Source organism: Nocardia sp. CNS-044 (assembly GCF_059570515.1).
This window is the reverse complement of record NZ_JCANSX010000009.1, coordinates 401,952-517,294: the sequence shown is the minus strand read 5'-3', so window position 1 is coordinate 517,294 and position 115,343 is coordinate 401,952. Positions and strand designations below refer to the sequence as shown.

Here is a 115,343-nt window from a genome sequence, read left to right as displayed (position 1 = left end):
CGCGCCGCAGCAGCGCGTCTTCCCGGCGCAGGCGCCCACCGAGCCCGCCGACCCGACGCTGACCCCGCAGGAAGAGGCGCAGCGCGAGATCGCGGCGGCCAAGGCGACCAGGCAGAGCACCGACCCGGCTACCCAGCAGGCCGCGATGGCCGCGCTGGACTGCGCCAAGGCGGATCCGCTCGCGGGCAACGACGACCCGAACCTGCCGCTGGTCACCTGCTCGCAGGACGGCACCGAGGTCTTCCTGCTGGACAAGAGCCGCATCGACGGCCAGGAGATCAAGAACGCGGTCGCCAACCTCGACCAGCAGCAGTCGCGCTGGGTGGTCGACCTGGAGTTCAAGTCGACCGGTAGCGATGCCTGGGCCGACCTGACCGGCGAGTACCTCTACAAGCGCGTCGCGTTCACCCTCGACTCCAAGGTGGTCAGCGCGCCGCAGGTCCAGGCGGGCCCGCAGCTCGGCGGCACCACCCAGATCTCGGGCTCGTTCACCGCCAGCAGCTCCAAGGAGCTGGCGAACACGCTGAAGTACGGTTCGCTGCCGCTGTCGTTCCAGACCTCCGAGGCCGAGACCGTCTCGGCGACGCTCGGTCTCTCGTCGCTGCGCGCCGGTCTCATCGCGGGCGCGATCGGTCTGGCCATCGTGCTGCTGTACTGCCTCGTCTACTACCGCATGCTCGGCTTCCTGACGGGCCTGTCGCTGATCGCCTCCGGCCTGGCCGTGTACGGCATCATGGTGCTGCTCGGCCGCTGGATCGGCTTCACGCTCGACTTGGCGGGCATCGCGGGTCTGATCATCGGTATCGGTATGACCGCGGACTCGTTCGTGGTCTTCTTCGAACGCATCAAGGACGAGATGCGCGAGGGCCGCAGCTTCCGTTCGGCGGTGCCGCGCGGCTGGCAACGGGCCCGCCGCACCATCCTGTCCGGTAACGCGGTGAGCTTCCTCGCCGCCGCGGTGCTCTACTGGCTCGCGGCCGGACAGGTCAAGGGCTTCGCGTTCACCCTCGGCCTCACCACCATCCTCGACGTGGTGGTCGTGTTCCTGGTCACCGCGCCGCTGGTGCTGCTGGCCTCGCGGAGTGCGTTCTGGTCGAAACCGTCGATCAACGGCCTCGGCGCGATCCAAGAGGTCGCGCGGGAGCGCCGTGCCGCAGAAGCCGCTGTCGCAGAAGGCGTGAGGACGCGATGACCAACAGCCAGACCAGCCCCTCGCTGCGCAAGGACGCCGAACGGCCCTTCGACGACTACGCCTACGGGCAGCGCGCGTCCGAGCACAGCTTCTTCAACCGGCTCTACACCGGAACCGGCGCGATCGACGTCATCGGCCGCAGGCGCATGTGGTACGCGATCACGGCCGTGATCATGCTGATCTCGTTGGGCAGCATCCTGTTCCGCGGGTTCAACTTCGGCATCGACTTCGAGGGCGGCTCCCGCATTCAGTTCCCCGCGGGCGACGCCACCACCTCCCAGGTGGAGACCGTGTATCACGAGGCGATCGGCACCGACCCGGTCTCCGTGCAGACCGTCGGCACCGGATCGACCGCGACGATGCTGATCCGCTCCGAGGCGCTCGACGTGCAGCAGGTCGACAAGCTCAACGGCGCGCTGTTCGAGGAGTTCAAGCCCCTCGACAAGAACGGCAACCCGAGCCGGGCCGCGATCAGCACCTCGGATGTCAGCGAGACGTGGGGCAGCCAGATCACCGAGAAGGCGCTGCGGGCGCTCGCGGTGTTCCTGGTGATCGTCTCGATCTACATCGCCGTCCGCTTCGAGCGCGACATGGCGATCGCCGCGCTGGCCGCGCTGGTCTTCGACGTCGTGGTCACCGCGGGTGTGTACTCGCTGGTCGGCTTCGAGGTCACCCCCGCGACGGTGATCGGCATCCTGACGATCCTCGGCTTCTCGCTCTACGACTCGGTCGTCGTGTTCGACAAGGTCGAGGAGAACACCAGGGGCATCCTGCACCTGAGCCGCCGAACCTATGGCGAGCAGGCCAACCTGGCCGTGAACCAGACGCTGATGCGTTCGATCAACACCGCGCTCATCGGCATCCTGCCCATCGTCGGCCTGATGGTGATCGCGGTGTGGATGCTCGGCGTCGGCACCCTCAAGGACCTCGCGCTCGTGCAGCTGGTCGGTCTGCTGGTCGGCACCTACTCGTCGATCTTCTTCGCCACCCCGCTGCTGGTCTCGATCAAGGAGCGCTGGGGTCCGGTGGCAGCGCACACCAAGAAGGTGCAGAGCAAGCGTTCCAGCATCGCCGCCGCGCGGGCGGGCGCGGCCGCCGAACAGCGCGTGGTGGCCGCGACCGGTCGCGGTCTGCCCGACGCCCCGTCCCGGCGGTACCGGGAGAACAGCCAGTCACCGCGTCCGGGCGCCCGGCCCTCCGGGAAGCGACAGCAGAAGAAGAGGCACTGACCAAACCAACGGTAGGGGGTTTCGTTCGATGCGACAGCCACGCAGCGTTGCGGTGCGTCTGATCGGAGTGGTCGCCGCGGGCGCCATGGCCGCCGGAATGGCGGCCGGGTGCTCCGGCCAGAACCAGGTGCCCTCCATCGGCTATGCCGTCGACGCCGTGATCGCCAGCTACAACGGCGGCAGCACGCTCGGCGCGAGCAGCGGCTCGGCGGCGGTGTTCCAGCGCGTGCTCACCGGGTTCTTCTACACCGGCCCCGACGGGCAGCAGGTCGCCGACACCGATGTCGGCACCGCCAAGGAGGTGCCCGGCGAGTCCCAGACCATCCAGTACCGGCTCAACCCCGACGGCGTGTACTCCGACGGTGTGCCGACCTCCTGCGACGATCTGGTGCTGACCTGGGCCGCGCACAGCGGGCGCTTCACCAAGCCCGACGGCGGCTCGCTCTTCGACGCCGCCGACACCGCGGGCTACGCGGACATCGAACGGGTCGAGTGTCAGCCCGGGTCCAAGGACGCCACCGTGGTGTTCCGTCCGGACCGGCGGTTCGGCCCGTGGCGAGACCTTTTCACCGCGGGCGAGGTGATGCCCGCGCACATCGCCGCGCGGGTGGCCAACGTGCCGAATGTGGTGTCGGCCGTGCAGTCCGGCGATCTCGGCGCGGTGCAGCGGCTGGCCGACTTCTGGAACACCGGCTGGACGATCGGCGCGGAGAAGCTCGACCTGTCGCGGTTCCCGTCCTCGGGTCCGTACCGGATCGAATCCTTCAGCGCGAAGGACGGCTTGGTGCTGATCGCCAACGAACGGTGGTGGGGCAACAAGGCCGAGACCGGGCGCATCGTGGTGTTCGACAAGACCGCCGACCTGAAGACCAAGGTCTCCGACAACGCCGTGAGCGTGGTCGACGTGGGCGCGAACTCGGTGAAAGACCTCGACCTGGGCGGCTTCTCGGCGAAGACCGTGCCGGGACGCGGCGCCGAACAGCTGGTGCTGGCCACCGACGGCGTGTTCGGATCGGTGGCGGCGCGCCGCGCTTTCGCGTTCTGCGTGCCGCGCCAGGCCCTGTTCGACACGCTGGGCAAGGCCGCCGACGTGCCGACCACCGGACTCGGCGCGGGCCCGCTGAATTCCCGTACTACGCAGCAGGATTCGCTGTTCTACCCGGCGACTACCGGCGCCGCCGAGCGGTACCGCGGCACCGACGTCCAGGCGGCCACCGCCACGCTCGCCTCGGCACGGGCGGCCAACCCGACGATCCGCATCGGTTATCTGGCCCCCGACGAGCGCCGCGCCAAGACGGTGCAGATGATCGCCGAGGCGTGCAAACCCGCGGGTATCGGCGTGGTGGACGCGGGCGCGCCCGACTTCCGCCCCGGCCAGCTCGCCGAGGGGCGCGTCGACGCCGTGCTGGCGAGCACCGCGGGCGCGCCCGGCCCGGCCGGTTCGCTGACCGGAGTGGCGGCGACCAGCGCGTTGCGCACCGGCAACGGACTCAATTTCGGACGATTCGGGAATGGCCGCTACGATGCGATCACCGATCAGCTTGTGGCCGACGACAACTCGGCCGCGCAGCTGGGTCTGCTGACCGAGGCCGAGAACCTGTTGTGGTCGGAGATGCCGAGCATTCCCCTGTTCGCCACTCCGCGCACGATCGCTTTCGGCGACGGTCTGCGCAACGGTGTGGCCGGTCCCACTTCGGGTGGCACCGGCTGGAACATGGACCGCTGGGTGTTGCGGCGGTGACAGGTGTTGGTGGGTGAGTGATCATGGAGAGGTGTCGATGAGTAAGCACGCGGCGGTCGAGTCCGACGAGATTGTCGCCGAGCGGACCGCCAAGGCGGCCGAGCTGGTCGAACGCCTGACCCGCTGGCGCGACGATTTCCCGACGCCCGGCGTTCGCTTCGCCGATCTCACTCCCGTGTTCGCCGATCCCGAGGGCTTCCGCGCGGTCATCGACTGCCTCGCCGCTTGCGCGCCGGACGCGGACCTGGTCGCCGGCGTGGACGCCCGCGGCTTCCTGCTCGGCGCGGGCGTCGCCGCCACCCTCGGCACGGGCGTCCTCGCCGTCCGCAAGGCGGGCAAGCTGCCGCCGCCCGTGCTGACGCGCGAATACAGCCTCGAGTACGGCACCGCCGCCCTGGAGATCCCCGGTGACGGCGTCGACCTGGCGGGCCGCCGGGTGCTGTTGCTCGACGACGTGCTCGCCACCGGCGGCACGCTGGCCGCGGCCGCGGAACTGTTCCAGGCGGCAGGCGCCGAGATCGTCTCGGCGGCGGTCGTGCTGGAGCTGAGCTTCCTGGAGGGCCGCAGCCGCCAAGGCGACTACCCGCTGACCTCCATCGTCCGGGTCTGACCCCCGAGGCGGTCGCCCCGGACCGTTGACGCGGCATGTTTCGACGTGCCGACCGGCCCGAAGGTCCCCGATTCCCCGGTAGCCGATTGCTATCGTCCCAGTCTGTCTCATGTGACCGGTGACGATGGAAAGGGCAGGGGTGGCCAGGACATTGCAGCCGAGGGGGCTGTCGGGCTCGATGATCAGGTCGGTGGTCGGGGCGTTCGCTGTCGTGCTGGCGGTGGTCGCGATCGGGGCCTATCATCCGGCGTCGGAACAGCCGGATCTGGCGGCTCTCGCCGACCGGTGGACCGAACTGCACGACGGCCCGCAGCCGTACTCGGATGTGGACATCCAGTGGGACGTTCCCATCGAGATGAGCGACGGCGTCGTCCTCAAGGCCAATGTGTACCGGCCCTCCCAGACCGGCGGCGCGCCGGAGTCGCGGCCGCTGCCGACGATCGTGAACCTCACGCCGTACACCAAGCTGATGACGAATCTCATCGATTCGGCGTTGGCGGTGCCGGGGTTGCAGCAGCTCACGATGGATTTCGTGGGACGGCAGAACTTCTCGGGGACGCCCATCAGCGGTTTCGAGGATCTGCTGCACGCGCTGGACGGCGGCACGGTGCAGACCGTCCTCGGCATCGATCGCAAACTGATCCGCAGCGGCTACAACCTGGTCGTGGTCGACGTCCGCGGCACCGGATACTCGCAGGGCAGCTGGGACACCCTCGGCGCCCGTGAACAACTCGACACCCGCGAGGTCATCCAATGGGCCGCCGGTCAGCCCTGGTCGAACGGCGACATCGCGATGAGCGGCGGTTCGTATGCCGGGATCAACCAGCTGCGCGCCGCCGAGGACGCCCCCGCGCCGCTGAAGGCGATCTTCCCCGTGGAACCGGGCAGCGATCTGATGCGCGACGTGGTCGCGCCCGGCGGCGGCATCGGCACCATGTTCCTTCCGATGTGGCTCAGCAACGTCAACCAGCTCAAGCTGATCCCCGACGTGGCCTCGATGCTCAACGGCAATTTCGACTGGGTGTGGTTCCGCGAGCGAGTGTCGGACCCGAACACCAACTTCGACCTGCTCGCCCAGGCGCTGACGACGCCGTCGCTCGACGATGTGCCGCCCGCGCTGGCGGCCGCGCTCGATGCCGACAGTCCGTTCCGGCAGGGCATTCTCGGGCATCCGGAGCGAGTGAACGTCCCCGCCTTCGTCTACGGCGGCTGGCACGACATCTTCGCCAACAGCGCGACCAAGCTGTACAACGCCATGCCGCTGCCCGACAACCAGAAGAAACTCGTCGTCGGCGACACCTACCACGCCAATCCTGGCGCGGGAACCGGTGTGCCCGGCGCGCCGCCCCGGCTGGACGTGCTGCAGCGCGCGTGGTTCGACCGGTGGCTCAAGGGCATCGACAACGGCATCGACGGCTTCGGCCCGATCGTGGTCTGGGAGCAGGGCGGCAGCTGGGTCACCTTGGAACGCTTTCCGCGGCCCGGCGTCGTGCACCGCCGCGTCTACCTGTCCGCGGCGCCGAGCGGCACCGCCGAGCACGTGCAGTACGACGGCTCGCTGATCCACACTCGCCCCGCCGACGCGGAAACGCTCACCATCGCGCCGGGCCTCACCATGATCTGCTCGCGCGACACCGCCCAGGGATCGGCGGGCCTCAGCGCGGTCCTGGACATGTGCGCCAAGGACTCCCGCATCGCCGAACGCAACGCGCTCACCTTCACCAGCCCGCCGGTCACCGAGCCGACGGTGATCTCCGGGCCGATCAACGTGCACCTCAACACCGTGCACGACGCCATCGACGGCTACTGGAACGTCACCGTCAACGATGTGGCGCCCGACGGCACCTCACTGGTCCTGACCACCGGCCAGCTGACCACCTCGATGCGCGCCGTCGACGAGGCGAAGAGCGAGCGGTCGCCCTCCGGCGACTACTCCGCGCCGCACAACCCGATCACCCTGGACAGCATGCTGCCGGTCACGCCGGGCGAGCCGATCGCGCTCGACATCGCCGTCATCCCCACCCAGGCGGTGCTGAAGCCCGGACATCGGCTGCGGGTCGACGTCTTCGCGGGCAACCCGCCCAAGGGGCTACCGTTCCGGCCGATGCTCAACAACACCGAACTCAAACCGCAGCTCTTGGCCATCGATCCGGACAAGCCGAGCTACATCAATCTGCCGACCGATCGTCCGCTTCAGGCGAACCCTTAGGTATCAGGCGGCGGCGGGTGCTTCGGCGCTTCGTGCCCGCCGCATCACCGCCGGGTAGCGCAGCAGGCCGGGGCCGAGCTTGGCGGCGAGGAAACTGATCGCGAGCCAGGGGCGCAGGTGCGGGTCGAGTCTGCGGATGCGCCCGTCCTCGGCCAAGTCGAGGACCATCGCCTCGGTCATCCGGAACGGGCCGACCTTCGCCTCGGCGAGCAGCACCCGGCGCGGACCGTCGCCGATCCGCGCGGTCCAGCGCAGGCCGGAGACGCCGCGGTAGACGACTGTGAGCAGGATGCGCAGGTCCTCGTGACCGCGGAAGACGAGGGTGCCCGAGATCGGCGAACGCAGTTCGGCGTCCGGGGCGAGGGTGTCCATCAAAGCATCGATATCGGCGGTCTCGGTCGCCGCGCAGAACTGGTCCACCACATCCGACATGTCGTCGCACCCTTCCGTTGGTCGATGGGTGTGAACGTAACCGAGTCGCTTGTTTTTTGCAACGGACTAGGATGGGGCGGTGGCCAAGGCTGACCTTTCCGAGATCGTCTGCTCGATCGCCCGCACGCTGGACGCGGTGGGGGAGCGGTGGACGCCGCTGATCTTGCGTGACCTGTTCGTCGGGATGACCCGCTTCGAGGACATCCGGCGCGATCTCGGCATCGCCTCGAACGTGCTCGCCGCCCGGCTGGACACGCTGCGGGCGCACGGCATCGTCGAATCGCGGGTCTACCAGACGAATCCGGTGCGGCGGGAGTATCTGCTCACCGCCAAGGGGCGCGAGCTGTACCCGGTGCTGGCGACGCTGATCGCCTGGGGAGACAAGTGGAGCGCGGGGCACGAGGGGCCGCCGGTGGTCTCGGTCCACCGCCCGTGCGGGCGGCACACTTCGGGTGTTGTGGTGTGCGAGAAATGCGGGGAACCGCTCACCGCGGAGACGGTGCGGTGGGAGCCGGGGCCCGGCGCGCGGCGGGGGCCGGGGACGATGCTGGTGGGCGATTTCATCGCGGCCGCAGAATGATTCGCGCCAGAGAGGAACCGGTATCGCGGCATTGTGAGCGAAATTGCACTGGCGCGATCACCGGCTGTATGGCTAACCTGGACCAGTCTTGTCCCCGGCGATCGGAGCATGTGTTGATCTTCTCGAGGTAGCGCCTTCGGGCGGCCCGCATCTTGCGCGCCGCGTTTCCGTCGCAACCTCAGGGGTTCCGCATGACCTTTCTGTCTCTTTCCGATCTCACCTTTTCCTGGCCGGACGGCACTCCGGTGTTCGAAAGCCTCGGCGCGGTGTTCCCGGCCGGACACATCGGCCTCGTCGGCGTCAACGGCGCCGGGAAATCCACGTTGCTGCGCCTGATCGCCGGTGAGCTGACACCCGCGCGGGGGTCGGTCACGGTGTCGGGACATCTCGGCTACCTGCGCCAGGATCTCGGGCTGGCCGACGGTCAGCGGGTCGACGCGGTGCTCGGCATCGATGCGGTGCGAAAAGCGCTGCACCGCATCGAATCCGGTGCGGGCGACGAGCGCGATTTCGAGACCGTCGGCGCCGCGTGGGATGTCGAGGAGCGCGCCGTCGCATTGCTCGGCAGGCTCGGGCTGCACTACGTCGCGGATTCGGCCGAGGGACTCGACCGCAGGCTCGACACCCTCTCCGGCGGTGAGACGGTGCTGCTCGGTCTGGTGGCCGAGCTGCTCGCCGAGCCCGATGTATTGCTGCTGGACGAGCCGACCAACAACCTGGATCACGTTGCGCGCGAACGCCTCTACGAGGTGATCGGGCAGTTCTCCGGCACGGTGCTCACGGTCAGCCACGATCGCGAACTGCTCGAGCGGATGGACGCCATCGCGGAGCTGCGGGCCGGCGAGCTGCGGCTGTTCGGCGGCAACTACGGCGACTACGAGCGCATCGTCGAGGCCGAACAGCAGGCGGCGCGGTCCGCGGTGCGCGAGGCGCGCAACGATGTGCGCAGGCAGGCGCAGGAACTGGCCGAGACGCGCGTCAAGCTCGACCGCAGACAGCGCTACGCCAAGAAACAGGCCGACAACATGCCGAAGATCCTCGCCGGGGCACGCAAACGGGCGGCGCAGGTGTCGGCGGGCAAGCTGCGCAACACCCACATCGAGCGGCTCGACACGGCCAAAGAACAGCTCCAGCAGGCGGAGGAACTCGTCCGCGACGACAAGGAGATTCGCATAGATCTGCCCGGCACCCGGCTCTACCCGGGGCAGGAGGTGCTCGCGCTGGACGAGGTGACGCTGGCCTGCGGGCCGACGGTCACGCTGCGAGTGTCGGGACCGGAGCGGATCGCGCTGACCGGACGCAACGGCATCGGCAAGTCGACGCTGCTGCGCCGGATCGCGGAAGCGCCGCCGAAGGTGCCGTGGCGGATGCTGCCGCAGCGGCTGGACGTGTTCGACGGGAGTCGTTCGGTGTTCGAGAACGTGTCCGCCGCCGCGCCGCACGCGACGCCGCTGCAAGTCCGGTCCCACTTGGCGCGCTTCCTGTTTCGCGGCGGCGACGCCGACGTCACCGCGGGCGCGCTGTCGGGAGGCGAGCGGCTGCGCGCCGCCCTCGCCATGCTGCTGCTCGCCGAACCCGCGCCGAAACTGCTGCTGCTCGACGAGCCGACCAACAACCTCGACCTGCCCAGCCTGCACCACCTCACCCAGGCGCTGGCCGGATTCGAGGGCGCGCTGATCGTGGTCAGCCACGACCCGCGCTTCCTCGACGACATCGGGGTCACCCGGCGGCTCGAACTCACCGGGGACGGGCTGGTCGACGCCGAGAGGGTCGTGGAGGAAGACGTGCCGGAAGAGGAGCCGACGGCCTGACATGCGCGCCTTTGCGCCGTACGGCAAGACGAGGTGTCTCAGCCGGGCGGCGGCCGATAGCGAGCGCCGTGAACAGTAGTGGTGACGAGCGCTTCATCGGAGCCCGGCTCCGATCCGCCGGTCGTAGGATCGGGGAATGGTGGGCGAGCGGCGGGCGCGGTGGCTCGGTGTGGAGTACGCGGAGACTTCCGCGCATCACCGCGCGGTGGACGAGTGGTTTCTCACGCGGATTCGGCCCGAGCCGGAGGACACCGTTGTCGATCTCGGATGCGGTAGCGGGGAGTTCACCGCCGTGCTGGCGGAGTCGGTGCCGCGTGGGCGGGTGATCGGAGTGGACGAGGATCCGTCCATGCTCGCGGCCGCGGACCGGTATTCGGCGCCGAACCTGGAGTTCGTGCGTGCCGCCGCCACCGAGTTCGATCGGCAGCTCGAGCCGGGCGTCGCGGATCTGGTGGTGAGCCGGTCCATGCTGCACTGGCTCGCGGTCGCGGACTATCCCGCGGTCTTCGGCGCGGTGTATCGGACGCTGCGACCGGGCGGCTGGTTCCACTCGGAATCCGGCGGCGCGGGGAATATGTCGGGCCTGATGGCGCTGCTCGAGCGCATCGCGGTCGCCAACGGACTGCGACCGCCCAGGCCATTTCCGGACGCCGGGACCGTGTTCGACATGCTGCGGACCACCGGATTCGACATCCCGGCCGACGGCGTCCGCACGGTCGCCCAGCTACGCCCGTTCACCCGAGCCCAGCTCGCCGACATGTTGCGCACGACCGCGTCGATATCCCTCACCCGGCAGGCCGACGCCGCCGACGCGCACCGCCTGGTCGACGAGCTCGTCGCCGCCACCGACGAACTGCTCCGCCCGGACGGCACCTACGACCAGACCTTCGTCCGCCTCGAGATCCTGGTCCGCCGCCCCTCGGATTGACTCGCCTCCCACCATTCGTCTACCGGCGCGAGAAATGGTTTCGCCGGAGAGAAATGGCGGCTCCGGGCCCCGCCATTTCTCTTCCGAATTTCGTTGGCGTTCAGCTCACCACACCGAGGCAGAGCTTGAACGAGGGCGTGCCGCCCATCAGGTACGCGCCCGCGGACTGGAGGATGCGGTCCTGGGCGACGATGTGCTGGCACATGGTGTTGGTGTCGCGCAGCCAGCGGTCCAGCGGGGACGGTCGGTAGATGGCCGCCGTCTGACGCAGGTCGTAGAGGCGGCCGACGATGGTGCGGGCGGTGCGGAACGCGTGCAGGCGCGAGAGAGGCAGCGCGGTGCGTTCGGTCGGGGTGAGTTCGTCGAGCGTGCCGCCCGCCGCGAGGATCTCCCACTGGCGGCGCAGCGCCGCGTAGACGCCGGAGCGTGCGGCGTGCAGTTCGGCCTCGCATTCGGCGATGGTCACCTGGACGCGGTAGTCGTCGGACTTGGCGGCCGATTCGGCGCGCGCGTAGTCCAACGCGGCCCGCGCCACGCCCAACGGTACGGCGGGCATGTTGCGCATGTGCACCTCGGGCTGGCCGAGCGGGCCGAAACCGTGGCGCACGGAAGCGAATTCGAGCGTGTGCTCGGCGGGCACGAACACCTCGGCGATGCGGTAGTCGCAGCTGCCGCTGCCCGCGAGGCCCGTGGTGTGCCAGGTGTCGACGACCTCCACCTGCGCGCGCGGCACCATGAACAGCCGCGAATCCGGTGCGCCCGACGCGTCGCGCTCGGGTTCGCCGTCGCGCACGACGAACGCGCCGGACACCACCCAGTCGGCGTGCGTGATGCCGCTGCCGAACTGCCAGCGTCCGCTGAGCCGGAACCCGCCGGGGACGCGCTCGGCGCGGCCGGTCGGGAACAGCAGGCCCGCGGTCACCATATCCAGGCTCGGGAACATCTCCTTGGCGACCGGCTCGTCGAGGAACCTGGCGTAGAGGCCGGTGTCGGAGCCGATCATGGCGCACCAGCCGACCGAGGCGTCACCGTAGGCGAGCGCCTCGACCACCTCGGTCTGCTCGATCGAGGTGAGTTCGGGCCCGCCCCAGTCGCGGGCGAACGCCATGCGGAAGACCCCCGCGTCGCGCAGCAGCTCGACGATGTCGGCGGGCAGGCGGCGCGCGGCCTCGATCTCCTCGGCGCGTTCGCGCAACCGGGGCGCCAGCGCCTGGGCGCGGGCCAGGATCTCGGCGCCCGCGCCGAGCGATGTGGTGGGTGGTTCGTCGACGAGGGTCATGCCTGGGTCTCCTTGCTGAGTGCGGTGATCGCCTGGGGGAAGCGGAAGAAGCCGTCCGGGTCGTACCGGTGCTTCACCCGGGCCAGGCGGGCGTGGTTGGGTCCGTAGTAGGCGGACAGGTCGGTGAGGGCGGGGTCGGTGAAATTGACGTAGGCGGCGTCGGTGGCGTATCCGCCCAGCTCCGCGTAGAGGCCGTCGAGCCATTCGAGGTTGCACCACACCGTGCGCGCCGGGTCGGTCGTGCTCCACGAGGTGTCCATGGAGACGAGGAACAGGGTGTCGCGGTGCGGGAAAGCGGTGTCGCCGACGGGGATTCGGTTGATCGCGCCGCCCCAGGTGAACAGCGCGACGCCCGCGCCGTCGGGGTTGGCGCTGCCCGGCCAGCGATCGATGGCATCGACGACGACGTCGATCCCGGCCTCGGTCAACGGTTTCGGCGTGCACCGGGTGCGCACCGCGAACGGGTCGCCGGACGTCTCGTGGTGCAGGAAGTCCTTGGCCTGCCAGTAGTCTCGGTCGGCGATGTCGACCCGGCGCGGTGTCGCGGTCGCGAGCGCGGGGGCGAGCAGCTCCAGCAATTCCGTTGCGGGACCGAGGTGCTGGCCGATCACCGACACGACGCCGGGATCGTCGCCCGCGCGGCTCGCGCCGATGCGCGCCGCGAACTCGTCGGGTGCGGCGGCCATGATCTCCTGCATGACCGCGAGCACCCGCCGGGCGTCGCGCCACTCCCACAGCAGCAGGCAGGTCGAGCTGGGCACGGTGTCGCGGGCCTGGAACGTGAACGACGTGTTCACCCCGAGGTTTCCGCCGCCGCCACCGCGACAGGCCCAGAACAGGTCCGCGTTCTCGCGGGCGTCGCAGCGCAGCGTGCTGCCGTCGGCGAGCACGATCTCGGTCGCCACCAACGCGTCCGCGGTGAGCCCGAACGCGCGTGACACCGCGGCCACGCCACCACCGAGCACCAAGCCGCCGATACCGACTTGATTCGAATTGCCCAGCGGCACCGCGAGATCGTGCTCTTGCAGCGCGGCGTACACCGCGCCGTTGGTCGCGCCGCCGCCCACGGTGATCAGACCGCTCGCCGGATCGACCCGCACCGCGCCGAGGCCGCGCAGGTCGAGCACCAGCCCGGTGCCGACGGAATGGCCCGCGTAGCTGTGCCCGCCGCCGCGCGCCACCAGCGGCACGTCTTCCTCGCGCGCCCAGCGGATGGCGCGCGCGACATCGGTGGCGTCGCGGACCGACAGCACCGCGCTCGGCCGAATGTCGGCGTAGCGCTTGTTGAACGGGACGCTGACCGCTTCGAAGCCGTCGTCGCCGGGGTAGCGCACCGTCCCGGCGTCGAGGCGGTCCAGGCTCGCGATCATCGGCCGACCTCGGCTGAAGTCGCGTGGCCGTACCCGGCGGCGGATGAGAGGTCGGGCGTACCGCGCCCGATCGCCGCCCACCGCCGGTCGGCTCCGGTGCCGGGCAATGACACCTGCCGCGGGCCGACACCGTGGAGATCCTCGGGCTGAGCCGGATTCGTCCGGCGCTGCGCATCGTGGCATGTCGACACCGGCATGGCCGGAGCCCAAGCGCGGTCGATTGCGCTGCCGGGCCTGGCGACTCGCCCACCCAGGTCGAACTCCCTTGGTTCTGCCGCGCCGGACGGGGCTCGCCCGGTCGATGCCGGGCTCGCGTCGGTCTCGTTGCCGGACAATGTCGCTACCCGACCCGAGTCGACTCCGGCGGACCCGTCCCACGATCGCACGCCGAACCGGCGCAGCAGCCGGTTCATCGGATCTCCTCCAGAAAGGAGATCCCGCTGCTTGCGTTGGGCCCGTAGCGTTCCCACTCTTCGCGCAGCCGCAGCGGTCCGCCGTCGGAGGGCTCCGGTTCCGAACGGGTGAAGCCCGAGACGATGTCGCCGCCGTGCAGCACCATGGTGTAGGCCAGGTGCAGCACCCCGTCGGCGTCGCACAGACCATTGAGCGCTCCGCGGCGCACCTTGCCGCCCGCGAAGGACGCCCACACCAGATCGCCGCGCTGGAAGTAGCGCGCGACGACCCCGTCGTCGCTGTCCGGGTTGCGGAACCGGCGGCCGTCGTAGTTGATCATTTGTCGGCGTCCAGGAGTCCGGCGGGCAGGGTGAACGCGGCGCCGGGCGCGAGCGGCTCCAGCGGATCGCCGACCAGCTCTACCGAAGCACTTGCCGCCTTGAGCAATTCGGCGCAGCGCGGCGCGTCGGCGGCTTCGCACACGACGAACGAGTGGCGGGCGATGTAGCCGCCGGGCGGCAGCCGCAGCTCCGCGCCGGGCTCCACCATCGCGGCGGCGGTGACCAGACCGGGGGCGTGCTCGGGCACCGTCACCGAGCGCACGAGCGTGTCGTGTTCGGGGTAGCCGAAGCGGATGCCCGCAGCGGCCTTGCGGGTGGGACTGGTCGAGGGGCGGTGCCCGGTGGCGACGTCGACGAGCACCTCGCCGGGGTCGATACCGGTGGCGATCTTGCCCAGGAACGGGATCAGATCGCCACCGAGGCGGCCGTTGACCTCGATGATCAGCGGCCCACGCGCGGTCAGCCGCACCTCTGTGTGCGTGATGCCGTTCTCCACCCCGAGTTCGCGGTGCGCGGCGGCGAGCGTGCCGATCAGTGCCTCGTCGTCCAGCAGCGGGTCGGCCGCGTCGACCAGATGACCCAGCTCCTCGAAGTAGGGCTCCAACCCGGTTCGCTTGCGCGCCAGAAACATCGGCAAGTACTCGCCCTTGTAGACCGCGGCGTCGACGCTGATCTCCGGGCCGACCGCGAACTCCTCGACGATGGCGGTGCCGCGGAACGGTTCGTCGCCGATGGCGCTCGCGCCGGTGGCGGTGGCGAAGGCGGCGTCGAGTTCGGTGCGGTCGGCGGCCAGCACCACGCCCATGCTCGCGCCGAGCGCCTGCGGCTTCACCACCACCGGGTAGCCGATGCGGTCGGCTGCCGCCCGCGCCTGCTCGAGCGTGCCGGTGAGCTCGAAACGAGGTTGCACCAGCCCGGCGTTGGTGAGCACCGCGCGGGTCCGGTTCTTGTCGCGGCAGCCGCGCACGCCGGTGGCGGTCAGGCCGGGCACGCCGAACTCGTCGGCCAGGTCGGCGGCGGGCTGGACCAGCGGCTCGTCCCAGCACAGCACGCCGACCACCCGCCTGCGGGCGGCCACCGCGCGCGCCTCGGCGGCCAGCAGGGCGTGGTCGAAGACGTTGGCGACCACGATCTCGTCGAAATAGGCGTGCTGCCATGTGGGTTCGATGTTGTTGAGCAGCACCAGATCCAGGCCGCGGGAGCGCGCCCGCGCCGCGACCGAGCGCACCAGGTATTCCCGGTACAGGCGCAGTCCACTGCCGATCACCAGCAGCACGTCGTTGGTGGGGGTCATGATGGTTCCTTCCGCATCAGGCGGCCGGTCGGGCGGCCGCGAGTTCGACGAGGTGGTCGGCGACCAGCGGTGCGGTGCGGAACCCGTCGCCGCCGGTGGCGGCGCGGGCCAAGACCGCGGGTCCCGGCCGGGCGAGTGTGGCGCCGCCGGTCGCGGCGTCGACGGTGTAGTGGCACTGTTTGACCGCGGCGATGCGGTACCGGTGCGCGTCGGGGAGCACGTGCTCCACGTAGTCGCTTGCCGCATACAGACTTTCGGCGTCCGTGCCGACGTCGTCCACGGTGCGGCAGAGCCGGGTGGAGCTGAGCTTGAGCAGGGTGCCCGCCCCCGGCGGCATGAGCCAGCCGGTGCCGTCCGCGCCGATTCGCCCGGCGCTGGGCGCCTGCTCCCACCACGCGGCCAGATCGGCGGGCGGGCGCAGGTAGACGGTGGTCTGCCGGTGCAGCACGGTCGGCACGTCGACGAGTTCGCCCGTCCACGCCCCGGTCGCCAGCAGTACAAGATCACCGCTGAGTCGCGCGCCGTCGCGCAACCGGAGCCTGGCGGCGTCGGTGTCCACCTCGACCACCTGCCGCCAGGGCAGCAGCGTGACCGCGGGCTGCGCGCGCAACCAGCGCGCGGCGGCGTGCAGCACCCGTTCGGCGAGCAGCACGCCAGCGTCGGCCTCCAGTAGTCCGTAGTGACCCGAAGGAAACACGATGTGGGGCAACGACTTCGGCTCGACGACGCGCACCGGCAACCCGCTGCGGCGAGCCTCTGCCACGGCGAAGTCGATCGACGCGGCGGACCAGCCGGTGACCACTCCGATACGCCGGTAGAAGGGGCCACCGAGCAGTGCTTGCAGCCGCAGCCAGCGCCGGTGCAGTTCCGCGGCGGCCGCGGTCGCGCCCGGGTCGCCAGGGCTCAGCGCCCGCACCGCACGGTGATGATCGAACGAGCTCGACGCCGGGTTCGGGATCGGGCCCCGATCCACCACCGTGACCCGGTGCCCGGCCCGCGCGCAGCGCACGGCCGCGATCAGGCCGGTGACACCGGCGCCCGCGATGACGACGTCGGTCATGTCAGCCCCGCACCGGGTGCAGTCGGGGTAGCCGGACTGGTTCGATCACGGTGCGCCGCGCCACTTCTCGCAAACCGGTTCCCGGCAGCATGTCCGAACCCGCCAGCGCCGCCTCGGCCAGATCGAGGAGCAACGGCGCGGCACAGCGCACCAGCACGTCCACTTGATGGCAGAAGTCCCCGCCGTCGGCGACCGGCACGCGGTCCAGCCGGGCCAGCTGCTGGGTCAGCGTCTCGGCGATCCGGTGCAGGCTGAAGCCGGGCAGCTCGTAGGCGATCTCGAACCGCTCGACCATGCGCAGCGCATCGGACCTGCCCCGATCCGAGATCGGCAGCGCACCGCGCCACACCCAGTCGTCGGCTTTGGCGGCCACCCGATTCCACGGCTCCACCAGCCGGGTCTTGCTCAGCGCGACCAGTTCGTCGTGGCTGAAGCTGGTGCGCTGGAATTCCGGGCTGTTGCAGGCGAGGTGGAAGCGGATCAGGTCGCGCGGCGCCCGCGCCGCCAGGTCGCGGCCCCACACCAGGTGTCCGCGGCTGGTGGAGAACTTCTCGTGGCGCAGCTCGTAGAACTCGTTGGTGAGGAACAGTTTCGGCAGCGCGTAGTCGCCGAGGGCGAGCAGCATCGCCAGCCCCGAGATCCCGAACGGATGGATGTTGTCGATGCCGAGGAAGTACACGACCTGCGCCGCGGCCTCGGGACGCCACAGCGCGTCCTCCGAGTTCGGCTCCATGCCGCGGTTCTCGGCCGCGAGCATCGAGCAGTACATCGTCCAGGCGACCGGCTCGGCGTTCGGATTGACCACCTGCCCGGGCAGCTCCGGCGCCGGGATGCCCCAGGAGATCGGGTAGGTCACCGGGAAGTCCGGCAGCGGACGGTCCAGCAGCTCGGCGACCACCTGCGCCGCGTGCGGGCGCAGCAGCCCCGCGCACTCGGCGAAGTGGGCGCGCAGCCGCTCGCGGTAGTCCTCCAAGGGGAGGACGAGCACCTCGACCTCGCGGATCTCCAACCGCTCCTGTGGGTTTCGCGTCGAGCGCGGATCCAGCAGTTCGCCCGCGGTCACCGCGTGCCCGCAGTTCTCGCACAATCCGGCGCAGCTGTCGGCGAGGCAGACCGGGCAGCCGCCCGCGACGTGCCCATCCACGAGGTATTCGCCGGTGCTCGGCGCGTACGGGAACGGCATCGGCCGCAGCCGCAGCGCGCCTTTGGCACGCAGCTCGGTGACGACCCTGGCGACATAGGAGGTGAAGCGCCGCTCCCATCCGGTGAAGGCGTCGACGGCGATGCCGAGCGCCGCCAGCGTCGCCTCGACCTCCTTGGCCGAGCGCTCGACCAGCGCCTGCGGCTCGAGGCCGAGGCGGTGCGCGGTGGTGGTGACATAGGTGGAGGTGTCCTGCACGCCGGTGCCGAACAGCACCTGCCCGCCCGTCGCTCGGGCGTAGCGGGTGTAGACGTCGGCGGCGAGGAAGGGACCCGCGATATGGCCGAGGTGCAGGTCGCCGTTGGCGGTCGGCGCCGGGGAGATGACGACGGTGGGGCCGTTCACGATGTCACCGGATCTTCTTGCGGCACGAGGTTGCTCGACTCGCGTGATGGCTCCGTCGTATGCCTGCGCACGAATTCGGCCGACATGTCGGTGTCCCACCAGATCGCGTACCACTCGAAATCGGCGTCGCCGACGTTGCGCACGTGATGGGTGGTGCCGGGAATCAGGTGGGCGAGGTCGCCCGCCACGAATTCGCGCCGCTCGCCGTCCACTTCGAGGACGGCGCGACCGGTCATCGCGATGAACAGTTCGTACTCGTGGTGGGCGTGCGCGGTGGAGACATCGCCGGGACGCAGCACGCACCACGCGCCCTCGAAGGGCGCGTTGAGCGCGGGCCAGGGCAGCAGCCGCTCGGAGGCGACGCCGTAGGCCTCGGTCAGGCCGTCCCGGTTCAGGCTGCGGATCTCGATCATGCCGTGCGGCTTTCCGGGAAGGCGCCCGCGGTGACGTGGCGGCGGTCGAGGATGTCGTCGACGATGTCCTGCGAGCGGTGCGCGAGCACGCTGATCAGGGTGTCGGAGATGCCGTGCGTCTGTTCGTTGACGCCCTGCAGATACACCGCGCCCCAAGCTGATTCGCCGAGGTCGAGGCGGTAGCGGCGGCTCACCGAGACCTCGGCCAGCCCGAGTTCGTCCGCGAGACCACGAACCAGCGTGGGCATCGTCTGCTCGTACCCGGTGCCGAGCAGCACCACGTCGCAGCGCAGCGGCTCGACCTTGCCGTTCTTGCGGTCGCGCAGCTCGAGCACGACGTCGTCGCCGTCCATCCTGGCGCCGGCCACCTCGGTCATCGAGCGGACCGTCGAGCGCTCCTGGCCGAGCATGCGCTGCTGGTAGAGCATGGCGTAGAGCTCGTCGAGGAAGGGCGGGGCCAGGCCCGCGTAGTTGGTCAGGTGCACCTCGTCGAGGATGCGGCCGCGCACGTCGGCCTCGGAGTGGTAGAACTCGTCGACGAAGGACGGGAAGAACAGCTCGTTGACGAACTTGCTCGTCTGGTAGTTCTGCAGGCCGATGGACCGCATGACGATGGTCGGCGCGCTCTGCGGCAGATCGGTGTGCAGCGCCATGAACATCTCCGCGGCGCTCTGGGCGCCGCCGATCACGACCGGGCGGATCGGCCGGTCGGTCGGCAGCTGCGCGACCCGGGTGCAGTACTGGGTGCTGTGAATCACCCGGTCCCCGGGCAGGTTTCGGAAGACCTCGGGGATGTGCGCGTCGCGGCCGGTGCCGATGACCAGGTCCCGGCAGTCGACGGTGTGGCCGTCGGCGAGGGTGACGGTCCAGCCGACGAGCCTGCCGTCGCTGGTGCGCCGCGGCGCGATCGCGGTGACGCGGGCGTCGTAGCGCACTGCGACATGCTCCAGCGAATGCGCGACCCACTGCTGGTATTCCGACAGCTCCCAGCGGTAGGGGTTGAACGTGGACAGGTTGACGAACTCGTCCAGGCGCCTGCGCTCGTACAGGAAGTTCAAGAAGGAGAACCGGCTGCGCGGATTGCGCAGGGTCACCAGGTCTTTGAGGAACGACACCTGGCTGCGCGCCCACGGGAGCAACAGGTTGCGCTGCCATTTCACGTCGGGGTGCTGTTCGAGCAGCATGGTCCGCTGGGCCAGCCGCGGCGCGTCGGATTCCTCGAGCGCGACAGCCAGCGCGAGGTTGGCGGGTCCGGCGCCGATGGCCAGGACGTCGACTTCGTGATCGCTCACATTTCCACCTGAGTCTCGATGGGTATCAGTTGCTCCGATCCAGTGAATGCGCTGCGTGAGTTGACCGAAACCCGCGCGCCGATCCGCACGACAACCTGTCGACAGCGGGGCCGTTCGGCCGGTCTGTCGCGCCTGACAGTCGATTGAAGGTTTCTGCGGCACAGCACTGCCGATCAATTTCGCGCTCTGCTGAGCTGGCCAGATGAGCACCTCGACCAGATCACTAGCGCTGCGCGTCGCCGCGGGGATCACCGCCGTCGCGTCCGCCGCGTTGCTCACCGTCGCCTGCGGCGGCGATCCCACCGCGAACTCTTCGGATCGAGACATTCTGAGCTACAACGGGACCGAGCCGGAGAACCCGCTGATCCCGGGCGACGCCACCGAACGCGACAGCGTCAAGATCGTGAACGCGCTGTTCACCGGGCTCGTCGAATACGACACCGCCACCGCCGAGCCCCGCAACGCGGTGGCCGAATCCATCGTCACCGCCGATTCGCGCGTCTACACCGTCACCCTCGCCCCGGGCTGGACCTTCCACGACGGAACACCGGTCACCGCACAGAGTTTCGTGGACGCCTGGAACTACACCGCCTTCGGTCCGAACGAACTACAGGGCGCCACGTACCTGTCGCACATCCAGGGTTACGAGGCGCTGCGAGATGGTTCGGCGACCCGGCTCTCGGGTCTGCGGATCCTCTACGATCGCCGGTTCGAGGTCACCCTCTCCGCCCCGTTCTCGGCGTTCCCGACCCAGCTCGGCTACGCGGCGTTCTTCCCGCTGCCGAGCAGCTTCTTCGCCGACCGAGCCGGGTTCGAGGCCGAACCGGTCGGCAACGGCCCCTTCCGTTTCGTCTCGCACACCCCGGGCGAGAACATCGTCGTGCACCGGTACGAGGCCTACGGCGGCACGCGCAAGCCGCACATCGAGGGCGTGGAGTTCCGGTTCTACAAGGCGCTCGAGGACGCTTACGCCGACGTCTTGGCGAACGAGCTGGACTATCTCGACTTCGTCCCCGCCGACGCGCTGGCGGGCGGCCGGTACAAGTCCGAGTTGTCCGGGCGGAACCTGTCGCACAGCTACCTCGGCGTGCAGTCCGTGTCCTTCCCGCTCTACGATCCCAGGTACGCGGACCCGCGCTTGCGGCAGGCCATTTCGATGGCGATCGACCGGAAATTCGTGGTGGACACCGTTTTCGACGGCGACAAGCTCCTGGCCGACGGACTGGTGCCGTCCACGGTGCCGGGGTACGTAGCCGGACAGTGCGGGGAACTGTGCGAGTACCGCCCCGAACGGGCGCGCGAGTTGTTCGAATCGACCGGCTTTCAAGGGCCGATCGAACTGACCTCCAACGACGACTCGGCCAACCAGGTGTGGATGGACGCGGCCTGCACGACGATCAGCAGGGCACTCGGTCGCGAATGCCGGTACGCGCCCGTGCCGACATTCGGCGAATTCCGGACGCTGATCAACGACCGTCGCATGTCGACGATCTTCCGCTCCGGCTGGGTCGCCGACTACCCGTCCATCGAGAACTTTCTCAACCCCATCTTCCGCACCGGCGCCGCGGTGAACGGCACCGGCTACTCCAGCCCGGCGGTCGACGCCCTGCTCGCCGGCGCGGACGCCGCACCCGCCGAACGCGAGGGCTGGGTGCTGTACCAGCGGGCCGAGCGGCAGATCCTCCAGGACATGCCCGCGATCCCACTGTGGTTCCAGAAGGTTCAGTCCGGCTGGTCGAACCGGACCAGGGACGTCGCCGTCTCGCAGCTGCTGCAACTGGATCTGTTCGCGGTGCGGGTGGACTGAGCGGAAACGACGAAGGCGGTGGCGTTTCGAACGCCACCGCCTTTTCGTTTGTGCCGGAGGGTGGCTAGTCCAGCGCTGTCACCGACCCGCTGCTGTGCAGGCGGGTCGGCGTGATGACCATGGCCGCGGAGAACATCGTGGCGAACTCCGCCGGTGTGCCGAACATCGCGCCGATGCGTTCGGCGTACTTCGCCGCGTATCGCGGCTCCCGGTCCGCGGGCGGCTGGTCGGGGGCGAGTTCGGCGGTGCCTTCCAGGCGGACGATGTCGCGGCCGATGTCGGTGACGTCGAGGCCGAGGCTCACGTGCGGGTTGGCCGCCACATTGCGCAACTTCTGCTTGCCGGGTTGGCTGTAGACGAGGACCGTTTCGTCCTCGCGCAGCAGGAACCACACCGGCACGCTGTCCGGCCTGCCGTCCGGGCGGACCGTGGTCAGCCACGCGATGAGATTGCTGCGCAGCCTGTCTTCGACGTACGCGGCGCGGCCGGCGGGAAGATGGGATGTCAGGTTCATGGGTGCCTTCATCTCGTACGAAAGTGCCTGTTCGGCAGGGGATGTCGTGCGATCTGCGGGTAAGAGGCCAATCGAGCGACGGCGCGTCGGCGCGGTGACGCGAGAACCGTGCGGTCGCGGGGAACTCGCGGTGAACGCGAAACATCCGCCGATCGTGTACTCGATCGGCGGATGCCTCCGCGAAACGCGCCTCGTGGCGCCGGTGTGCGGCGTTCACGCTCCGGTGCCGGATTTGACGGTGGACACCGCGGTGCCCGTCGCCGCGTCGGTGTCGGCTTCGTCGGATACCTCCATGTCCGTTGGCACGTCGGGCTTTTCGCTCACCTCGGACTCGCTCGTATCCGCCTTGTCCTCCCGCATCCCGGCGTAGGCGCACCAGGCCGCGACGAGCCCCAGCACGCCGCACAGCGGCCAGATCCCGGAACCCAGGCCATCCCAGGCCAGCACGCCCAGCGTGGGGCCCAGCGCCATGCCGAGGCCGAAGGTGGCCTGGTGGGTGCCGATGTAGCGCGCCTTCACCGCCGAAGGGAAGGTCGACGGGTAGGCGAACATGGTGGGGCCGTTGATCATCACGCCCAAAACGAACACCACGGTGGCCAGCAGGATCGGCGCGGCGCCGTGCTCGGCGAAGGAGTATCCGGCGACGCCGAGCCCCATGATCGCGGTGCCCACCGCGCCGACCAGCGGCGCCCGCAGATGCTCGACGTAGGAGGTGATCTTCAGCTCGCACAGGATCAGCACCACCGACGCCGTGACGAGCACCGCGCTGTACAGGCCCGTGGAATGACCGTCGGCGGTGATGTTCAGCGGCAGCGCGACGGTGTACTGCACGTAGATGATCGAGCCGATCAGCACCGAAGCCAGGAACAGCTGGTAGCGCCGGTCGCGCAGGATCACGCCGTAGCCCGTGCGCCGCTCGGCCGCCGGTTCCGGCGCGTCCTGCACCGCCGTCACCTTGGGCAGGAGCAGCAGCGCCAGCACCGCGTAGGTGAAGGCGGACGCGGCGTCCAGCCACAGCAGCAGGTTCCAGTCGATCAGGATCACCGCCGCGGCGATCAGCGGCGCCAGCGCCGCGCCCGCGTTCAGGGCGATGCGCATCATCGAAAAACCCATCACCCGATGCTCTTCCGGCATCAAGTCGCCGAGCATCAGCGCTGCGGCGGGCCGGTAGGACTGGGTGACCAGGCCCGCCGCGCCCACCGCCGCGAGCAACACCGCGAACATGCCCGGCGTCGCCAGCAGCGGGATGAACGCGAGCAGGACCGAAGATCCGGTCATCGCGGCGATGATGGTCGAGCGCGGGCCGAGCCGGTGGGTCAGCTCGCCGCCGAGCATGGTCCCGAACACCGCGCCCGCGCTGTAGGCGGTGAGCGCGAGACCGGCCTGGCCGATGCTGAAGTCGCGATGTGTCAGGTAGAGCACCAGGAAGGTCTGCACGAAGGCGCCGAGCTGGTTCACCAGCACGCCGACGAGCAGGTAGACGACCGGGCGCGGGGTCTGGCGCAGCGCGGCGAAAACGCCGGTGCGAGAATCGGTTCTGATTGCGTTCATGGTGAGTCCTTGATCGCCGGGATCGGGATGTGGTCGGCGTTCGGGAGGCTTGGCGCGGCAGCGCTGGGATGTCTCGGCGTGGCTACGCTTCGACGTCCCGGACGGCGCTTCGACAGTTCAGCGCAGCAGCGCTTCGACCGCGCCGAAGTCCAGCGCGTCCGCGAGTTCGGAGCAGGTGCCGGTGTCGAGGAGTTCGCGGGCGGCGGCAGCGGCCCGTGCGTAGGCGGCTTGGGCCAGCGCCGGTCCGAGGCTGATTCGGCGCACGCCCGCGGCGGCCAGTTCCGGCACGCTCGGCGCGCCCGGCCCGGTCATCACGTTCAGCGGAATCGGCGACTTGCCCGCCAGATCGGTGAGCGTCGCCAGGTCGAGCAGGCCGGGGACGAAGAGGCTGTCCGCGCCCGCCTCGGCGTAGTCCACCGCCCTGGCCAGCACCTCGTCGAAGCGTTCCTCGGGCGCGCCGATTCCGAACAGGTAGACGTCGGTGCGCGCGTTGATCACCAGTTCGGGCAGGCCCGCCTCGGTGGCCGCCGCGCGTGCGGCGCGCAACCGGTCGCCCTGCGCCGCGCGGTCGAACAGCGGCCCGCCCGGCGCGGTGGAGTCCTCCACGTTGACGCCGACCGCGCCGACGCCGACGACGGCGGTGACGGTGGCCGCGACGTCCGCCGGCGCGGGACCGTAACCGCCCTCCACGTCGGCGGTGACCGGCACGTCGACGGCCGCGACGATCCGCGCTACCTGGGCGACGGCCTCCTCGCGCGTCATCCGCTGACCGTCGGTACGGCCGAGCGCCCAGGCCACGGCCGCGCTGGTGGTGGCGATCACCTGGGCGCCTGCCTGCGCGATCACCGCGGCGCTGATCGGGTCCCATGCGTTGGGCAGCACGAATGTGCCCTCCGCGTGCAGGTTTCGAAACGCGTTGGCCCGGCTCTCCTGGATCTCGTCCGCCACGTCGGCTCCTCCTGAGTCGTTGTCCTGATCTGGTCGAACTCGACGAACCTAACCCCGGAACCGGCCGTATCGGCGCTGTCGGGGACCACCGCGGACAATCGAACGTCAAAGCCGGACAACATGTTCGGCTCAGCGCCCGAAACCGCTGTCGAAACCGATGGCCGCGCGTAGTGGGTCGGTGTCCAGGTCGTCGGCGCCGCGGCGCAGCGCGAACCGGTCCGCCTCCTGTGCGACGACCTGTCCGATCAACGGCGACATCACATAGCGCTCGGGCTCCGAGACCCGGTGCAGCAGACCGCCGTCGATGAGACTGTCCATCGCGTACTCGGCCGATTCGATCGAGATGTGCAGGGTGCGCGCCAGCGTCGCGGGCGTCACCTCGTCGGCCCCGCCCGCCAGCATGTGCAGCACGTGCTTGGCCAACGGCGGACGCGACAGGTAGGCGGGCAGCACCGCGTCGGCCAGGCTCACATCGCCGATCCGCAGCCAGTTCGACACGTTCACCCCCTCGGCGAGGCGCGCGGCGATCTCCGACAGGCGCCGCCCCGGCTGCGCGGCGATCTTGCGACCCGCGATGGTGAGGGCCAGGGGCAGGTGTCCGCAGAACTGAGCGATGCTGCTCGCCGCGGCCGGTTCGGCCCCGACTCGGTCGCCGCCGATGAGCAGCCGCAGCAGGTCGACCGCCTCGGCGCGGGGGAGCGGGCCGAGGGTGACGCGGCGCACCCCGTCCAGGCCGAGCAGCCGCGAGCGGCTGGTCACCACGATCTGGCTGTTGAGCGAGCGCGCCAGCAGCGGGCGCACCTGCGGTTCGTCGCGGACATTGTCGAGCAGCACGATGACTCGGCGCTCGGCGAGCATCGAGCGGTAGAGCCCGATCCGGTGCATGTCGTCGGCGGGTACCTGATCGGGCGGTACGCCCAGCGCGCGCAGGAAACCGGCCATCACTTCCAGCGGCGCGCCGTCGTCGCCGCGGATGGCGGCCATGTCGGCGAACAGCTGCCCGTCGGGGAACTGTTCGGCGAGCCGGTGCGCGAACCGCAGCGCGAACGCGGTCTTGCCGACGCCGACCGGGCCGCGCACCACCACCGGGACCCGCGAGTCGGCGATGCCCGCCGTCGCCGCGCGCGTGCCGTCGAATTCGGCGACCCGGCCGACGAAATCGTCCGGTCCGATGGGCAGCTGGACCGGGCGCGGCGGTCCCGCGTCGGCCGTCTCGTCCACCACGATCGGCAGCGGCTCGGTGGGCGCGCCGTCTCCGCGCGCCTCGCGCCAGCGGCGCTCCCACTCCCCGGGGTCGCCGCCGCAGGCGCGGACGAAAGCCAGCGCCACCGGCAGCGTCGGCAGCCGGTGGCCGCCCGCGGCGTCCGACAGGACGGAAGGGGAGTAGAGGGCTACGCTGGCCAGCTGCCGGTAGGACGGATTGCCCGCCGTGGCCCGCAACTTGCGCAGATCGCCCGCGAACGCGGCAATCGGGCCCGACCGGATATCGATCGGCTTCTCTCGTCTCCCCATCGGTGCTCCACTCCCTGAAATGCGTTGCGGCACACTTGCCCTGCGCCGCAGCCTGGCAGCCGACGACCCTGTCGGCTCCCCCCATGACGCGCACCGCCTAGCGAGCACCGGCCTCGGCGGCTTGCCCCTGATTCAGACCGCACTTCCGGGGAGCTCCGCACCGCGCGTCCGGCGAGTCCGAATTTCCCGTTCCGCGATCGTCCATCCGGAGGGTGAACGGCCAGCGTCGCTATGGCATGCAATAGGCGACGTGCCGCCTAAGCCTGAATCGCGGTGCGTGCCTTGGGTATTAACAACCGGATGGGCGTCCGTTCGGCCAGCTCCCTTGACCGATCGAGTTTTAGTCAATTACACTAAAACTACGGACACGAGAGGAGCGGCGACATGGGATACGGACACTGGGACGACACCGCTTACCGGGCGGCCAAGACCTACCGCGCCAGCCGGGGGATCGACGACTTCGGCTACACCGCCGAGATGCGGTCGCAGCCGTACGCGAGCTGGCGGGCGCATCCGTCTCTCGACCCGCTCGGGGTCGACGCGCGCGAATGCCGGGACTCCGCCGAACACGGGAACTCGCTGCCGATCGCGGTGTTGTTCGACGTGACCGGTTCGATGGGGCAGGTGCCGATCATCATGCAGGACAAACTCGGCAAGCTGCACGGACTGCTCCAGCGCAAGAAGTACGCCGACGATCCGCAGATTTTGTTCGGCGCGGTCGGCGACGCCGACACCGACCGGGCGCCGCTGCAGATCGGTCAGTTCGAATCCGACAACCGGATGGACGAGCAGCTGCGCAACATCCTGCTCGAGGGTGGCGGTGGCGGGCAGAAGTCCGAAAGCTACGAGCTGGCGGCCTATTTCATGGCCACCCACGTCGTCACCGACGCGTGGGAGAAGCGGCGCAAGCGCGGGTACTTGTTCCTCATCGGCGACGAGCTGAACAAGCCGAGGCTGGCCTCGCGGCACATCCGGGCCGTGATCGGTGATCACGTGCGCAGCGATATCGCGGTCGACTCGATCTACCGCGAGCTGGCCGAGAAGTGGCACGTGCACTACATCCTGCCGAATCAGTCCAGCTACTACGACGACCCCGAGATCGCGGAGCACTGGCGCGGGCTGCTCGGCCAGAACTTCCTGAAGCTCGACGATCCGGCCGCGGTGTGCGAACTCATCGCGCTCACCATCGGGCTGGCGGAGGGACGGGTCGATGTCGACACGGGTCTGGCGGATCTGCGCGACGTCGGGTCGGCGGCGGAGGTGGATTCGGTCGGCAAGGCGCTCGGTGCACAGCCGCGTCCGGCCATGCGGGCGCTACCCGGCGGGTCGCGCTGAGCGGGCGGCGCCGCACCGTCGCGGGGTCGGTGCGGCGCGCTTGCGTTCGTGAAAGGGAAAGCGGGACAGCATGATCGGATCGCATCTGATCGTCGTAGACCTCGGCTTCGGTGACGCGGGGAAGGGGGCGACGGTGGACTGGCTGTGCTCGCAGGAGGCGGGCCTGGACGTGTCCGCCGTCGTGCGCTTCAACGGCGGCGCGCAGGCCGCGCACAATGTGATCGCCGATGGGCGGCACCACACGTTCGCGCAGTTCGGGTCCGGCACCTTCTCCGGCGTGCCGACCCTGCTCTCCGAACACATGCTCGTCGAACCGATCGCGCTGGCGGGGGAGGCGCGGCGGCTGGAGGCGCTGGGCGTCCGGGATCCGTTGGCGCTGTTGCGCATCGACGGGCGCGCGCTCCTGACCACGCCGATCCACATCGCCGCCAACCGTGCGCGCGAGGACGCCCGCGGCGCGGCGCGGCACGGGTCCTGCGGCCGGGGAGTCGGTGAAACCGCCTGGTACGCACTCGAACACGACGCGCCGACGGTCGCCGACTGCCGGAACCCCGCGGTATTGCGCGGCAAACTGCGCGCGTTGGCCGCGCACTACAGTCCGTTGATCGCGGGAAGCGCGCACCGCTACGAGCCGATCGACGACCTCGTTGACATGTACCGAGAATTCGCGGCCACGGTGCGGATTGTGGACGGGCGGTACCTGGCGGGCGTGGCCCGGCGCGGCCGCCTCGTCTTCGAGGGTGCGCAGGGTGTGCTGCTCGACGAGTGGCGCGGACTGCACCCGCACACCACCTGGTCCACGGTCGAGCCGCGCAACGCGCGTGCCATGCTCGCGGCCATCGGCCATTCGGGGTGTACGGTCGGCGTCACGCGCACCTACCAGACCAGGCACGGCGCGGGCCCCCTGCCGACGGAGGACCCGCGGCTCGCGATTCCCGAGCCGCACAACGGATTCGGCGAGTACCAGGGCGCGTTCCGGCTCGGTCATGTCGACGCGGTGCTGCTGCGCTACGCCGTCGCGGCGTGCGGCGGCGTCGACGGGCTCGTGGTCAACCACCTGGACGCCGTGGAAACCCGCTGGGCCGCAACGGGTTACCGAACCGGCGCGGGAACCGTGCTGGAGCTGCCGCTCGGTCCGTGGCGCGACCTCGAACACCAGCGGCGGCTCACCGAGCTGCTCGCCACCGCCGAGCCGATACTCACCGAGCTGCCCGAGGATCGGCTGTCCTGGTTCGAGCGGACGCTCGGCGCGCCAGTCGTGCTGAGCGCGGACGGTCCGACCCGGGCCGACCGCACCGGGTGGCGGACGGAGGTTGCCGCCTGAACGGCGCGGCCGGGCCGGGCGCGCGCGGGGCGGCCGGAGGAGGGCAGGATGGTTCGGCGTGGAGCAATCCGTTGTGTCGGTCGACGTGGTGACGCTCCGGTTCTGGCCCGAGGACGCCGGGGTCACGATCGGAATCGCGCCGCGCGGCCACGAACCGTTCACCGGCGAACTCGCGCTGCCCGGCGTGCTGCTCGGCCGCGGTGAGCGCCTCGTCGCGGCCGCGCGCCGCGCGGTGCACACCAAACTCGGCGTCCCCGAGGCCGCGATCGGCGCGGTCGGCCAGCTCGTCACCTTCGACGAACCGCACCGCGATCCGCGCGGCCCGACCCTGTCCATCGCCATGTGGGCGGTGGTCGCCCCGCACCAAGGCCCGGCCCAGTGGGTCTCCTTCGACGCGACGCCGACCCTGGCGTTCGACCACAACCGCATCGTCGAGGACTCCCGCGCCGTGCTGGCCCGGCTGCTCTGGAAAGACACCGTGTTCACCCGCGCGATCCTCGGCGCCGAATTCCCCGCCACCAGAGCCGTCGAACTCAGCACCTCGCTGCTCGGCTTGCGCCCCGACCCGGCCAACCTCAACCGCACCCTGGCCGCCCTCCCCGGCCTCGAACGCACCACCGAACGCCGCCGCACCAAACCCACCGGTCGCCCCGCCGCCGTCTGGGCCTTCACCTCGGACGAACCCGCCACGGCCGAATAACCTTGCGCCCCACAGGGTTGTCTGCCGTACGGTAGCGAGGTGGGGACTCCGTGCGGCATCTGCGCGCGAAACACCGGGGCGAAGGGCCGCTGGTCGGGCCGGTCCTCTTCGCCGACGAGTTGGTCGTGGTCACCCACCGACCGCTGAGCAAGGGCCGCTTGCCCGGTTACCTGTTCGTGGAGACTCGACACCACACCGCGGGCGTCGCCGACCTGAGCGACGACGAGAGCAGGGCCGTCGGCTGGGCGGTGGCCCGCGCCGCGCGGGCGCTGCGTCGCGAGCTGGCGCCGGAGCACGTCTTCTCCGCGATCACCGGCCGTACCTGGGCGCATTTCCACCAGCACGTCTTCGCCAGACCGACAGGGACGCCGGACGAGATTCCCTGGTTCGGCGTGGACGAGTGGGCGGGCGCCCCGATCCTGGACGATGCCGGTCTCGATCAACTCTGCCTACGACTTTCGGCGCACTTCGAGGCTGCCTGAGCAACAGCCCGGAGGGATCCAGCGGCGGGGCCGTGAGCACGGCGACGCCGAACAGGCGGATCGCGGCGCCGGCGTAGTCCCAGCGGCCGGGAGCGAGCGATCAGCGTGGTCGGGACCCGACGGTCGTGTGGCGTTCGGCCGGAGTTCAGGGAGGCGACCGGCACCGAGTCGGTCGATGAAAGCTCGATGAACAGACCCGGGAAGGGCTGGTGGGAGCAGGGCTCGGGCCGTCATCGTCACGGTATGCGAAGACGGTCGCTGTTGCGGGCCACGGCCGTCATGGCGGCCGCCCTGGTCCCTGGCGCGGTCATCGCCACCGCCGCCCCCGGTCGCACCAGAGTTCTCGTCATCGGACTCGACGGCGCGATGTACGCCAAGATCCGCGAGGCCCGCGCGCCGAACCTGCTGGGGCTGGTCGCCGCTGGCACCCTCTCCCAAATCTCGCTCGTGCCGCACATCAGCCTGTCCGGCCCGTCCTGGGCGACCGCCCTCACCGGCGTATGGGACCGCAAACACGGCGTCACCCACAACGACTTCGACGCCGTCCCCTTCGCCCGGTACCCGACGGTGTTCACCCTGCTGGAGCGCGCGGGACGCCGCACGGCCGCCGTCGCGACGTGGTCGAAGATCGCGACCATCGCGGGCAGCGGAGCGCCGCACGCGAGCCGGATCCACGTCACCGCGCCGGTGCCGGACGACCCGGACGAGGCGAAGACCGACGCCGCCACCGCCGACGCGGCGATAGCCGCGCTCACCGGCGACGCCCCCGACTTCCTTTTCGTCCACCTCGACCAGGTCGACTTCGCCGGTCACCGGCACGGCGCGGCGTCCAAGGCCTACCTGGACGCGACCACCCGGGTGGACCGCGAGGTCGGTCGGATCGTCGCGGCCGTGGACGCGCGCCACGACGAGCGCTGGACCGTGCTGGTCACCACCGACCACGGCCACCTCCCGAGGGGCGGCCACGGCGGACAGACGCGCGACGAGACCGCCACCTTCGTCATCGCACGCGGACCCGGCTTCGCCCCCGGCGTGACCGACGCGCACTACGCCCTCGTCGACATCACCCCCACCGCCCTCGATCTGCTCGATGTCCCCGTCCCGCGCGGCCTGGACGGCGGTTCCATGCTCGCCCGTCCCGCCGACGCCCGCGAGTGGGTGCGGTCCGCTTCGCGCCCCGGTGAGGGCGGTCCGCTTCGCGCCCCGGTGAAGGGTGCGGTTCGCTTCGCGCCCCGGTGAAGAGGGCGGTCCGCTTCGCGCCCCGGTGAGGGGTGCGGTCCGCTTCGCGTCCCGATAATTGGGCGGTTCGCTTCGCGCCCCGGGTGAAGGGTGCGGTCCGCTTCGCGCCCCGGTGAGGGGTGCGGTCCGTTCCGCGTCCCGATAATTGGGCGGTTCGCTTCGCGCCCCGGGTGAAGGGTGCGGTCCGCTTCGCGCCCCGGGTGAAGGGGGCGGTTCGCTTCGTGCCTCGGTGGGGGGTGCGGTCCGCTTCGCGCTCGGTGGGGGCGGTCCGCTTCGCGCCCCCGATGATTGGGGCGGTCCAGCTTCGCGCTGGTGGGTGCGGTCCGCTTCGCGCCCCGAAGATTGGGGCCGGTCCGCTCCGCGCCCGCGTGACGGTGGCAAATCCGTTCTGCCTCGGAGGATTTCGGTTCGGACGAATCCTCCGCCGGGCTCCCGGCATCGCCTCGAGAAGTCCGGTCGGGGGGCCGGAAACCGGACAGGCTTCCGTCCCGGCAGCTGCGGATCCGACGGTGGGCCTGGCCGGGGACTAAAGTTGTGGTCTGGGCGGTTGCAGCGGTCGGATAGGGTGGTCCGACCGCGGCGTGGAGAGGTGGTGGCATGACTCAGCATCTGGGCGAGGCGAATGTCGAGCAATCGGCGGCATCTGCCCCGCAGTCGAACGGTGCGGCGGCCGCCTCCGCGCCTCCGCAGCCCGCCCGGCCGACGCCCAACGATGTGCCCCAGCGGCAGCCCGATCGGGCCCAGCGACCGTCCGGAACGACGCAGCGTCCGGCCGAACCGCCCCAGCGCCAGCCGAGCGCGGCCGCCGTCCCCACCTCCGCCTCACGGCGAGTGCGTGCGCGGCTGGCCCGCCGGATGACCGGCCAGCGCGGTATCGCCGCCGTCAAGCCGGTGCTCGAGCCGCTCGCCACGGTGCACCGCGAGCTGTACCCGAAGGCGAACCTGACTCTGTTGCAGCGGGCCTTCGACGTCGCCGACGAACGCCACGCGCACCAGTTCCGCAAGTCGGGCGATCCGTACATCACCCACCCGCTCGCCGTCGCCAACATCCTCGCCGAGCTCGGCATGGACACCACCACGCTGGTCGCGGCCCTGCTGCACGACACCGTGGAGGACACCGGCTACTCGCTCGAGCAGCTGACCGCCGACTTCGGCGCCGAGGTCGCGCACCTGGTGGACGGCGTCACCAAACTGGACAAGGTCAATCTCGGCGCGGCCGCCGAGGCCGAGACGATCCGCAAGATGATCATCGCCATGGCGCGTGACCCGCGCGTGCTGGTGATCAAGGTGGCCGACCGCCTGCACAACATGCGCACCATGCGCTTCCTGCCGCCGGAGAAGCAGGCGAAGAAGGCCAAGGAGACGCTCGAGGTCATCGCGCCGCTGGCCCACCGCCTCGGCATGGCGACCGTGAAGTGGGAGCTGGAGGACCTCGCGTTCGCGATCCTGCACCCCAAGAAGTACGACGAGATCGTGCGCCTCGTCGCCGACCGCGCGCCCTCGCGCGACACCTACCTGGCGAAGGTGCGCGCGGAGATCGTCAACACGCTGGCCGCCTCGCGCATCAACGCGATCGTCGAGGGCAGGCCCAAGCACTACTGGTCGATCTACCAGAAGATGATCGTCAAGGGTAAGGACTTCGACGACATCCACGACCTGGTCGGCATCCGCATCCTGTGCGACGAGGTCCGCGACTGCTACGCCGCGGTCGGCGTGGTGCACTCGCTGTGGCAGCCGATGGCGGGCCGGTTCAAGGACTACATCGCCCAGCCGCGCTACGGCGTCTACCAGTCGCTGCACACCACCGTGGTCGGCCCGGACGGCAAGCCGCTGGAGGTGCAGATCCGCACCCAGGACATGCACCGCACAGCGGAATTCGGCATCGCCGCGCACTGGCGCTACAAGGAGACCCGAGGCAAGCACTCCGGTGACGCCGCCGAAGTCGACGACATGGCCTGGATGCGCCAGCTGCTCGACTGGCAGCGCGAGGCCGCCGACCCGGCGGAGTTCCTGGAGTCGCTGCGCTTCGACCTGAAGTCGCCCGAGATCTTCGTGTTCACCCCGAAGGGCGACGTGATCACGTTGCCGCAGAAGTCGACTCCGGTCGACTTCGCCTACGCGGTGCACACCGAAGTCGGCCACCGCTGCATCGGCGCGCGCGTCAACGGACGTCTCGTCGCGCTGGAACGTCAGCTCGAAAACGGCGAAGTGGTCGAGGTTTTCACCTCCAAGGCGCAGAACGCCGGACCCAGCAGGGACTGGCAGAACTTCGTGGTCTCGCCGCGCGCCAAGGCCAAGATCCGGCAGTGGTTCGCCAAGGAACGCCGCGAGGAGGCGCTGGAGAGCGGCAAGGAGCAGATCTCCAAGGAGGTCCGCCGCGTCGGACTGCCGCTGCAGCGGCTGATGAGCGTCGACGCGATGACCGCGGTCGCGCACGAGTTGCACTACACCGACATCTCCACCCTCTACACCGCGGTCGGCGAGCACCAGGTCTCCGCGCACCACGTGGTGCAGCGGCTCATGGCCCAGCTCGGCGGCATCGGCGACGTGGAGAACGAGCTCGCCGAGCGCTCGACGCCGTCCACCACGCCGAGCCGTCAACGCGTCACCGGCGACGCGGGCGTGCTGATCCCCGGCGCGCCGGGCACCGTGGCCAAGCTGGCCAAGTGCTGCACCCCGGTGCCGGGCGACGAGATCATGGGCTTCGTGACCCGCGGCGGCGCGGTGAGCGTGCACCGGACCGACTGCACCAACGCCGGTTCGCTGCGCGAGCAGGCCGAGCGGATCATCGACGTCGAGTGGGCGCCCTCGCCCTCGTCGGTCTTCCTGGTGGCCATCCAGATCGAGGCGCTGGACCGCACCCGGCTGCTGTCGGACGTCACCAAAGTGCTCGCCGACGAGAAGGTCAACATCCTGTCCGCCTCGGTGGCCACACACGGCGACCGGGTGGCGATCAGCAAGTTCACCTTCGAGATGGGCGATCCGAAGCACTTGGGCCACTTGCTGAACGTGGTGCGCAACGTGGAGGGCGTCTACGACGTCTACCGCGTGACCTCGGCCGCCTGAGCCAACGCCCATTCGCCGACCGCGACGATTCCGCGCGCGTCAGGGTCGCCAGGCCGCCACATGCTCGTCGCCGGGCCGCGCGGCCATCCCGTGGGCGCCTCAGGGGCGTGAGGCCGCCACATGCTCGTCGCCGGGCCGCGCGGTCCCGTGGGCGCCTCAGGGGCGTGAGGGGCGTGAGGACGCCGCATCCTCGTCGCTGGACCGCGCGGCGATCCCGTGGGGTGCGTCAGGGTGCGACGCCGCTACGTCCCCGTCACCGGACCGCGCGGCGATCCCGCGTGCGCCTCACGGGGCGCGAGCTGCCGCGTCCTCGCCGAGCTGGCGCGCCTGAGCGATCCGGGGCGTCCGGAAACCCTTGTGGCTAGGTAGATTTGCTGGCAGACCTGAAATATTTGCTGAGCCGTCAATGGGGGTTGCTGGCGAGCGTAAGCCCAATTATCGCTCCTCGGTGGCGGTCTCGCGCGGACTCTCGGAAACTTGCCGGGCCGATCTGCTCGCCGCGCCGGTCAGTGTGCGTTATGCTTCGGCGTTTCGCGAAAAGTTTTCTCTGTTGCGGCAGTAATAGCCGGAATCTGTTACGGTCTATTGCGTTTCATGGCGTTGAGGGTAGCTGCGGCAACACGGGATTGATTGCGGATCGCTATGACTGATTACACGGCAAGACTCTCGGGGTTGGTGGTCGCGACCACCGTTGCCGTCGCCGCCGCGACGGCGAGCCCCGCGCTCGCCGATCCGCCGAAATCCCCCGCCCCCTCGACCGATCTGGCGATCGATGACTGTCCGGCGTTGTACGCCTTGGGCGTTCAAGGCACGGGGGAGTCCTCCCCGGACGCCGCGCCGACCACCGACACCGGCATGCTCTCCACGGTCTTCATGCCGTTGCTGGCCAAGGCCGCTCGGCCCGGCCTGGTCGATCGCGCCTACGTGCCATACGAATCCGGCTTCGGCGGCTTCGTCAACGGCGGCGCGGCCCCGTACGTGGAGTCCGTGCAAGGCGGGTTGACGCGGCTGCGGGACATGGCCGCCCAGGTCGCCCAGCGGTGCGCCGACACGCGCCTGGCCATCGTCGGCTACTCCCAGGGCGCGCACGTCGCCTCGGTTTTCGCCCAGGAGGTCGGGCAGGGCCGCGGCGTGGTGCCCGCCGATCGGGTCGCGGCCGTCGCGCTGTTCGCCGACCCGACCCGCAATCCGGGCGCGCCGCTGTTCCCCGGCTCGCCGGGCAAGCAGACGCCGGATCCCGCGCCCGGCACCACGGGCGCCCAGATCGCGACCATCGCCGCGCTGCCGCAGACGCCGGCGCACGGCGGCGGCATCGGTCCGGAACGGGATCAGGCGGCCGATTTCGCGGCCCTCACCGGTCGTGTGGCGAGTTTTTGCGCGGCAGGCGATCTCGCCTGTGACGCGCCGCAGGGCGCGCCGATCCTGAAGGCCGTGGCCTCGGTGGCGGGCCAGGCCAAGCTGAGCGGCGGCGACCCGATCGCCTCGCTGGTCTCCATCGCGCAGGCGCTCGCGTTCACCTCGATCAAGACCGCGACCAAGGTCGTGAACGAGGACGTGCAGGGCACCTCGCTCGCGAATCTGTCGCTCTCCCCGCAGAAGTCGATCTCGCAGCGCATCGCCGACGCCTCCGACCCGCGCGCCCAGCTGGATCTGAACGGCGCGCTGCGCGCCCTGCTGAAGGTCGGCATGATCGGGCTCAACGCGGTCGCCACCGTCGTCAAGGCGGTGATCAGCCCGGCGGCCATCTCGCAGCTGGCCACCGCGGGGCTGTCCAATCCGGCGGCCGGTCTGCTGCTGCTCGGCACCAAGTTGATCGGCGCCATTCCCCAACTGATCCCGCCGACGACGGTGTCCCGGCTGGTCACCCAGGCGTTCGACGCGGTGGTGCAGAACATCACCGACAACAGCGAACTGCTGAACCTCACGACCTGGGTGCGGTATTGGGACACCGTGCAACGGCACGGCGCGTACAGCACCGCGGCGGTGGCCGCCAACGGCGACGCGCCCACCCGCTTCGTGGCCGACTGGTTCGCCGCACTGGCCCGTGACCTGGCCGATCGCTTCGGCGCGGGCGCCGAGCCGCAGGGTGGCGCGGCCAAGCCGCCCGCCGGATTCTTCGGCGAAAGTACCGGCGCGTCGACTACGCCGAATTCGTCCGGTACGGGACAATTTCCGTTCGGGACAGGAGCCGATGGCGCCTCATCCGGCGGCGCGACCTCGATTCCGCCCACCGAGCGACCCGGCACCGCCAACAACGCCTACCCGTTCTCCACGAACTGATCGCCGAGAGGTCCGACGATGCGATACCACGTGCCTGGCTCTGCGGGAATGGGGGAATGTTGAAGTCGTACAAAGATCTGTCCCGCTGGTACGACGCGCTCGAACCCGACAACGGTGCGCCCGCTTCGGCGCAGCAGGACGACGCGAGTCTCGATCCGGTGGAGGACGACGGACCGGCCCGGTATCCGCACTATATCCGCGAGGAAGAGGATCCCGAGGAGGCGCGCGCGCGGAACGAGGTTCCGGCGGATCTGGCCTCGCGGCGCGCGGAATTCACCGGCGGCTGGTCCGATTGGGTCGCCGTCCACGCGCCGGGCCCCGACGACGACTACGCACCGCGCGACGGCGATCTGGTCCGCTTCCCGTGGCCGGAAGACGACGACTACGACGACGAGCCCGCGCCACCCGTCCGCCCGCACCCGCGCGCGCTGCGCGACCACCCGGCCTCGCGCCGCGGTCGCGTCATCGTGGTGCTGATCGTTGCGGTCCTGTTGCTGGCCTTCGTCGCGGTGGGCGCGCTGTACCTTTTGCGGTCTTCCGCCAACCGCGCCGCCGTCGCGCCGACCACCCCGCCGATGCAATTCACCGCGGGCAGCGCGCAGGCGGGCATCACCTCGGGCTGCCCGACCGAGCGCGCCGAACGGCTGATCCGCAGCGCGGAGGCCGGCGGCACGCACAGCGGCCAGGACGTCGTGCTGGCCTTCCAGTACGCCTACTACGTGGAGCGGTCCGGCGAGCGGGCACGGGCATTCGTCGCGCCGGACGCGGCGGTTCCGGCCGCCCCGACGATTCAGCGTGGAATCGACACGGTCCCGGAAGGCACCACGCACTGCGTGCGCATCGCGACGGTGGGGGCCGACATGTATTCGGTGGAGGTCACCGAGTATCGGCCGGGCGGAGCGCCCGCCACGTACAACAAGCAGACGGTCACCACCGCGGTGATCGGCGGCCGCACCCTGATCTCGGGTATCGCGGCCGGATGAAGGAGAGCTGAGAACGATGGGAGAGGACTGGAGCCGCTGGCTCGACGAGGCGCCCGAGGAGGGCCCTCCGCCGGGTCGTCAAGCGCGTTCGAAGGCTCCGGTGGTGCGGTTACGGCGCGGCAAGCGGGGTGACGGCGAGCAGGAGACCGGCCCGACGCAGCGGCCGATTCTGGTGGTCGGCGGGTGCGGTGGCGCGGGAACCACCACGACCGCACTGGGTATCGCGGGCGAATTGGGTTCGGGCGGAACGCCTACGGTCGCGGTGGACGCCACCGCTGCGGGCAGCGATCTCGCGCTGCGCGGCGCCGACGAGCACCTGCACCCGATCAGTCTGCAGTCGTGGCTGTACGGGCGCGGCGACGACGAACCGGCCCCGCTGAAGGAGTGCCTGTCCCGCGCCACCTCCGGCATCGGCCTGCTCTGGCGCGACGCCGCCCCGTTGCGCCGCCGCGCCACGTACCTGACGGTCGCGCGCGCGGTGGAGGACGCGGGGTTCACCGCGGTCTACGACGGCGGAAGCCCGATCGCTGGACGCCAGCTGCGTCCGCTGCTCGACGACGCGGATGTCGCTCTGGTGCTTGCCATTCCGGCGCGCCCGGATGCCGCGAACCGGCTGCGCGTCACCCTGGAATGGCTCGACGATCAGTTCGGCGACTCTGCCGAGGGCCAGGGCACGGGCATCGTCGGCGACACCACCATCGTCGTCTCGCACCAGCAGCCGGGCGCCGATTCGCGGGTTGCCGACCATTTGCGTGAACACCTGGGCGGCTGGGTCCGCGACATCAGGGAGATTCCCTACGATCCGCATCTGGCGCGCGGCGAACTCGTCCGGCACAGCGCGCTGGCCGCCGAGACCCGCCGCGCGTACGGGGTGCTGTTGGCGGGGGTGGCATCATGACCGCCGCCATGAAACTTCGCCGGAAACTCGATCCACAGCCCGCGGGCGTCGTCGCGCCGCCCGAGTCCCGTCGCGCGCCGGTCTGGGACCGTCCGGTGCCGGGCGTCGGCCGCGCGCCGCTGGTCTGGCTGCTGGGTGTGCACGGCGGAGCCGGAGCAACTACCCTCGCGCATGTGCTTGCGCCAGCGGCGGATTCGAGCCGCCGCTGGCCGGGCGTCTTCGAGCGTGAATCCCCGTTCGTCGTGTTGGTGGCCAGGGAGACGATCGCCGGGTTGACCCGCGCGCACGACCTGCTGCGCCAGCACCATTTCGGTTTCGGCGGCCCCTCCGAGGTGCTCGGCCTGATCACCGTGGCCGCGCGGCCCGGCAGGATGCCCGCCGAGATCCGGCGCTACCGCGACGTGGTCGGCTCGCTGGCGGGCCCGCTGTGGCAGGTGCCGTGGTACGAGGAGTGGACCCTGGTCGAGCCGGAGCAGTTGCCGGTGTGGACGCCGGGAGATCCGATGCCGGAGAAGAAACGCAAGATCGATCCGCTGGCCGAGGTCCCGCTGGAGGTACGCGAGCTGGGCGTCGACATCGTCTCCGCGGTGCGTGAGAAGCTTGACAGCACTGCGGCTTTCGACGAGGGGGAGGATTCGTGAGGTCGACCGGCACGCACAGCAATTTCGAGAAAGGCATCCGATGAGCATGTTCCTCCTCGCCGTGCAGGACACGTACGGCACCGTGCTGGCTCAGGTCGGTAACCCGACTCCGGAGGCGCCGCCTGGGTCGGAGAAGATCCTGCAGCTGGTCCGCTACCTGACCTGGTTCGTGCTGCTGTCGGGTGTCTGCGGCATCATCTACGCGGGCGGCCGGTTCGCCTGGGAGAAGTGGACCGGAGGCGGGCTCGAGTCGCCGAAGATGGTGGCGGGCGCGATGATCGGCGGCGTGGTCGCCACCAGCGCGGGCACCATCATGAACGCCGTCATCTAGGACGACCATGTCCACCGTGCGAATGTCGGCGGAGCTGCTCGCCTACAAGCAGATGCCCTCCGAGGTGCTCGAACCGCTGATGCAGCTGCTGAATTGGCTGCTGTGGTTCGTGCTGCTGGTGTGCCTCGCCTGGATGATCTTGTCCGCGGGCAGGCTGTGGATCGCCTTCCGCAGCGATCTGGCCGTCAACGACGCGACCCATGGCGTGGTGATGAGCCTGATCGGCGCGATCGTCGCCAGCACCGCCTCGGGTATCGCGTTGGCGTTCCTACCGACGTGAGCCGCGGGCCCCTGATGGAGACGGTTCGGACATGAACTGCACAGCGGCGCGGCCGCGTTCGGTGTCGCACCCGCACGGCGCGGGGCGGCGAGGCAGATCCGCGGCCGGGATGTTCGGCGTGGTGCTGCTGGCGGCCGCCGTCGGCTGCGGCGGCGCGGACCAGCCCACGGGCCCGGATCTGGCCGCGCGGCCCAGCGGGCTGCGCTGGCAGGCCTACCAGGGTGTGGCGCTGCCGCACAGCGACCAGGGACCCGCGTCGCTCGCCGACGGCGCCGCAACGGGTTTCGAGCAGTCACCGCCCGGTGCGGCCGTCGCCGCCATCACCCACACCGTGCGCCTGTCGGTGGCCGCCGACGACCAGTGGCCGAAGGTGATCGCAGCCGAGGTAGTGCCGGGACCCGCGAGAGACGAGTGGGCGGTGAGCCGGGTGCAGCTGTCCATCACCGGGCCCGCCGAGCCCGAGTACGCCCCGCGGCTGCTCGGGTACAAGATCACGGACTACACCGAGCAACGCACCGCCGTCGACGTGTACACCGAGTACTCGGACGGCTCGAAAGCGGTGAACCACACGGTTGTCGAGTGGTTCGCCGAGGACTGGAGATTACGACTGCCCGACCCCGACTCGACCGCACGCCCCGTCGAGGCCATCGACGTATTACCCACCGACATAGTGACATTGGAGGCGCCGAAGTGAGCGAGCGCCAGCGAGTGAACCATCGGCACAGTGCGCTCTCGCGCACGACGGAGCCGAGCGCCAGCGAGGTGGAGTCGTGAGCGAGCGCCAGCGAGTGAACCATCGGCACAGCGCGCTCTCGCGCACGACGGAGCCGAGCGCCAGCGAGGTGGAGTCGTGAGCGAGAGGGACTACGCGCGTGATCGCGTCTCCTTCGGTGCGATCGCGTCCGCGGCGCTGCTCGCGCTTATCGTGATCGTCGGCGCGGTGGTGTATCTGGGTCGCGACGACGAGGCCGCGGGCAACAACGAGGCCGAATTCGCCGCGACCACCGGCGAGGGCTTCGCGGGCCCGGAGGTCGACCTGTTCGGCAGGCGGGTGGACGTCCCGAACAATCCTGCGGGACAACCGCTTCCGCAGGATCCGACGCATCAGCGCAAGCCGTCCGACCCGGACTGGCTGACCGCCGCGCCGGAGGGCACCCTCGCCCCGCGCGGCTGGCAGCGGGTCTACGGCGCGTCGGTGCCGTTCTCCACCTCCGACGGGCCGACCCGCATCGAGGACGGGCTCGCCGTCGGTTACGCGCACACCCCGCAGGGCGCCGCGCTGGCGGCCGCGCAGATCACCTACCGGCTCAACGCCCGCCCCGCCGACCGCGACCTCTACGTGCGGCAGGTGCGCGTCTCGGCGCAGCAGATCGCCGCCTACGACCGCGCGCTCGACGAGGATCGGCTGCCGAAACAACAGCCGGAGAAGGTGACTCGCTACTTCGTCGCCTCCGACGCGTTCAAGGTGGAGAACTACGCCGACGACTTGGCCATCGTCCGGTTCGCCTCGCGCGGGCCCGTCGTCGACGGCAAGCAGCTGTGGGCGGCGCTGCGGTTGGTCATGGTCTGGGACGCGGGCGACTGGCGGCTCAAGCCCGCCACGAGCAACGGCGCGCAGACCGAATACATCGAGTCGCTCGAGGGGTGGACGAAGTGGTGACCGCGGGCCCGGTATCCGGCCGCGGTCGCGCACCGCTGCCCCTGCTCGGTTTCGGCGCGGCGCTGGCGGTGGCGATCGCCGTCGGCGTGACGGTGACCGCGACCCGCGACGGCAGCGTGGCCGCCGAGGTGACCGCGATCGGAACGACGGAACCCGCCGCCGGTCCGCACGGCCTCGTCGGCTTCGCGGGACGGGAGACCGACCTCTTCGGCAGACCGGTCGACGTCCCGGTGAACCCGGCGGGGGTTGCGCTGCAACAGGTTTCGGGTGTGCCGACGCGACCCGATCAGCCGGACTGGCTCACCGCCGCTCCGGCGCCCGCCGAGGGCGAAGGCATCTGGCAGAAGCTGTTCGGCGGTCCCGTCGTGCGCTTCTCCGGCTCGGACGGGCCCGCGCGCATCGAAGGCAACGCCGCCGTCGGTTTCGCGCACACCCCGCGGGGCGCGGCGCTCGCCGCGGAACAGATCTACTGGCGCACCAACGCCAACCCGCGTGATCGAGACCTGCTGCTCCGGCTGGTCGAGGTGTCTCCGCAGTACCTGGCGGAGTACGACCGGCTGGTCGCCGAGGGCAAGGTCTCCGAACGGATACCGGAGAAGCTCAGACCCCTGCTGTTCGCTTCGGACGCGTACCGAATCGAAAGCTACGCCGACGATTCCGCGATCGTGCGGTTCGCGAGAAAGGCACGAGAAACAGTTGATGGCCAACCAACATGGGTGGGCATGCGCCTTGCGGTCGTCTGGCGCGACGGCGATTGGAAGCTCAGGCCGGTGACCGGCGAGCAGCAAGTCCAGATCGAGTCCCTGCGGAGCATCGAGGGGTGGACACGATGGTGAAAAAACTAGTGACGATCCTCGCGGTCATCTTCACCGTGATGATCGCGACGCCGACGGTGGCCTACGGCCAGACCTACGGCTTCGACGAGACGTGCAACGAGATCCACGACACCCTCGACGGTGTCGGCCTGCCGGGGATCTCGCTCGGCGACGCCGCGTCCGCGGTGTGCAAGGCGGGCAACGCCGCGTCGCATCCCGGCGACGCCGCGACCGCCGTCAAGGACAAGGCGTGGGACTCCACCTTCGGCAAGGTGGTGGATTCGCTGATGAACGGCCTCGGCGAGGCCATCATCCTGGCGCTGACGTTCTGGATGAAGGTGCCCAACGAGGCGGCCAGCGACAACGGGTCGTTGTTCACCAGAATCAACGACTACACCTATCAGATCCAGATATTGCTGCTCATAGCCTCGGTCATCCTGTCGGGCGCGAGACTCGCCGAAGCGCGGCGCGGCGCGGCGGTGAGCGAAGCGGCCGAGTCCTTCCGCATGTTCGCCAGGGTGGTCTTCAGCTCCTGGATGCTCGGCGCCATCATCGTGGCGGGCACCCAGGCCTCGGATCGCTTCGCCGAGTGGATCATCAACGACTCCACCAACGGCAACGCCAAGGATTTGGCCGAGCTGATGGTGAAAACCAGTAAGCTGCAAGCCTTCTCGCCGGGTCTGGTGCTGATCATCGCGATCGTCGGCCTGCTCGGCGCGCTCGCGCAGATCGTGTTCGCCATCGTCCGCCAAGGACTGCTGATCATCGCGGCGGGCGTGCTGCCGCTGGCGGCCGCCGCGTCCGGCATGAACATCGGCAAGTCGTCGTATCAGAAGCTGATCGGCTGGATCATCGCCTTCATGTTGTTCAAACCGGTGGCGGCGATCGTCTACATGATCGCGTTCACCACGGCGGGCCACGTCGACGGGCTCACCTCGACCACCGGTCTGCCGGAAGGCGAAGAGGCACAGCGCATGCTGGTCGCCATCGTGTTGCTGTGCAGCGTGGCGTTCGTGCTGCCCGCGCTCATGCGTTTGGTCACCCCGGCCGTCGCGATCGTCGGTTCCGGAGGTTCGGGTCTGGCCTGGACCGGCGGCGCCGTGGTCGGCGCGCTGGCGCTCGGGGCCATGGGCACCAAGGCCGTTGGGGTCAAAGCCGCGGCCTCTCCCGGTTCGGCGGGCTACGTCAGCGGCAGCGGCTCGGGCCCGCGCCCGCCGGGTGGCGCGGGCGGCGGACGCGGCGGTGGCGCACCACGTCCCACACCTCCGCGCGGCGGTGGCGGCGGTGGCGCGGCGGGTCAACCACCGCGCGCCTCCGAGCCGCAGGGCTCGGCCGGAGTACCGTCCGGTGCGGCGCGAGCGGCAGGCCGCATCGGCGCGGCGAGAGCCGCGGCGGGCAGTATGCGCAACGCCGACGATTCCATGGGTGATGTGGCAGGCGACCGTTGGGCGAACCGGTCGCCCGACCTCGGGAGGAGCACCATTCCGCGATGACGATGACCGAACCCTACGAGCGCCGCTCCTACGGGCTGTGGCAGAAGCCGCGCAGCGCAGGCCTTTTCGGCCTGCGCTGGGAAGAGACCGTGATCGGCTTCGTCGTCGTGATCACGGCGCTGATCTGCGCGATGGTCGGCGGCTTCCAATGGGGTCTCATCGTCGGCGGCGTCGGCGTCGCCGTGATGGTTCCACTGGTGTGGCGGACGGGGGGCCGCTCCGGCTATGAGACGGGATTGATGATGTTCAACTGGATGCGCTCGCGGAACCGCGGCGAACACGTGTATCGGGGCGGACGGTTCTCCCGGATCCCCGGCGGCGTCACCCGGCTGCCCGGACTGCTCGCGCCCTCGAAGCTGTACGAGGGCATCGACGCGGGCGGCTACAGCTTCGGCATGATCCACCTACCGCAGTTCGCGCAGTACACCGTGGTGCTGCGGGCCTGGCCGCAGGGTCACGAGGCGGTGGACCAGCCGGTCATCGACCGCTGGGTCTCGGCCTGGGGCACCTTCCTCGCCTCGGTGGGCCAGACCAGCGACATCGTGGCCGTGGTGCCGGTCATCGACACCGTTCCCGAGACCGGAAACCGTTTGCTCACAGAGGTTTCCACCATCACCCGACCCGAAGCGCCGGAACTGGCCCAGCAGGTGATGTACGAGCTGGCCACCGAGCTGCCGCAGGAGCGGGTGCAGCTGCTGCCGCGCGTCGCCATCACTTTCAAGGCCACCACCGCCGAGCGTCGCAAGAACCCAGCCGAGGAGGCCGTCGAGATCGGCAGGCGGCTGCCGGGCATCTGCGCGGCGCTCGCCGAAGCGGGCGTGCGCGCCCAGCCGATGTCGGCCGACGAGGTGATCGCCTTCATCCGGCGCAGCTACGACCCGGCCTCGCAGGCCGACCTCGAGGTCGCGGCCTCCGAACCCGAAGGGCACGGGCTGGATTGGGCCGACGCGGGGCCGGTCTCGCACGACGAGAAGTGGGACCACTTCATCCACGACGGCGGCCGGTCGGTCACCTGGGAGATGGACGCCGCACCCGAGGGCGCGGTGGACGAGCGGGTCTTGCAGCGGCTGCTCGCGCCGAACCCGGAGGTGCCGCGCAAGCGCATCGCCATCGTCTACCGGCCGCACTCGGCCGCCGACGCCGCCGAGATCGTCGACGACGACTTCAAGAACGCGCTGGTGGCGCAGCAAAGCGAACGCGGCGTCGTCTCGGCCGCCGCGACCCTGCGGGTGGGCGCCACCCAGCAGGCCCGTGAGGAACAGGCGAGGGGTCACGGTGTGACCCGCTTCGGGGCGCTGGTGACCATCACCGAGCCCCTGCGCGGCGACCTGCCGCGCATCGAGGCCATCACGCGCGACCTGTCGACCCAGGCGCGTTTGAAGATCCGGCGGTGCTACCGATACCAGGCGGCGGCCTTCGCGGCTTCCCTCGGGTGCGGGGTGATCCTGCCGGAGCACGCGACGATTCCGAAGGCATTGGCGGGGTGAGCGATTCATGGCACGTGACAACGAGCCACCCGTACGGGAGCGCGACGAGGCGGAGGCGCGCCGCGGCAGGCGACGCGAGGACGTCGAACGCGAGGCATGGGGTCGCCCCGCGGCCGAAGGCAGGCCGCATCGCCCGCCCGTCGAGGGCGCGAGCCCACGGCGCTCGGGCACCGAGGAGATGCCCGAGCGGAGGCGTCGTCCGGCCGGGGATCCGGCGCGGGTGAGCGGCGAGGAGCGGACCGGTCTGGGGGAGACGTCCGATCGGGAGCGGCGGCAGCCTCGGGACGCGGGCGAGCGGCGTGCGCGCCCCGCCCGCGCCGACGGCGCCCGTCCCGAGCGGACGCACGCCGACCGCTCCCCGATGGACCGGGCACGCGCCGAGCACGCGCGAGCCGAGCGAGCCGCCCACGAACGCGCGCGCGCCAACGGCGCTCGTCCGCAACGGCCCGCGGACCGCCCGGTGCGCGGCGAGCGGCCGGTCCGCTCCGACAACGGTCGCGGCGGGCGGGCGCCGCAACGCCCGGCGAAGGTCGACTACACCGCCGACCGCGCCATGGGCGCACCGCACGTGGACAAGGCGGCCCGGCGCGCGAAAGCCAAGGCGGACAAGCGCAAACAGTCCGGCCCGCCACTGCTCGACGACTCGACGCGGGCCCGGCTGGAGGCCGTCAGCCGGGAGGGCTCCGGCCTGCGCGCGGCATGGGCGACCTTCCGCATCCGCACCGACGACATCCGTCGCCGCAACTACGCCGCGCGCGCCGAACAGACCATCGAGGACGGATTCGACCGCAGCACAGCCCAACTCACCGACCGCGGCTACGCGGGCGCGGGCGGCGGCCGGATGAACGTGGTCGGCCGCCCCGTCGAATACCGCGCCACGACGGCGCAGGTGGCCGGTCTGTGGCCGTGGTCGGTCGGCGCGGGCGCGCCGCTGATCGGCACGCCGCTCGGCTCGCACCTGCACACCGGAGCGCCGGTTTGCTTCGACCCGATGAACTGGTTCATGCGCGGCAGCTTCATCACCGCGCCGAGCCTGTTCGTGCTGGGCCTCAACGGTTTCGGCAAGTCGTCACTGGTGCGCAGGATCGTGCTCGGCGGTATCGCGCAGGGAATCACGCCGCTGGTGCTCGCCGACGTCAAGCCCGACTACCGCAAGCTGGTGGAGTTGGTCGGCGGTCAGATCATCGACCTCGGCTATGGCCACGGCAAGCTGAACCCGCTGGCGGCCGGGGTGCTCGGCTCGGTGGTGCCGCGGCTGGAAGAGTTCCCCGCGCTGCAACTGCAAGTGCTGCAAGACATGCGGGCCAGGCAGGTCACGCTGATCGCGGGCCTGATCGAGCTGGTGCGCGGCGCGCGGGTGCGCGACTACGAGGAGACGCTCATCTCCACGGCGTTGCGCATCCTCTACCAGCCCGGCAGCGGCTACACCCCGGACCAGCCGCCGATCATGGAGAACCTGCTGGAGGTGATCCAGGCGGGCGGCGAGGAGCTCCAGCTCGACGCGGGCGCCGACGATCCCGCCGAATACCAGGTCGCGATCAAGAACCTGCGCCGCTCGCTGCGCGCGCTCACCCAGGGCCCGTTCGGGGCGGTCTTCAACGGCCAGACCTCGGTGCCGATCGACACCGAGGCGGTCGCCGTCTGCATCGACGTCTCGCACATCCCGACCGGCGACAAGAAGCTCAAAGCCGCTGTGATGCTGGCCTGCTGGGCCGACGGCTTCGCCTCGGTGGAGGCCGCGCACGTGCTGGCCGACGCGGGTCTCGGCCCGCAGCGCTACTTCCAGGTGGTGATGGACGAGCTGTGGCAGGTGCTCGGCCTCGGCGACTTCATGGTCGACCGCGTCGACGAGCTGACCCGTCTGCAGCGCGGCCTGGCCACCGCGCTGATCATGATCAGTCACACGATCAAGGACCTGCAGGCGCTCGGCTCGGAAGCCGCGATCGCCAAGGCGCTCGGCTTCCTGGAGCGGGCCCGCGCCAAGATCTTCGGCGCGCTGCCCGCCGAGGAGGTCAAGCGGCTCGACAGCACAGTGCCGTTCACCTCCGCCGAGGAGGACATGGTGACCGGATGGTCGGCGCCGCAAGCGCTGACGGGTGAGGCGCTGAAACCGGGCCAGCAGCGCCCCTCTCCGCCGGGCACGGGTAAATTCCTGCTGAAGATCGGTGAGGATCGGCGTCCCGGCATTCCCTTCCACATGGAATTCACGTTGTCGGAGAAGGAAAGCGGGATTCACGACACGAACCAGCGGTTCAGTGAATTCACCGGCGGCCCGAATACCGAATCCACCGCGCGTGGCGGTGAATCCCCGAACGGGAGCGCGGCATGAGATACCGTCCAGGACGCGAAGCAACAAGGATCGGCCGAGCGCCTGGATGGGCGGTGTTGTTCGGCGGAAGGAGTGCCGCATGATGCCGCATCGTTCGTATCGCAGAGTGTCGCCGGAAGTGCGAAAGGCCGCCGTCGAGCAGGTCATCGCGCTGACCGGCAAGCTACGCAGTGAATCCGAGGCATGCCGAGTGGTCGCCGAGCAGATCGGCGTCCACACCAACTCGGTGCGCAATTGGGTGCGCGCCGCGGAAGGCCCCGGGCTGGAACGCATGGACGCGACCGCGCTGCGCCGGAAAGTGGCGCTGCTGCAACAACAATTGGCTGCCGCCGCCGAAATGAACCGCACCCTCGCCGACACCCTGAACGAAGCCCGACGCCACACGTGACCATTTTCCCCGAGTCGCATTCGATTACCGGCGCCCCGCCGCGTCCCCGTGCGAGGGCGTGGTGACCGCCCGCAGCGTGTTGTGGACGGCCCTCGGCGCGGTGATCGGACTGATCGCCCTGGTACTCGTCGTGGTGCTGCCCGCCGTCGAGGACCCGTGCGAGGACGCGTCGGTGCTCGGCCCCTCACAGACCGCGCTGCCACCGCTGGGCGGCGACGTGCCGGGCGACAGTCCCGCCGGCGCTGCCGAACCCACTGCCTCCCAGGCGAATCCGAGCGTCACGGGCACGCCCTCGCTGGCCGCGGGCATCGGCCCGATCCGGCGCACCCTGCCGATGGCCGCGGGCACCTTCACGATCTCGGACACCTTCGGCTCCCGCAACGGCGGGCACCGCGGCGTCGATATGGCGGCGAGCGACGGCACCCCGATCTTCTCGGTCGCCGACGGCCGGGTGGTGGCGGCCGGACCGGCCTCGGGTTTCGGCAACTGGATCGTCGTCGACTCGGTAGACACCAACGGCCGGTCGTATTCGGCGGTGTACGGACACATGTGGGACCACGGCGTGCTGGTGCGGGTGGGGCAGAGCGTGCGTGCGGGTCAGCAGATCGGCGCGGTCGGCTCGGCGGGCGAATCCAGCGGCCCGCACCTGCATTTCGAGATCGTCCCCGGCGGTCGCTTCACCGGCGGCCGTCAGATCGACCCGCTGCCCTGGCTGGACGGCGCGCCGACGCCGGATCTCGGCGGCGCGCAGTGGTACTCCGCCGATCCGCGTTGCCAGCGCGGTTTCGGCAGCGCGGGCGGCGCGTTGGCCGCGGGCAAGGTGCCCCAAGAACTCGAGATCTGGTACCGCCGTGCGGGTTCGCTCTGCCCGCAGATCACGTCCTCGTTGCTGGCCGCCCAGGGCAGGCAGGAGTCGGGCTTCCGCAGGGGTCTCACCTCGCCAGCGGGCGCGCAGGGTCTCGCGCAGTTCCTGCCCGGCACCGCGGCCGCGACCAACCCCGACGACGGCAGGCCGTATGTCATCGACGCCGACGGCAACGGCGTGGCCAGCGTGTGGGACGACGGCGACGCGATCATCGGGCAGGGCCGCTACATGTGCGCCATCGCCCGCAAGGTCACCCAGTGGGTGGCCGAAGGGCGCGTCCAGGGGGATGTCACCGCGCTGACGCTGGCCGCCTACAACGCGGGCGAGGGCGCGGTGCTCGCGTCGGGCGGCATGCCGAATCAGTATGCGGCGCACTACTCCGAGACCCGGCCCTACGTGGCGAACATCCTCGCGATGGAACCGCAGTACCGGGCACCGGGTTCGACCGGACGCTTCAGCCCGCAGGAGGGCAGCGGCGGCGAACAGATCCTGGAGGCCGCGCACGACTGGCTCGGCACACCGTACGTGTGGGGCGGCGGCGGGCCGCAGGGTCCCACCGGCGGCGGCATGGACGGCCCCGGCCTGACCGCGGCCGCGGTGTTCGCGGCCTCCTCGGGTGCGGTGACGTTGCCGCGCACCGCCGAGCAGCAGTGGGAGGCGGGCGTCGAGGTGCCGAGAAGCAAGGCGCAGCCGGGGGATCTGGTGTTCAGCTCCTTCGGGCCGCGCGGGCCCGCGGAGGTGGGAATCTACGCCGGTGACGGACGCATGATTCAGTCCGTGCCGGGTTCGGACGCGCGGTCGGGCGGCGGCGTGATCGAGGTCGCGGTGCCCGGCGACGCACGGCTGCGGAGGGTACTGTGAGCGAACACGCCGAGGCGCGAGTGCTGATCGGACCACCACCGTGTCGGTCCGGGCGGTTAGCCTTGAAAGACAGAGCAACTGCACGCGCGAAACTGGTGGTGATGCTGGTGGTGAGCGTGGCGATGACGATCGCGGCCTGCGGGCGTGACCAGACCGGCGAATCGGGTTCCGGTGCGCCGCAGCCCGCCACGTCCACGACCAGACTGCTCGAGAACGTTCCCGCGCCGGATCCGGTGACGCCGGACGGTGTCGCGGTGGCGGCGCTGCGCGAGATCTACACCTGGCGGCCCGCGAGCGAGGCGCCGGGCGATTCGCTGGCTCGGGCGCGAAAGTGGCTGGGGCCCAGCATGATACGAATGTTGGACGGCGAGCCGTCGGTCACCGAGACGCCCAAGCCCTCGCTGCAGTGGTCGGATTGGGCCAAGGCGAAGGCCACCGTCGAGGCGTTCACCTTCGCTTCGGGGGACCGGCCGCCGCCGGGGCCCGATCCGGACCTGACGCAGTTCAAGATCGGCATCGAGCAGACCGTCGTCTACCCGAACGGGCGCAAGGAACCGCTGGCGCCCGCGACGGTGATCGCCACCGTGGTGCGCACGCCCGACGGCTGGCGGCTCGACGCGTTCCGCTGACCACACGCTTTCGACCGCACGGCGATTCGAGGAGACAGACATGGCAAAGAAGAAGAAGGTGACGGATCCGGCGATACCCGGTCCCGATCTCGGCCTGTTATCGGTCTACGCCGGTGCCGTGGTAATCGGAACGCTTTTACTGGCGCTGCATCTCGGCAACGCGATGGCGGCCGAGCCGCAGAACCTGCCGATGAACCCGATCGAGATCGTCGCCGGGCTGGCGCGCCGCAAGTACACCTGGCCGACCGGCGCGACGGTGATCCTGCTGCTCGTGGTGTCGTGCGCCGTCGCCTACCTGGTGGTGCGCAAGCAGATGACCAAGCGCAAGACCAAAGGCGCGCTGCCGGTGGACGAGAAGGCGCAGCACATGGGATCGGGTGGCGCGATCCGCGCGCTCACCGAGGCGGGCGTGCGGGAGAAGGCCGAACAGCTCGGGATGAACCTCGGCTACGACGACGCGCCCGGCGTGCCGATCGGCGTCGGCGTCGCGGACGGTGTCATGTTGTACGGCTCCTACGAGGATCTGCACCTGGACATCTGGGGTCCGCGCCAAGGCAAGTCGACTTCACGGGTCATCCCGGCGATCCTGTCCGCCATCGGCCCTGTGCTGTCCACCTCGAACAAGCGCGACGTCGTCGACGCGACCCGTGACGTGCGAGAGTCCAAGGGCAGCCCCACGTTCGTGTTCGATCCGCAGGGCGTCGCCGACGAGAGTCCCAGCTGGTACTGGAACCCGTTGGACTGGGTCGACGCGCGGCACGAGGGCTGTGAGATGCGCGCTCAGCGACTGGCCGGGCACTTCGCCGACGCCGACAACGGCACCGAGTCCAAGTCGGACGAGTTCTTCGATCCCGAGGCCGAGGATCTGCTCGCCGCGCTGTTCCTCGCCGCGGCGGTCGGGCAGCGGCCGATCGTGCAGGTCTGGGACTGGGTCACCAACCCGGTCGACACCGAGCCGATCGAGCTGCTGCGCAACGCCCGCCACCACTACATGGCCTCCGGCCTCGCGATGCAGTACAACGCCGATCCCCGCACCCGCAGCGGCATTTTCGGCACCGCCAAGAAGATGGTGCGCTGTCTGCAGCTGTCCAACGTGCACGATTGGATCCTGCCCGGCGCCGATCCGAGCACCGGCCAGACCCGCAGGCAGTTCGACGAGCTCGAGTTCATCGAGCGCAACGGCACACTGTACTGCCTCTCGCTGGAAGGGCGCGGTTCGGCGGCCCCGCTGGTGAGCGCCCTGACCGAGGCCGTGATCGACGTGGCAATGCGCAAGGCGTCTCGCTCGCGCGGCGGTCGCCTGCCCATCCCGCTGCTCGCGGTGCTGGACGAGGCCGCCAATGTGGTGCGCTGGAAGGATCTGCCCAAGCAGTACAGCCACTTCGGTTCGCGTGGCATCGTCGTGATGACGGTGTTGCAGTCCTGGGCGCAGGGCGCGCGATGCTGGGGCGACGCGGGCATGCTCGCGCTGTGGTCGGCGGCCAACATCAAGGTGCTCGGCAGCGGCGTCGACGACATGAACTTCCTGCGCGATCGATCCGAGGCGATCGGCGATTACGACTCCATCTCCGGTTCGGTCTCGGAATCCAAAGGCAGCAAGAGTTATTCGCGATCACTGGGTTCGTCGAGGACGTTCAACGTCAATGCGCTCGCCACGCTGCCGCGTGGCCGCGCGATCGTCTTCACCTCGGGTCAGCCCGCGGTGCTCATCCGAACGGTTCCGTGGTGGGAGGGCGAGTACGCTGCGGACGTGAAGAAGTCGATCGCGCAGCACGATCCGCAACGCAAGACCGAGATCACCGACCTGATCGGCTCGCCTTCGCTGACCAAGGTCCCACCGCAACAACCCGACGCCGGGCAAGTCGAGGAGGTTCGGCCCCTGTGAGCACGCGTAGTGAACGAACCATGTACACAGCACCTCCGGTCGCGATGGAGCCGAGTGTCAGTGAGGCGCAGTCGTGAGGGAGCGTAGCGAGCGAACCATGTACACAGCACCTCCGGTCGCGGCGGAGCCGAGTGTCAGTGAGGCGGAGTCGTGAGGGAGCGTAGCGAGCGAACCATGTACACAGCACCTCCGGTCGCGGCGGAGCCGAACGACAGCGAGGCGAAGTCGTGACCGAACAGCAGCAGCAAATGATTTACACCAACGTCGTCGAATTCGTCGAGAACTACCTGAGTCTGGTCTACCGGCGGCAGGTGACCGATATCAGCGAAACGGTGTGGTGCCCCGAATGGTGGAAGCACGCCGAGGCGGTGGCGCGACTGGACGCGCTGTGGCGCGCCTGGGAGCACTACCGCATGGAACCGAGTACCGGCCTGAGTATCTGGTTCCTCGACCACGCCGACCCGCACATGACCAAGCTGTTCGACCCGCGCGGGCCGTTCAAGTACTGCAGTGTGCGCAACGGGCACAAGGACATGCTGAGCCCGCTGCCGCTGAAGTCGCCCGCGCAAGGCATGTTCGGCGATCCGACGGTCGGCGACTTCCGGGTTTAGAAACCAAGACGCCCGCTGAAATCAGCGGGCGTTCTTGATGATTCAGTTTTCCGGGCGGATTACTGCCTGGTGCGTTCGAGGCCGCGGGCGTCCGGCTCGCGACCGCGCGCCGCGACGGAGCGGTTCTCCTCGGTGCGGGCTCGGACCGCTTCCTCCGGCGGTTGTCCCTGCCCTACCTCGATGAGCATGCGGACCGCCGCCAACTCCGGTGCGACGCCGATGCGCGAGAGATGCGCCGCGATCGCCATACGCCGCTCGGCCGAATCGTACCGAACGACCGGTTGTTTCGCGGCGGACGCGGTGGCCGCCATACGAGTGGCTTCGGCCTGCGCGGAGAAACGATCCTTCTCCAGTGAAATGCCTTTGGCCGGAGCCGCTTTCTCCACCATGCGCGCGAGCTCGAGGTTGCGCGGGTCCTTGGCCTTGGCGTCGCGAGCCTCCCGAATCTGGAGTTCGCGAGCTTCTTTCACGCGGGCCTCGGTGATCTTGGCGCGCGCCTCGGCTTCCTTCTGACCACGCTCACGGGTGCGCAGTGCGACCAGGGTCGCCAGCTGCAACATACTCTTCATCATGGCCGCGGTTTCCCGGCCGATGTCGTCCAGTTCCTCGGACATGGCTGCTCCCCGATGCTGCAGTGATCACTATGGATGATTGTGGTGCTTCGTCACGGACACCGCCACGCGGAACTGTAGCCCGTCGGCGGGTGCCCCGCCTGCAAACGTGGACACCAGGAGGACTCGTGTCGTCGGCATCCCTTGTGGCTGGGGATCGCCCATTTTAGGGATGGCTACGCTACGCGAACTCCTTGTTTCGAGATTACCCGAGAAACGCGTGGCACAACCGTACGGACGTGCCGGTAACAGCATATATCGCACAATTCCGACACGCGCAGCGAAGCGCCGGAGTAGTTACGGCACATGTCCTGTGCCGCCGGATAATTAGGCTCGCCTACCCTCAGTTGTCGTAGCGCACAAGGTTCGGGCCCGGCCGCCGGGGACGGCGCCGGGCCCGAAGAAGTTGCCGGGGATTCAGTCCAGCTGAACCGACTGGATGGTCACCGGGGCGCTGGGTTTGCCGTCGCCGGGACCGTTGGAGTTGTCCTGGCCGATCTGCGCGATCTTGTCCAGCGTCGCCATGCTGTTCTCGTCCACCGTGCCGAAAATGGTGTACTGCGGCGGCAGCTGCGAGTCGCCGTAGACGATGAAGAACTGGCTGCCGTTGGTGCCGGGGCCCGCGTTGGCCATGGCCAGCGTGCCGCGCTTGTAGTCGATCGGCATCTGGCTGCTCGGGTCGCCCTCGGCGTACTGATCGGTCGGGTACTCGTTGTCGAATTCGTAACCGGGACCGCCCATTCCGGTGCCGGTCGGATCGCCGCACTGGAGCACCTTCAGGCTCTCGTCCGCGGTCATCCGGTGGCAGTCGGTGCCGTCGAAGTAGTTCTGGGTGGCCAGACTCACGAAGCTGTTGACGGTGCAGGGGGATTCGGCGTTGTTCAGGGTCAGGCCGATCGGGCCCTGATTGGTGTCCATGCTCACGCTGACCTTGGCGTCCCCGCCGGTGGTGGGGATGCCCTGCGCCTTGGACGGCTTCTGCACCGGCTTGTCGGCGGGCTTGGCGCCGTCGCGGTAGGTGCAGTCGACCAGTTCGGGCTTGGCCTTGGCGTTGGGCGGCGCGGCGGCGGACAGCGACGCGTCCTTCGTCTCGGAGGCGCTGTTCTGGTTGTCCTCGCCCTTGGTGAGGAAGTAGACGCCGGTGACGGCCGCGACCGCGACGACCACACCGAGCACGGATCCGGCGATGGTCAGTTGCTTGCGTCGGCGCGCGCGTTCGGCCCGGTTGGCCAATTGGCGCTCGAGCTTGCGCTTGGCCGCTGCTCGTCGCTGTTCGTTGCTCGGCACTACCACGTTCCTCCCGTGTCGGCTTGCTTCCGAGGTAAGAGTGTGCCATCTCTTCCTGAGACCGCTCGGCAGTTCCTCGTACGGGTCGGAGGCAAACCGGTTGGACTTGACGGGCGGTGGTGGTGGAAACTGGACCATCGTGACCAAGACCAGCAGCTTCTCCGCCCCGCGGGGGGTACCGGACTACGTGCCTCCCGGCTCCGCCGAGTTCGTCGCCGTGCGCGACGGCCTCGTGCATGCGGCCCGACTGGCCGGGTACGGGCACATCGAGCTGCCGGTGTTCGAGCAGACCGCGCTGTTCGCGCGCGGCGTCGGCGAGTCCACCGACGTGGTCAGCAAGGAGATGTGGACCTTCGCCGACCGCAAGGGCGAGAGCTTCACCCTGCGCCCCGAGGGCACAGCGGGCGTGATGCGCGCCGTGATCGAGCACGGCTTGGACAAGAGCGGTCAGCTGCCGCTCAAACTGTGCTACGCGGGGCCGTTCTTCCGCTACGAACGCCCGCAGGCCGGTCGCTACCGGCAGTTGCAGCAGGTCGGCGTCGAGGCGATCGGCGTGGACGACCCGGCGCTGGACGCCGAGGTCATCGCGATCGCCGACGCGGGCTATCGCGGCCTCGGTCTGGACGGGTTCCGGCTGGAAATCACCTCGCTCGGCGACGAGACTTGCCGTCCGCAGTACCGCGAGCTGTTGCAGGACTTCCTGTTCGGCCTGCCGCTGGACGAGGAGACCAAACGCAGGGCGCAGATCAACCCGCTGCGCGTGCTGGACGACAAGCGTCCCGAGGTCCGCGAGCTCACCGCCGACGCTCCGTTGATGATCGATCACCTCTCCGAGAGCGCCAAGACGCACTTCGAGCAGGTCCTCGGCCACCTCGACGCGCTCGGCGTGCCCTATGTGCTGAACCCGCGGATGGTGCGCGGCTTGGATTACTACACCAAGACCACCTTCGAGTTCGTGCACGACCAGCTGGGCGCGCAGTCCGGCATCGGCGGCGGCGGCCGCTACGACGGGCTGATGGCCGAACTCGGCGGCCAGCCGCTGTCGGGCATCGGCTTCGGTCTCGGCGTCGACCGCACCGTGCTCGCGCTGGAAGCCGAGGGCAAGTCGGCGGCCGTTCCGTCACGCTGCGAGGTGTTCGGCGTGCCGCTGGGCGACGCGGCCAAGCAGCGCCTCGTCGTGCTCGCGGCGCAGCTGCGCGGCGCGGGCATCCGCGTCGACCTCGCCTACGGCGGGCGCGGCGTCAAGGGCGCGATGAAGGCGGCCGACCGCTCCGGCGCGAAGTTCACCGTGGTGCTCGGCGACCGCGACCTGGCCGAGAACAGCATCGCCGTGAAGGACATGGCGACCGGCGACCAGCGGCACGTGCCGCTCAGCGAGGTCGTCGGCGTCCTGCGCGAGGCGCTGATCGCGGGGCACTGACCCGGCTCGGCGGGCGGGGCGCGGGGACGAAAGCCCCGTGCCCCGCCCAACGCCGTACTCCTCGGATACGCGCGCGGTACCGTGTCTGCGCACCGCCGGTGCGGTGACCTTGCGGAGAGGTGGAGAGTGGACGCGAATCCTGGTCAGCCGGAACCGGTTCCGCCGGTCGGACTCGATCTCGTCGCACCCGAGATGTACGAGCCGATGCTGCGCAGGCTGGCGCTGGCGGCGGCCGGCGTCGGGATCGGCGCGGCGCTGCTCGCGGCGACCGTCGTCGAGTGGCCGATCGCGGTCGCCATCGGTCTGGTCGTCGGCCTGCCCACCGTGGGCTACGCCTTGGCGCTGCGGCGCCGCCGGATGTGGGTGACGGGTACGACCATCCACGCCCGCCGGGTGTTCGGCGAGCGGCGAGTCGAGGTCGCGGCGGCCACCGGCGTCGAGCTCCTGGTCTTTCCCGCGCGGCTGAGCCGCATCGTGCTGCGCGTCACCGCGGGCCCGGACGTCCAGCTGATCCCGCTCGCCATGTACACCGACGCGGGCAGCGGACGGGAGCTGCACCTGCTCGGGCTGCGCAAGCTCGCCGACGCACTCGCGGCCAGCCACCTGGCCGCCGCGGTCGCGGTCTCGGCGCTGCTCGTGCACCAGTTGCGCGCCGAAGCGCGCGACGCCCGCCTGGAGGAGCGCCCCCTCTACCGCGCCGTGCAACTGGCCCGCGCCAAGGACTACGTCTCGCCGGTCGTGCTCACCGACCGCGAGATCGCCGAACTCGGCTGATCCATCTGTTCCCACACGCTCCGTGTACGCCCCACACAGGCGGTGCCTATGTGCGGCGTACACGGACTGTGTGGGGCGTGAGGCGTTGCTCACGGGCGCGTTTCGACCGGCGTGAGGCTGAGTAGGGTTGGGCCTGAGTATCCGTTCGACGCAAGGAGTTCGCGTGAGCACCGCCGCTCGGAACACGCCCGTGACCGTTGCCGTGACCGGCGGAGCCGGGCAGATCGCCTACGGTCTGCTGTTCCGTATCGCCTCCGGCGCGATGCTCGGACCGGAGACTCCCGTGCGGCTGCGGCTACTCGAGATCCCCGCGGCGGTCGCCTCCCTGGAGGGCGTGGCGATGGAACTCGAGGACGGTGCGTTTCCGCTGCTGGACTCCATCGACATCAGCGACGATCCGTGGGTCGGCTTCGCGGGCGCCAACATCGCGCTGCTGGTCGGCGCGCGCCCGCGGACGGCGGGCATGGAGCGTTCCGATCTGCTGGCAGCCAACGGCCCGATCTTCACCGAGCAGGGACAGGCCATCAACGCCAGCGCCGCCGACGACGTCAAGGTGCTCGTCGTCGGCAACCCGGCCAACACCAACGCGTTCATCGCCATGAGCAACGCCCCGGACGTGCCCGCCGAGCGTTTCACCGCGATGACCCGCCTCGACCACAACCGCGCCATCGCCCAGCTGGCCAAGAAGACCGGCGCGCCCGCCGCCGACATCGCCCGCGTGACGATCTGGGGCAACCACTCCGCCACCCAGTACCCCGACATCGGCCACGCCACCGTCGCGGGCCGCCCAGCCCTCGACCTGGTCGACGCCGCCTGGCTGCGCGACGATTTCATCCCCACCGTGCAGCAGCGCGGCACCGCCATCATCCAGGCCCGTGGCGCGTCCTCGGCCGCCAGCGCGGCCAGCGCCGCCATCGACCACATCCACGACTGGGTCCTCGGCACCCCCGCGGGCGACTGGACCTCGATGGCTGTCCCGTCCGACGGCTCCTACGGCGTCCCCGAGGGCCTTATCAGCTCGTTCCCGGTGACCTGCGCCGACGGCGGCTACGCCATCGTCCCGGACCTCTCGCTCGACGAGTTCTCCCGCGCCCGCCTCACCGCCACGGTCACCGAACTGGAACAGGAACGCGAGGCCGTCGTCGACCTCGGTTTCGCCAAGCGCGGCTGATCCGGCCGCCGAGCGCCGGACCGACGAGGCGATCGCCGGACTTCGCAGGTCATCCACCCGCCTCGCGGCGAACATGGGACGCAACCCCGCGAGGCGGGTGCGATCTCCGCGAGGTCAGGCGACGATCCAGCTTGTCGTGCCGCGGCGGAGGGCGCTGCACGGTGACGCTCACTCGCCGAACAGCGCCATCGACGCGGTGAACCCGTGCAGTGCGTTGCGGCCCGCGACCGGGCCGATCTCGCCCGCGGCGAAGAAGCCCGCGAGCGGAATGTCGCCGAGGATGTCCTCGATGGCGGTGGCGTCGTGATCCGCGACCCCGAACATTCGCCTGCCGCGTCCGTTGCAGGTGAACAGCAGGGCGCCCGCGGGGCGGCCGGGGAGCGCCGCGCGGGCCTGCGCGAGTGCGGCGCGCAGATCCCGGTCGGCCACGTCCGCGTCGCGGACCTGGAACTGCACGGTCGTGCCGACCTCGACTTCCTCACCGATTTCGATCGCACCGCTCGCCGGGTCGGCGCCGAGCAGTCCGCGGATCAGGAAATCGCCCTGGCCCGGGGTGGCCAAGTGCTCGTCTACCACGATGCCGATCTGTACGCCACGCGCCACCAACTCCTGCTGATCGGGCGGTAGCGCGTCGACGATCTCGCGCAGCCGCCAGATCGGCGATCGGCCGCCGAGTTCGGTGATCACCGCGCCACTCGCCTCGGTGACGATGTAGGGCTGTCCGATCGGGCGGCAGCCCTGCGACACGACCGGCACACCGCACAGCCCGGGAAGTCGCACGCCGACCGCACCCGAGGACACCACCTCGTGGTCGCGGAACAGCCTGCTCCCGCCGGGACGTGGGCCGCCGCTCACGAGCCCGCCCATCACGACGGTGCCGGGCATATCGGAGTTCATGTGCTCGAGCAGCGCTTCGGCCGGGAAGGTGAAGGGGTCGGGCAACAACAGGTGGAAATCGTGCGCGGTGCGGTCGAAGCGATAGCCGGCGAGCAGCCCGCCCGAGGTCGTCGGGACGAAGTCCAGTTCGAACGTCTCGGCGGGCGCACCGGACGCCAGCCACACCGCCACCGCGGGTTCGTCCTCGAGCTCGCGCCGCCCGGCCACGATCGCGTGCGCCACGCATCCGACGAGCGCGGGCACGCGGACCGCTTGATGGACGCCGTCGAGCACAGCGGAAGCCTCATGCCTGTGTGCCCGCGACGCGAGGAGCACCGCGAGCGAGGGCGACGCACCCGCGAGCCGGTCGCGCGCACGCAGGGCAGCCTCCGCGCCGGCGTCCTTGGCGTCGGGCGCGGTGGAGAGTCCGACCGCGATCCGCACAAATCCATCGTAGGGCGCGGTGATCGCAGGGACACCTCACACAGCTATCTGCTTCGCAAGGGTCGCAGCCGCTGCGAAGCGTGCGGAGGTGGCGCGAGGGTCAGGCGACGGTCCAGGTTTCCGGGCCGGTGAGGAGGGTTTGGAGGGAGTCGGGGGTGAGGGGGTTGCGGTCGGCGGCGGCGGTGTTCTGGGCGCGCACGGCGTCGTCGTAAGTGGGGCGAGTGGCGCTGCGGAAGATACCGGTGACTACATGGCCCAGGTCCTGGTCGGACAGGCGGGAGAGGGCGTAGGCGTATTCCGGGTCGTCTGTGTAGGCGTCGTGCACCACGATGTCGGCCTCCTCGACCTCCGCCGCGCGGACCACACGCAGGCCGAAACCGCTTCGCACGACGGCGAATTCGCCTTCGGCGCCGAAACGCAGCGGCTGTCCGTGGTGCAGCGGGATCAGTCGCGATTCGGCGTCGCCGCGGCGCAAAACGTCGAAGGAGCCGTCGTTGAAGATCGGGCAGTCCTGCAGGATCTCGACAAAGGACGTGCCGCGGTGTTCGGCGGCGGCGCGCAGCACCTCGGTGAGTCCCGCGCGGTCGGAGTCGATGGCGCGGGCGGCGAAGGTGGCCTCGGCTCCCAGCGCGAGCGAGAGGGTGTTGAAGGGGTGGTCGACCGAGCCCATGGGCGTGGACTTGGTGATCTTGCCCTGCTCCGAGGTCGGCGAGTACTGGCCCTTGGTCAGACCGTAGATGCGGTTGTTGAACAGCAGGATCGTCATGTTCACGTTGCGGCGCAACGCGTGGATCAGGTGGTTGCCGCCGATGGACAGCGCGTCGCCGTCGCCGGTGACGACCCAGACCGAGAGATCCGGGCGCGTCACGGCCAGACCGGTGGCGATGGCGGGCGCGCGGCCGTGGATGGAGTGGATGCCGTAGGCCTCCAGGTAGTACGGGAAGCGGCTGGAGCAGCCGATCCCCGACACGAACATCAGGTTCTCCCTGCGCAATCCGAGCTCGGCGAGGAACCCGCGCACGGTCGCCAGGATGACGTAGTCGCCGCAGCCGGGGCACCAGCGGACCTCCTGATCGGAGGTGAAGTCCTTGACCTTCTGCGGTCCGTCCGCGCCGGGCACTCCGGACACGCCGGAGAGGCCGAGATCCGTTCCGACGAGCGAGGTTTCGACGATGGTCATCAGTTGCCCCCGATCCGCTCGGCGGTGGCCGCGCGTCGTGCGTCCTGTGTCCGATAAGTGGCCCGCGCACGGGCGGTGAACGCCTTGTCCTGTTCCATGTCCTCGATGGAGCCGTCGAGCGCGGCGTCGATGACGCCGACGAGTTCCTGCGCCGAGAAGGCGGTACCGGCGATCTTCGTCCACGGCTGCACGTCCACCAGGTACTTGGCGCGCAGCAGCATGGCCAGCTGGCCGCCGTTCATCTCCGGCGCGACCACCGTCCGATAGCGGCGTAGCACCGCGCCGAGGTCGGGCGGCAACGGATTCAGATGCCGCAGGTGCGCCTGGGCGACCGGGACGCCGCGACGGCGGGCGCGGCGGCAGGCCTCGCCGATCGGACCGTACGAACTGCCCCAGCCGATCAGCAGCAGCTCGGCGCGCCCGTCGGGGTCGTCGACCTCGAGCCGGGGGACGGCGATGCCGTCGATCTTGGCCTGCCGCAGCCGGACCATCAGCTCGTGATTGGCGGGCTCGTAGGAAATGTTGCCGCTGCCGTCGGCCTTCTCCAGTCCGCCGATGCGGTGCGCGCGCCCCTTCGTGCCCGGCACGGCCAGCGGGCGGGCCAGGGTTTCCGGATCGCGGGCGTAGGGCTGGAATCCGGTCTCGTCATCCGCGTCGGGTTCGAAGCCGGGATCGATGGGCGTCAGTTCCGCGACGTTCGGAATCGCCCACGGCTCCGAGCCATTGGCGATAGCGCCGTCGGAGAGCAGCAGCACGGGAGTGCGATAGGTGAGCGCGATCCTGGCCGCCTCTACGGCGGTGGCGAAGCAGTCGGCGGGGGAGCGCGGCGCGAGCACCGCCACCGGGGACTCGCCGTTGCGGCCGTGCAGCGCTTGCAACAGGTCCGCCTGCTCGGTCTTGGTCGGCAGACCCGTGGAGGGCCCGCCGCGCTGCACGTCGACGACCACCAGCGGCAGCTCGGTCATCACCGCCAGACCGATCGTCTCGCTCTTCAGCGCGAGACCGGGCCCGGAGGTGCTGGTGACGCCGAGCGCGCCGCCCAGCGCGGCCCCGAGCGCCGCGCCGATGCCCGCGATCTCGTCCTCGGCCTGGAAGGTGGTGACGCCGAAGTGCTTGTGCTTGCTCAGCTCGTGCAGGATGTCGGAGGCGGGCGTGATCGGATAGGTGCCGAGGAAGACCGGCAGCCCGGCCAGCTGTCCCGCCGTCACCAGTCCGTAGGCCAGCGCGGTGTTGCCGGTGATCTGGCGGTAGGTGCCCGGCGCGAGGGTGGCGGGCGCGATCTCGTAGGTGGTGGCGAAGGCTTCGGTGGTCTCGCCGTAGTTCCAGCCCGCGCGGAAGGCGAGCACGTTGGCCTCGGCGATGTCGGGCTTGCCCGCGAACTTCTCGCGCAGGAAGCGTTCGGTGCCGCCGATCGGCCTGCCGTACATCCAGGACAGCAGGCCGAGCGCGAACATGTTCTTCGCGCGCTGGCCGTCCTTCTTGCCGACCTCGGCGGGTTCGGTGGCGGCGAGCGTCAGCGAGGTCATCGGCACCTGGTGCACCACGAAATCGGTGAGCGAGCCGTCCTCCAGCGGGTCGGTGGGGTAGCCGACCTTGGCGAGGGCGCGCTTGGTGAACTCGTCGGTGTTCACGATGACGGTCGCCCCGCGCGGCAGGTCCTCGAGGTTCGCCTTGAGCGCCGCCGGATTCATCGCCACCAGCACGTCGGGCTGGTCGCCCGCGGTGAGGATGTCGTAGTCGGCGATCTGGATCTGGAAGGACGAGACGCCGGGTAGCGTGCCCTGCGGCGCGCGGATCTCGGCGGGAAAGTTCGGCTGGGTGGCCAGGTCGTTGCCGAACGCGGCCGCTTCGTGGGTGAAGCGGTCGCCGGTCAGCTGCATTCCGTCGCCGGAGTCCCCGGCGAACCGAATGACGACCTTTTCCAGTTTGGCTGTGCCGACATCGTTTTGGTGCGAAACCATATGCCTGCTTCACTTCCTCGTCGAGTGAGAGGTGCCATGGCCAACCTACTCCGCCTCAGGCGGGTATCGCCGCTGAAGCGCGCAGTCCGCCGCGGATTGATTTCCCGAGGTCGGGCGGGTCGCGGATCAGGCGAACAGCGCCAGCTGGGTGTCGGAGGCGCGCGGCGGGTCCTCGGCGCGCACCCGCGCGGCCATGGCGTCGCAGTTCCTGGTCAGACGGTGTCGCTCGAGCAGGGGCGTCATGCGCTCGCGGAGCCAGGCCGAATACTCCGGCGTGACGTAGGCGCCGCGGCCGTACAGCTGGCGGTATTTGCGTAGCAAGGCGGGGTGCGCCTCGGCCAGCCAGCCGAGGAACCAGCCGCGGGTGCTGCCGCGCAGATGCATCGGGAAGGCGACGGCCGAGGACGCGCCCGCCGCCGCGATCGCTCCGAACAGTTCGTCGAGATGCGCGCGGCTGTCGGTGAGGTACGGGATGACCGGCGCGACCATCACGTGCACCGCGAAGCCCGCGTCGGTCAGCGCGCGCACCATGTCGAGCCGGGCGCGCGGCGACGGCGTCCCGGACTCCAGGCCTCGGTGCAGTTCCTGGTCGAGGATGGCGATGGAGACGGCCAGGCTCACCGGCACCTCGCGGGCGGCCAGCGTCAGCAGCGGCAGGTCCCTGCGCAGCAAGGTGCCCTTGGTGAGGATGGAGAACGGCGTGCCGGAATCGGTCAGCGCGCGAATGATGCCGGGCATCAACCGATATCGGCCTTCGGCGCGCTGGTACGGATCGGTGTTGGTGCCGAGCGCCACCGGGTCCCGATGCCAGGATTTGCGGCCGAGCTCCTTGCGCAACACCGCGGCGATGTTGGTCTTCACCACGATCTGCGCGTCGAAATCACGGCCCGCGTCCAGGTCCAGATACTCGTGGGTGGGGCGGGCGAAGCAGTAGCGGCAGGCGTGCGAGCACCCGCGCATCGGGTTGACCGTCCATTGAAAGGGCAGATTCGAATTCTCGGGCATCTTGTTCAGCGCGCTCTTGCAGAGCACTTCGTGGAACGTGATGCCCTCGAATTCCGGTGTCTGTACGGTGCGAACGAACCCTGCCCGGCTCAAGCCGGGCAGTGCGCCGTCGTCGGCGTCCAGGGTCTGGTTCTGCCACCGCACCCAGTCAGTCGAACATGCGTTCTAGGGTGTGTCAAGCGATGCGGCGGGTCTCCGTCGCGTCGAACGCGGTCGTATCGGCGAAGAAGGTGACCAGATCGCGCACGGTGTCGTCGATCGGGCGCGGCCGGTAGCCGAGTTCGCGTTCGGCCTTGCCGTGGTCGACCACCGGCGCGGAGACCAGCGCGCCGAGCGCGGCCTTGGACAGCATGTCGGTGCCGAGCATCTTGCCGATCGGCGCGAGGATCGGAATCAGGCCACCGACCAGTTTGGGCGGAATGGTGAACCTCGGTCCCTTCTTACCGCCGTGTGCCGCGGCCATCCGGCACAGATCGAGCATCGAGATCATCGACCCGCCGAGTAGGTAGTTCTCGCCGGTCCGGCCCTTCTCGCCGGCCAGGATCAGGCCTTGCGCCACGTCGCGCACGTCGACGAGGTCGAAACTGCCGCCGATCATCGCGGGCACCCTGCCGAGGGCGGCTTCCCGCAGTGCGAGATTGATCCGGGAAAGGGGGGTGCTGTAGTCGAGGGGTCCGAACACGCCCGTCGGGTTGCAGAGCACGGCGTCCAGGCCGTTGTCGACGGCCTTGCGCAGCTCGACCTCGCCCGCCCACTTGGAGCGGTCGTAGACCGGGAGCGCGGGGTCGGTGGAGCGGACTGTGCGTTCGTCGATGCGGCCGCCGCAGCTGTACTGGTTGAACGCGTGGATGGAGCTCGCGTGCACCATCCGGCGGACGCCGACCTCGAGCGCGGCTTCGGCCACCACCCGCACGCCCTCGGTGTTGACCTTCCACGCCAGGTCGTTCTTCTCGGCGAGAGTGACCACGGCGACCAGGTGGTACACGGTGTCGACGCCCGTCAACGCCTCGCGCATCGACGCGGGATCGAGCACGTTTCCCGCGATCCAGGTGACGTTCGGGTGCGCCGACCGCTCGGGGGCCACTCGGTCGATCGCGGTGACTTCGTGTCCCAGATCGACGAGCAGGCGGAGCAGATTCGTGCCAAGGTAGCCGGCGGCGCCGGTCACTGCGACCTTCATGGCGATAGAATATAGAACTTGTTCTAATTTGCAACACGTTCCAGTTCTGCTCGTCGTGGCGCGATCGGTTCCGCTTCGGTCGGCTACGGTCTCGAAACTTGCCGGTAGCGTCCGCTATATTGAGCCCAACCGCAGCGGCTTCGCCGTTCGGACGGCCGAGCTGTCCGGGGGCACAGTCGTTTCGGGCAGGGAGACGTTCGACAACGCTATGTGCACGACACAGATGTTCACGACGAATTGGGGGGCAACTCGATGAGTGATCTCTCGGTGGAGACCGAAGCGGTCCGGGCATTCGCCACGGAGAACGCCGGGATCGCCGCGCAGGTTTCCTCGGCAAGTTTCGACGGACCGGCTCAGGTGGCCGCACTCACGCCGGTCTTCGGGCTGATCGGCGCCGACTATCTGCTGAGCTTCGCGGCCGCGCAGGTGCTGCAGGCCAAAGACATCAACGACCTGTCGGCCAAGTACGCCGACCTGTCGTTCAAGGCGTTCAACGCCGCCTCGCTCTTCGAGGGCACCGACACCGGCAACGCGGCCGCGATGAACGTCCAGACGGGCGAGATCGGAGGCGGAGCGTGAAGCCGCTGGACTCCTCGCCCACGGGTCTCATCGCCCCGTCCGAGCCCGCTCTCGACTCGCTCGACCACGCCGCGGCGGGCGCGAATCAGGCTGCCGCCATGGCGATTCCCACCGATCAAGCTCTCCTCGATCTGCCGCTGCCACAGCTGCCCGAGGACATCGCGCCCATCGAGGCGCCGGAATTCGTGTTGTCGCAGCGGGTGAGCGAGGACGCGCCCGCGCACGGCGCCATGCCCGCCGGACTGCCCGGCCTCGGTGGCGCGCCCGCGCCGGAGGCCCAGGACATCCTCGGTGGAATGCCCACGGACGTGGAAAGCCTGCTCGCCGGTGCGAACACCGCGATCAGCCACGCTGCCACGCAGGTGCAGGACGCCGCGAACAACCTCATCGGTCAGACGAGCGGACTGCTCGGTGGCGCGTTGGGCGGGAACCCGTCCGGCGCCGCGACGCCCGCGGCGGCCGCGACCCCGCAGCTGCCGACCCTGCCCGAGTTGCCCGCCGACCCGATCGGCGCGCTGATGAACGGCCTGCAGATTCCGGCGCTGCCCGGCGTCGACCTGCTGTTCAAGCCGATCCTGGATCTGCTCGGCAGCTTCGGCACCGGCGTGCTCGGCGCACTCGACCCGACCGCGATTCTGAGCCAGTCCTCGAAGATCATCGAGACGGCGATGCAGCTCGGCAAGGGCAGTCTCGCCACCGTCGAGCAGGTCTGGGAGGGGCAGGCCTCGCGCCAGGCGCAGGCGGCCGGGCAGGAAGCCAACCAGCAGGGGCAGGAGACCAGCCAGCGCGGCTTCGACATCTCCGAGCTCACCCAGCGCGCCGCGGCCGTTGTCCAGCAGGGCAACGCCCAATTGCTCGGTATCGCAGGGTCTTTCGCCACCCAGGCGACCGCGATGGCGCCGGTCATCCTCACCCCGCCCGGCCAGGCCGCGCTGATCGCCAGCGCGACAGAGCATCTCGGGCAGGCCGTCTCGGTGGTGAACATGACCCGCGGAGATCTGGCGGGCAAGACCGCCGAGCTGAACGGCGTCGTCGGGCAGCTGCTCGGGCAGAGTGGACTGCCCTCGGCGCAGGAGGTCGCGCAGGCGGCGGCGCAGAACATCGGAGAGCCGCTGCTGGCGCAGGCGCAGGAGACCGCGACGCAGGCGGCCAGCACCAGCCCCGGCAGTGGTCTCAACACGTCGACCTCGACGATCCCGTCCTCGTTGAACACCACCGGCGCCGCGAGTACGCCCGGCTCGCCGAGCGGTCTGCTCGGTCCGCTGGGTCGTCCGGGCGGCCCCGGTCCCGGTGGCGGTGGCCCCGGACCGGGCTACTCCGGAGTGCCGAGCACACCGGGTCTGCCCGGCGCCGCGGTGCCCGCCGTCCGTCCGATCGGCATGCCGGGCGCGACGCTGCCGACCGGTCTCGGCGCGGCGACGACGCCCGCGGGCACCGGTAGCTCGTTCATGGGCGGTGGCGCGCCGGGTGCGGCCGGAGCCCGCCAGTCCGACGACGACCAGCACTCGCGCAACGTGCAGCCGTACCAGAGCCGTACCGGCAACGACGATCTCACCGGACCGCTCGGTGAGTCGACGCCGGACGTCATCGGTGCGACGCACACCGACGAACTGCTCAGCTCGGACTACGAGCAGGACCAGTTCTAGGGATTCGCAACGGGTTTCGCGACGGCGCCCTTCTCCCGGAGTCGGGGAGGGCGCCGTTGTTCGTCTTCGTCAGGTGATGTCGGGAGGCCTGCGGCGGCCCGCGACGAGTTCCGTGGCGAGGTCTTCGTAAGCGACGGCGAGCTCCCCGAGGCGCTCCCAGGCGAACCACAGGTCCAGTCGGAGTTCTCGGCGAGAGCGCTGTGGGCGTGTGCGGTGAGTTGGGCGAGGCGATCGATGATCGCGCCCAGACCCTCGGTGTGTAGGTAGGCCCCGCCGTGCGCGACGGGAAGGTTCGCGCGCGCCCAGCGGTCGATGCCGCGCAAGTCGGTTCCTCGCTGATGAGCGGGTGGGCGTACGCGATTCGAAGAACCCCGCGTGGCGGTGCGCTAGCGTTCTCGCCCGACGAGTGGGTGGCGTTCACCAGAGCCGTCGTGGGTGGCGACTTTCAGCAACCGATCTCCTGATCGGAACGGTTCCGCGCTGGGTGCTTCCGCATCTCGCGAGTGTTAGCGCGCCGGTGGTAGTCTCAGCCGCAGTTGGCTGGGGGCGGAGAAGCCGGTCCACCCCGTGACGCCGAGGGTCCGGCGGTGAAGGTGCCGATGACGAGCAAGTCGAATGCGTGGCGGGTGGGGGTTCTCGCTCTCGGGGCCGCGTTCGTGCTGGTGGGGTGTGGATCGTCGGTGGACGGGGATGCGACTCCGTCTGGGAGTTCCACTGCGACTAATGCTGGGGCGGGAGTTGCGGCGGACGTACCGTCAGGTTTCAACACGTGCACGGATATTCCGCAGAGCGTGCTGGATTCGGAGAAACTCAAGCCGCGGGGGGAAGCGGATTCGAATGCCGCAGATGGCATCAAATGGCGTGGGTGCAAGTACCTGCGCTCGAACGGCTACGCGGCGACGATCACGACTACGAACCTCACGATCGACATGGTGCGACACGAGAACTTCCGCGATGCACAAGAATTCACGATCAACGGTCGTGGAGCAATCTCTACGCGACAAGTCGAGGCTACTCCGGAGGAATCGTGTGTCGTGAACGTAGAGATGAAGGGTGGAAGTCTAGACGTCAGCTTGACGAACCCTTCGGTCACCCGTGAGACGGGACACCTCGACACCTGCGTCCTCGCGCGTACTCTGGCCGAGAAGATCGTTCCGGCAATTCCGGCCGCCGCATGAGACCAATTGCTTACGATCACGGGGAGGGAGTGAAGAGTTGAGCGACGATTCCGAAGCAACGCCTCGGCCAATGGCGAACATGCTCAATGCTGCGCGAGACGGCTATCTTTCGATCGCACTGAAGCCCGAAGACTTCGTCTATATCGACCGCGATTGCGAGCTGTTCAAAGAATCCATCTTGGAAATCAGGAGGATCATGAACGAAGTTGCACGTCAGGATCGCTGGGGGTTGGGGGAAGGCAACAAAGAGATGGTTTCGGCAAGCACAGTGGTCAGCCGATTCCGCTCGAAGGCAAGTGGTGCGGAAGACGGGAATTCCGTTGTGAAGATTATGGACGAGCACTACCGCATCATCGAAGACATCCAGGAAGTGCACAGACTTGTCCGCGAGCGGATGATGCAGGCGGACAGTTGGTTTGCCGACCAGTTCAATCATTTGAACGAAACTCTCCCGGAGCGGCCGCGCGAGGGACAGATTCTCGGGCCGTTCATTCTCCCGGATGGGACGACGAAGTGAGCTACGAAGGCCCACGCATTCCCATCGGTGGCGAACATCCACAACGCTGGAAGCATCCCGACATCAACGACGCCTTCAGCCCGCTGGATGTCACCAATGCGGTGAACCAGGCTCAGCAGTACTGGCAAGTGCGCAACCTGTGGGATCAGGGTCTGCGAACTTTCGAACGCTCGATCCAGGCTTCGATCGATCAGGCTTGGTCGGGCCCGGCAGCCGACAAGGCAAAGGATCGGATCAAGGAGTACACGAAGAAGGCCGACGAACTGACTCCAATCCTCGCGGAGCTGTACACCCGCGTACGCGACGCCGCAGACGCGATCGTCAACACCAAGAAGGCACTGCCCGACCCCGTCGTGATCACCGGGACATCCTGGCTGTGGCCGCCGAATCGGTGGAAGCTCCAGCGAGAGCAGTCGTCGGAGGAGCAGGCTGCGCAAGTGGCGATGGAGACGCACTACGTCAAACCGTTCGCCGACATCGACGGCAAGATTCCGGTGCTGCCAACGCCGGTGAGTCCCACTTCCTCGCTGGACATTTCGCCTCCACCACCCGGCGGGTACAACGGCAGTCCTGGACCAGGCCCCGGCGGCCCCGGTCCCGGACCTGGTTCCGGAGAACCGGGCGACACCGACGGCGACGGTGTACCCGACACCCCGGGCGAGGAGCCGACGGACGAGGAAACCCCCGAGGACACGACCACCGACGACACCTCGACGAGTCCGACGAGCACGACAACCACGCCCACCACCCAGACTCCGACGTCGACCATCCCGGCCGGTGTCAACCCGACCGACCCGAACCGCACGGTACCGAGCGGCCTCCCCTCCGGTCCCGGATCACCCGGCGGCGGCCCGGGACCCGGCACCCCGGGCGTCCCCACACCACCGGGCATGGGCCGCAGCATCCAGGGCGTGCCGACCACACCGGGCACACAGAGTCCGGTGGGTGGTTTGGCAGCGGCGAGCAATGCCAACGCGCGTGGGATGGCCGGTATGCCGGGCATGGGTGCGCCGGGCGCGCGTGGCGGCGGCAAGGACGACGAGGAGCACAAGCTGCCGGAATACCTTGTCACGCAGGAGAACACCGACGAATTGCTCGGCGAGATCCCGAAGACGATCCCCGGCGGCGTCATCGGTGGCGACGGCGACTGACATCGGTGGTTGGCTCCGCATGCTGGGCCTCGGGCGCTCGGCGCGGACCGAGCTCCGCATGCCGAGCTAGAAGTGCCGACTTCGCATGGCAACAAGGTGTGCGGGACGCCGCATGCCCGATCGTGAGATGAGGGTTCGTGGATGGGTGAATGGTCGTGGGAAACGGACGATTTCGCGGCGCTGTGGTTGGGTGACGCGCACGATCGGATCCCGAGTCCGCTGCGACACCTCAGCCGCTTCGCCTTCCGTGACGAGTTCGCCGCGCACCGCGAGGCGGTCCGGCAGCGCTACTCTACCGACGAACTCGACGAGATCCGCGCCGCCCTGCACACGCTGGGCACTTCCGAACTCCGGATCGAAATCCTCGGCGGCAGTTGCAAACACCGCGCCAGCACCGGTCGCGACGACCTGCGCGAATACCGGATCATCGGCGCCCGCACCGGGCATCGTGCCGTCACGTTGTCCCAGTACGGCACCGACAGCGAGCACGGCCCGATCCGCCTGCGCGCCTTCGACGCCGACCAGCTCCCCGCCCGGCTGACCCAAGCGCTCCCCGCCTGCGCGCCGGGCGCCGAGAAACCCGCCACCTTCCACCCGGATGAACTCAGCCCACGCCGCGACGGCTACCTCCAGGACAACGCCCGCAACACCCCGCGCGAGCGCTACCAACGGCTCCTCGGCCGACCCGCCGACGGCGGCGGCTCAGCCGTCCTGCTGACCGGCCCGTTGCACGCCCACGCCACACCCCGCAACGTCGTGCAGTGGTACGACATCTCCGGCGACGGCCGCTACACCGAACTCCGAGGCCAGCACATCACCGTCCGCCCCACCACACCTGCCGACTTGACCGCCCAGTTCGCCACCTGGATCACCCGAGCCCTCGACCATCTCCGCGCCGACGACTTCTGACCGCCATTTCTCTCCCGTCGATAGGGAAACGGTTCTGGCGGTGCGGAAATGGCGGTCCGACACGCTGCCGCGACAGCCCTTTCCCTCGCCGATTCTCGGGCCGAACTACCGGCCCAGCCCCTCCAGCACCGAGGTCAGTACCGTGTGGGCGCTGTCGACAACCCCGTCGAGCGGTTGGCGGTAGTCCTCCAGCACCCATTGCTGAGCGATCGTGAGTACGGCGCCGACGAGCCCGGTGGCGATGGTGCGTAGAAGCGGTTTCGGCACCGCTTCGAGGTCGATCATCGGGGTGGCCAGCTCCAGGAAGGTGTCGACGAAGGATCCTGTCACCCTGCGATAGTCCGCGTCCACGGCCGGGCTGATGCCGAGTATTTCGAAGAACGCGATCCGTGCGATTCGGGGGTCGTCGGCGATGCCACTGAAGAAGCCGGTCAGCGAGCCGTGCACGGCGGCGCTGACGGTGCCGGACGAGGCAGCGGCTCCGTCGACGATGGATCCGCGCAACCGATCGGTGGCCACGGTGTACGCGGCGCGCAGCAAACCCTCACTGCCGTCGAAGGACTCGTAGAAGTAGCGTTTGCCGACGCCCGCCCGCGCGCAGACGGCGTCGATGGTGGTGTTGCGATAGCCGCGGGTGCCGAATTCCTCGATCGCCGCGTCGACGAGCCTGGCGCGCCGCTGCTGTTGACGCTGTTCGGGCCCGGCGCCCCGGTATTTGCGGCCGGGGGCGCCGAGCTCGGAAACGGTCACGCCACCATGGTGGCATCGCCTTCGGTGTGAGACAAACCACGCCGGGCACAGTGCTCGCCGCGGGCCCGTCACGGTCCGCTCACCAGCTGGGATCGCCCTCGACCGGGATGTTGACCCAGCTCGGTTCGTTGGGATCCAGCACGAGATGCTGTGGCCGAAGACCACTCTCGTTCAGCAGCGGGCGCAGCGGCACGCTGCTGGGGAAGTTGCTCGCGAAGATGTCGATGCGCAGCCGATGTCCCGGCTGAAGCACGCCGTCCGTGGCGAACAGTCCGATGTCGAGCACGGTCGGCTGACCGGGGACGACGGGCTCGCGGCTCGCCAAGGTGAGGATCGGGTAGGGATCGGTGTAGTCGCCGTTGGGTGAGCGGGTGGAGGCCGCCTCGTCCACCGCGCGCAACGAGGCGGTGCGCTGCCCGGTCGTCCACACCGTCGAACGACCGTCCGGCGCAACGTCGTTCAGGGTCACCGTCCAGTAGCCGTCCGTGGTGTCGAGCACGGTGTTCAGGTGCACGGCGAGCGGGCCGGAGATCTGGGTCGGCCGGTCCACCGGCGCCGTCGTGAAGGTCAGCGCGTTCACCTCGCTGATCCGCGCGTCTTCGGCGCAGATGTCCAGTGCGGCGATGATGCCCGCCGTCCCGTGCGCGGCGTCGCGCGAGCACAGGGTGGCGAGTCCGGGCGCGATCGTCAGCTGTGCGGGTCCGCCCGGCGCCGCGGTCAGGGAGCCGTCGCCCGCGGCGGTCGGCGCGGTGCCCGAGCGGGCCGCGTTCAAGTACAGCCGCCGGTACTCCATGCCGGGGCGTGGGAAGGACGGGCTGTCGCTCCATCCGCCGCCCTGCTGCCACGACGTCACCTGGCCGTAGCCGTCGATGCCGTTGTCGATTCCCTTGAGCCACTTGTCGAACCACGCGCGCTGCAGCACGTCCAGCGACGGCGGTGCGCCGGGCAGGCCGAGGCCCGCACCGGTGGTGATGTGGTAGGTATCGCCCATCACCAGCTTCTTCTCGCTGTCGGGTACGTCGATGGCGTTGTACACCCGGGGCGAGGAGTAGGTGAAGATGTCGTGCCAGCCTCCGTAGATGAAGGTCGGCACCTGGATCCGCTCCGGATGTCCGACCCACGCGGTCCGCAGCGGGCTCTCGTCGTCGAGCACCGACAGCATTTCCGGCGGGATCTGGTCGATGCTGGGCGTGGCCAGCGCCGCGATGACGACGTTGAAGAAGGTGAACGGGTCGCGGATGCGGTCGGCGAGCCAGGTCCAGTCGAACCTGCCGGACAGCATCGAGACCACGTCGGGCAGCAACTTCGTGGCATTGACCGCGAGGAGCCATTCGGGGATGAAACCGATGCCGAGCGCGCCACCGGGCGCCGCGACGTCGCGGATGAGGTCGCTGCCCGGGACGACCGGGAAGAGCGCTTGCAGCGCGGCGGGTCTGCGTTCGGCGGTGTGCAGCTGGTTGACGGCGGAGTAGGAGATGCCGCTCATGCCGATCCGTCCGTTGGACCACGGTTGGCTGGCCGCCCAGTCCACGACCTCGGCGCCGTCCTGCTGCTCGCGATGGCCGAAGACCTGCCAAACACCCTGCGAGAAACCGGTTCCGCGCACATCGACGACGACCTGCGTGTAGCCGCTCTGAATCAGCTTGCGGTCCACACCGAAGGTCCGAGCGGCGCCGCCGGGCAGAGCGCGCATCAGATCGCTGAGCCCGCTCATCCCGAAGGCCGAGAAGTCCAGACCGCGCAGCACGTGCATCAACGGGTCCCCGAACCCGGGAATCGCCAGCGCGGAATCAGCCAGGTTGGCAACGAGTTTCGTATAGGGCGTCAGGTTGACGACGGTCGGCGTCGGCTCCTGGATCGGCTGACCCGTCGCGTCGGCGGGATGGTAGACGTTCGCCTTCAGCACCGTGCCGTCACTCATGGTGATCGGCACATCCCATTCGATGAAGACATTCGGATACTGGGGCGGCGCATTGTGGGTGGCGACGAACTGGGCGTCGAGCCCGGCGCGCGTGGGCGTCGACTCGGCCGACGGCGCGGACACCACCCCACCCGCCATCACGAGAAATACGGACAGTGCTGCGGCCGCCGCAGCGATCGGACCCCGACGTCTGATCATGCCTTGCAAACCCTCCCAATGAGGAACTACTCCGTTCCCATAAGTGACGCAACGGTAACCTACGCCACGAAATCACGCCACCATGACCGGGCTCACATCGGCGACACACGCAGTTCGTCTTCCCGAACAAGATCGGCGCCGAATGTTCTCCCGACGGTGCAGTGACACTCGATCACCCTGCTGCGTACGGTGATTCACCGGCCCACGCTCGAGGGAGCGATCTCTTGGGCCGGGAAGGGCGTGGTGCGATGGTTGGCGATTTCGGACCCGGACTTGTCGCCCGATGAGCCTCGATGCACTCGAAACCGACTCGACCACAGCAGTTTCCGCGCACCATGGTCCGCTGTCGCGCTGGACGCGATGGCTGACGACCCATCCGCGCGCGGTGATCGCGGTGTGGTCGGTCGTTCTCGCGCTGTGCGGGGCGGGCTATCCGGTGCTCGAATCGCGCGTGCAGGCACCGGATCTCACCGTGGACGGCGCCGAATCGGTCGAGGTGCAGCGTCTGATCGCCGAGCACTTTCCCGGCTTGCGGGCCGAACAGGCGCTGCTGGTCTTCGACTCCGACACCGCGAGCGTGGACACCGCCGAATACCGTGCCCAGCTCGAGCGAACACGGCGCGCCGTCGAATCGATCGACGGCGTGACGCTGCTCGTGACTCCCGACAGCGCCCGGCAACTGATCTCGGCCGACAACCGCACCGCCCTGGCCGTCGTCGCCATCGAGGGCGACCAGTCCCACCGCGTCGCCGTCTCCGCCGACGTGCAGGACGCGCTGTCCGCGCTGCCCGATCGTGACGTGATCCGGGTCGACCTCACCGGCTACACCGCGATCCAGAACGACGTGATCATCGCCGAGCAGGCCGATGCGCTCCGCGCCGAATCACTCGGCATGCCAGTGGCTTTCGTGCTCCTGGTCCTCGCGCTCGGTGCGGTGTCCGCGGCATTGCTGCCGATACTCATGGCCGTCGCCGGGCTGCTGACCTGCACCGGCGTGCTGCTGGTCGCCGACACCGTGACCTCCGTCGACCCGCTGATGCTGTCCATCGCCACCATGATCGGTCTCGGCGTCGGTATCGACTACGCCCTGTTCGTGGTGAGCAGGTTTCGCGAGGAGCTGTCGGCGCGCGGGGTGACCTCTCGGTCCGAGGCCGACGCGATTCGCGCCGCCGTGACCACCACCATGGCCACTACCGGCGGCATGGTCCTGGCGTCCGGCTCGGTCGTGATCGTGTCGCTGGCGGCGCTGCTCGTGGTGCCCGCCGGGGTCTTTCGCGGCATCGTGCTCGGTGTCGGCGTGGCCGTGGCGACGGCGATGCTGGCCGCCGTGACGCTGCTTCCCGCGATTCTCACCGTGCTGGGCCCCGCCGTGAACCGCTGGCGTGTGCGCGGCCGTGGCGTCGACTCGGACGACAGCGCCGCCGCCCGCCGGTGGACACGTCGGGTGATGCGCAGGCCGGTCGTCTTCGGCCTGGCCGCCGCGAGCCTGCTCGTCGTGGCCGCGCTGCCGCTGACCGGCCTGCGCACCGGCTTCGACCTCGGTATCGCGTCGCTGACCGACTATCCCTCTGGAATCGCGGCTCGCACGGTCGCGGAGAAGTTCCCGTCCGGCATGCTCTCGCCGATGGAGTTCGTCGCCACGGCGTCCGACGGCGGGCCGCTGAACCCCGGTGCGGCGAGCGTCGTGCAAGGCTTCGCCGACGAGCTGCGCGCCGATCCCCGCGTCGCCGCCGTGTTGGCGCAGTGGTCCGACGGCCGTGTCCACCTGACCGTCGTGACCCGCACGCTGATCGACTCGGCCGCGGGCTCGGACCTGGTCGCCGAACTCGACGCGCGGGCGCGCTCCCTCGCCGCCTCGACCCCGGACTTGCGCGTCAGCGCGGGCGGCGCGCCCGCCGGTCTGCTCGAGATCAGCGACGCGATCCGCGACGCCTACCTTTTGGCCGTCGTGATCACGGTGCTGTGCGCGCTGGCGTTGCTGCTGGTGGTCTTCCGTAGCGTCGCCGTGCCGGTGAAGGCCGTCGCGGTCAACCTGCTCGCCACGGCGGCCGCGCTCGGCATCACCGTCGCGGTATTCCAATGGGGCTGGGGCGAAGAGCCTTTCGGCTTCTCGAGCCCCGGTTTCGTCCAGGTCGTGATGCCGCTGATCGTGTTCGTGATCCTGTTCGGCCTTTCGATGGATTACGAGGTGTTCGTCATCCGCCGGATCAGGGAGAACTGGGACGCGGCCGTGGCGCGCGGCGCGATCGATCCGGCCGAGGCCAACCGCGAAGCGGTCGCCGACGGGATCGGCGCCACCGCCAAACCCGTCGCGGTCGCGGCGGCGATCATGGTCGTGGTGTTCGCGAGTTTCCTCACCGCGAGCACCCTGGAACTGAAACAGCTCGGCTTCGCGCTGGCGGTGGCGGTTCTGCTCGACGTGGTCGTCGTGCGACTGGTGCTGGTACCCGCCACCCTCCGGTTGCTCGGCCGCTGGAACTGGTGGCTGCCCGCACTCCGCGGGGGCAAGCGGATGCCGCAGCGTTAGGGATGTCTCGACGCCGGTGGGTGTCTCAGCGCAAGCGGATGTCGAGCCTGCGATAGAGCGGGACGAACGCGTTGAATCGGTACCGGCGGCGGGTGATCTCCCACGGACGGCCCGCAGCGAGCAGTGTCTCCAGGAAGCGGGTCAGCTGCACGTGGGTGAGCGCGGCGCCGAGGCAGAAGTGCTTACCGCCGCCGAACCACAGCTGCCGCGTCCGCGCCACGTAACCCAGGTCGAGGTCGAACCGGCCGACGGAATTGTCGATGTACCAGGTCATCACCTTGACGCGGTCACCGGAGCGCAATCGCCTGCCACCGAGTTCGAGATCGCCGATCACCCCGCGCCCGACGACCGGCATCGAGCTCGTCACGCGCAGCCCCTCCCGGATCGCGTCGGGGATCGAGCTCGGGTCGGCCAGCAGCCGGTGCTGGTCGCCGGTGTCGTGCAGCAGCGCGACCAGTCGCCCGATGGTGCTGGCCAGCGTGACGGTCCCGGCCACCACGAGCAGCACGGTGAATCCTCGGGTCTGCTCGAGTGTCAGCCCCAGGTCGCGGCAGCGCCCGATGACGGTGCCCGAGTCGGCGGAGTCGTACACGTGCTCGACGTTCGCGCCGATCAGCGCCGCCAGCTCGCGGCCCTTGCGCCGGTGGCGCGGCGGGACGACGGTGGTCGCCCAGTTTCCTTTGCCCAGGTCTGCCAGCCGCTCCATAGCGGCGAACAGGTCCAGATACGGTGTGTCGGTGCTGGTCTCGCGCGGCAGACCGGCCACGTCGACCATCGTGCGCGCCGTGAAAACCCGGCCGAATTCGGCGATGTCGACCGTCCGGCCCGCGGCCAGATCGGTGCGCAGGCGCTCGAGCTGCGCGCCGGTCGCGTCCTCGACGAGGTGCTCGGCAGCGGGCTTGCCGAAGAGATCGCCGAGACCGGCGCGCAACCGCTGGTGCTCAGGACCCTCGAAACGTTCGGCGCCGAATTCGCCGAGCATCTGCGACCACCAGTGTCCCGACGCGCCGTCGGTGGCGATGCTGAAATGTGCGCTGTCCCGGTGAATTTCGCGCGCGAGTTCCGGATCCGACACCACCCAGCCGAACTTCGGCACCTTGCGGAGGGGCCGGGTGGCGGCGCCGAGTGGCAAGAGCAGCGCCAGGCCCGGCTGGGCGGCGGCGTGCAGGGCGAGTTCGTGCCATTCGGCGGCACGCGGCAATGTCACGGTCATGCGCGGGCTCCGGTGATCGCATCGGCGGTGAAGCGGTCGGCGCTGAACTGGTCGACCACGAGGTGGGTGCACAGGATCGCCATCGCGGCCCATTCGGCGGTGACGCCGTCCCAGGTGCCGGGCCGGTCGACAGCCGTGCGCCAGATCCTTTCCGTCACTTCGGGATCGAACAGCCCGTAGCGTCGCGCGGCGGCGCGGGAGAGATGGTCGGCGGCCAGCTGCGCGCCCGGTCCGCTGAGGTACCACGGGCCGATCGGCGTCATGAACGGCTTCTTGCGCCGCCGCACGATCCGCTTGGGCAGCAGATCGGCCATCGCCCGCTTGAGCACGTATTTCTCGGTGCCGAGACGCAGCAGCATGCGCGGGTCGAGTTCGGCGCAGACGTCGAGGACGTCGCGGTCGAGGAACGGCACCCGCACCTCGAGGCCGTGCGCCATGCCGAGCCGGTCGGAGATGGGCAGCACCCAGTGCGGCAGCCGGGTGTGGAACTCGAAATGCATCTGCCGGTGCAGCGTGCTGTGCTCGGGCGGGCGCGGCAGCGCCGACGGTTCGGGCAGGTCGGCGAGCACGGCGGGCCGCGCGGTACCGGACAGCGCGCTCCACAGATGGACCCACGGCGGCATCTGTCCGTACCGTTCGGTGTAACCCGCACTGCGAGTGGAGATCTCGACGAGATGGCGGTCGATGCCGCTCGGCGCGCCGATCCATTTCGTCGCCTGCCGCCACACCAGCGGTCGCAGCGCGTCCAGTCGCAGGTCGGTCAACCGCGAACTCAGCCGCATCAACCGGTAGAAGTCGTAACCGGCGAGCAGTTCGTCCGAACCGTCACCGCTCATCGCCACTGTGAGCCCTTGGTCTCGGGCGAGGGCGGTCAGGTCGAGGAAGGGGGAGGCTACACCGCCGTACCAGAACGGGGATTCGAAGTGCCACATGCTCTTCGGCAGCAACTCGCAGACGCGCGCACCCGTCGTCTCCGCCTCCACGTTCGGGACGCCCAGCGACCGCGCGACCAGCCGCGACATCTCGGTCTCGTCGTGGATCGCGCCGGACAGCCGCACACTGAGCGTCGTCAGCGGCGCGTCGCAGCGCCGGGCGGCGACGGCGGCGATCGCGGAGGAGTCGAGCCCGCCGCTGAGCGCGACGCCCGCCGCCACCTCGTCGGGGACGCGCTTGGCGACCGCGGCGGTGAACCGCTCGTCGAACGCCTCGATCGCCGCGCGTCCGGTGAGCAGCGGTGCGTCGGGGTCTTCGCGCACGAAGACGCGGAAGTAACGCCTGGTGCGAACGCCGTGGGCGTCCGCGGTGAGAACGGTTCCCGGTTCCAGATCGCGCACGTCACGCCAGAAGGTGCCCGGCGCGATGGTGTGACCGTAGAACAGGCAGTCGCTGAGCCCTTGCGGGTCGATCTCGGGCGTACACGCGCCGGAGGCGAAGATGCCCTTGATCTCCGACGCGAACGTCAGGCGGGCGCCGCGCAGGTGGTAGAAGAGCGGCTTGACCCCGACCCGGTCGCGGGCCAGCGTCAGACGCCGCCGGGTGGCATCCCAGATCGCGATGCCGAAATCGCCGTCCAGGTGCTCGACGAAACCGTCCCCGTACTCCTCGTACAGGTGCGGGAGGACCTCGGCGTCGCTGTCGCTGCGGAACCGGTGCCCGCGCGCCGCGAGGGCGCGGCGCAACGCCTTGTGGTTGTAGATCTCGCCGTTGAGCAGCGCACGGACCGAACCACTCTCGTCGGCCGTCGGCTGCGCGCCGTGCCGCACGTCCACGATGGACAGGCGCTGGAACCCCAGCGCGGCGTGCCGGTCGTGCCAGGTGGCGTGGTCGTCGGGGCCGCGGTGGCGCAGCACCGCGCACATCGCCGCGAGCGGGCCGGGATCGACCGGCGCAGCGAAGTCGACGATGCCGCAGACCGCGCACATCTCAGGACTGCCTGACCGCGGTCGCGGGCGCGAGGAGCCCGTCCAGTTCGGCCAGCGCGGCATCCACGGCGGCCGTCAGGTGCTCGATCGGCGGCAGCTTGTCGGCGGCGCCTAGCACACCGAGGAACAGCTCGTCTCGGTAGCCGAAGCAGGTGAAGTTCAGCGAATTGCCGTGCATCAGAAGAGATATCGGATACATCGCGTCGAGCCGCGCACCGTCCCAGAACAGCGTCTCCCGCGGGCCGGGGATATTGGAGATTCCCATCGGGTGCGAGGACGGAGCCGACCGGATGCCGAGCAGCAGCGCGAAGACCCACGGGAAGGTGGTCGCCAGGCCGTATCCGATGACCGCGCCGGGCGACATCGCGCCCATGTGGCGCTTGGCGGTGTCGATCGCGTCCTTGACGGCGGCGAGGCGTCGCACCGGATCCTCGACGTCGGTCGCCAGCGCCGTGAACATCAGCCCGGCGCGGGTGCCGACCCGCCAGTCACCGTCGCGCAAGTCGGTCGGCACACCGGCGGTGAGCGGGCGCTCGGGCAGTTCGGCGTGGTCGGTGAGGTAGTTGCGCAGCGCCGTGGCGGCGAGGTACAGCACCAGATCGTTGACGGTGCAGTCCGCGGCGCGCGCCAGCCGTTTGATCTCGCTCAGCCGGTAGCGGCGCAGCGAGAGGTCGCGCGCGCCGGTGATCGGACCGTCGAGGACGGAGGGCGGTTGCCGATAGGTCTGCTGCGCCGTCGCCCGTCCGGCCTTGCGCCGCAAGGCATCCCGCGCCGCACCGGCGACCCCGGCGAGTACCGCGAGGAACCCGCGCACCGCCGTGAACAGCGAACTGATCCGGCTCGCGCCCGTCGAATCCTTGGACTCGGGTCCGATGGTGAAGAACGGCGGCAGGCCGCGCGCCTCGGGGTCGGTGGAGAGACCGCCGGTGATGACGCGCACCAGCGAAACACCGTCCAGCAGACTGTGATGCGCCTTCAGCACCGCGGCGAAGCGATCCTCGGACTGTCCCGTCACGAAGTGCAGTTCCCATGGCGGCTTGCTCAGGTCCAGCTGCTCGCGATGGACCAGCGTCACGAGCTCGACGAGTTCGTCGCGGCCCGCGCCCGCGGGTAGCGACCACTGCCTGATGTGGTCGGCCGGATCTATTTCCTCGACTTCTCTTACCAGGGCGAGTGATTCGGCGAGGCGGCCACGCACCGGCGCCAGGTTCCATGGCGGCGGTGCGCTGAACGGCACCGCGTGCCGCGCCCGCCAGCGGCGCACGAACCCCTCGGCATCGCCGTCGGGACAGTGGAATTCCATCAGGAATGCCACGTGCATCGGCATCTCCGGCGACTCCAGCGACAACCAGGTCGCGTCGGTGGCCGACAATCGCTTGATCGCCATACCCCTATCCTCCGAACTCTCGGTCCGCCGACCGTGGCGCGAGGTCGAGCCGCAGGCCGACCGGTATGACGGCGAAATGGAACCGGTCGTCGGGCGGCGGCACACCGTCCGGGAGCCGGAAATCGAAAGTGCGACAGGCCATCGCGGCGACGCTCTTGACCTCGAGCATCGCCAGCCCGCGCCCCGGGCAGAACCGTGGCCCCGACCCGAAGGGAATCGAGACGTCGGGGCGGTGCGCCCGGCCGTCGGCGCCGCGTAGCCACCGTTCGGGGTCGAACCGCTGCGGATCGGCGAAGTTCTCCTCCTGGAGGCCCGGGTACCGCACGTCGACCAACACCCAGGTGCCCGCGGGCAACGCGATGTCGCGCAGCACGGTGTCGTGCACTGCCTCCATGAGCAGCAGGGGAGTGGTGGGTTGCAGCCGCATCGACTCGGCGACAACGGCTTCCAGATACGGCTGACGCTCGAGCGTCGAGGGGATCCTGGCGATCTCCTCCCGGATGCGTTCCTGCGTTTCGGGTTCGGAGGCCAAGTGGTAGAGCAGCCACGCCGTGGCGTTGCTCGTGGTGTCCTGTCCGGCGATCAGGATCGTCAGCGCCTCGGCGAACAGCTCATCGTCGGTGAACGATTCGCCGCCGTCGCTGGCGAGCAGGAACGCCTCGATGAAGTTGGTCGGCTGCTCCGGCGCCGCGGTGCGCGCGCGGGCGATGACGGCGTTCACCTCGGCGCGCAGCGCGTCCAGTGCCCGGTCCAGCGCGTGGTCGGCGGGCAGCTTGACGTAGCGCCAGTACGGGAACGGAATGTTCAAGCGGCGGTTGATCATCGGGAAGACGTGCTCGAGGTGCTGCTGGATGACATCGCCGGACTGCTCGAGGGTGTTGATGTCGTAATCGAAGGTCAGCTTGGCGGTCACGTCCACGGTGTAGCGGGTCAGATCGGCGCGCACGTCCTCGGGCGGGGATGCCAGCCAACGCCGCCGTAGTCGCTCGGTGATCCGCTCCAGCGTCGTGTGGAACCGGGTGAGATGGGCGGCGTTGAACGCGGGCATGGCCAGCCTCCTGCGCCGCCGCCACGCCTCGCCCTCGGAGGAGAACAGTCCGTTGGAGCCCATCTCGCTCATGATCGACTCGATCGAGGACTGTCGGCGGTATGTTCCCGGACGCTGCCGCAGGATCTCCTTGCCGAGCTCCGGATCGCCGACCACGACCAGCCGCCTGCCCGGCATGCTCAGCCGGTAGACGGGGCCGTATTCCGCGCACCAGCTGTCGAGCTGCCGGTGCAGTCGCGTGGGGGTGAGTTGCGGGAGGTTGCCGAGCACCGGCCAGCCGTCTGGGCCGGGCAGATCCAGGAGCGACATCGGCGCGCGGAGCGGGACGGTCACCGGGCCGAGCCTAATCACAAATCGGGTGCTCGGCGCAATCGGAGACGAGAATTCATCGCGGGAGACGATGTTCGCGCCGCGCTTTTGTCACGAAGTAGCAAGGCACACACATCGATTGGTGATCCCCCTCACTGACCGGTGGCGCCGAGTGGACTGCTGTCGCGGTCTGGTCGTAGTGTCGAAATCATCCGGTCGAGCCGGGTTTCTTTGGCCCCCTTGCTTTATCAGCGCCGTGTCGCTCCATTTCCCATGGGAGCCGCGGCCATCGGAGGAAATCTCGTATGAATCGCTCTCGAATACGCGCGCTCGGGGCCGCTCTCCCCGCCGGAGAATTCACCACGAACGAAGTGCTCGACCGCATGTCGAGCGGCGGCGAGTTCGACGTCGAACGCATTACCGGCATCGCACACCGGCATATGGTCGACCGCACCGAGGAGGACACCCTGACCTTGGGTGTCGCCGCGGCGCTCGACTGCCTGGCGGACTCGGGATACGACCCCGCGGACCTGGATGTGATCATCTGCGGCGGCACCACCGTGCACGACGGATTCCGGATGGTGTTCGAGCCGTCCGCGGCGGGGGAGATCGCTCGGCGCATCGGCGCGGTCAATGCCACCGGCTACGACGTCGCCAATGCGTGCGGCGGCACCATGACTGGTATCTACCTGCTGGACAACCTGATTCGCGCCGGCGCCGTCCGGACCGGGATGGTGGTGACCCCCGAGGTCATCTCGCCGGTCACCGAGGGTGCGCTGGCTGAGGCGGTGGACGCGCGCGACCCGCAGTTCGCGGCGCTGACGCTGGCCGACGCGGCCGTCGCGGTGGTGCTCGACCGCGCCGTCGACGAGGCCGAGGCCGTCCACTCCATCGACATGATCACCTGCGCGGAATACTCCGGCCTGTGCATCGCGAAACCCAGCGACAGCACCGAGAACATGATCATGCTGACCGACAACCTCACCATGCAGGCCGCGCCGCGGCGCGAGACCTGGGCGAAATTCCATCGCGACGTGCTCGCCAAGAAAGGCTCGACGTTCGCCGAGGAGAATTTCGACTACATCGTCTTCCATCAGCTCGGCGTCGGGTTCACGGAGAAACTGGCGGAGTCGGGCAGCAAGATCCACGGCGCGCCCATGCCGCCGCGGCTCGCGTGCGTCGAAAAGTACGGAAATACCGGAGCGAGCACACATTTCCTGGTGCTGCACGACTACCTGTCGCGCGGCCTGATTCCGGCGGGTTCGAAGATCTGTTTCGTGCCGACCGCGTCGGGAATGGTGTTCGGGGTGTTGTCGGCGACCATCGGTGAGTTGGTGAAGTAGATCGTGGTGACCATTCTGCGGAATTCGGCGGTGAGCGTGGATCCGGCGCTCGGCTCGATCGACCACGCGGTCGCGGCGGCGCGGGAGTGCCTCGCCGGGGCGGGGCTGTCGGCGGCGGACGTGGACGTGCTGGTGAATGTCGGCGTGTACCGGGACGCCAACATCGTGGAGCCGTCCAACGCCGCGCTGATCCAGCGCGAGCTCGGCATGCACCTCGACTACGAATCCGGGTCCTCCCGGCCCGGTTTCTCCCTCGACCTGCGCAACGGCGCCTGCGGCGTGCTGAACGCGCTCCAGGCCGCGAACGCGTTGCTGGTCAATGGCACCGCCGAGCACGTCCTCATCGTCGGCAGCGACGCCCACCCCGGCGGCCGGGCGGACGCGGCCGACTTCCCCTATGCCACCGTGGGCGGCGCTTTTCTGGTGACGAAGGGCATCGATGACGCGACCGGGCTCGGCGCGGTGCACTTGCAGCCCGCCCCGCGGCCGGAGGGCGCGCATCCCGGCGTCGCGGGCTATCTCGACTTGAAGGCGATGGGCCGCGACGGCGCGCGCACGATCACCGTCGACGTCGCCGACGATTTCGCCGAGCGGGTCACCGACGTGGCGCGCACGGCGGTGCGGAACTACCTCGCGAATCACGCTGATACCGCGAGGGATTCGACAGTGCTTGTCACCAACAACCCCGCGCCGGGCTTCGCGGCGACGCTGGCGGCCGACTTCGGCTTCGCGCGCCACCACCAGGCCGATACCGGGTCGCGGAACGCCGGAAGCTCCGGTCTCATCATCGCCTACCACCAGCTGATCCGTTCCGGTGCAGTGCGCGAGGGCGACCAGCTGCTGCTCGTCGCGGGCGGATCGGGGCCGACGGCGGGCTGTGTCGGCTACCGGGTGCCCGTCGGCGGTGCCGGGTGACGCGCGCGACCGGATACGCGGACCCGAGCGTCCTGCTCGAGCGCCGGATCGCGGAACGGGCCGACACGCCCGCCATCAGTTACCCGACCCGCGCGGGCGCGGCGAAGGCCGATCGGGGCGCCGACCTGCGGTTCGCGACCATGACCTACGCCGAGCTGGGGCGGCGGGTCCGCTCCTACGCGGCGGGCTTCGCGCGGATCGGAATCACCAAGGGCGTCAAGGTCATCGTGCTCGTGCGCCCTGATCCTGACCTGTTCGCGGTGCTGTTCGCGCTGTTCCGGGTCGGCGCGGTGCCCGTGGTGGTGGATCCCGGCATGGGTGTGCGCCGCATGCTGCACTGCTTCCGCAGCGTCGGCGCGGAGGCGTTCATCGGGATCCCCGAAGCGCACGCGGTGCGGCTGGCCGCACGGCGCACGTTCGGCTCGATTCGGGTGCACGTGACGGCGGGCCGGTCGTTCTGGGGCGGCCACAGCCTGGACGATCTGCGCGCCGAGCCGGAAACGCCGGCGGCCGAACATGATCCGGACGACCTGTTCATGATCGCGTTCACCACCGGAAGCACCGGACCGGCCAAGGGCGTCGAGTTCACCAGGTCGGGATTCGGCGCGGCCCTCGATGTCGTCGCCGAACTACACGGCCGCCCAATCGGTTTCGTCTCGCTCACCTCGGTTCCCCTGTTCGGGCTGTTCGATCTGCTGCAAGGTGCGCACGTCGTGCTCGGTCCGGTCGACCCGGTGCGCGTGTCGAAGGTGAATCCCGCGCTGCTCACCGACGTGGCGAGGTCCTTCGGCGCCACCGACCTCACGGCCTCGCCCGCCCTGCTGGCCAGGCTCGGTGAGCATTTCGCCGAGACCGGCGAGAGCCTGCCCGACATCGCGCGGGTCATCTCCATGGGCGCTCCGGCGAATCTGATTGCGCTGGAACGCATCCGGTCCGCGCTCGGCGACGACGCGCGGATCTTCACCACCTACGGCGCGACCGAGGCGCTGCCGCTGACCACCTTGGAATGGTCCGAGCTGGACCGAACGCGCGCCGCCACCGCCGAGGGCGCGGGCGTGTGCGTCGGCCGCCCACTGCCGGAGAGCAGCGGCGGGACCCGGGTCCGGATCATCGGCGTCACCGACGAGCCCATCGCCGACTGGAGCGAGGACCTCGTCCTGCCCGCCGGGCGGATCGGCGAGATCGTCGCGAGCGGACCGCAGGTCAGCCGCGCCTACCACCGCAATGCCGCCGCCGACGTGCGGCACAAGATCGACGAGCGGCTGGCCGACGGTGGTATCCGGCGCTGGCACCGCACGGGTGACCTGGCACGTGTGGACGAATCGGGCCGCCTGTGGTTCTGCGGGCGGCTTTCCCAGCGCGTGCGGACCGCCGACGGTGACATGTACACCGTCCGGTGCGAGCAGATTTTCAACACGCACCCGGAAGTCGCCAGGACCGCGCTGGTCGGCGTCGGCGCGCCGGGTGAACAGATCCCGGTGCTGTGCTTCGAGCCCGCCGTGGATCTCTCGCCCGCCGAACTCACCCGGGTGCGGCGCGAACTGTGGACCCTCGCGCAGCACAGGGCGGAGACACGGCGCATCCGAACCTTTCTGCCGCACAGCGAGTTTCCCGTCGACATCCGGCACAACGCGAAGATCGGGCGGGAGCGGCTGGCGCGGTGGGCCGCGGATCGGCTCGGCTTCCCGCGAACGAAAGGAACGGACCGATGAAGGTTCTCGTCACCGGCGCGACCGGATTTCTCGGCAGCCACATCGTCGACGCCGCCACCGGCGCGGGCGACGAGGTGCGGGCGCTGGTCCGCGCGGGCAGCGACCTCGGTTACCTGTCGGGCGTGCCGGGTCTCGACACCGCCGTCGGCGATCTCGGCGATCCGGACTCGCTGCGGGCGGCCTGCCACGACGTGGACGTCGTCTACCACAGCGCGGGACTCGTTTCGGAAGTCGGTGCGCGGGATCAGTTCTGGCGCGCGAACGTCGAGGGCACCCGCAACCTGATCGCTGCCGCTCGCGATGCGGGCGTTTCGCGGTTCGTCTACGTCAGCAGCCCGTCGGTGGCCACCTCCTACGAGACCGACCGCTTCGGCATCGACGAGTCCGAACCCTATGTCGACGCGCCCAAAAGCCTCTACGTCGCGACGAAGGTGGTGGCCGAGCAGTACGTCCTCGCGGCCGACTCGCCCGGCTTCACCACCTGCGCGCTGCGGCCGAGGATGATCTGGGGCCCGCGTTCGGCCGGATGGATGAGCCTGCTGCTGCGCAAGCTGAAAAGCGGTCGGCTGCCGGACCTTTCGGGTGGACGCCGGGTCATGGCGTCCATCACCTACTGCGAGCACGCGGCGGCCGCCTGTCTGCAAGCCGCCCGTTCCCCCGCGGTCGCCGGAAACGCCTACTTCCTGGCCGATCCCGAGGACATCGACCTGTGGGAGTTCGTCCGCGACCTGGCCGTCGCGCTCGACCTGACCCCGCCGACCCGCACCGTGCCCGGACCGGTGTTGGACGCGGCGATCGCCATCTTCGACACCATTTGGCGGATACCCGCCGTCAAGGAGCGGTGGGCGCCGCCGCTGTCGAGCTGGACCACGGCGGCGCTGACCGTCTCCAGCACCTACGACACCTCCGCCGCCCGTAAGGATTTCGACTACAACCCGACCGTCTCCCGCGACGCGGGCCTGGCGCGCTACGTCGAGTGGGTGCGCTCGGTCGGCGGCGTCGACGCCGTGCTTGCCCGCGGCTGAACGGATTACGAGGAGGTTGGTCTCGTGACATCTCTGCTGCGGGGACGCCGCGCGGGCATCGAGTCCACGGTGCCCACCGCGCCCGGCGCGCTGCCGTTCCTTGGGCACTGGCACCGCTTCGGCCGCACACCGCACCGGTTCCTGTCCACACTGTCGGCCCACGGACCGGTGGTCCGTATCGGAATCCCCGGCTACGAAACGTATGTCGTCACCGAACCGGAGCTGATCAGGGAGGCGTTCACCGGTCTGTCGGATCAGGGCTCGATGATCGAGCGCGCCGAACTGTTGCTCGGTGGCGGCGTCACCGTCGTCTCCGATGCGACACACCGGCGTTCGCGCAGGCTCATCGCACCCGCGTTCGCCAAGGCGCGAATCGCCCAGTACGCCACCGTGATGACGGCGATGGGGCGGGCACGGGCCGATCAGTGGCGCGACGGCGCGACGCTCGCGGTGAACGAGGAGATGCACGACCTCGCGCTGCGGACCGTGGCAGGCGCGCTGTTCTCCGGTGAACTCGGTGAGATCACCGCGCGGCGCGTGCACCGGCTGTTGCCCGAGGTCATGACGCTGCTCGCGCGCCGCGTCACCCGGCCCGCGTGGCTGGACCGGCTGCCCACCCGAGGTAACCGCCGTTTCCTCGCGCTGGTCGAAGAACTGAAGGACGCCACCGCCGACATCATCGCGGCCTACCGCGCCGACCTGGTCGCCGACCCGGCACTCGACCACGGCGACCTGCTCGACACGCTGATCCGGGCCCGCGACGACGACGGCGCGCCGCTGACCGACAAGCACGTGCACGACGAACTGGTGAACTTCCTCGTCGGCGGCACCGAGGCCATCGGCATGACCGCCACGTGGCTGCTCTACGAACTGGCGCGCAATCCGGAGATCGAGCGCGCCCTGCACGCCGAACTCGACGAGGTGCTCGGCGGACGACCCGCCGAACTCGCCGACCTGCCCCGGCTGGATCTGACCAAGCGGCTCGTGCTGGAAACGCTGCGCCGCTACTCGCCCTGGCTCACCGTGCGGCACGTGCCCGCCGACTACGAACTCGGCGGGTACCGGCTGCCCGAGGGGGCGATGCTGTTCGTCTGCCCGATCGCGGTGCACCGCGACCCGCGAGTGCACGCCGACCCCGACCGGTTCGACCCCGACCGCTGGCTGCCCGAGGCGACGGCAGGGATGTCGCGCGGCGCGCACATCCCGTTCGGCATGGGCGCGCGGCAGTGCCCCGGCAACATATTCGCGCTGACCCAGGTGGCATTGCAGATCGCCACCTTGTGCGGGCGCTGGCGACTGCGGCTGGAGCCCGGATTCACGGCGCGCGAGACCGTCATCGGCGCGCTGGTCCATCCGGAGAGGCTGCCGATGCGGGTCGAAGCCCGTCGCGAGACGAACGGCGCTGGTCAGGAGGGTGGGCGATGAGCGAGTTCACCGAACGTTGTGAAGTCGCCGTGATCGGCTCCGGTTTCAGCGGGCTCGGCGTCGCGATCAATCTGAAGCGTTGCGGTATAGACGATTTCGTGATTCTCGAACGCGCGGAGTCGGTCGGCGGCACGTGGCGCGACAACGTGTATCCGGGATGCGCCGTCGACGTGCCGTCGGTGCTGTACTCGTACTCCTTCTTTCCCGGCGACTGGTCGCGGCTGTTCGCGACCCAACCCGAGCTGCGCGCCTACACCGAATCCGTGGTCGACGCCTTCGATCTACGACTCCACGTGTGGCTGAACAGCGAGGTCGTCGGTGCCGAATTCGACGAGACCGAGCACCGGTGGCGGGTGCGGTTGGCCGACGGACGCGTGATCAGCGCGCGCGCCGTCGTCATGGGGTACTTCTCGCTGCACGTGCCGTTCGTCCCGGATGTTCCCGGCCGGGAACAGTTCCAGGGCGTTCAAATGCACTCCGGCTCTTGGGATTCCGGGTTCCGGCCGGAAGGGAAGCGGATCGCCGTCGTCGGCTCGGGCGCGAGCGCCGTGCAGATCGTGCCCGCGCTGGCACGCGCCGGTGCGCATGTGGTGTCGTTCCAGCGCAGTCCGGCGTGGGTGCTGCCACGTGGGGATCGTGCGATCGCCGGACCGGTGCGGACGGTGCTGCGGAAGTTCCCGCCCGCGCGACTCGCGTTGCGCGGCATGGTGTTCTCGTTGCTCGAGCTGGTGCACCTGGCGGAGTTCCATCCCCGCTTGCTGCCGGTCTTCGAACAGGTCTGTTTGCGCGCGCTGCGTAACCAGGTGCCCGATCCGCGCACGCGGGAGAAGTTGCGGCCCGACTACCGGTTCGGGTGCAAGCGGCCGATGGTTTCCGACGAGTACTACGCGGCCTTCGCGCGTGACGACGTCGACCTCGTGACGGAGAAGATCATCGACCTCACTCCGTCCGGTGTGCGCACCGCCGACGGTGTCGTCCACGAGGTGGACGCGATCGTGTGGGCCACCGGCTATCACGTCCAGGACTCGATCCCGCGCTTCCCCGACTTCCGGACGCCCGCCTTCTCGCTGCGAGAAAGCTACGAGCGCAACGGGTTCGCCGCCTATCGCGGCATCGCCTTCGCCGGTCTGCCGAACCTGTTCTGCGTCACCGGTCCCAATACCGCGCTGCCGCACACCTCTCAGTTCCAGGCTATCGAACCCACCACGCGCCTCATCGCGCGCACCATCGCCCACATGCGCGAGCGCGCCGTCACCCGCTACACCCCGACCGACGTCGCTCAACACCGCTTCGTGGCCCACTGCCGCCGCGTTCTCGCCGACCGCGTCTGGACCATCGGTGGCTGCACCAGCTACTTTGTCACGCCCACCGGGACCAACACCCTCACCTGGCCGGGGAGCACCCGCAGCGTTCGCCGCGACCGTCGCCACATTCGTCCCGAGGACTGGGACCGCCGCCAGCGGGCCGTCGAATCCAGCACGCCCTGAACCGTTTTCGACCGCGCGGAGCGTAGTCGGGAGGGCGGCCTCGATTCTCTCGTGTGCCGTGTGCCGTGTGCCGTGTGCCGTGTGCCGTGAGGCGTCAGCTACCGGCCGTCAGTGGTCAGCTGTCAGCGGTCAGTGATGTGCCGTCAGTGATCTGTCGACAGTGGTCAGAGTTCAGCCAACGGTGGTCAGCCGACAGTGGTCGGTGTCAGCTGGCAGTGGTCAGTAGTCGGCGGTCAGCCTTCAGCCGTCGATGATCAGCGGTCGGCGATCAACTGTCAGCGGTCGGCGACGAAAGCGTCGAGCAGGCTGCGGTAGACGTCGGCGAAGCGCTTGCGCGCGTTCTGCTGCTCGGCGGTCAGGCCGTCGGTCGAGTCGGGCCCGTACACGATCAGGTGGAGGTTCTGGCCCGGTGGTTCGGGCATCACGTCGATGATCTGACTGCCGCCGTCGCCCGACGCGGGCATGCCGAGGTCGACCGTCGACAGCGCCGTGAGCTCGGCCAAGGCCGCGTCGATCACCTCGCGCCGGACCGCGCCGTCGACCTGGCGCGGGGGAGTGCTCGGATTCCGTTCGGGCGCGATGGCATCCGGTTGACGGACGGCGCGGCCGTCGGCGTAGACCTCGAGCAGCGGACGCAGATCGATCCGTTCCTGCCAGCCGCCCGGCATCGTCGTCAGGGTGAGCAGCGCGACGGCCGACCTGGCGGGCACCGGCGCGGGAACGAGAACGGGCGGATGAGCCGCGGGCACAGGCGGATTCGTTTCCGGTGCGGGCGCGGCGGGGACCTCCGGCGTGGCCGGATCGGCCGCGGCGACGATCGAACCGGTCGCGAACAACATCGCGAGGACAACCAGGATCGACAACGTTCTCCGCATGAACATCCCATTTCGGCAGCGTCGGGTGATCGCCTCGGCCGGACGGCGAGGGCGGACTCGCTCCGGCGCAGCGGCTTCGGACGCCGATGAGCGTAGCGCCCACGCGGCATCGATGCGGGCCTATGGTGAGTGCCGTCCGGCCGCGACGAGTCGAACCGACGATGCCGCAGGTCGATGCGGTGGTGGCGTGACGCGGTAGTCTGCGAGATAACGCATCATCAGGTCCTTCGAAGTGGTCCGTGACGCACCGCGTCCGGAAGCACCGAGGGGAGGGCCACCGCTCGGGTCGGTCGGTGGAACGGCGCGATCTCCCGGAGGGAGCGCGACGCGACGGCCGCACGGCGGCGTGCTCCGGAAGCTGTGTGCGGGCGACGCGGCGACGCCTTCGTCCGCGCGTGCGGGGTTCGGGCGCCCGCGAGGCCCGGCGTGTTCCTGGTCGCGTGCGAACCTGCACCGAACTCGGCGGCGTTGCCGAGACGCGACCGGGTGACCGTTCTGGGATGCGCTCGATGCGACCACGCGTTCACCGCGGGCAGGCGATCGTGGAATCGCCGTCCGATCGGATACGGCGCTCGCCTTCGGGCGGGCTCACCGTAGCTGTGGTGCGTGAAGTCGCGCTGCCGGTCGCCGCAGCTGATCACCAGTTCACGGTAGATGGTGGGCGGGCGCGCGGACAACCCGCTCGCGCGGCATTCGCCCTGATCAGCCGGTGCGATCGGCGGACCCGGTCGTGACGCGCGGCTCAGCGCAGGTCGGGCGGGTTGTCGAGGTCGGGCGCGGAGTAGGTGTCGCAGGCCCGCACCAGACCGGTGCGGTAGCCCGTCAGGAACCACTTCTGCCGCTGTTCGGACGAACCGTGCGTCCACGCCTCCGGATTGACCCGGCCCTGCGCGGAGCGCTGGATACGGTCGTCGCCGACCGCGGAGGCGGCCGAGAGGGCGTCGTTGATGTCGTTGTCGGACAACCTCCGCAGGAACGGCTGAGTGCCGCCGGGCGCGGGCGTCTTGTCCGCGTAGTACGCCCAGATACCCGCGTAGCAGTCGGCCTGCAGTTCGGTGCGCACCGCCGCCGACTCGGGTCCGCGCGGGTCGCGCTGTGCGCGGCCGATGTTGCCGAGCTGGTTCTGGATGTGGTGGCCGACCTCGTGTGCGACGACGTACTCCTGGGCGAGCGGGCCGCCGCTGGAGCCGAAGCGGTCGGTCAGCTCCTGGAAGAAGCGGACGTCGAAGTAGGCGGTCTGGTCGGCGGGGCAGTAGAAGGGGCCGACCTCGCTGGTGGCGTTGCCGCAACCGGTGGCTACCGCGCCGGAGAACAGCACGAGCTCGGGCTCGACATACTGCCTGCCCGTCTGCTTGGGCAGTTCGGCCGCCCAGACGGCGTCCAAGCTCTGCGCGGTGAGCACGACCCGGCAGTCGACGTACTTGTTGGCGTCCGCGCCGGTCTTGCAGTGCTCGGGCGTGCCCGCCGTGCCCGGCTGTGATTGCTGGGTGCTCTCGGCGCCGGTGAACTGGCCGAGGACCGAGCCGGGGTCGCCGCCGAGCAGCAGCGTGATGACCAGCAGGATCAGACCGCCCGCGCCGCCGCCGAGCGCGAGTTTGCCGCCCATGCCCGGTCCGCCGGAAGAGGCTCGGTCCGGGTCGATCTGCAGCCCTTCGTTGAACGTCATGATCGTCCTTAGTGGCGTTTCGTACGGTTGGCGGGCGACCTGCTGGCTACAGCTTGACACGGCCGCGCGGATATCGGTTTCCCCTTGACGAACGTGTCTAACTACGATGGCAACCGCATCCGGCGACACCCCGCCGGTGCCGGAGTCGTCGAAAGGAATCCCGTGCTGCGCACCCACTTGGCTGGTTCGCTGCGAAGCGAGCATGCCGGTCAGACCGTCACCCTCACCGGATGGGTGGCCCGGCGGCGCGACCACGGTGGCGTGATCTTCATCGATCTGCGCGATGCGTCGGGTGTGGCGCAGGTGGTGTTCCGCGAAGGCGAGGCCGCCGAGCAGGCGCACCGGCTGCGCGCCGAGTACTGCGTGCTGATCACCGGCGTCGTCGAGCAGCGCCCGGACGGCAACGAGAACCCCGAGCTGCCGACCGGCCAGATCGAGGTGAACGTGAGCAAGCTGGAGGTGCTCAACGAGAGCGCCCCGCTGCCCTTCCAGCTCGACGAGCAGCCCGGTGACGAGGCGCGCCTCAAGTACCGCTACCTCGACCTGCGCCGCGAAGGGCCCGGGCACGCCATCCGGCTGCGCTCGAAGGTCAACGCCGCGGCTCGCGCGGTGCTGGCGCACCACGAGTTCATCGAGGTCGAGACGCCGACGATGACCCGCTCCACCCCCGAGGGCGCCCGCGACTTCCTGGTGCCCGCGCGGCTGCAACCGGGCAACTTCTACGCGCTGCCGCAGAGCCCGCAGCTGTTCAAGCAGCTGCTCATGGTCGGCGGTATCGAGCGCTACTACCAGATCGCGCGCTGCTACCGCGACGAGGACTTCCGCGCCGACCGTCAGCCCGAGTTCACCCAGCTCGACATCGAGATGAGCTTCGTGCGCCAGGAGGACGTGATCCTGCTGGCCGAGGAGATCCTGGTCGCGCTGTGGAAGCTCATCGGCCACGAGATCCCGACCCCGATCCCGCATATGACCTACGCCGAGGCCATGCGCCGCTTCGGCTCCGACAAGCCGGACCTGCGTTTCGGCGTCGAGATCACCGAGTGCACCGAATACTTCAAGGACACGCCGTTCCGGGTGTTCCAGGCGCCCTACGTCGGCGCGGTCGTGATGCCGGGTGGCGCGAACCAGCCGCGGCGTCAGCTCGACGCCTGGCAGGAGTGGGCCAAGCAGCGCGGAGCCAAGGGTCTGGCCTACGTGCTGGTGAACGAGGACGGCACGCTCGGCGGCCCGGTCGCCAAGAACCTCAGCGACGCCGAACGCGAGGGGCTGGCCAAGCACGTGGGCGCGGTCCCCGGCGACTGCGTCTTCTTCGCCGCGGGCTCGGCGAAGGCCCAGCGCGCGCTGCTCGGCGCCGCGCGCGGCGAGATCGCGCGCAAGGTCGGACTGATCGACGAGAACGCCTGGTCGTTCGTGTGGATCGTGGACGCGCCGCTGTTCGAGTCCACCGCCGACGCGACCGCGAGTGGCGATGTGGCGCTTGGCCATTCGGCCTGGACCGCGGTGCACCACGCGTTCACCTCGCCGAAGCCGGAGTCGTTGGACACCTTCGACACCGACCCCGACTCGGCGCTCGCCTACGCCTACGACATCGTCTGCAACGGCAACGAGATCGGCGGCGGCTCGATCCGTATCCACCGCCGCGACGTCCAGGAGCGGGTGTTCAAGGTGATGGGCATCAGCCACGACGAGGCGCAGGAGAAGTTCGGCTTCCTGCTCGACGCCTTCGCCTACGGCGCTCCGCCGCACGGCGGCATCGCCTTCGGCTGGGACCGCATCACCGCCCTGCTGGCCGGCCTGGACTCCATCCGCGAGGTCATCGCCTTCCCGAAGACCGGCGGCGGCGTCGACCCGCTGACCGACGCGCCCGCGCCGATCACCGCGCAGCAGCGCAAGGAGGCGGGTCTTGACGTCAAGCCGGAGCAGGAAAAGGTCGAGATCAAGCTCGAGGTCACCGAGCCGTAGGCCGAGCCACGGCCGTCCGACGCGCCGTCGCCGCCTCTCGGTGCTGTGCAGGCCCAAGGGAATCGTTGGCTGCCGCACATGCTCAGTACGCCTCACAGAGTCGCCGGCTTTGTGAGGCGTACGGAAGGTGTGTGGGACGGAAGCTTTACCTTGTGAACCGCCAGCTGGCGGTGTCGGCTCGGTTCCGGTCAGACCGGGGCGATGCGTCCGCCGGTGAGGGTGCGGTAGGCATAGGTCACCGCGAGGATCGAGACGGGACCCGCGACGAGGAGCCCGATGCCGCACAGCAGCAGGCCGAGGAAGGTGATCATCGCGACGGACAGGGCGAGCAGAAACACCTTCCAAGCGTTGTTGACCACCAGGGTGGCGCTGGACTTGATCGCGTCGAACGGGCCGAGATCCTGGTCGACGACGAAGTGCAGCGCGAACATGCACAGCACACCGGCGACCAGTCCGGGTAATACGCACAGCGCCAGACCGATCCAGGTGCCGAGGAACGCGAGCAGGGCGGTCAGCAAGACGTTTCCCGCGTTGACGAACTTGAAGTACGAACCGAAAACAGGTTTGGCGCCGTCGGTTTCGTACAGCGCTCCGCGCACCATCGCGGCCTGCAACAACCACAGCGCCGCCATCACCGCGAGGAAGAGCAACAACAGCGGCAGCAGCGAGTTCGGTTCGAATGTCTGGACCATCAACACGAATATCAAATAGATGACGACACCCAGCGCCGTAATTCCTAGCCATGGAGCGGGATTCGTTCGGAACTTTTCCAGCCCATAACTGATCGCGTGGCCGACGTCGAGGCCGGTCGGCGTTCCTACCTGATAACCGTAGATCGGTTGTCCCGGTACCGCTCCCGCGGGCGTCGCGCCGGGCGGCATCGTACCCGGTTGCTGCGCCGCGTATTCCTGTTGCGCGCCGTATTCGTGCGGTGCACCGTATTGTTGCTGCGCTCCGTAGTGCGGCGACGCTCCGTATTGCGGCGCGTCCGGCGACACGCCCGGCCCAGTGCCCGCGGGCCCGTACGCGGGCTGCGCGGCGACCGCGGGCGGCGGCTCCACCGGCTCGGCGCCGTATTGTGCCGCGCCCGGCCCCTCGAACTGTGGATACCCCGCTCCACCAGGCATTTCGTGGCGTGAGTGCCCCGCGCCGGATGGCGGTTCGTAGGGGGTACCGCTCTCGTGCTGCCCGGGCTGAGCCGCGAACCGCTCGCTTCCACCGCCCTGGTGGGGTGTGCCACCTGTGGGATCCTTCGGTGCGGAGGACGGTGTGTCGGTCAATGTCGGAGACCTTTCGACGCAACTGGTTTGCGATGTGGCGCACAGCAGTTCACGATGAGGAAACCGGACGCGTGCAATGGTGTCAAGCGAGCACGGCTTTCGTCCGCGCCCGCGACACGAGACACGCCGAGCGAAGCGGAAAGGTTGCGTAACCGCTCGCTAGAAGTGACCCCATGCGAGTAGCTTGAGAGGCGATGACCGCACTATTGGCCGAACGCGCCGCCGAAGTCGTGTCCGCAGCACAACAGTTGCTCACAAAGCGAATGGGTGCTCCGGTGAAGCTGAGCGATCCGATGGAACTCAGCGGTAGTGGTAGGACGACAGTCCTACGTGTGCGTGTTGCCGAGAACTCGTTCTCGCTACCCCGGACGCTGATCGTCAAGCAGGTGCGCGGAGCCGCTCAGGACCGCCGCACCGGAGGCTTGGCCCCCGGCGTCGCAAGCATCGATTCGGCGTTCCTCCGGGAAGCCGTCTCCTACCAGTTCACCACCGCGCTCAGCCGCGAGCAGCGGCCCGGCGCGTACCTGATCGCGCACAGTCTGCCCGACCGCCTGCTCATCCTGTCCGATCTCGGCGAGAACGCCAGGATGACCGCGGTGCTGCAGTCCGGCGCCGAGCCCGCCACCCGCAACGCGCTGATGGCCTTCGCGCAGGCGCTGGGCCGGATGCACGCGGCGACCGTCGGGCGCGAGGCCGATTTCGTCGCGCTGCTGCGCCGCGTCGAGGTGGTGCACCGGGTCGACGGCATCGCCCAGCAGGCCGAGTCCGCGATCTCCGAAGTGCCCGGGATGCTGCAACGCGAGCTGGGCATCGAGGTACCCGGTGAGATCGCCGAGCGCATCGTGCGCGGCAACCGGCTGTTCTCGGCCGGGCGGTTCCGCGCGTTCAGCCCGTCGGACCTGTGCCCGGACAACGTCATCCTCAACCAGGAGGGCGCCAGGTTCCTGGACTACGAGTGGGGCGGCTTCCGCGACGCCACCCTCGACATCGCCTACGCGCTGGTCTCCTTCCCCGGCTGCCTGTGCGATTTCGAGCTGTCCAGGGATCGCGCCAGGCAGATGGTGGAGGCGTGGCGTTCCGAGGTCGTCGGGGTGTTCCCGGCGCTCGCCGACGACGAGGTGCTCGCCGAACGCATCCTGGAGGCGCGCCTCATCTGGGTGTGGCTCACCACCTACTGGTTCCTGCCCGCCGACCACACCCGCATCGCGGCCGCCCGCGAGCACGGCCTGTCGGTACCGCGCTCGGCGGCGCTGATCAACCGCTGGGCCGCGCTCGCCGAGGACGCGCGCTGCACCGGCGACGACGTGATCGGCGACTTCGCCGACGAGGTGTCGGCGATGCTGGAAGAGCGCTGGTCGGAGTAGTCGCCGGGCGAACTCAGCGCTCAGACTGCTCAGCGAACCGCCAGTGCGGCGATCAGAGGATGGGCGTCGGACGCGGCTCGATCCGGCCGCCGCTCGGTACGGCGAAGCTCGCCCCGTGCCGCACGGCGGTCGCAGGATCGGTGACGTCCGCCAGGTAGAACCAGTCCATCTGGGTCTGCTCGGCAGTGACGTCGAGAACCCCGTATCCGTGCGACTCGAGCTCGACGTAGCGCATGTGGTGGTTGAAACTCTTGAACGATTCCTCGATCGGAACCGCCACGGTGCGTGGGGGCGCCTCCAGCATCTCGCCGATGCTCGTCGAGGTGACCGACGGGACGACGAACTCCGCGCCCGCCGTCGGTCCGCCGGGATAGTTCGCGGCATTGACCGGCAGGTCCGAAGCCCAGGAGGAGTGGATGTCGCCGGTCAAGAAGACGACGTCGCCGACCTGGTGTTCGGTGATCGCGCCGAACAGACGCTGCCGGTCGGCGGTGTAGCCGTCCCACTGATCGGCGTTGGCGGGCACGCCGGACTGCGGCACGCCGAGCGCGGAGGTGATGGCCGCGGTGGTCGCGGGCTCCAGCGGCGGGAAGACCAGCGGCGCGATCATCACCGAGTTGCCGACCAGCTTCCAGCGCACCGGCGCCGAGACCAAACCCGCGGTGAGCCAATCCATTTGGGCCTTGCCGGTGATCGTGCGCGCGGGGTTGTCGACCTCGCGCCAGCCCGCGCCGGGCGACACCTCCTGATCGCGGTAGCTGCGCAGATCGAGCATGGACAGCTCGGCGAGGGTGCCGAAGCGCAGCCTGCGGTAGATCTGCACGTTCGTCCCCGAACCGGTGGCCCGCACCGGCATCCACTCCAGGTAGGCGCGGGCCGACGCGGCGCCGCGGTCCTGCCAGCTGCCGTGTATCGCGGGATCGTGATGGTTGGCGCCGCCGGACCAGGAGTTGTCCGCGGACTCGTGGTCGTCCCAGGTGCAGATGAACGGCAGCAGCGCGTGCAGCGCGGACAGGTCCGGATCGGTCTTGTACTGGGCGTGGCGAATCCGGTAATCGGTCAGTGTGACGATCTCGTTGGCCGGATCGTGCGGCCGCACCGCGCCGTGGCGGCCGCCGTACTTGCCGCGGCCGTATTCGTACAGGTAGTCGCCGAGGTGGATGATCGCGTCCAGATCCGAGCGGTCGGCGAGGTGCCGGTAGGCGGCGAAGTAGCCCGCCTCCCAGTTCGAGCAGGAGACGACGCCGAAGCGCAGCCGGTCCGGTGTCTCCGAGGGAGCGGGCGCGGTGCGGGTGCGACCGGTCGGCGAGGCCTCGCCGAGCGCGGTGAATCGGTACCAGTAGTCGCGACTCGGGGCCAGGCCGGACGCGTCGATCTTGACGGTGTGGTCGGCATCGGCGGTGGCCGTCGCCGTTCCGGAGGCGGCGATCGAGGCGAAGTCCGCGTCGTCGGCGATCTCCCAGCGGACCGAGGCGTCCGCCCCGACGCCCGAGCCGGGCGTGGCGTCGTCGGAGACCGTCACCCGGGTCCACAGGACGATGCCAGTGGGCAGCGGATCACCGGAGGCGACACCGTGCCGGAACACCGGACCGGACGCGCGCGCGAGCGTCGGCACGAGCAGCACGCCCGCGGTGGCCGCCGCCGCGCCACCCTTCAGTAGCGCGCGCCTGCCGAACGGACCGGTCGGGACGGCATCTGAAACGACCACGTTTTCAGCCACGACACAAGATCACAGCCGATGTGCGGCGCACTCGCAAATCGACACGGCGTAAGCCCGGCGGATTGCTGGCTCGACCGGGCGTGTCGGAGCCGAGTTGTACGGTCGAAAGCATGAGCGATGGGCTGTTCGACGTGCCGGGCCAGGCGGCGGAGTCGGATGCGCTGGGCGCGGCGGGCGTGGATTTTCGCGGCCCGGGAGGCGCCGCGCCGCTTGCCGTGCGGATGCGGCCCGCCACCTTGGACGAGGTCGTCGGACAGCAACATCTGCTCGGACCCGGCTCGCCGCTGCGCCGGTTGATCGAAGGCTCCGGCGCAGCGTCGGTGCTGTTGTTCGGTCCACCCGGTACCGGCAAGACCACGCTGGCCTCGCTCATCTCGCAGGCCACCGGCCGCCGCTTCGAGGCGCTCTCCGCACTCTCGGCCGGGGTCAAGGAGGTGCGGGCGGTCATCGACTTGGCGCGCAGGAGGCTGACGGTCGGCGAGCGCACCGTGCTGTTCATCGACGAGGTGCACCGCTTCTCCAAGACCCAGCAGGACGCGCTGCTCGCCGCGGTCGAGAACCGGATCGTGCTGCTGGTCGGCGCGACAACGGAGAATCCGTCGTTCTCGGTCGTCTCGCCGCTGCTGTCGCGCTCGCTGGTGCTGCAACTGCGTTCGCTGACCGACGCCGACATCCGCGTCGTGCTCGAGCGCGCGCTCGCCGACCCGCGCGGCTTCGGCGGCGCCTACACCGTCACCGACGAGGCGCTCGACCACATCGTGCGGATCGCCGGCGGCGACGCGCGCCGGGCACTCACCGCACTCGAGGCCTCGGCCGAGTCCTCGCTCGACGGCACTGTCGACCTGGCGCTCGTCGAGGCGAGCGTGGACAAGGCCGCTGTGCGCTACGACCGCGCGGGCGATCAGCACTACGACGTGATCAGCGCCTTCATCAAGTCGATCCGCGGCTCCGACGTCGACGCGGCGCTGCACTACCTGGCGCGCATGATGAGTGCGGGGGAGGACCCGCGCTTCATCGCGCGGCGGCTGGTCATCTCCGCGAGCGAGGACATCGGCATGGCCGACCCGATGGCGTTGCAGACCGCGGTCGCGGCCGCGCACGTCGTCCAGCTGATCGGCATGCCCGAGGCCCAGCTCACCCTGACCCACGCGACCATCCACCTGGCCACCGCCCCGAAATCCGGCGCGGTCCCCGCCGCGCTCGGCGCCGCCATGGCCGACATCTCCGCCGGCAAAGCGGGCGCCGTGCCACCGCACCTGCGCGACGGTCACTACACGGGCGCCGCGCTGCTCGGCCACGCCCAGGGCTACAAGTACCCGCACGACGACCCCGACGGCGTGCTCGCCCAGCAGTACCCGCCGGACGATCTCGTCGGCGCGGACTACTACCGCCCGACCGATCACGGCTACGAACGCGAGGTCGGCCCGCGCGTCGACCGCCTGCGCCGCATCGTGCGCGGAAAGTGAGGGGCGCGATGTGCCCGGTGGCCGCCGCGTTCGCCGGAAGGTCGCCGGGGCTTTCGTAGCGGCCGGTCGATGAAAAACCAGGTGCGCCGCACCGGTAGGCTGGATACCTGTGCAGACCCACGAGATTCGACGGCGTTTCCTGGACCATTTCGTCCGTGCCGGACACACCGAGGTGCCGAGTGCCTCGCTGATCCTGGCCGACCCCAACCTGCTGTTCGTCAACGCAGGCATGGTCCAGTTCAAGCCGTACTTCCTGGGCCAGGAGGCGCCGCCCTACCCGCGGGCGACCAGCGTCCAGAAGTGCGTGCGCACCGGCGACATCGAAGAGGTCGGCGTCACCACCCGGCACAACACGTTCTTTCAGATGGCGGGCAATTTCTCGTTCGGCGATTACTTCAAGGAGGGTGCCATCACCCTCGCCTGGGAGCTGATCAGCAAGTCCCAGGAGGAGGGCGGCTTCGGCTTCGACACCAACCGGATCTGGGTCACCGCCTACGAGGACGACCCGGAGGCCGCCGAGATCTGGCACCGGGTCGCGGGCATCCCGAAGGAGCGGATCCAGTTCCGCGACGGCAAGGACAACTACTGGGACATGGGCGTGCCCGGCCCCGGCGGCCCGTGCTCGGAGATCTACTACGACCGCGGCCCCGCCTACGGCAAGGAGGGCGGCCCCGTCGCCGACGAGGACCGCTACCTCGAGATCTGGAACCTCGTCTTCATGCAGGACGTGCGCGGCGAGCTGAGCCCGAAGCTCGGCCATCCGCCGGTCGGCTCGCTGCCGAAGAAGAACATCGACACCGGTATGGGCGTCGAGCGTGTCGCCATGCTGTTGCAGGGCGTGGAGAACGTCTACGAGACCGACCTGCTTCGCCCGATCATCGACAAGGCCGAGGAGTTGACCGGCCGGTCCTACGGGGTCGAGCACGCCGACGACGTGCGCTTCCGCGTCATCGCCGATCACGCCCGCACCGCCGCCATGCTCATCTCCGACGGCGTCAACCCCGGCAACGACGGCCGCGGCTACGTGCTGCGCCGCCTGCTGCGCCGCATCGTGCGCTCGGCCCGCCTGCTCGGCGCCGAGAAGCCGGTGATGGCCGAGTTCATGAAGGTCGTCAGCGACCTGATGTCGCCGTCCTACCCCGAGCTTGGCACCGACTTCGGCCGCATCGAGACCGTCGCGGTCGGCGAGGAGACGGCGTTCCTCAAGACGCTCAACACCGGCTCGACGCTGTTCGACAACACCGCGGCCGCGGTGAAGGCCAAGGGCGGCAAGAAGATCGCCGGATCGGACGCCTTCACCCTGCACGACACCTACGGCTTCCCGATCGACCTGACCCTGGAGATGGCCGCCGAAGCCGGGCTCTCCGTGGACGAGGAGGGCTTCCGCACGCTCATGGCCGAGCAGCGGCAGCGCGCCAAGGAGGACGCCGCCGCCCGCAAGCACGCGCACGCCGACCTGAGCATCTACAAGGAGTTGGTCGACCGCGGCGCCACCGAGTTCACCGGCTTCGACGAGCTCACTTCCGAGGCGCACGTGCTCGCCCTGATCGCCGACGGCGTCCGGGTGCCCACCGCGACCGCGGGGCACGACGTCGAGGTGATCCTGGATCGCAGCCCGCTGTACGCGGAGTCCGGCGGCCAGATCGCCGACCGCGGCAGCATCACGGCCGCGGGTCTCAAGCTGCGCGTCAACGACGTGCAGAAGATCGCCAAGAAGCTGTGGGTGCACAAGACCACCGTCGAACAGGGCCAGATCACCGAGGGTGACGTGGTGCTCGCCCAGGCCGATCCGGCCTGGCGCAGCGGCGCGACCCAGGGCCACTCCGGCACGCACATGGTGCACGCCGCGCTGCGGCAGGTGCTCGGCCCGAACGCGGTGCAGGCCGGTTCGCTGAACAAGCCCGGCTACCTGCGCTTCGACTTCAATTGGCAGGGCCAGCTGACCGAACAGCAGAAGGCCGACATCGAGGCGGTGTCCAACGACGCCGTCGGCGCCGACTTCCCGGTCAACACCTTCGTCACCGACCTGCCCAAGGCCAAGCAGATGGGCGCGCTCGCGCTGTTCGGTGAGAACTACGGCGACGAGGTGCGCGTCGTCGAGATCGGCGGCCCGTTCTCGATGGAGCTGTGCGGCGGCACGCACGTGCAGCACTCGTCGCAGATCGGCCCGATCACGCTGCTCGGCGAGTCCTCGGTCGGTTCGGGCGTGCGGCGCGTCGAGGCGTTCGTCGGCCTCGACTCCTACAAGTATCTGGCCAAGGAGCGGGCGCTGCTCGCCGGTGTCGCCGCCTCGCTGAAGGTGCCCTCGGACGAGGTGCCCGCCCGCGTCGAGCAGCTGGTGGAACGGCTCAAGATCGCCGAGAAGGAACTCGAGCGCACCAAGATCGCCGCGGTGCTCTCCTCGGCCGGCAAGTTCGTGGACGAGGCCGAGCGCCTCGGCGGTCTGCTGCTGGTCGCCGCGGCCGCGCCGGAGGGCGTCGCCGCGGGCGATCTGCGTACCCTCGCCACCGATATCCGTGGGCGCTTCGGCAGCGAGCCCGCGGTGGTGGTGCTGCTCGGCAACGCCGACGGCAAGGTGCCGTTCGTCGTCGCCGTGAACAAGGCCGCGCAGGAACTCGGCGTGAAGGCGGGCGATCTCGTCGGCAGCTTCGGGCCGAGCATCGCCGGTCGTGGTGGCGGCAAGCCCGAGATGGCGCAGGGCGCCGGTTCCGAGCCCTCCGGGATCGCGGCGGGTCTGGCCGCGGTCCGTGCCCGGGTGGCCGAAATCGCCGGGTGATGCCCGACTCCGAGAGTTCGCGTTCGACGGGCCTGCCGCACGCCGCGGACCGGCCCGACCCGGCGGCCGATCCCGGCCGTGGCAGACGCCTCGGCATCGACGTCGGTAGTGTCCGCATCGGCGTCGCCTCCAGCGACCCGGACGGCATACTCGCGACCCCCGTGGAGACCGTGCCGCGCGCGAAGAAGAACGCGCGCGGCACGGGTACGGCAACCGATATAGCCAGAATTGCCGAAATTGTGCGGGAATACGAAGCCGTTGAGGTTATTGTCGGTCTGCCGCGCACATTGCGCGGGGAAAAGGGAACCGCGGCGGGCCTGGCCATCGCGTTCGCCGAACGTTTGCGATCAGAAGTTGCTCCCGTGCCGATCAGGCTTTCCGACGAACGTTTGACTACGGTGTCAGCTGCACGTGCATTGCGGGACAGTGGAGTTCGCGCGCGTGGCCAGCGGCAGGTGATCGATCAGGCGGCGGCCGTGTCGATCCTGCAAGGATGGTTGGACGAACGGAGTGCGGTGTTGAGGTCGTTCGAGGAAGCGACGCGGGATGTGTCGTCCGGAGACGATGCATGACTGATCGATGGGCGCGGGCCGAGGAACGGTACCGACAGCGCGAGGCTGATCGGCGCTACCGACGGGACGACCGAGCCTGGGACAGAGACGGACGAGATACCGGCGGCCGGTCGGCCGGGCCGCACGACTGGGACGACTACGAGGACGACACCACCGTCATCCCCCGCTACACCGACGACGACGAGCCGCTCTACGACGACGAGCCCTTGTACGAGGATCAGCCGTTGTACGAGGACGACGGCTACGACGACGAGCCGGACTACGACGAGCCGGAACAGCCGGAGCCGCCTGAGCGCGCGCCGCGATCGTCGGCTCGCAAGCTCGCGGCCAAGGGCAAGGAGTCACGGCCGGCGCGCGGTTCGCGCCGCAAGCGTTCCCGGGTGGCCTCCCGCAAAGCGGCCGAGCGCAAGCGCAAGCGCCGCAACATGTGGCTCATCGGCGGCGTGCTCGCGGTGCTGCTGATCGGCGCGGGAGGTTTCGCGGTCAAGAAGCTGGTCGGCGAATTCGAGCCGCCGGAGGATTTCGCGGGCCCCGCCGGGCCGCTGGTCGTCGTGCAGGTGCACCCCGGTGACACCTCGTCGCAGATCGCGGAGACCATGGTCGAGAAGGGCGTCGTCGCGAGCACCGGCGCGTTCTTCGAAGCGGCCGTGCGCAATTCGAACATGAGCTCGGTGCAGCCCGGGTACTACCAGATCCCCAGCCGCAGTCCCGCCGCCGAAGCGGTCGCCGCGCTGCTCGGCAAGAACTCGCGTGTCGGCAACCTGGTCATCTCCGAAGGACGTCAGCTGCACGACCAGCACGACGTCAACACCGGGGCGCGCAAGGAGGGGATCTACACCAAGATCGCCGCCGCCAGCTGCATCGGCACCGGTGCGCAGCAGAAGTGCGTGACCTACGAGGAACTCGACGCCGCGGGCTCCAGCGCCGATCTGGCCGGACTCGGCGTGCCGTCCTGGGCCGAGCAGTCGGTGCGCGAAGCGCCGGACCGCAAACGGCAGATCGAGGGTCTGATCGCGGCGGGCACCTTGGACTTCGACCCCAGCGGCACCGCGCAGCAGATCCTGCGCCAGCTGATCACCTCGAGCGCAGCGAGCTACGAGTCCACCGGGCTGCTGAGCTCCAGCGGGAAGAACAAGCTCAGCCCCTACGAGACGCTGATCGCGGCGTCCCTGGTGGAGCGGGAAGCGCTGCCGCAGGACATGCCGAAGGTCGCGCGGGTGATCGTGAACCGGCTGGAAGTCGAGCAGCCGCTGCAATTCGACTCGACGGTGAACTACTCGCTGGACCGCACCGAGGTCGCCACCACCGACGAGGACCGGGCCACCCGCACCCCGTGGAACACCTACGCGATGTCCGGCCTGCCCGCCAACCCGATCTCCGCGCCTTCGCTGAACGCGTTGCGCGCCATGGAGAATCCGGAACCGGGCGACTGGCTGTACTTCGTGACGATCGACCAGAAGGGCACCACGCTGTTCACCGAGAGCTACTCCGAACACCTGCGCAATATCGAAAAGGCGCAGCAGAGCGGGATTCTCGACAGTGGACGGTGAATCTGTGCGCAAGGCGGCGGTACTCGGCAAGCCGATCGCGCATTCTCGTTCGCCCCAGCTGCATTTGGCGGCGTATCGTGCGCTCGGCCTCGACTGGACGTACGAGCGCATCGAGTGTGCGGCCGAACAGCTGCCCGGACTCGTGGACGGGCTCGGACCGGACTGGGTCGGCCTGTCGGTGACCATGCCCGGCAAGGAGGCCGCCTTGGCCTACGCCGACGAGCGCACCGATCGGGCGGTGCTCGTCGGCTCCGCGAACACCTTGGTCCGCACGGCGCAGGGCTGGCGCGCCGACTGCACCGACGTGGACGGCGTGCTCGGCGCGCTGCGCGGCGGCGGCGTGACCGAGATCGCGGAGGGGCTGGTGCTCGGTGCGGGCGGCACGGCGCGGCCGGCCTTGCTCGCGCTCTCCGAACTCGGGGCGAAGTCGGTCACCGTGGTCGCCAGGGACGCCGGACGCGCCCGTAGCGCGCTGGAGCTTGCCGACAGACTCGGGATGACGGCGAACGTGATCGCCTTCGACAGCGACGCCGTGCGCGGCGCGAGCGCGAGCGCGGGCGCGGTGGTCAGCACGATCCCCGCCGCGGCGGGCGCCTTGGTGGCCGAGGCGGTGGCGGTTGCGCCGGTGGTGCTGGACGCCATCTACAACCCCTGGCCGACCCCCCTGGCCGCGGCCGTCGAACGCGCCGGGCACACCGTGGTGAGTGGGTTGCAGATGTTGCTGAACCAGGCCTACGGGCAAGTGGAGCAGTTCACCGGTCGCCCCGCGCCGCGTGCCGCGATGGCGGCGGCGGTCGACGCCTGACATCTCGACCGACATTCGATCGGATGATTTCGGCGGCCGGAAATTTCTGACACCGGTTCTAGTTCTGTTCCCCGGGCCTGCGCGTTAAGGTGTTTCCCATGATTGCTTGGGTAGTGCGAGCCGTCCTGCTCGGTGCGCTGGTCGTGGCTCTGCGCACCGTGCTCGGGTTCGCGATGGTGCAGTGGCCGACGCAGGGCTCGTGGATGCGGATGCTGTGCCTGCTCGTGCTGCTGGTCGTCATCGTGGGGTGGGGCGCGCTGGACGGGCGCAGGGACCGCGCGGCGCACCCGGATCCGGAACGCGGCTCGGATTTGACCATCCGGTGGCTGAAGGCGGCCGTGGCCGGCGGGCTCGGCAGCGGAGCGGTTTCCTGGCTGCTGGATTTCCTGCCGCGCTTCGACCTCGGCGACAACGGTCTGCTGTTCGAGCTCACGGCGGGCGCGTCGTTCATCATCCTGCTGATCTTCATCCCCGGCCTGATCGGCGTCGGCATCGGCCGGATGCTCGCGGGACGGCGGGCCGACAAGAGCACGCCGTCGCTCACCAACAACCCCGCCGCCGCGGGCGCCTGACCCTCGAACGCGAAACAGCGCCGCACCTTGGAAGGGTGTGGCGCTGTAGTCGTCTGGGCGCGAATACTTCGCGAGGTGGCTGGCGGTGACGACAGCGAACAGCGCCGCAGCCGAGATTCGGTTACGGCGCTGTTCCGACGTTTCCGCTACAGCAGGATCGCGCCGCCGCTCGGGCTCTGCTCCCGGGCGATGGCGGAGTACGCCGCGGCCAGCAGGCTGGGATCCGGGCCCTCCAGCCGGCCGGGCTTGGCCAGTCCGTCGAGGACGACGAAGCGCAGTACGCCGGAGCGGGTCTTCTTGTCGGTCTGCATGGTGTCCAGCAGCTGCGGAAGCGCGTCGGCGTCGTAGCTGGTCGGCAGGCCGACGCTGGACAGGATGGCGCGGTGGCGGTCGGCGGTGGTGTCGTCGAGGCGTCCGGCGAGGCGGCCGAGCTCGGCGGCGAAGACCAGGCCGACGGAGACCGCGGCGCCGTGACGCCAGCGGTAGCGCTCCCTGCGCTCGATCGCGTGGCCCAGCGTGTGGCCGTAGTTGAGGATCTCGCGCAGGCTGGATTCCTTGAGGTCGGCGGCGACCACGTCGGCCTTGACCTGGATGGCGCGGGCCACGAGTTCGGGCAGCACGTCGCCGGTGGGATCGAGCGCCGCCTCCGGATCGCGCTCCACCAGGTCCAGGATCACCGGGTCGGCGATGAAACCGGCCTTGATGATCTCGGCCATGCCCGCGACGATCTCGTTGCGCGGCACGGTCTCCAGTGTCACCAGATCGACCAGCACCGCGGCCGGCTCGTGGAAGGAGCCGACCAGGTTCTTGCCCGCCTCGGTGTTGATGCCGGTCTTGCCGCCGACCGCGGCGTCCACCATGGCGAGCAGGGTGGTCGGCACGTGCACGACCTGGACGCCGCGCATCCAGGTGGCCGCGACGAAACCGGCCAGGTCGGTTGCGGCGCCGCCGCCGAGGCTGACCACGACGTCGTTGCGGGTCAGGCCGATGCGACCGAGCACCTCCCAGCAGAAACCGGCGACGGCGAGGTCCTTGCCCGCCTCCGCGTCCGGGATCTCGATGCGGTGCGCGTCCAGGCCGGTCTCGGCCAGCGCCTTGCGCACCGCCTCGGCGGTCTCGGCCAGCGGCGGCTGGTGGAAGATCGCGACCGTGCGCACGCCCTTGGTCGCGCCCGTCACCGACTCGACGAGTTCGCCGAGCAAGCCGCGGCCGATGATCACCGGATACGGGTCGGCGGTGCGTACCTGGATACGACTCGGCTCTGTCACTGCTGCTCCGATTCTGTTCGTGCCGATTGCTCGAGTGCTCGCGCGCGGGCGCGGCGAGCGCGGGCGCGCCGGGCGCGGCCGCTGGAACTGGTCTTCGTCGCCGATTCTGCCGCCGCGGTGTGCGCGGTGGGGTCGGCGGGTGCGTCGGAACCGGCGCGGCGAAGCGCCCGGGAGCGGGCGCTCTGGTTCTCGCCGGTGGCCGAGGCACTCGCGGGTTCCGCGTTCTTCGGTGCCGGAGTCGTCGAATCGGCTTGACCCACAACGGAAACGGCGGATGCTTGCGATCCGGCAGGGTTCGGTGCGCCCGCGGGGCGGCACGCCCTTGGGCGACGGGCGCGTCCCGAGGTGGGCGTCGTGCCGGTGTCCTCGGGTCGCGCGCCGGAGGCGATGAGCCGGGGGAGCCAGGACCTGGGCTCCGCGCGTGGCGCGGTGGACTCGGTGCGATTCGGTTCGCCGGAGGACGTTCGGGCCGCCGGGCGCCTGCGGCGAGGACGACGTCGCCTGCCGGAAGCCGTGCCCTCGGCTGTGCTTCCCGCGCGCGAGGCGTTGGACTGTGCGCCGGATGCCCGCTCGGCCTCGGCTCTCTCGCCTCGGGCGGCACCGACTCCGGCCGCACCGCGGTCTTCGCGCACGCCGACGTCCGGGTTCGCGCTGCCTTCGCTCGCGTTCACCGCGGTTGCGTGCTGAGCGTCCTGGGTCGTCGCGGACGAGTCCTCGGTTGCCGCGCCCGAGCGCGCGATGACGGAGCCCTTGGTCGCGACGTCGGCGCTTCCGGTCCTGCGGCCGAGTTTCGTTGCGGCAGAGCCGGTTTCGTCATCGGCCGCAGCGTTCTCGGTGGTCGCGGCACTGCTCGCCGTGACTCCGGCACCGCTCGCCTTGTCCGTGGTGCTGTTCCTCTTGGACACAGCGCTGTTCACTTCGGCCGCAGTGCCGTCGTCCTTGGCGCCGGTGCCGGTTTGCTCGGCCGCTGCGCTGTTGTTCTTGCCCGCCGCACCGGTCTGGTCGGTCGCGGCGATGTCGTTCTTGGCTGCCGCGCGGCGGGCGGCGGCACGAGCCCTGGCCCGGCGACGGGCACGGGAGCGGCTGCTGCCCTGCCCTTCCGGCGTCTGGGCCGCGGCGCGGCCGGTCGCGGTGGCTTCGGGTTCGGGATCGGCGGTGGGCGCCGCGGGTTCCATGCCCAGTTTGTCCAGGATCATTCGCACCACCCGGCCGGGGCTGCGCCCGTCGGTGCGCACCCGCACCGTGGCGACCTCGCGGTACAGCGGGCGGCGCTTGCGCATCAGCTCGCGGTATTTCGCGCCGGGATCGTCGCCGTTGAGCAGGGGGCGCTGGTTGCTCGCCCCGGTGCGCCGCAGCCCCTCGGCCACGCTGATCTCCAGGTACACCACGGTCCGGTTGCGCAGCAGCGCCCTGGTGTCCTTGGACAGCACCGCGCCGCCGCCGAGCGAGACCACGCCGCGCTCGGCGAGGATGGCGCGCCGCACCACTCGCTCCTCGATCCGGCGGAACTCCGGTTCCCCGTCCGCGGCGAAGATCTCGGGGATGGTGCGGCCGGTCTCGCGCTCGATGCCCGCGTCGGTGTCGTACAGGTCGACGCCGAGTTCCTTGGCGAGCTTGCGGCCGATCGTCGATTTCCCCGCCCCCGGCGGTCCGACCAGCACCACGCGCGGGGCGCGCGGGTCGGTCTGCACGATCATTGCGGCCGACTGTCCGCCGGGACGTGCGGGCGGGTGCCGATCCGCTTGACGTAGCTGGTGATGTTGTCGACGGTCTCGTTCAGCGAATCGCCGCCGAACTTCTCCAGCGCGGCCTGCGCGACGACCAGCGCCACCATCGCCTCGGCGACGACGCCCGCGGCGGGCACGGCGCACACGTCGGAGCGCTGGTGGATGGCCACGGCCTCCTCGCCGGTGCTCATGTCGACGGTGGACAGGGCGCGGGGCACCGTGGAGATCGGCTTCATCGCCGCGCGCACCCGCAGTGGCTCACCGTTGGTCATGCCACCTTCGAGGCCGCCCGCGCGGTTGGTCGAGCGCAGCACGCCGTCCGGCCCGGGCCGCATCTCGTCGTGCGCCTGGCTGCCGCGCCTGCGCGCGGTCTCGAAACCGTCGCCGACCTCGACGCCCTTGATGGCCTGAATGCCCATGAGCGCGGCGGCCAGCCGGGAGTCGAGGCGGTTCTCGCCGCTGACGAACGAGCCGAGACCGACCGGAAGTCCCTCCACGACCACCTCGACGACGCCGCCGAGGGTGTCGCCGTCCTTCTTCGCCGCCTCGATCTCGGCGATCATCGCCGCCTCGGCGTCGGCGTCGAACGCGCGCACCGGGCTGGCGTCGACGGCGTCCAGATCAGCGGCCGTGGGAATCACGCCGGTGGTGTTGGCGGCGGCGCCGATCGAGACGACATGCGAGACGACCTCGACCCCGAAGGCCTGGCGCAGGAAGTTGCGCGCCACGGTCCCCGCCGCGACGCGCGCGGCCGTCTCTCGGGCGCTGGCGCGCTCCAGCACGTTGCGCGCGTCGTCGAAGCCGTACTTGAGCATGCCCGAGTAGTCGGCGTGCCCGGGGCGGGGCCGGGTCAGCGGGGCGTTGCGGGCCAGGTCGGCCAGCTCGGCCGGATCGACGGGATCGGCGGACATGACGGTCGTCCACTTCGGCCACTCGGAGTTGGCCACCTCGATGGCGACCGGACCGCCCATGGTGCGCCCGTGGCGCACGCCGCCGACCATGGTCACCTTGTCGGCCTCGAACTTCATCCGGGCGCCGCGCCCGTAGCCGAGCCTGCGGCGCGCGAGCTGAGCGGAGATGTCCTCGGACGTCACTTCGACACCCGCGACCATCCCGTCCAGGATGGCGACGAGGGCGGGACCATGGGATTCTCCGGCAGTTATCCAGCGCAGCACGCTGTCCATCCTTCCATGTCGGGGCGGTCCGACCCGCATCCGGTCCGCCGTGATCACTGGCACGTCGCCGACGCGAGCGGTGCCCGAGTCTTCTTACTGGCTATCGCCACTCGCAAGCCAGACGTACGCCGCCGCCGACTGCCCGCTGTTCGAGCCCGAACGTGCTCACACTTCGCAAGCGGTCGGGTGTCCGTGCGCCGCACACCGCGAGCGGCTGCCGTTCTGCCACCGTCGAGGCATCGCTCACTCGATACCGTCAAGGCATCACCCGCTCGCTACCGCCAAAGCGAACAACGTCGCCAGGCACATCGACGGGCCGTGTGCCACGGTGTCGGGCGGCGGCCGCGAACCCATCGCAATTCGAGAGATTCGATGGCGAACCAGCATCGCCAGTCCGACGCTCGCGGTGAGTACCGGCGCGGCCAGCGCGGCCCACACCCAAGCCTGCGCGCCGCCGAGCGCCGCGGCGGCTCCGAGTCCGATCGCCAGCTTCGCGTCGCCCGCGCCGAGGCATGCCGGAGCGGCGAAGTGCAGCATCGCATAGGGTGCCGCGAGCAGTGCGGCCCCGATCACCGCAGCTGTGAATTGTGTTGTGAACAGGGCGTATCCGAAGACGGCCAGCGCGCCCCATCCAGTGAGCGCGTTGGGTAGCCTGCGCTGTCGAAGATCGTTGAGACTCAGCGCCGCACACCATCCCGTCAGCGCGGCGAATGCTAGGTAGGCCATGCGATCCACCCTTGTTGATGCACGGCCCGTTTCGAAGTGCTCGATGCGAAATGTGCATAACCGCAGCGCATGTGAACACCCGATGGATCGGAATCGCGGGGAGGGACACGTAGGGCGGCCTGGCGGGTTCGGTCCTGAAAGGCTCATGACTCCGGCGCCTCGCTCGCGCGAACGGCATGCGGGTTTCACGCGGGCCGTCGAGCGCGCGGCAAGTCCCCATTCGGCATCCGCGCCCGATTCGTCCCGCTCGTCCTCCCTGCGCCCGGCGCCAGCAGGTGACGGTTCGGGTGTTGGACTGCCGCACCACCGCGTGTCGGCGGTAGCTTTGACCCATGTCTGCTGATCACGCGGGCCGTGGGCCCGACTACGCGGCGCGCCGGGGCGCACTGCGCAGTCTGCTGGTGGAGAACGAGGTCGACGCGCTGCTGGTCACCGACCTGGTGAACATCAGGTATCTGACCGGCTTCACCGGCTCCAACGCCACGCTGCTCGTGCATTCCTGGGACATGCGCAACGACGAGGAACGCACCGTGATCGGGACGGACGGCCGCTACCGCAGCCAGGTCGTCGAGCAAGCGCCCGACCTGCGCGCCGAGATCGCTCGCGGCACCGCGCGACGGATCGTGGAGCTGGCGGGGGAATGGCAGCTCGGCCGGGTCGGTTTCGAGAGCCATGTGGTGACCGTCGACCAGCACAGCGGTTTCGTCGAGCAGAAGACCGGGCTGGAACTCGTTGCGACGCCCGGCTTGGTCGAGCAGTTGCGCATGGTCAAGGACGCTTACGAGGTGGAACAACTGCGCAAGGCGTGCGCGGCGGGCGACGCCGGGCTGGCCACGCTGCTCGAACGCGGCGGACTACGGCCGGGGCGCACGGAGCGGCAGGTCGCCCGCGACCTCGAATGGGCGATGTACGAGCACGGCGCCGAGGCCATCTCCTTCGAGACCATCGTGGCCGCGGGCGCCAATTCCGCGATACCGCACCACCGTCCGACCGACGCCGTGCTGGCCGCGGGTGATTTCGTGAAGATCGATTTCGGTGCGGTCGTCGGCGGCTACCACTCCGACATGACCCGCACCTTCGTGCTCGGCCGCCCGACCGACTGGCAGCGCGAGGTCTACGCACTGGTCGTGGAGTCCCAGCGGGCCGGGCGCAAGGCGCTGCGACCGGGCGCGCAGGCCGGTGAGGTGGACGCGGCGGCGCGCTCGGTGATCGAGGCGGCGGGCCACGGCAAGCTGTTCGTGCACGGTCTCGGGCACGGCGTCGGCCTGCGCATCCACGAAGCGCCGGGGATCATGAAAAACGGAACCGGTACACTTCTATCCGGCGTGGCGGTGACCGTCGAACCAGGTGTGTACTTTCCCGGCCGCGGCGGCGTCCGAATCGAGGACACGCTCGTGGTGCGCGAAGGGGGCCCTGAGCTGCTCACCCACACCAGCAAAGACCTGACCGTCGTCGAATGACGCCGGTTACCTGAGAACAGGAGATCCGAAGACAGTGGCGGACACCAGCGACTTCAAGAACGGCCTCGTGCTGAAGATCGACGGTCAGCTCCAGCAGATCGTCGAATTCCAGCACGTCAAGCCGGGTAAGGGCCCCGCCTTCGTGCGGACCAAGCTGAAGAACGTCGTGTCCGGCAAGGTCGTCGACAAGACCTTCAACGCGGGTGTCAAGGTGGAGACCGCGACCGTCGACCGTCGCGACATGACCTACCTGTACCACGACGGCTCCGACTACATCTTCATGGACGGCGAGACCTTCGACCAGATCTCGATCGCCGAGGCCACCATCGGCGACGGCGCCCGCTTCCTGCTGGAGAACATGGCCGTCCAGGTGGCCGTGCACGAGGGCGAGCCGCTGTTCGTCGAGCTTCCCGTCTCCATCGAACTCGTGGTGCAGCACACCGACATCGGCCTGCAGGGTGACCGCTCCACCGGCGGCACCAAGCCCGCCACCCTGGAGACCGGCGCCGAGGTTCAGGTGCCGCTGTTCATCAACACCGGCGACAAGCTGCGCATCGACTCACGCGACGGCAGCTACCTCGGCCGCGTCAACGCCTGATCACCGGTCGCTCGCGACGGGAGCGCGCGACCCGGTGGCAGGTCCACCGTGGCGGGCGCTCCTGCCGCCCTGATACAGAACGACAGGGATGATGTGATCGTGGCGGAACAGCCCGCAGACAAGAAATCCACGTTCAAGAAGCTGGGCGCCCGGCACAAGGCCCGGCGCCGCGCCGTGGACCTGCTGTTCGAGGCGGAGGCCCGCGACGTCGACGCCGCCGACCTGCTCGACGAGCGCGTCGACCTGGCGACGAAGGACCAGACCGTCGCCCCCGTGCACGCCTACACCCGGACCCTGGTCGAAGGCGTCGCCGACGACCTGGACCGCGTGGACGGCACCATCGAGTCCTACTTGCAGGACTGGACGCTGTCCCGGCTGCCCGCGGTGGACCGCGCCATCCTGCGCATCGCCGTGTGGGAGCTGTTCCACGCCAACGACGTTCCGCCGGTGGTGGCCGTCGACGAGGCCGTGGAGCTGGCCAAGGAACTCTCGACCGACGACTCGCCGTCGTTCATCAACGGCGTGCTCGGTCAGGTCGTGCTCGTCGCGCCGCAGGTGCGCGCGGCGGCGGCCGCGACCCGTGCCCCGCGCCCGGAGCCCGAGGCGTGAACAAGTACCTGGTCATGGTGATGCGCACGCCGCGCTTCGACCCGGCGGTCATCGAACCGCACAAGGAGTTCCTGAACGAGTTGGTGGAACGCGGTCGGCTCGTGGAGAGCGGCCGCTTCACCGACGGCACCGGCGGCGCCTACGTGATCCGTGCCGAGAGCCTCGCGGCGGCGCGCGAGATCGCCTTCGCCGACCCGGTGCACACCACCGGCGCGTCGGAACTGACCGTGTACGAGTGGGAGATCACCGTCTCCGCCTGAGCCGCACCGCCCGATCCGGCTCCCGCCGGTGGGTGTACTGGGCCCGGCGGGAGCCCACCGGGACGTCTGCGGTGTCCCGGGCCGGGAGTGTGCCCGCCGCTGGTACCGACCGGATCACCGGCGACGGGCACTCAGTGATCCTCATACCTCGAGTGCGCTCGAGGTCAATCCGCTGTGGCGCGCGTCATGGACCGGGCTCGGCCGTTCGAATCAGCCGACGCCGAGCTGGTCGCCGGCGCCGCGGAGCGGACGGGCGCTGTCGCGCAGCGCTTTCGCCACGATGTCGTCGACGTCGGCATCGTCGTGGTCGGCGGGCAGACTCATCTCGAGTCCGTCGAACAGCTCGCGAACCTCCGCCACGCCGGGTTGCTCCGCCAGCGTCGATTTGGGTGCCCTTGCCGGTCCAGGTATGCGCGTCGTCCTCGGCGCCTTCGGCGAGGGAACGGTAGAGCGCGGCGTACCGGTCGCACAGCTCCACATTGGTGGGGTCGAGTATCTCCATGCGCACCAGCATCTCTCGACGATCGTGAGCGCTCGCCGCACGCAGTCCGGCAGCGTGACCACCCGCGTGTGCGCGCCGGTACCGCCCTTGAAGATCCAGCGGTCGGTGCCAGACCTGGCCTGCGCCAGCGCGTCCGACACCTCGTTGCCGAGCGCGAATCGGACCGCGGCCAGACCATCGAGCGTGCGTTGCGTGCTGGTCAACAGCGCGTCGATGGTGGCGGTGCCGACCACCGGACGCAGGCGGTCGGCCAAGCGCGGGCGCGGCGCCACCGGTTTAGGCGGCTCGCTGCGCCCGCCGCGGACCCTCGCCCGGCCGACATTGGCCTGGCTTCAGAGCTATCCGGTCGCCCACACCGACCCGACGGCCCGCGCGCTACGCCTCGCCCTGGAGTCCGGCGCCCTGCGGCTCATCGAACTGTGGTCGCCGCTGCTGTGCTGGATCATGCTGAGCCGCGGGGATATCGACGGCTTCGTGGGGTATCGCGCCGGTCTGGTCGATCTGCCGGCGGGCAGTCTCATCGCGCGGGAATCAGGCGTCACCGTAACCGGTTTCGACGGCGCGCCGTTCGACGACCGGATCGATCCATCCGGTGGGGAGGTCAGCTTCGTCGCCGCCCGTCCTGACGTGCTCTCCGAGTTGACCCTGCTGGTGAAATCGGCCGCGGATATCACCGTGACCGGTCTCGGCGGCGGTCGCGGCGAC

Annotated in this window: 95 protein-coding genes and 1 pseudogene (2 of these 96 cut by a window edge); 61 read left to right on the top strand and 35 right to left on the bottom strand. The window is 69.7% G+C overall.

What is annotated here, in order from left to right; all coding sequences use genetic code 11:
• The 5 genes from secD to T333_RS25125 form a co-directional block, all read left to right on the top strand.
• Positions 1–1,192, top strand: the 3' portion of a protein-coding gene (gene secD / locus T333_RS25145; protein WP_354999658.1) for a protein translocase subunit SecD. It extends 518 nt beyond the left edge of the window; the window shows 1,192 of its 1,710 coding nt (coding positions 519–1,710); its start codon lies beyond the left edge, outside the window; it ends in the stop codon at positions 1,190–1,192.
• Complete coding sequence (gene secF, locus T333_RS25140; RefSeq protein WP_496426037.1) at positions 1,189–2,421, top strand: protein translocase subunit SecF; 1,233 nt, start codon at positions 1,189–1,191, stop codon at positions 2,419–2,421. The genes secD and secF overlap by 4 nt, the downstream gene beginning before the upstream one ends.
• A gap of 28 nt (positions 2,422–2,449) precedes the next feature.
• Positions 2,450–4,162, top strand: coding sequence for an ABC transporter substrate-binding protein (locus tag T333_RS25135; RefSeq protein ID WP_496426036.1), 1,713 nt, complete (start codon positions 2,450–2,452; stop codon positions 4,160–4,162).
• Positions 4,163–4,199: 37 nt separating this feature from the next.
• Positions 4,200–4,772 (top strand): adenine phosphoribosyltransferase, encoded by a 573-nt coding sequence (locus T333_RS25130; protein ID WP_357248026.1) that lies wholly within the window; start codon positions 4,200–4,202, stop codon positions 4,770–4,772.
• Between the two features lie 124 nt (positions 4,773–4,896).
• A complete protein-coding gene (locus tag T333_RS25125) occupies positions 4,897–6,981 on the top strand; it encodes a CocE/NonD family hydrolase (RefSeq protein ID WP_496426127.1) in 2,085 nt (694 codons plus the stop codon).
• A gap of 3 nt (positions 6,982–6,984) precedes the next feature.
• On the opposite strand, the gene T333_RS25120 is transcribed toward T333_RS25125, so the two are convergent.
• Entirely contained in the window at positions 6,985–7,413 is a 429-nt protein-coding gene (locus T333_RS25120; protein ID WP_496426035.1) for a nuclear transport factor 2 family protein, read from the bottom strand.
• 79 nt (positions 7,414–7,492) lie between these two features.
• Between T333_RS25120 and T333_RS25115 the strand changes: the two genes are divergently transcribed.
• From T333_RS25115 to T333_RS25105, 3 genes are all read left to right on the top strand, one after another.
• The gene (locus T333_RS25115; protein WP_496426034.1) at positions 7,493–7,993 is read left to right on the top strand and encodes a winged helix-turn-helix transcriptional regulator; all 501 of its coding nucleotides are present in this window, start codon (positions 7,493–7,495) and stop codon (positions 7,991–7,993) included.
• A gap of 191 nt (positions 7,994–8,184) precedes the next feature.
• Positions 8,185–9,804 (top strand): ABC-F family ATP-binding cassette domain-containing protein, encoded by a 1,620-nt coding sequence (locus T333_RS25110; RefSeq protein WP_496426033.1) that lies wholly within the window; start codon positions 8,185–8,187, stop codon positions 9,802–9,804.
• A gap of 136 nt (positions 9,805–9,940) precedes the next feature.
• The gene (locus T333_RS25105) at positions 9,941–10,732 is read left to right on the top strand and encodes a class I SAM-dependent methyltransferase (RefSeq protein WP_357248037.1); all 792 of its coding nucleotides are present in this window, start codon (positions 9,941–9,943) and stop codon (positions 10,730–10,732) included.
• A 100-nt stretch (positions 10,733–10,832) separates the two neighbouring features.
• Here the strand turns inward: T333_RS25105 and T333_RS25100 are convergent, their stop codons facing one another.
• The 8 genes from T333_RS25100 to T333_RS25065 form a co-directional block, all read right to left on the bottom strand.
• Positions 10,833–12,011 (bottom strand): acyl-CoA dehydrogenase family protein, encoded by a 1,179-nt coding sequence (locus tag T333_RS25100; protein ID WP_496426032.1) that lies wholly within the window; start codon positions 12,009–12,011, stop codon positions 10,833–10,835.
• Entirely contained in the window at positions 12,008–13,381 is a 1,374-nt protein-coding gene (locus T333_RS25095) for an FAD-binding oxidoreductase (protein WP_496426031.1), read from the bottom strand. The genes T333_RS25100 and T333_RS25095 overlap by 4 nt, the downstream gene beginning before the upstream one ends.
• Positions 13,382–13,790: 409 nt before the next feature.
• The gene (locus T333_RS25090) at positions 13,791–14,114 is read right to left on the bottom strand and encodes an avidin-fold protein (protein ID WP_354999669.1); all 324 of its coding nucleotides are present in this window, start codon (positions 14,112–14,114) and stop codon (positions 13,791–13,793) included.
• Positions 14,111–15,409 (bottom strand): ATP-grasp domain-containing protein, encoded by a 1,299-nt coding sequence (locus tag T333_RS25085; protein WP_354999670.1) that lies wholly within the window; start codon positions 15,407–15,409, stop codon positions 14,111–14,113. Before T333_RS25085 ends, T333_RS25090 begins: the two co-directional genes overlap by 4 nt.
• A 16-nt stretch (positions 15,410–15,425) precedes the next feature.
• Positions 15,426–16,469, bottom strand: a complete 1,044-nt coding sequence (locus tag T333_RS25080; protein ID WP_496426030.1) for an NAD(P)/FAD-dependent oxidoreductase — start codon at positions 16,467–16,469, stop codon at positions 15,426–15,428.
• 1 nt (position 16,470) lies between these two features.
• Positions 16,471–18,015, bottom strand: a complete 1,545-nt coding sequence (locus T333_RS25075) for a class I tRNA ligase family protein (RefSeq protein WP_496426029.1) — start codon at positions 18,013–18,015, stop codon at positions 16,471–16,473.
• Positions 18,012–18,428: a cupin domain-containing protein gene (locus tag T333_RS25070; protein ID WP_496426028.1), complete on the bottom strand. Its 417-nt coding sequence runs from the start codon at positions 18,426–18,428 to the stop codon at positions 18,012–18,014. The genes T333_RS25075 and T333_RS25070 overlap by 4 nt, the downstream gene beginning before the upstream one ends.
• Positions 18,425–19,720 carry a lysine N(6)-hydroxylase/L-ornithine N(5)-oxygenase family protein gene (locus tag T333_RS25065; protein WP_496426027.1) on the bottom strand — a complete coding sequence of 432 codons (1,296 nt, stop codon included), beginning with the start codon at positions 19,718–19,720 and terminating at the stop codon, positions 18,425–18,427. Before T333_RS25065 ends, T333_RS25070 begins: the two co-directional genes overlap by 4 nt.
• A 202-nt stretch (positions 19,721–19,922) precedes the next feature.
• Between T333_RS25065 and T333_RS25060 the strand changes: the two genes are divergently transcribed.
• Complete coding sequence (locus T333_RS25060) at positions 19,923–21,527, top strand: peptide ABC transporter substrate-binding protein (protein WP_496426026.1); 1,605 nt, start codon at positions 19,923–19,925, stop codon at positions 21,525–21,527.
• A 64-nt stretch (positions 21,528–21,591) separates the two neighbouring features.
• Here T333_RS25060 and T333_RS25055 read toward each other — a convergent pair whose 3' ends face one another.
• The 4 genes from T333_RS25055 to T333_RS25040 form a co-directional block, all read right to left on the bottom strand.
• A complete protein-coding gene (locus T333_RS25055) occupies positions 21,592–22,041 on the bottom strand; it encodes a TIGR03667 family PPOX class F420-dependent oxidoreductase (RefSeq protein WP_496426025.1) in 450 nt (149 codons plus the stop codon).
• 213 nt (positions 22,042–22,254) lie between these two features.
• Positions 22,255–23,592, bottom strand: coding sequence for an MFS transporter (locus tag T333_RS25050; RefSeq protein WP_496426024.1), 1,338 nt, complete (start codon positions 23,590–23,592; stop codon positions 22,255–22,257).
• 117 nt (positions 23,593–23,709) lie between these two features.
• The gene (locus T333_RS25045) at positions 23,710–24,540 is read right to left on the bottom strand and encodes an isocitrate lyase/PEP mutase family protein (RefSeq protein WP_496426023.1); all 831 of its coding nucleotides are present in this window, start codon (positions 24,538–24,540) and stop codon (positions 23,710–23,712) included.
• A 129-nt stretch (positions 24,541–24,669) separates the two neighbouring features.
• The gene (locus T333_RS25040; RefSeq protein WP_496426022.1) at positions 24,670–26,052 is read right to left on the bottom strand and encodes a hypothetical protein; all 1,383 of its coding nucleotides are present in this window, start codon (positions 26,050–26,052) and stop codon (positions 24,670–24,672) included.
• 384 nt (positions 26,053–26,436) lie between these two features.
• Here T333_RS25040 and T333_RS25035 point away from each other — a divergent pair, with 384 nt between their 5' ends.
• From T333_RS25035 to T333_RS24925, 23 genes are all read left to right on the top strand, one after another.
• Positions 26,437–27,387: a hypothetical protein gene (locus T333_RS25035; RefSeq protein WP_357248070.1), complete on the top strand. Its 951-nt coding sequence runs from the start codon at positions 26,437–26,439 to the stop codon at positions 27,385–27,387.
• Between the two features lie 70 nt (positions 27,388–27,457).
• Positions 27,458–28,711, top strand: a complete 1,254-nt coding sequence (locus tag T333_RS25030) for an adenylosuccinate synthetase (RefSeq protein WP_496426021.1) — start codon at positions 27,458–27,460, stop codon at positions 28,709–28,711.
• Positions 28,712–28,769: 58 nt separating this feature from the next.
• Positions 28,770–29,411, top strand: a complete 642-nt coding sequence (locus T333_RS25025; protein ID WP_496426020.1) for an NUDIX hydrolase — start codon at positions 28,770–28,772, stop codon at positions 29,409–29,411.
• A 50-nt stretch (positions 29,412–29,461) separates the two neighbouring features.
• Positions 29,462–29,893, top strand: a complete 432-nt coding sequence (locus T333_RS25020; RefSeq protein WP_496426019.1) for a hypothetical protein — start codon at positions 29,462–29,464, stop codon at positions 29,891–29,893.
• Between the two features lie 243 nt (positions 29,894–30,136).
• Positions 30,137–31,132 (top strand): alkaline phosphatase family protein, encoded by a 996-nt coding sequence (locus T333_RS25015; protein ID WP_496426018.1) that lies wholly within the window; start codon positions 30,137–30,139, stop codon positions 31,130–31,132.
• Positions 31,133–31,729: 597 nt separating this feature from the next.
• The gene (locus tag T333_RS25010; protein ID WP_354999686.1) at positions 31,730–34,198 is read left to right on the top strand and encodes a RelA/SpoT family protein; all 2,469 of its coding nucleotides are present in this window, start codon (positions 31,730–31,732) and stop codon (positions 34,196–34,198) included.
• Between the two features lie 642 nt (positions 34,199–34,840).
• A complete protein-coding gene (locus T333_RS25005) occupies positions 34,841–36,478 on the top strand; it encodes a cutinase family protein (protein WP_354999687.1) in 1,638 nt (545 codons plus the stop codon).
• Positions 36,479–36,534: 56 nt separating this feature from the next.
• A complete protein-coding gene (locus T333_RS25000; RefSeq protein ID WP_357248086.1) occupies positions 36,535–37,461 on the top strand; it encodes a DUF8176 domain-containing protein in 927 nt (308 codons plus the stop codon).
• Between the two features lie 16 nt (positions 37,462–37,477).
• Positions 37,478–38,359 (top strand): MinD/ParA family ATP-binding protein, encoded by an 882-nt coding sequence (locus tag T333_RS24995; protein WP_357248088.1) that lies wholly within the window; start codon positions 37,478–37,480, stop codon positions 38,357–38,359.
• Positions 38,356–39,000 carry a hypothetical protein gene (locus T333_RS24990; protein ID WP_067779941.1) on the top strand — a complete coding sequence of 215 codons (645 nt, stop codon included), beginning with the start codon at positions 38,356–38,358 and terminating at the stop codon, positions 38,998–39,000. Before T333_RS24995 ends, T333_RS24990 begins: the two co-directional genes overlap by 4 nt.
• Before the next feature lie 40 nt (positions 39,001–39,040).
• On the top strand, positions 39,041–39,331 hold the full coding sequence (locus T333_RS24985; RefSeq protein WP_354999690.1) for a hypothetical protein: 291 nt from the start codon (positions 39,041–39,043) through the stop codon (positions 39,329–39,331).
• 7 nt (positions 39,332–39,338) lie between these two features.
• The gene (locus T333_RS24980; RefSeq protein WP_354999691.1) at positions 39,339–39,611 is read left to right on the top strand and encodes a hypothetical protein; all 273 of its coding nucleotides are present in this window, start codon (positions 39,339–39,341) and stop codon (positions 39,609–39,611) included.
• Between the two features lie 31 nt (positions 39,612–39,642).
• Positions 39,643–40,305, top strand: coding sequence for a DUF8175 domain-containg protein (locus tag T333_RS24975; RefSeq protein ID WP_354999692.1), 663 nt, complete (start codon positions 39,643–39,645; stop codon positions 40,303–40,305).
• A 156-nt stretch (positions 40,306–40,461) separates the two neighbouring features.
• Positions 40,462–41,271 carry a DUF8175 domain-containg protein gene (locus T333_RS24970; protein ID WP_496426017.1) on the top strand — a complete coding sequence of 270 codons (810 nt, stop codon included), beginning with the start codon at positions 40,462–40,464 and terminating at the stop codon, positions 41,269–41,271.
• Positions 41,256–42,107, top strand: a complete 852-nt coding sequence (locus T333_RS24965; RefSeq protein ID WP_496426016.1) for a DUF8175 domain-containg protein — start codon at positions 41,256–41,258, stop codon at positions 42,105–42,107. The genes T333_RS24970 and T333_RS24965 overlap by 16 nt, the downstream gene beginning before the upstream one ends.
• Positions 42,101–43,579 carry a hypothetical protein gene (locus T333_RS24960; protein WP_354999695.1) on the top strand — a complete coding sequence of 493 codons (1,479 nt, stop codon included), beginning with the start codon at positions 42,101–42,103 and terminating at the stop codon, positions 43,577–43,579. Before T333_RS24965 ends, T333_RS24960 begins: the two co-directional genes overlap by 7 nt.
• Positions 43,576–45,066: an SCO6880 family protein gene (locus tag T333_RS24955; protein ID WP_141809824.1), complete on the top strand. Its 1,491-nt coding sequence runs from the start codon at positions 43,576–43,578 to the stop codon at positions 45,064–45,066. Before T333_RS24960 ends, T333_RS24955 begins: the two co-directional genes overlap by 4 nt.
• 7 nt (positions 45,067–45,073) lie before the next feature.
• Positions 45,074–47,395, top strand: a complete 2,322-nt coding sequence (locus T333_RS24950) for a putative type IV secretion/conjugal transfer ATPase (protein ID WP_496426015.1) — start codon at positions 45,074–45,076, stop codon at positions 47,393–47,395.
• 79 nt (positions 47,396–47,474) lie between these two features.
• Positions 47,475–47,783, top strand: a complete 309-nt coding sequence (locus tag T333_RS24945) for a transposase (protein WP_067779958.1) — start codon at positions 47,475–47,477, stop codon at positions 47,781–47,783.
• 61 nt (positions 47,784–47,844) lie between these two features.
• Positions 47,845–49,509, top strand: a complete 1,665-nt coding sequence (locus tag T333_RS24940; RefSeq protein ID WP_496426014.1) for a peptidoglycan DD-metalloendopeptidase family protein — start codon at positions 47,845–47,847, stop codon at positions 49,507–49,509.
• A gap of 101 nt (positions 49,510–49,610) precedes the next feature.
• Complete coding sequence (locus tag T333_RS24935) at positions 49,611–50,138, top strand: hypothetical protein (RefSeq protein ID WP_496426013.1); 528 nt, start codon at positions 49,611–49,613, stop codon at positions 50,136–50,138.
• A gap of 40 nt (positions 50,139–50,178) precedes the next feature.
• Entirely contained in the window at positions 50,179–52,023 is a 1,845-nt protein-coding gene (locus T333_RS24930; RefSeq protein ID WP_357248103.1) for a type IV secretory system conjugative DNA transfer family protein, read from the top strand.
• Between the two features lie 248 nt (positions 52,024–52,271).
• Complete coding sequence (locus T333_RS24925) at positions 52,272–52,634, top strand: DUF4913 domain-containing protein (RefSeq protein ID WP_354999700.1); 363 nt, start codon at positions 52,272–52,274, stop codon at positions 52,632–52,634.
• A 59-nt stretch (positions 52,635–52,693) separates the two neighbouring features.
• On the opposite strand, the gene T333_RS24920 is transcribed toward T333_RS24925, so the two are convergent.
• The gene (locus tag T333_RS24920) at positions 52,694–53,248 is read right to left on the bottom strand and encodes a hypothetical protein (protein ID WP_354999701.1); all 555 of its coding nucleotides are present in this window, start codon (positions 53,246–53,248) and stop codon (positions 52,694–52,696) included.
• A 414-nt stretch (positions 53,249–53,662) separates the two neighbouring features.
• The gene (locus tag T333_RS24915; RefSeq protein ID WP_496426012.1) at positions 53,663–54,532 is read right to left on the bottom strand and encodes a peptidylprolyl isomerase; all 870 of its coding nucleotides are present in this window, start codon (positions 54,530–54,532) and stop codon (positions 53,663–53,665) included.
• Between the two features lie 139 nt (positions 54,533–54,671).
• Between T333_RS24915 and hisS the strand changes: the two genes are divergently transcribed.
• From hisS to T333_RS24900, 3 genes are all read left to right on the top strand, one after another.
• Complete coding sequence (gene hisS, locus T333_RS24910; RefSeq protein WP_357248109.1) at positions 54,672–55,952, top strand: histidine--tRNA ligase; 1,281 nt, start codon at positions 54,672–54,674, stop codon at positions 55,950–55,952.
• Between the two features lie 126 nt (positions 55,953–56,078).
• Complete coding sequence (locus T333_RS24905) at positions 56,079–56,726, top strand: hypothetical protein (protein ID WP_496426011.1); 648 nt, start codon at positions 56,079–56,081, stop codon at positions 56,724–56,726.
• A 163-nt stretch (positions 56,727–56,889) separates the two neighbouring features.
• The gene (locus tag T333_RS24900; RefSeq protein ID WP_496426010.1) at positions 56,890–57,897 is read left to right on the top strand and encodes a malate dehydrogenase; all 1,008 of its coding nucleotides are present in this window, start codon (positions 56,890–56,892) and stop codon (positions 57,895–57,897) included.
• Between the two features lie 168 nt (positions 57,898–58,065).
• Here the strand turns inward: T333_RS24900 and T333_RS24895 are convergent, their stop codons facing one another.
• The 5 genes from T333_RS24895 to T333_RS24875 all read right to left on the bottom strand — a co-directional run bounded on the left by T333_RS24895 (position 58,066) and on the right by T333_RS24875 (position 64,543).
• Positions 58,066–59,217 carry an FIST signal transduction protein gene (locus tag T333_RS24895; protein WP_354999706.1) on the bottom strand — a complete coding sequence of 384 codons (1,152 nt, stop codon included), beginning with the start codon at positions 59,215–59,217 and terminating at the stop codon, positions 58,066–58,068.
• Between the two features lie 100 nt (positions 59,218–59,317).
• Positions 59,318–60,397, bottom strand: coding sequence for a 2-oxoacid:ferredoxin oxidoreductase subunit beta (locus T333_RS24890; RefSeq protein ID WP_496426009.1), 1,080 nt, complete (start codon positions 60,395–60,397; stop codon positions 59,318–59,320).
• On the bottom strand, positions 60,397–62,358 hold the full coding sequence (locus tag T333_RS24885) for a 2-oxoacid:acceptor oxidoreductase subunit alpha (protein WP_496426008.1): 1,962 nt from the start codon (positions 62,356–62,358) through the stop codon (positions 60,397–60,399). The genes T333_RS24890 and T333_RS24885 overlap by 1 nt, the downstream gene beginning before the upstream one ends.
• A 126-nt stretch (positions 62,359–62,484) precedes the next feature.
• Positions 62,485–63,507: an Rv2578c family radical SAM protein gene (locus T333_RS24880; RefSeq protein WP_496426007.1), complete on the bottom strand. Its 1,023-nt coding sequence runs from the start codon at positions 63,505–63,507 to the stop codon at positions 62,485–62,487.
• A 31-nt stretch (positions 63,508–63,538) separates the two neighbouring features.
• Positions 63,539–64,543 carry an NAD-dependent epimerase/dehydratase family protein gene (locus T333_RS24875; RefSeq protein ID WP_496426006.1) on the bottom strand — a complete coding sequence of 335 codons (1,005 nt, stop codon included), beginning with the start codon at positions 64,541–64,543 and terminating at the stop codon, positions 63,539–63,541.
• Positions 64,544–64,795: 252 nt separating this feature from the next.
• Here T333_RS24875 and T333_RS24870 point away from each other — a divergent pair, with 252 nt between their 5' ends.
• From T333_RS24870 to T333_RS24845, 6 genes are all read left to right on the top strand, one after another.
• A complete protein-coding gene (locus T333_RS24870) occupies positions 64,796–65,122 on the top strand; it encodes a type VII secretion target (protein ID WP_354999711.1) in 327 nt (108 codons plus the stop codon).
• Complete coding sequence (locus tag T333_RS24865; RefSeq protein WP_357248127.1) at positions 65,119–66,768, top strand: hypothetical protein; 1,650 nt, start codon at positions 65,119–65,121, stop codon at positions 66,766–66,768. Before T333_RS24870 ends, T333_RS24865 begins: the two co-directional genes overlap by 4 nt.
• 599 nt (positions 66,769–67,367) lie before the next feature.
• The gene (locus T333_RS24860) at positions 67,368–67,946 is read left to right on the top strand and encodes a DUF3558 domain-containing protein (RefSeq protein ID WP_496426126.1); all 579 of its coding nucleotides are present in this window, start codon (positions 67,368–67,370) and stop codon (positions 67,944–67,946) included.
• Between the two features lie 37 nt (positions 67,947–67,983).
• The gene (locus T333_RS24855; RefSeq protein WP_354999714.1) at positions 67,984–68,463 is read left to right on the top strand and encodes a hypothetical protein; all 480 of its coding nucleotides are present in this window, start codon (positions 67,984–67,986) and stop codon (positions 68,461–68,463) included.
• Positions 68,460–69,614 carry a WXG100 family type VII secretion target gene (locus tag T333_RS24850; protein ID WP_496426005.1) on the top strand — a complete coding sequence of 385 codons (1,155 nt, stop codon included), beginning with the start codon at positions 68,460–68,462 and terminating at the stop codon, positions 69,612–69,614. Before T333_RS24855 ends, T333_RS24850 begins: the two co-directional genes overlap by 4 nt.
• A gap of 141 nt (positions 69,615–69,755) precedes the next feature.
• The gene (locus T333_RS24845; protein WP_496426004.1) at positions 69,756–70,523 is read left to right on the top strand and encodes an ESX secretion-associated protein EspG; all 768 of its coding nucleotides are present in this window, start codon (positions 69,756–69,758) and stop codon (positions 70,521–70,523) included.
• 105 nt (positions 70,524–70,628) lie between these two features.
• Here the strand turns inward: T333_RS24845 and T333_RS24840 are convergent, their stop codons facing one another.
• Both T333_RS24840 and T333_RS24835 read right to left on the bottom strand, forming a co-directional pair.
• The gene (locus T333_RS24840; protein WP_357248142.1) at positions 70,629–71,273 is read right to left on the bottom strand and encodes a TetR/AcrR family transcriptional regulator; all 645 of its coding nucleotides are present in this window, start codon (positions 71,271–71,273) and stop codon (positions 70,629–70,631) included.
• A gap of 79 nt (positions 71,274–71,352) precedes the next feature.
• A complete protein-coding gene (locus tag T333_RS24835; protein WP_496426003.1) occupies positions 71,353–73,392 on the bottom strand; it encodes a CocE/NonD family hydrolase in 2,040 nt (679 codons plus the stop codon).
• A gap of 283 nt (positions 73,393–73,675) precedes the next feature.
• Between T333_RS24835 and T333_RS24830 the strand changes: the two genes are divergently transcribed.
• Positions 73,676–75,919, top strand: a complete 2,244-nt coding sequence (locus tag T333_RS24830; protein WP_496426002.1) for an MMPL family transporter — start codon at positions 73,676–73,678, stop codon at positions 75,917–75,919.
• Positions 75,920–75,944: 25 nt separating this feature from the next.
• On the opposite strand, the gene T333_RS24825 is transcribed toward T333_RS24830, so the two are convergent.
• The 4 genes from T333_RS24825 to T333_RS24810 are packed head-to-tail and all read right to left on the bottom strand — an operon-like array spanning position 75,945 to position 81,822.
• A complete protein-coding gene (locus T333_RS24825; protein WP_496426001.1) occupies positions 75,945–77,132 on the bottom strand; it encodes a cytochrome P450 in 1,188 nt (395 codons plus the stop codon).
• Positions 77,129–79,054 (bottom strand): asparagine synthase (glutamine-hydrolyzing), encoded by a 1,926-nt coding sequence (gene asnB, locus T333_RS24820; protein WP_496426000.1) that lies wholly within the window; start codon positions 79,052–79,054, stop codon positions 77,129–77,131. The genes T333_RS24825 and asnB overlap by 4 nt, the downstream gene beginning before the upstream one ends.
• A gap of 1 nt (position 79,055) precedes the next feature.
• Entirely contained in the window at positions 79,056–80,441 is a 1,386-nt protein-coding gene (locus T333_RS24815) for a wax ester/triacylglycerol synthase family O-acyltransferase (RefSeq protein ID WP_496425999.1), read from the bottom strand.
• Between the two features lie 4 nt (positions 80,442–80,445).
• Positions 80,446–81,822, bottom strand: coding sequence for a cytochrome P450 (locus tag T333_RS24810; protein ID WP_496425998.1), 1,377 nt, complete (start codon positions 81,820–81,822; stop codon positions 80,446–80,448).
• A 281-nt stretch (positions 81,823–82,103) separates the two neighbouring features.
• On the opposite strand from T333_RS24810, the gene T333_RS24805 reads away from it, so the two are divergent.
• From T333_RS24805 to T333_RS24780, 6 genes are read left to right on the top strand one after another with little or no spacing between them, the layout of a single operon-like run.
• Positions 82,104–83,141, top strand: coding sequence for a 3-oxoacyl-ACP synthase III family protein (locus T333_RS24805; protein ID WP_354999725.1), 1,038 nt, complete (start codon positions 82,104–82,106; stop codon positions 83,139–83,141).
• 6 nt (positions 83,142–83,147) lie between these two features.
• Positions 83,148–84,056 carry a hypothetical protein gene (locus T333_RS24800; RefSeq protein WP_496425997.1) on the top strand — a complete coding sequence of 303 codons (909 nt, stop codon included), beginning with the start codon at positions 83,148–83,150 and terminating at the stop codon, positions 84,054–84,056.
• Positions 84,053–85,768 carry a fatty acid CoA ligase family protein gene (locus T333_RS24795; protein ID WP_496425996.1) on the top strand — a complete coding sequence of 572 codons (1,716 nt, stop codon included), beginning with the start codon at positions 84,053–84,055 and terminating at the stop codon, positions 85,766–85,768. Before T333_RS24800 ends, T333_RS24795 begins: the two co-directional genes overlap by 4 nt.
• Positions 85,765–86,793 (top strand): NAD-dependent epimerase/dehydratase family protein, encoded by a 1,029-nt coding sequence (locus T333_RS24790; RefSeq protein WP_496425995.1) that lies wholly within the window; start codon positions 85,765–85,767, stop codon positions 86,791–86,793. Before T333_RS24795 ends, T333_RS24790 begins: the two co-directional genes overlap by 4 nt.
• A gap of 24 nt (positions 86,794–86,817) precedes the next feature.
• Positions 86,818–88,218 carry a cytochrome P450 gene (locus T333_RS24785; protein WP_496425994.1) on the top strand — a complete coding sequence of 467 codons (1,401 nt, stop codon included), beginning with the start codon at positions 86,818–86,820 and terminating at the stop codon, positions 88,216–88,218.
• The gene (locus T333_RS24780; RefSeq protein WP_496425993.1) at positions 88,215–89,705 is read left to right on the top strand and encodes a flavin-containing monooxygenase; all 1,491 of its coding nucleotides are present in this window, start codon (positions 88,215–88,217) and stop codon (positions 89,703–89,705) included. Before T333_RS24785 ends, T333_RS24780 begins: the two co-directional genes overlap by 4 nt.
• A gap of 275 nt (positions 89,706–89,980) precedes the next feature.
• On the opposite strand, the gene T333_RS24775 is transcribed toward T333_RS24780, so the two are convergent.
• Both T333_RS24775 and ypfJ read right to left on the bottom strand, forming a co-directional pair.
• Positions 89,981–90,580 (bottom strand): hypothetical protein, encoded by a 600-nt coding sequence (locus T333_RS24775; RefSeq protein ID WP_496425992.1) that lies wholly within the window; start codon positions 90,578–90,580, stop codon positions 89,981–89,983.
• Between the two features lie 742 nt (positions 90,581–91,322).
• Positions 91,323–92,246 carry a KPN_02809 family neutral zinc metallopeptidase gene (gene ypfJ / locus T333_RS24770; protein ID WP_496425991.1) on the bottom strand — a complete coding sequence of 308 codons (924 nt, stop codon included), beginning with the start codon at positions 92,244–92,246 and terminating at the stop codon, positions 91,323–91,325.
• Between the two features lie 162 nt (positions 92,247–92,408).
• Between ypfJ and aspS the strand changes: the two genes are divergently transcribed.
• Entirely contained in the window at positions 92,409–94,208 is a 1,800-nt protein-coding gene (gene aspS, locus T333_RS24765; RefSeq protein ID WP_354999875.1) for an aspartate--tRNA ligase, read from the top strand.
• Between the two features lie 188 nt (positions 94,209–94,396).
• On the opposite strand, the gene T333_RS24760 is transcribed toward aspS, so the two are convergent.
• Complete coding sequence (locus T333_RS24760; RefSeq protein WP_496425990.1) at positions 94,397–95,335, bottom strand: hypothetical protein; 939 nt, start codon at positions 95,333–95,335, stop codon at positions 94,397–94,399.
• Positions 95,336–95,682: 347 nt separating this feature from the next.
• Here T333_RS24760 and T333_RS24755 point away from each other — a divergent pair, with 347 nt between their 5' ends.
• Positions 95,683–96,852 (top strand): phosphotransferase family protein, encoded by a 1,170-nt coding sequence (locus T333_RS24755; RefSeq protein ID WP_067780207.1) that lies wholly within the window; start codon positions 95,683–95,685, stop codon positions 96,850–96,852.
• Between the two features lie 52 nt (positions 96,853–96,904).
• Here T333_RS24755 and T333_RS24750 read toward each other — a convergent pair whose 3' ends face one another.
• Positions 96,905–98,560, bottom strand: a complete 1,656-nt coding sequence (locus tag T333_RS24750; RefSeq protein ID WP_496425989.1) for an alkaline phosphatase D family protein — start codon at positions 98,558–98,560, stop codon at positions 96,905–96,907.
• A gap of 122 nt (positions 98,561–98,682) precedes the next feature.
• On the opposite strand from T333_RS24750, the gene T333_RS24745 reads away from it, so the two are divergent.
• From T333_RS24745 to T333_RS24720, 6 genes are all read left to right on the top strand, one after another.
• Positions 98,683–100,038, top strand: a complete 1,356-nt coding sequence (locus T333_RS24745; protein WP_496425988.1) for a replication-associated recombination protein A — start codon at positions 98,683–98,685, stop codon at positions 100,036–100,038.
• 109 nt (positions 100,039–100,147) lie between these two features.
• Complete coding sequence (gene alaS, locus T333_RS24740; RefSeq protein ID WP_496425987.1) at positions 100,148–102,814, top strand: alanine--tRNA ligase; 2,667 nt, start codon at positions 100,148–100,150, stop codon at positions 102,812–102,814.
• Entirely contained in the window at positions 102,814–103,386 is a 573-nt protein-coding gene (gene ruvX, locus T333_RS24735) for a Holliday junction resolvase RuvX (protein WP_496425986.1), read from the top strand. The genes alaS and ruvX overlap by 1 nt, the downstream gene beginning before the upstream one ends.
• Positions 103,383–104,936 (top strand): endolytic transglycosylase MltG, encoded by a 1,554-nt coding sequence (gene mltG / locus T333_RS24730; RefSeq protein ID WP_496425985.1) that lies wholly within the window; start codon positions 103,383–103,385, stop codon positions 104,934–104,936. The genes ruvX and mltG overlap by 4 nt, the downstream gene beginning before the upstream one ends.
• Positions 104,926–105,741 carry a shikimate dehydrogenase gene (locus T333_RS24725; protein WP_496425984.1) on the top strand — a complete coding sequence of 272 codons (816 nt, stop codon included), beginning with the start codon at positions 104,926–104,928 and terminating at the stop codon, positions 105,739–105,741. Before mltG ends, T333_RS24725 begins: the two co-directional genes overlap by 11 nt.
• Positions 105,742–105,839: 98 nt before the next feature.
• The gene (locus T333_RS24720; RefSeq protein WP_354999741.1) at positions 105,840–106,313 is read left to right on the top strand and encodes a B-4DMT family transporter; all 474 of its coding nucleotides are present in this window, start codon (positions 105,840–105,842) and stop codon (positions 106,311–106,313) included.
• Between the two features lie 146 nt (positions 106,314–106,459).
• Here T333_RS24720 and aroB read toward each other — a convergent pair whose 3' ends face one another.
• From aroB to T333_RS24700, 4 genes and pseudogenes are all read right to left on the bottom strand, one after another.
• Entirely contained in the window at positions 106,460–107,581 is a 1,122-nt protein-coding gene (gene aroB, locus T333_RS24715; protein ID WP_496425983.1) for a 3-dehydroquinate synthase, read from the bottom strand.
• Between the two features lie 1,178 nt (positions 107,582–108,759).
• A pseudogene (locus T333_RS24710) lies at positions 108,760–109,278 on the bottom strand (shikimate kinase); the annotation flags it as partial.
• The gene (aroC, locus tag T333_RS24705) at positions 109,275–110,492 is read right to left on the bottom strand and encodes a chorismate synthase (RefSeq protein ID WP_354999743.1); all 1,218 of its coding nucleotides are present in this window, start codon (positions 110,490–110,492) and stop codon (positions 109,275–109,277) included. The pseudogene T333_RS24710 and the gene aroC, both read right to left, overlap by 4 nt.
• Positions 110,493–110,747: 255 nt before the next feature.
• A complete protein-coding gene (locus T333_RS24700) occupies positions 110,748–111,209 on the bottom strand; it encodes a prepilin peptidase (protein ID WP_496425982.1) in 462 nt (153 codons plus the stop codon).
• A 332-nt stretch (positions 111,210–111,541) separates the two neighbouring features.
• On the opposite strand from T333_RS24700, the gene T333_RS24695 reads away from it, so the two are divergent.
• From T333_RS24695 to T333_RS24680, 4 genes are all read left to right on the top strand, one after another.
• Positions 111,542–112,669, top strand: coding sequence for a M24 family metallopeptidase (locus T333_RS24695; protein ID WP_357248209.1), 1,128 nt, complete (start codon positions 111,542–111,544; stop codon positions 112,667–112,669).
• Between the two features lie 34 nt (positions 112,670–112,703).
• Entirely contained in the window at positions 112,704–113,267 is a 564-nt protein-coding gene (gene efp / locus T333_RS24690) for an elongation factor P (protein WP_354999746.1), read from the top strand.
• Positions 113,268–113,366: 99 nt separating this feature from the next.
• The gene (gene nusB / locus T333_RS24685) at positions 113,367–113,876 is read left to right on the top strand and encodes a transcription antitermination factor NusB (protein WP_354999747.1); all 510 of its coding nucleotides are present in this window, start codon (positions 113,367–113,369) and stop codon (positions 113,874–113,876) included.
• Positions 113,873–114,136: a YciI family protein gene (locus T333_RS24680; RefSeq protein ID WP_354999748.1), complete on the top strand. Its 264-nt coding sequence runs from the start codon at positions 113,873–113,875 to the stop codon at positions 114,134–114,136. The genes nusB and T333_RS24680 overlap by 4 nt, the downstream gene beginning before the upstream one ends.
• A 210-nt stretch (positions 114,137–114,346) precedes the next feature.
• On the opposite strand, the gene T333_RS24675 is transcribed toward T333_RS24680, so the two are convergent.
• Positions 114,347–114,496, bottom strand: coding sequence for a hypothetical protein (locus tag T333_RS24675; RefSeq protein ID WP_354999749.1), 150 nt, complete (start codon positions 114,494–114,496; stop codon positions 114,347–114,349).
• A 334-nt stretch (positions 114,497–114,830) separates the two neighbouring features.
• Between T333_RS24675 and T333_RS24670 the strand changes: the two genes are divergently transcribed.
• Positions 114,831–115,343: the 5' portion of an inositol monophosphatase family protein gene (locus T333_RS24670; RefSeq protein ID WP_496425981.1), read on the top strand. Its footprint extends 15 nt past the window's final position; only the first 513 of its 528 coding nucleotides appear in the window; its start codon is at positions 114,831–114,833; the stop codon falls past the right edge of the window.

Excerpts from the sequence above, each read along its gene's own strand:
- T333_RS24930 (WP_357248103.1), top strand. The coding sequence starts at position 50,179 with ATGGCAAAGAAGAAGAAGGTGACGGATCCGGCGATACCCGGTCCCGAT.
- T333_RS24835 (WP_496426003.1), bottom strand. The coding sequence starts at position 73,392 with ATGATCAGACGTCGGGGTCCGATCGCTGCGGCGGCCGCAGCACTGTCC.
- T333_RS25035 (WP_357248070.1), top strand. The coding sequence starts at position 26,437 with ATGGGATACGGACACTGGGACGACACCGCTTACCGGGCGGCCAAGACC.
- T333_RS24960 (WP_354999695.1), top strand. The coding sequence starts at position 42,101 with ATGGTGAAAAAACTAGTGACGATCCTCGCGGTCATCTTCACCGTGATG.
- T333_RS24825 (WP_496426001.1), bottom strand. The coding sequence starts at position 77,132 with ATGACCGTGACATTGCCGCGTGCCGCCGAATGGCACGAACTCGCCCTG.
- T333_RS24860 (WP_496426126.1), top strand. The coding sequence starts at position 67,368 with ATGACGAGCAAGTCGAATGCGTGGCGGGTGGGGGTTCTCGCTCTCGGG.
- T333_RS25010 (WP_354999686.1), top strand. The coding sequence starts at position 31,730 with ATGACTCAGCATCTGGGCGAGGCGAATGTCGAGCAATCGGCGGCATCT.
- T333_RS24920 (WP_354999701.1), bottom strand. The coding sequence starts at position 53,248 with ATGTCCGAGGAACTGGACGACATCGGCCGGGAAACCGCGGCCATGATG.
- T333_RS24950 (WP_496426015.1), top strand. The coding sequence starts at position 45,074 with ATGGCACGTGACAACGAGCCACCCGTACGGGAGCGCGACGAGGCGGAG.
- T333_RS24745 (WP_496425988.1), top strand. The coding sequence starts at position 98,683 with ATGAGCGATGGGCTGTTCGACGTGCCGGGCCAGGCGGCGGAGTCGGAT.
- T333_RS24790 (WP_496425995.1), top strand. The coding sequence starts at position 85,765 with ATGAAGGTTCTCGTCACCGGCGCGACCGGATTTCTCGGCAGCCACATC.
- T333_RS25100 (WP_496426032.1), bottom strand. The coding sequence starts at position 12,011 with ATGACCCTCGTCGACGAACCACCCACCACATCGCTCGGCGCGGGCGCC.
- T333_RS24775 (WP_496425992.1), bottom strand. The coding sequence starts at position 90,580 with ATGCGGAGAACGTTGTCGATCCTGGTTGTCCTCGCGATGTTGTTCGCG.
- T333_RS24720 (WP_354999741.1), top strand. The coding sequence starts at position 105,840 with ATGATTGCTTGGGTAGTGCGAGCCGTCCTGCTCGGTGCGCTGGTCGTG.
- T333_RS25105 (WP_357248037.1), top strand. The coding sequence starts at position 9,941 with ATGGTGGGCGAGCGGCGGGCGCGGTGGCTCGGTGTGGAGTACGCGGAG.
- T333_RS24995 (WP_357248088.1), top strand. The coding sequence starts at position 37,478 with ATGGGAGAGGACTGGAGCCGCTGGCTCGACGAGGCGCCCGAGGAGGGC.
- T333_RS25060 (WP_496426026.1), top strand. The coding sequence starts at position 19,923 with ATGAGCACCTCGACCAGATCACTAGCGCTGCGCGTCGCCGCGGGGATC.
- T333_RS25070 (WP_496426028.1), bottom strand. The coding sequence starts at position 18,428 with ATGATCGAGATCCGCAGCCTGAACCGGGACGGCCTGACCGAGGCCTAC.
- T333_RS25050 (WP_496426024.1), bottom strand. The coding sequence starts at position 23,592 with ATGAACGCAATCAGAACCGATTCTCGCACCGGCGTTTTCGCCGCGCTG.
- T333_RS25000 (WP_357248086.1), top strand. The coding sequence starts at position 36,535 with ATGTTGAAGTCGTACAAAGATCTGTCCCGCTGGTACGACGCGCTCGAA.
- T333_RS25125 (WP_496426127.1), top strand. The coding sequence starts at position 4,897 with ATGGAAAGGGCAGGGGTGGCCAGGACATTGCAGCCGAGGGGGCTGTCG.
- T333_RS25080 (WP_496426030.1), bottom strand. The coding sequence starts at position 16,469 with ATGACCGACGTCGTCATCGCGGGCGCCGGTGTCACCGGCCTGATCGCG.
- T333_RS24875 (WP_496426006.1), bottom strand. The coding sequence starts at position 64,543 with ATGAAGGTCGCAGTGACCGGCGCCGCCGGCTACCTTGGCACGAATCTG.
- T333_RS25040 (WP_496426022.1), bottom strand. The coding sequence starts at position 26,052 with ATGGGGAGACGAGAGAAGCCGATCGATATCCGGTCGGGCCCGATTGCC.
- T333_RS24990 (WP_067779941.1), top strand. The coding sequence starts at position 38,356 with ATGACCGCCGCCATGAAACTTCGCCGGAAACTCGATCCACAGCCCGCG.
- T333_RS24815 (WP_496425999.1), bottom strand. The coding sequence starts at position 80,441 with ATGGCGATCAAGCGATTGTCGGCCACCGACGCGACCTGGTTGTCGCTG.
- T333_RS24955 (WP_141809824.1), top strand. The coding sequence starts at position 43,576 with ATGACGATGACCGAACCCTACGAGCGCCGCTCCTACGGGCTGTGGCAG.
- aroC (WP_354999743.1), bottom strand. The coding sequence starts at position 110,492 with ATGGACAGCGTGCTGCGCTGGATAACTGCCGGAGAATCCCATGGTCCC.
- asnB (WP_496426000.1), bottom strand. The coding sequence starts at position 79,054 with ATGTGCGCGGTCTGCGGCATCGTCGACTTCGCTGCGCCGGTCGATCCC.
- T333_RS25120 (WP_496426035.1), bottom strand. The coding sequence starts at position 7,413 with ATGTCGGATGTGGTGGACCAGTTCTGCGCGGCGACCGAGACCGCCGAT.
- T333_RS24925 (WP_354999700.1), top strand. The coding sequence starts at position 52,272 with ATGATTTACACCAACGTCGTCGAATTCGTCGAGAACTACCTGAGTCTG.
- T333_RS24975 (WP_354999692.1), top strand. The coding sequence starts at position 39,643 with ATGAACTGCACAGCGGCGCGGCCGCGTTCGGTGTCGCACCCGCACGGC.
- secF (WP_496426037.1), top strand. The coding sequence starts at position 1,189 with ATGACCAACAGCCAGACCAGCCCCTCGCTGCGCAAGGACGCCGAACGG.
- T333_RS24845 (WP_496426004.1), top strand. The coding sequence starts at position 69,756 with ATGGGTGAATGGTCGTGGGAAACGGACGATTTCGCGGCGCTGTGGTTG.
- T333_RS24760 (WP_496425990.1), bottom strand. The coding sequence starts at position 95,335 with ATGCCTGGTGGAGCGGGGTATCCACAGTTCGAGGGGCCGGGCGCGGCA.
- ypfJ (WP_496425991.1), bottom strand. The coding sequence starts at position 92,246 with ATGACGTTCAACGAAGGGCTGCAGATCGACCCGGACCGAGCCTCTTCC.
- T333_RS24885 (WP_496426008.1), bottom strand. The coding sequence starts at position 62,358 with ATGGTTTCGCACCAAAACGATGTCGGCACAGCCAAACTGGAAAAGGTC.
- T333_RS24780 (WP_496425993.1), top strand. The coding sequence starts at position 88,215 with ATGAGCGAGTTCACCGAACGTTGTGAAGTCGCCGTGATCGGCTCCGGT.
- T333_RS24805 (WP_354999725.1), top strand. The coding sequence starts at position 82,104 with ATGAATCGCTCTCGAATACGCGCGCTCGGGGCCGCTCTCCCCGCCGGA.
- T333_RS24870 (WP_354999711.1), top strand. The coding sequence starts at position 64,796 with ATGAGTGATCTCTCGGTGGAGACCGAAGCGGTCCGGGCATTCGCCACG.
- T333_RS25055 (WP_496426025.1), bottom strand. The coding sequence starts at position 22,041 with ATGAACCTGACATCCCATCTTCCCGCCGGCCGCGCCGCGTACGTCGAA.
- T333_RS24890 (WP_496426009.1), bottom strand. The coding sequence starts at position 60,397 with ATGACCATCGTCGAAACCTCGCTCGTCGGAACGGATCTCGGCCTCTCC.
- T333_RS24700 (WP_496425982.1), bottom strand. The coding sequence starts at position 111,209 with ATGGCCTACCTAGCATTCGCCGCGCTGACGGGATGGTGTGCGGCGCTG.
- T333_RS25015 (WP_496426018.1), top strand. The coding sequence starts at position 30,137 with ATGCGAAGACGGTCGCTGTTGCGGGCCACGGCCGTCATGGCGGCCGCC.
- T333_RS24755 (WP_067780207.1), top strand. The coding sequence starts at position 95,683 with ATGACCGCACTATTGGCCGAACGCGCCGCCGAAGTCGTGTCCGCAGCA.
- T333_RS25110 (WP_496426033.1), top strand. The coding sequence starts at position 8,185 with ATGACCTTTCTGTCTCTTTCCGATCTCACCTTTTCCTGGCCGGACGGC.
- T333_RS25005 (WP_354999687.1), top strand. The coding sequence starts at position 34,841 with ATGACTGATTACACGGCAAGACTCTCGGGGTTGGTGGTCGCGACCACC.
- T333_RS25130 (WP_357248026.1), top strand. The coding sequence starts at position 4,200 with ATGAGTAAGCACGCGGCGGTCGAGTCCGACGAGATTGTCGCCGAGCGG.
- ruvX (WP_496425986.1), top strand. The coding sequence starts at position 102,814 with ATGCCCGACTCCGAGAGTTCGCGTTCGACGGGCCTGCCGCACGCCGCG.
- T333_RS25085 (WP_354999670.1), bottom strand. The coding sequence starts at position 15,409 with ATGACCCCCACCAACGACGTGCTGCTGGTGATCGGCAGTGGACTGCGC.
- T333_RS25095 (WP_496426031.1), bottom strand. The coding sequence starts at position 13,381 with ATGATCGCGAGCCTGGACCGCCTCGACGCCGGGACGGTGCGCTACCCC.
- T333_RS24695 (WP_357248209.1), top strand. The coding sequence starts at position 111,542 with ATGTCTGCTGATCACGCGGGCCGTGGGCCCGACTACGCGGCGCGCCGG.
- T333_RS24980 (WP_354999691.1), top strand. The coding sequence starts at position 39,339 with ATGTCCACCGTGCGAATGTCGGCGGAGCTGCTCGCCTACAAGCAGATG.
- T333_RS25030 (WP_496426021.1), top strand. The coding sequence starts at position 27,458 with ATGATCGGATCGCATCTGATCGTCGTAGACCTCGGCTTCGGTGACGCG.
- T333_RS24945 (WP_067779958.1), top strand. The coding sequence starts at position 47,475 with ATGATGCCGCATCGTTCGTATCGCAGAGTGTCGCCGGAAGTGCGAAAG.
- T333_RS25090 (WP_354999669.1), bottom strand. The coding sequence starts at position 14,114 with ATGATCAACTACGACGGCCGCCGGTTCCGCAACCCGGACAGCGACGAC.
- T333_RS24830 (WP_496426002.1), top strand. The coding sequence starts at position 73,676 with ATGAGCCTCGATGCACTCGAAACCGACTCGACCACAGCAGTTTCCGCG.
- T333_RS24935 (WP_496426013.1), top strand. The coding sequence starts at position 49,611 with ATGCTGGTGGTGAGCGTGGCGATGACGATCGCGGCCTGCGGGCGTGAC.
- T333_RS25135 (WP_496426036.1), top strand. The coding sequence starts at position 2,450 with ATGCGACAGCCACGCAGCGTTGCGGTGCGTCTGATCGGAGTGGTCGCC.
- mltG (WP_496425985.1), top strand. The coding sequence starts at position 103,383 with ATGACTGATCGATGGGCGCGGGCCGAGGAACGGTACCGACAGCGCGAG.
- T333_RS24985 (WP_354999690.1), top strand. The coding sequence starts at position 39,041 with ATGAGCATGTTCCTCCTCGCCGTGCAGGACACGTACGGCACCGTGCTG.